Origin of the sequence: Heyndrickxia shackletonii, assembly GCF_001420715.1 — a bacterium.
Lineage (GTDB): Bacteria > Bacillota > Bacilli > Bacillales > Bacillaceae_C > Margalitia > Margalitia shackletonii.
Genome location: NZ_LJJC01000004.1, coordinates 2,209,251 through 2,324,593, shown reverse-complemented (window position 1 = coordinate 2,324,593; position 115,343 = coordinate 2,209,251). Strand labels below are relative to the sequence as shown.

The window sequence follows — 115,343 nt, the reverse complement described above, 5'->3', positions numbered from 1 at the left end:
TTTTAATCGTTTAGGGCATAAATAAAAAATTTAATCCTATGGATACACTTAAAAAAATGTTTATTTCTAGCACCATCAACTATCATCTAGGAGATGACCGAGATGTTTTCACATTTGTTTTAAAAAAGTCATATTTTTACTCTTTTCACGGACTTTTTCCTCCTGTACGATTAGATTATGGCATTTAGGAGGATAATGATGGAAACGATACCTTTAAGATCTAGACCCAAAAGAAAAACAAAATGGCCTTTGACTATTATTTTGCTTTTATTCATCATAACGGGAACTCTATTATATATATATTACCCCTTTGCATCTACGAAAAAAGGAAACTATTTATCAGGAGAATATCCGATATTGATTAAAGGGGCAATACACGGTAATGCAATCCGCAGTGAAAATGAACTTTATATCCCACTTAATACAGTAAAAAATCAAATAGATGATAGTATTTATGAAGAAAGTCATTCCCTTATCATCACAACCAAATTAAGTGTGATTCAAATTCCATATAATCAAAAGGTCTTGTATGTGAATGGAAAGCCGAAACAAACAAAATTCCCTATAATGAAGAACGTATCGAATCATACATATATATCGCTTGAAACACTGCAATCACTGTACCCAATACAATACGAGATCACGAAGCATACGGGAGTCATTTGGATCCATTTGGATGGTGAACAATACGATAACGGAAAAATAGTATCAAAGAATGTTCGGAAAGCTTTCTTACGTCTTCGAATGCGCCAGAACTTGCAATCCCCGTACGTTACTGAGGTTAATAGGGGAGAAACTGTTCACATTGAACGGGAATATAAAGAATACTATTTTGTTAGAACTCTTGATGGGTTTGGGGGGTATATTCAGAAGGCTTATGTCAAAAAGGAAAATGCTAAACATGTGCAAATCCCTTTTCCTAAAGAAGTTATTAACCTTCCAGCTATCTCAAAGCCAATCCAAATGTCTTGGGAAGCCGTTTACACCAAAACACCAAATCCATCCCAGCTGCCAATCATGGCTGGAGTCAATGTAGTCTCACCGACATGGTTTCGATTAAAGAATGAAAACGGGGATATTTCAAACCTATTATCATCGAAATATATTAAATGGGCAAAACAGCATCATATACAAGTTTGGGCACTATTTTCTAATTCATCTAATCCTGATTTAACAAAAGCTGCTTTTAGCACATTTGAGAAAAGACAAAAAATCATTCAATCGATAGTAAAAATTGCAAATAAAGAGCATTTAGACGGAATAAATATTGATATCGAAAATGTCCGCCCAGAAGATGGACCACTAGTCACACAATTTGTACGTGAAATAACGGCTTTGCTCCATGCCAATCATAAATATGTTTCGATGGACATTACCTTTATTGCAAAAGGAAATTGGTCTGAATTTTACGAGCGGGAAAAACTAGGAAAAATTGTTGATTACCTTATCATAATGGCATATGATGAACATTGGGCAAATTCACCGGTAGCGGGAAGTGTTGCAAGCTTGCCATGGGTAGAAAGTGGACTTAAGCCGATATTAAAATTAGTTCCAAATGATAAAATCATCTTAGGTGTGCCTTTTTATTCAAGGTTATGGAAAGAGGAATGGAAAGATGGCAAAAAAAATACATCTTCCCGTGCATTAACCATGAACCAAGCAAATGAATGGATAAAGAAGCACAAAGTAAAAGTACAAATGGATTCCGAAAGCGGACAGCATTATGTTCAGTATTTAGATTCCAAAACCAATATCACATATAAAATGTGGATTGAGGATGAGTATTCTTTGGCTAAGAGAGCAGATATTGCAGGTCATAACCAATTAGCAGGCATCGCTTCTTGGGCGCGGGCATTTGGTAACGAACATGCCTTTATGTCACTGCAATCTACCCTTTCTGCCTACAATCAAAATTAATATTACGTACTTTATGAAGTTAGGGGTTTTAAAGAATGAAAACATTTTTGTCAGCCATCCAATGGATGGCTTTTATGATTGCCGGTGCTATCGCAGCACCAATCGCTATAGCTGATCTATTTCACTTAAATCCGATTGAAACATCAGCATTTGTACAAAGAACGATTTTCGTATTAGGAATTGCTGGACTATTACAAGGATTTATCGGTCATCGCCTACCAGTTTCAGAAGGACCTGCAGGCTTATGGTGGAGCGTATTTGCCATTTATGCCGGCTTTGTCGGGACCATTTATTCCACTAGCATTGAAGCGTTGAATGCACTTAGCGGAGGCATGATTTTTAGCGGTATCGTTTTCTTTCTTCTTTCTGCCTTCGGGTTAATTGAGAAGTTAGCAAGGCTTTTTACTCCAACTGTAACGTTTATTTATCTCTTTTTGCTGATCCTGCAGTTAAGCGGTTCCTTTATAAAAGGAATGCTTGGATTATCGGAGGAACAAGCCCATATACAACCTAAAGTAGCTGTGTTATGTATCGTCATTATTCTTGTTACTTTTTACCTTGGTCAAATGAAAATACAATGGGTACGGCAATTTTCCATTATTTTCGGATTATTGATAGGATGGATGCTTTTTATCCTTTTTGGACTAGCACCAAAGGTTCCAAGCAGCCACGCGATAATCGCCTTTCCAAAACTTTTTCATTTTGGAAAGCCAACCTTTGATGCAGGTGTATTAACCACTTCCTTTTTCATAACGATATTACTAACGACTAATATGATTGCTTCGATTCGAGTGATGGAAGAGGTTTTAAAAGGATCTAAAACCAAACCAGTTAGCTTTAAAAAGTCTGGCTTCATTTCCGGAATCAACCAAATACTTGGCGGGGTTTTTTCTGCAATTGGCTCCGTGCCAATTTCCGGTTCAGCAGGATTTGTATCTCAAACTGGTATTAAGTCCATAAAACCATTTATTATTGGCGGCGTTTTAGTAACCGTTATTTCCTTGCTTCCACCGCTTATGAATATTATGTCAGCACTTCCTGCACCTGTGGGCTATGCGGTAACCTTTGTCATTTTCACGAAGATGATTGGGCTTGCACTATCGGAAATTGAAAAAGTTACAGATCGACAAATTACTTATACAACTGCCGGAATCGCTTTAATGGTAGGGGTTGGAACGATGTTTTTGCCTGCGGAAGCAACCGTGAAACTTCCTGCATTCATCGGATCCTTAGTCAATAACGGATTAGTGTTAGGAACCATTATTGCCATCATTTCAGAGCAATACTTGCGTTGGCAAAAGAAAAGAAAATCAGCTTCATCCGTATCGTAAGTTGCAGGAATCGCTAGAAAAGCGTACGATAAGAAAAAAGACACATGGGGGTTTTTGAATGACAATTGAAAATCCAAGCAGAGAAGAAATCAAAGGGATTTTAAAAAAAGCGAAACGTATAGCCGTAGTAGGGTTAAGTGATAATCCCGAGAGAACATCTTATATGATTTCAGAAGCAATGCAAAAAGCGGGCTATGAAATTATTCCTGTTAATCCTTCTGTCGAGAGTGTGTTGGGTGTGAAGGCTGTTTCATCCCTTAAAGAAATTGAAGGACATGTGGATATTGTCAATGTGTTCCGCAGGTCCGAATATCTGCCGGAGATTGCAAAAGAATTTGACGAAATCGACGCAGATATCTTCTGGGCACAATTAGGCCTTGAAAATGAAGAAGCATATCAATTTCTGAAAGAAAAAGGATATACGGTAATTATGAATCGCTGTATTAAAGTCGAACATGCCTTAACAAAATGAGTTTCTTTAAACAAGCGTATTTCTTTTATGGTACGCTTGTTTTTTATTCATTTAAAAACTCCCAATTAACGGCTATGAAGCCTATTATAGATTCACGATGGATTTTTAAAAAGTACAGTAGTTTCACGGATCATTCAGGCAGAAAAATTGTTTGTCTTTAAAAAGTAATTTGCCAAATAAGAATTTATCGTTAAAATAGTTCATAGACGCTTGTTCGGATATGTTATAATGATAAGCGAACAGATGTTTGTTTCATCATTTTAATTAGGCTGTTTTCATGTAAATTCTATTGTAGACTTAGCCTAGGGGCACATTTTCTTAAAGATGTGTTAATCATTCTTAACTTAAATAAGGTTTTTATTGGTTTTCGTCTACAAAAGCAAGATAGTTTATGAAATAGCCTTTGATAATGATTTACGATTGTTTTATATAGAGACAGAGAGTTGTGTTGTTGAAAGGGGAATTTTTGTGACAAAGAAACAAGACTTAATTGAGTATAACGATGATGCCATCCAGGTGCTGGAGGGTCTTGAAGCGGTTCGGAAACGTCCGGGGATGTATATAGGATCAACTGACGCGCGAGGATTGCATCACCTTGTATATGAAATTGTCGATAATTCCGTTGACGAGGCACTTGCCGGCAATGGTGATCATATTATTGTCAAAATCCATAAGGATAATAGTATAAGTGTAGATGACAAAGGGCGCGGTATGCCGACAGGAATGCATAAGTTAGGAAAACCAACGACAGAGGTAATTTTTACAGTCTTACATGCCGGGGGTAAGTTTGGGCAAGGCGGATATAAAACGGCAGGTGGATTACACGGTGTTGGTGCTTCCGTTGTAAATGCTTTATCGGAATGGTTGGTTGTAACCATCAAGCGTGATGGGTATGTATATGAGCAACGATTTCGTGATGGCGGAATACCGGAAACGACCCTTGAAAAAATCGGAAAATCAAATCAAACAGGGACAAACATCCATTTCAAGCCTGATCCGACTATTTTCAGCACTACCACCTTTAATTACGACACCCTTTGTGAGCGATTAAGAGAATCCGCCTTTTTATTAAAAGGTTTAAAAATTGAGATTATCGATGAACGCTACGGCCAAAGTGACACCTTTCATTATGAAAACGGCATTGAAGCATTCGTTGAATACTTAAATGAAGGGAAAGATGTTCTGCATCCCGTTGTCATGATTGAGGGGGAAGCCAGTGATATTGAAGTTGAATTTGCTTTCCAATTTAACGACGGATTTTCAGAAAATATCCTCTCCTTCGTTAATAATGTGCGTACAAAGGACGGGGGAACCCATGAAGCAGGCGCCAAAACCGCATTAACACGAGTGATAAATGAATATGCACGGAAGGTTAACCTTTTAAAAGAGCGGGATAAAAACTTAGACGGAACAGACATTCGGGAAGGATTATCCGCTATCGTATCTGTTCGAATTCCGGAAGAGTTTCTGCAATTCGAAGGACAAACAAAAGGTAAGCTAGGTACGAGTGAAGCACGTTCTGCTGTTGATACTGTCGTTTCAGAGCATCTAGCCTATTTTCTAGAAGAAAACCCTGATTCCAGTAATTTATTAATTAAAAAGGCTATAAAAGCAGCACAAGCAAGAGAAGCAGCGAGAAAAGCCCGGGAGGAAGCACGCAACGGGAAAAAGAAAAAGAAATCAGAGAGTATCCTTTCAGGAAAACTAACTCCTGCCCAATCGCGAAATCCGGAAAAAAATGAACTTTATCTTGTTGAGGGTGATTCCGCTGGAGGTTCGGCAAAACAAGGCCGTGACCGTCGTTTCCAAGCCGTTCTTCCGCTTCGTGGAAAAGTAATTAACACGGAAAAAGCGAAGCTTCAAGACATTTTTAAAAATGAAGAAATCAATACCATCATTCATACAATTGGAGCGGGTGTCGGACCTGACTTTAATATTGAGGATGTTAATTACAATAAAGTGATCATTATGACAGATGCCGATACGGACGGTGCTCACATACAAGTACTGCTCCTTACTTTCTTCTATCGTTATATGCGTCCATTGATAGAAGCTGGAAAAGTATATATCGCCCTCCCGCCGCTTTATAAAGTAAGTAAAGGGAGCGGTAAAAAAGAGGTAATCGAGTATGCTTGGACAGAAAATGAATTGCAATCGGTGATAAAAAAAGTTGGAAGAGGCTATATGCTTCAGCGATATAAAGGTCTTGGCGAAATGAATGCAGACCAATTATGGGAAACAACGATGGATCCGGAATCAAGAACATTAATTCGTGTACGTATTGATGATGCTGCAAGAGCAGAACGCCGGGTAACAACCTTAATGGGAGATAAAGTGGAACCGCGACGGAAATGGATTGAAAATAATGTTGCTTTTGGACTGGAAGAAGATCAAAGCATATTAGAGAATGAAAATCTTACTGTCGAAGGAGGGGAACAGATCTAATGACAACAGTAGAACGTTTTCAAGATTTACCTTTAGAAGAGGTTATTGGAGATCGTTTTGGACGATACAGTAAATATATTATTCAAGATCGTGCCCTTCCAGATGCTAGGGACGGTCTAAAGCCAGTGCAAAGGCGTATTTTATACGCGATGCATGTAGAGGGAAACACTGCAGATAAAGGCTTTCGAAAATCTGCTAAAACAGTCGGAAATGTTATCGGTAATTACCATCCTCATGGAGATACATCTGTTTATGATGCAATGGTAAGGATGAGTCAGGATTGGAAGGTTCGCAATGTACTAGTAGAAATGCACGGAAACAACGGTAGTATTGATGGCGATCCTCCTGCTGCTATGCGTTATACAGAGGCGCGTCTTTCTGCTATCGCATCTGAACTTTTGCTTGATATTGATAAAGACACAGTTGATTTCATCCCAAACTTCGATGATACATCTAAGGAACCAACTGTTCTGCCAGCACGGTTTCCTAATCTATTAGTAAATGGATCAACTGGTATATCAGCCGGATATGCAACAGATATTCCTCCTCATCATCTTGGGGAAGTAATTGACGGAACCATTATGCGTATTGAACGTCCTGATTGTACAGTAGAGGATCTTATGACGATTATTAAAGGTCCTGATTTCCCAACTGGCGGAATCATTCAAGGTATTGAAGGGATAAAGAAGGCATATGAAACAGGCAAAGGAAAAATGGTGGTCCGCGGGAAAACATCCATTGAGGATATGCGTGGCGGGAAGCAGCAAATTGTTGTTACTGAAATACCTTATGAAGTCAATAAAGCTAATTTAGTAAAAAAAATTGACGAGCTTAGACTAGATCGTAAAGTAGAAGGCATTTCAGAGGTCCGAGATGAAACGGACCGCACAGGACTTCGTATTGTCATTGAATTAAAAAAAGATGCTGATGCCGAAGGAGTTCTGTACTATTTATTCAAAAATACGGACTTACAAGTATCTTATAACTTTAATATGGTCGCAATCCATAATCGCCGTCCAAAATTACTTGGTATTCGTGAGCTTTTAGACTCCTATATTGAACATCAAAAGGATGTCGTGACGAAACGTACGAAATTTGATTTACAAAAAGCGATGGATCGTCAGCATATCGTAGATGGACTAATGAAAGCATTATCCATTTTAGATGAAGTAATCGCGACCATCCGTGCCTCTAAAGATAAACGCGATGCTAAGGATAACTTAATTGCCAAATATGAATTTACAGAGCCACAGGCAGAAGCGATCGTATCATTGCAGCTATATCGCTTAACCAATACCGATATTACGGCCCTTCAAAAGGAAGCAATGGAATTAAACAAGAAAATCGAAGAATTAACAGCCATTCTTGAAAGTGAAAAAAACTTACTAAAAGTAATTAAAAAAGAACTACAAGAAATTAAAAAGAAATATGCGGACGCACGCAAAACAAAAATCGAGAATGAAATTGAAGAGATAAAAATCAATTTAGAGGTTATGATTCCTAATGAGGACGTTATGGTAACGGTTACGAAAGATGGTTACGTGAAACGTACAAGCATTCGTTCTTATACAGCTTCTAACGGTCTTGATCTTGCCATTAAAGAAACCGATCGCTTGTTATTCCAAGAGGAAATTAATACCACCAACGTTATTTTACTCTTTACGAATAAAGGAAATTACTTGTATTGTCCAGTACATGAATTACCAGATATTCGCTGGAAGGATCTTGGCCAGCATATTGCTAATATTGTACCAATCGAAAAGGACGAACAAATTGTTAAAGTTATTACTATTCAGGATTTTTCCGCACCACAATTCTTATTATTCGTAACAAAAAATGGAATGGTCAAAAAGACTGAATTAAGTCAGTATAATGCACAAAGATACTCTAAACCATTAGTTGCTATTAATTTAAAAGGAGATGACGAAGTAGTAGATGTTCATCTTACGGATGGTCAAAAGGATTTATTTATAGCAACTCATATTGGCTATGGTCTATGGTTCAGTGAGGAAGAAGTTAATATCGTAGGAGCAAGAGCTGCCGGTGTAAAAGGAATTAATCTGAAAGAAGGAGACTATGTTGTCTCTGGAAAAATCATTTTGGATCCTGACAAAGAATTCATTTTCATTGCTACCCAAAGAGGAGCGATTAAGAAAATGAAAATCGCAGAATTTGAAAAGACAACTAGGGCAAAACGCGGTGTTGTAATGCTAAGAGAATTGAAAAATAATCCGCATCGTGTAGCAGGTATGGATATCGTAGACAATAGTGATATTATGAACGTTCAAACAGAGCAAAATAATATCGAACAAATTAATATAGCGGAAATGCGTGCAAATGATCGTTATTCTAATGGCTCCTTTATTTTTGATGAATCGGAGAACGGATTAACAGTAGGCATTTGGAAGGATACAACCAACAAGAAAGATACAGAAAACAACTAAAAGGTTCCTATCATTTAAACTTGTCACTAAGGTGGCAAGTTCTTTTTTATCTTAATTCAGGGAAAAATTACATACTTTCTATCTATTTGCCAATAATAGTAACAATCGGAGAAAAAGGAGTTTTTAAAATGAAAAAAGAATACTTACTAGCTATTACTGCCTTTTTCATGCTGAGCTTTACAACTGTTGCGATTACTTATGCAGGTGAAGAAGCTACCCCTGCTATCTCCATTATTAAAACATATAAAGAGGATATAAATGGGGATGGAAAAAAAGAGAAGATAGTGTTAAAAGAGACCCCAAATCAGCAGGGAGGCAAATATTATAAAAAAATTTGGTCGGAAATTGTTTTCCAAAATAAATCAATCGTTAAAATTAAGTATAGTCCGGGATTAGAACCAAAAATCGAATTTACTGATTTAAATCATGATGGAATAAAAGATATGCTAGCTTCCAGCTCCACAGGCGGGAGCGGGGGTATTTATAACTATCACTTGAATACGATAAAAGATCAAAAAGCGGTTGCAATTCCTTTACCACCCCAATTAAATCTTCAAGGGCAATTTGAGAATAACTTCAAAGCAACGATAAATGTTACAGAAACAAAAGAAAGATTCCATCTTAATGTGATCAATCGCAAAAAAGAATACATTCAAACAGGTTTGTATCAAGAAAATGGAAAATTAAATGAACCAACCGAACTAATGATTGATCCAGTTGCTATGTATAAAATAACAAAGGTTAGAGGAAAAAAAGGATATGGGCTTAGGTCTTACAGACAAGTTAGTGGTGCATACCATGCAGATTCACTAGGCGTTCTAACGGCAACCTGGTATTTCGAAAATGGAAAATGGAATTTGATTAAGACAAAATGGGCAAAAAGGTAACCTTTTATAGGCAAGTATCATATACTGAGTTAAGTAATGATTAAGGGGGTTGCTTATCGTGAGCGAATGGACATCTGAAACACTTTCAGTGAATATTGCTCCTCCAGCGACAGTCTTTCACCCATTGGAAGGAAGAAAATATACCTTATCACAGTCAGAATATACCGGAAAACTATTTTTATCGATTAGCAACCAATTCAGCAAACAAACAAACGACTTAGATGTATCAGAGATTCTCCAAGCCGAATGGATTACCTTAATGGGAGAATACGCGCTTAATGGTAATATAAGCATGAATGGATCAGAATCCGATAGAAGACTCACTCAAGTTCGTTGTATGATCTTTCAAAAGGAACTGCCGGAATTGATTCGGATGCTTGTAATAGCAGATAATCAATTTTTCAACAATTATCCATTGCTATTGGATGCACCCATTATCATCCATTTCAATACCGACATTCCTGAATTCAGCGGAACCTTCCAACTAGGAACTCCTAGACAGTACCTTTTAAAGCCTATTGTCACTAGTACGTAGAAACAAATAAAACAGTCACAAAAAACATGAGACGGTTTGTATACTGTGTCATGTTTTTGTATTTTTAATAGATAATTTTATTAGGTCATGTTATTTTGGAATTAATAATAAAGGAAAACTAATAAATATATATAAATTGCATTACTAGGGGGAGAACGATGAAAAAATACATATTATCATTGGACCAAGGAACAACGAGCTCGCGCGCAATATTATTTGACCATGACGGAAAAATAGTTCATGCAGCCCAGAAAGAATTTACACAAATTTTTCCGAAACCTGGCTGGGTGGAACATAATGCAAATGAGATATGGGGATCGATTCTTGCCGTTATTGCAACAGTCCTTTCTGAGTCTGGAATTAAACCAGATGAAATAGAAGCAATTGGGATAACTAATCAAAGAGAAACTACTGTTATTTGGGATAAAGAAACAGGACAACCAATATATAATGCCATTGTATGGCAATCAAGACAAACCTCCGATATTTGTGATGACTTGAAAGCAAGAGGTTATAACGATATATTCAAGGATAAAACAGGCTTATTAATTGATCCTTACTTTTCAGGTACTAAGGTTAAATGGATACTGGACCATGTAGAGGATGCCCGCAAAAGAGCGGAAAATGGGGAATTATTGTTTGGCACAATCGACACCTGGTTAGTTTGGAAATTATCCGGCGGAGCCGTCCATGTTACCGACTATTCTAATGCGTCAAGAACCTTAATGTTTAATATATATGATTTAACATGGGATGAAGAATTATTGGAAATTTTGTCCATACCTAAATCATTGCTTCCGGAAGTCCGACCATCTTCTGAAATTTATGCGAAAACTTCTTCCTCTCACTTCTTTGGCCACGAAGTGCCAATCGCAGGTATTGCCGGTGACCAACAAGCCGCATTATTTGGCCAAGCTTGTTATCAGACAGGGATGGCAAAAAACACTTATGGCACAGGTTGCTTTATGTTGATGAATACAGGTGAGCAGGCTGTTAAATCAAAACATGGCTTATTAACTACGATAGCATGGGGAATTAACGGTAAAGTTGAATATGCATTAGAGGGCAGTATTTTTGTTGCCGGATCAGCTATTCAATGGTTACGAGATGGAATGCGTATGTTTAAGGATGCAAGTGATAGTGAAAACTATGCTTCCAAAGTAGATTCAACAGATGGTGTTTATGTTGTACCAGCCTTTGTTGGTTTAGGTACACCTTATTGGGATAGTGATGTGCGCGGGGCAGTTTTCGGTATTACAAGAGGTACAACAAAAGAGCATTTTGTTCGTGCAACACTGGAAGCTCTCGCCTATCAAACACGGGATGTCCTAACAGCGATGGAATCGGATTCAGGAATTTCCTTAAAAACGCTCCGTGTGGACGGCGGTGCAGTGAAAAATAACTTTTTAATGGAGTTTCAAAGCAATATATTAGGTGTTCCGGTTGAACGGCCGTTCGTAAATGAAACAACTGCACTTGGAGCTGCTTTTTTAGCAGGTTTAGCAGTGGGATTTTGGAATAATCAGCAGGAGATTGCAGCCCAATGGCATGTTGACCGAAGATTTGACCCAAACATGAGGGAGGAGAAAAAGGAAGAACTATATAGCGGCTGGAAAAAGGCTATTCAAGCGGCAAGAGCATTTAAATAGCGATTCGTATGTAATTAAATTGTTTTTTAATAGGGACTGAATTCTCTCAAGCTGCAAGCCCTTAAAGACATACGAATCTTATCAATAAAATGCGAAATGCTAAATAGAGCTCGCCATGGTAATAGCCGATTATTCCTATGTTTAGCGATATCTTCAGCAACACTTACACTAAGACACTTTTTGAAGTTAAAAACCTTGATTTTTTATGCAAGCAGAAAAATCAAGGTTTTTGTATTGTCTTCTTTTGGGTTACAAAACAAAAATCCCCTACAGACATATTGTTACGTTCTTATGACGTAAGTGGGAATGATATGCCCAGACTAACACATCTCCTGCATAAGATACATGTTGTTACATTTAGGTAACAAATGACTTCTTGTGTTTTTAAAAACTAGATGCTCCCGAATTATTTACTGTTTAATGCAACACCGATACAATTCAGTCATAAGTACTTTTACTTTCCTTACACAAGAAGAGAAATGAAAAAAAGACACTTTACATTACAATTTTTGCGGTAGGACTCTACAAATCGCAACCAGCTATTTAGCTGTTACATTACCCGGAGGTGTATAGAGAATGACACAAGGTATTAAAATTGTAACGATTGGCGGGGGATCTAGTTATACCCCTGAACTAGTAGAAGGATTCATAAAACGATATCATGAATTACCAGTTAGAGAGTTATGGCTAGTGGATATTGAAGCAGGAAAAGAAAAATTAGAGATTGTAGGGAGCCTTGCAAAAAGAATGATTGAAAAAGCAGGTCTTCCCATCGACGTTCATCTAACATTAGATAGAAGAGCAGCTTTAAAGGATGCTGATTATGTTACAACTCAATTCCGTGTAGGGTTACTGGATGCTCGTGCTAAAGATGAAAGAATTCCTTTAAGTCACGGTGTATTAGGACAAGAAACAAATGGACCAGGTGGATTATTTAAGGGGTTGCGTACCATTCCAGTTATTTTGGATATTGTAAAAGATATGAAAGAATTATGTCCAGATGCTTGGTTAATCAACTTTACAAATCCTGCTGGCATGGTGACAGAGGCTGTTCTTCGTTACACTGATCACAAGAAAATCGTTGGCTTATGTAATGTTCCAATCGGGATTGAAATGGGGGTTGCAAAGCTATTAAATGTTGATCATTCCCGTATTCGTATTGATTTCGCTGGTCTAAATCATATGGTATTCGGATTAGATGTGTATCTAGACGGAGTTAGTGTAAAAGATAAAGTAATTAATTTGTTATCCAATCCTGAGAACAGCAGCTTTGTTAAAAACATAAAAGGACAAGGCTGGGAGCCAGAATTTATTCGGGCATTAAATGTCTTAACTTGTCCATATCACATGTACTACTACAAGAAAGATGAAATGCTGCAAAAAGAATTGAAAAACTTTAAAGATGGCACAACGAGAGCGGAAGTCGTTCAAAAACTTGAAGCGGAACTATTTGAGTTATACAAAGATCCAAATTTAGCAATTAAACCACCTCAATTAGAGGAACGCGGTGGAGCATATTACAGTGATGCAGCGGTTCGTCTCATTTCGTCTATTTATAACGATAAACGTGATATTCAGCCGGTTAACACCATTAATAACGGAGCTATTGCAAGTATCCCGTATAAGTCCGCCGTTGAAGTAAGTTGTGTGATTACAAAAGAAGGACCAAAGCCAATCATCAACGGAGATCTTCCAGTGGCAGTTCGAGGACTTGTACAACAAATAAAATCATTTGAACGTGTAGCAGCAGAAGCGGCTGTAACAGGCAACTATGATACTGCATTACTTGCAATGGTAATTAATCCTCTTGTTCCTTCTGATAAAGTTGGTAAAGCTATCTTGGATGAAATGTTAGAAGCACATAAAGAGTATTTACCGAAGTTTTTCCAAAAAGTTGAAGCGTAAAACAATAAAAATTGTTCTAGTGTTTATAGCACTAGAACAATTTTTATTGTAAAATCAGGCTTTTTTCATTACGCCATGAAAGCGCCTGATTGTTGAAGATCATTGTGTTCGAATAGTATGGAGGATATTATAAACTTAATCAACTGCTGTCATAAACTCATATAACTGAGATCCAATTTTGCTACTCTTAGCAGCTAATGAAACAGATCTTTTAAAATTCACAATCGGTAAAGAAGAGAGTTTAAGATGACTTATATTCTTAGCTACTAACTCAGGTACAATCGTGATTCCCATCCCACCCATTACATATCCATAGATAAAGTCCCCGAAAGCAACCTCACTAATAATGTTTGGCTTGAGCCCTAGTAACTCCATTTGGGAAATAATATGATTTCTTGAATCACAAGGAGCTTGATGAACAATTAGTTGTTCCTCACAGAGTTCAGCAAGATCAACGCTCTTTTTTAACTGAAAACGATGATCTAAAGGAAATACGACATAGTAAGATTCCATAAACAATTCGCAATTCCACAACGACTCATTCCTATACGATGTATCAACAAAGGCGGCATCAAGTCTTCCTTCCTGTAAGGACTGTACTAATTCCTTTGAAGTGTTTTGAAGCATTAATGTCATTGGTCTATCCAATAATCGAACCCCTTTGATCCTTGATGGTAAATAATAAGTAGCTAAACTGGGTAGACTGCCTATTGCGATAGGAGTAGTACGGCAAAATTGTCGTAATTCCTGGCGAATCTCCGTTAGTTCTGCAATGACCGGCAATATTCGAATGTGGAAACGTTCACCAGCTTTAGTCAGTTCTATACCAGCAGATGTTCTATGAAACAATACAACTTCAAGATCATCTTCCAGATTACGAATGTGTTTGCTCAGTGCTGGTTGAGAAATATTATTTTCTTTTGCTGCCTTCGAAAAACTTTTTTGCTTAGCTGCCTCAGCAAAACTTTGTAACCACTCTAAATTCATTACCTTCCTCCATTTTTTATGACGATTTGTTATATCCTCATAAAATAATGATTGTTCCTTCTTCATTATTTATTTGGTAATCTCTTAAATATCGAAGTCCATTCGATTATAACATAATGTTTTAGGTAATCGGCTAATGTGAATTTCGTTTCAAACTGCGATAAACAAAATAAGTAGAAACGGTTAACTAAGCATAGAACTAACTGACATATATAAGGGGGATTACCATGCGAAAAGTTCTTCTTCTCACTATAGGCATGTTCGCTCTTGGATTTGATGCCTATGTGATGGCTGGCTTGTTGCCTGAAATTGGTGCAACATACAATATTCGTGATTCACAATCAGGACAAGCAGTGAGTGTATTTACGCTTTGTTATGCACTTGCTGCTCCCATTTTTGCGACAGTATTAGCAGGAAAACCAGTTCACAAAATTTTAGTAATGGCACTTGCTGTCTTTTCAATAGGAAACGGAGTTAGTGCACTGGCCCAAAATTTTCCCATGTTGCTTATTGCTCGTGCAATAGCAGGCATCGGTGCAGGCCTATATTCGCCACTGGCTGCTGCAGCTTCAACTTTAATTGTTAGCGAACAAAAAAGCGGTCGTGCCCTGGGAATGACACTAGGCGGTATGAGTATGGGTACAGTTGTAGGGGTTCCACTTGGATTAATTACGGCTGAACACATAGGGTGGAAGGGGACTCTTTGGTGTATCACCGCTATTGGTATAATCTCTATGTTTGGGATCATAACCAGGTTTCCGAATCTCCCTGCTGAGACTCCTCCGTCGTTACGTCAACGTTTAGCCTTGATTACCGATAGACGTGTTTCGACCATAGTTGGCATTACGTTTGTTACCAGCATTGCAAGTTTAGGTCTTTATACGTACATCGCACCCATTTTACAGAGCCTTGAAGGTATTCATAATGTGACTCCATATTTGTGGGCATGGTGCATCGGCGGTGTAATCGGGAGTTTTTCGATTGGAACTCTGATTGACCGAACGGGACGTCCAGCCCTGCTTATGGCCTGCATCCTAGTGATATTGGCATTTGCGATATTTAGCTTACCAACCGCACTTAAATTTCCTGTAATAGCGTTTTTACCTTTCTTTTTTTGGGGGACAGTGGGATGGGCTTCATTAGCTCCGCAACAGCATGTATTACTTCACTTACAACCTAAACATGGTGCAGCTGCCGTTGCATTAAATAGTTCTGCCAATTATTTAGGGAGCGCAATCGGTTCCACTTTCGGGGGAATTGTCCTGTTTGCCGGTTTAACACCTTCTTATTTTCCTTTTGCTGCTGGCTGTCTTGTTTTAGTAGCATTTTTCGGACAATTGATTCTAATGTTAACAAATAAAAAGGAAAGTAAAATTAGTTAAATTTCTGAACAAAAGAGAAGTAGTTATTTCTAAAGTCTCTCTTAATGAAATTAGATGAACTTAAGTGATGCTATTTTTAATACCGTTCAATCTTCTAACGTTGTTAAAAATGGGGAGCGACAGGAAAATGGGCTTAGCGTTGAAAATCCGCATTTTCCTGTCGTTACTCTATTTTTTTGTTATTCCTTAAATAAATGGATCGTCGACATAAGGGCCTTTAATGGCAAGACGCATTAACTGCGTTGCCATAAAGGTAGGAGTGTATGGCATATCATTTTCTAACCACCATACAATTACCCCTAGAAAAGCGGAAGCATAATACCGGACTGCGATATCCCGAGGTACGGTGAGCATTTTATCATTCGGTTGCATAATGTTTATTCCTCTTGAAATAAAATCAATAAGGACATCCATCATACTGGCAGTGAAGTGGGGCATATTTTTTTCGGTAAGAAAAACTTTATATAATTTACTATTTAGCGAAATTTGTTCAAATAAATGGATGAAATTTCTATGCGGTTTTCCACTTAAAAAATCAAATTCATCTTTTCCTTCAAAAGACATGTTAATACTTTCGGTTAAGTCATTTAATATTTCTTCTGAACTTTGGTATAGAAGGTCAAATTTGTCACGATAATGCAGATAGAAGGTCGCACGATTTAACATTGCTTGCTTTGCAATATCTTGAACAGTAATTTTTTCATATCCCCGCTCACAAATTAATTCAACTAGTGCATCTCTTAACATTTGACGTGTTCTTATAACACGCGGATCCATTTTTTTCGACATTTTTATCCTCCGTGTATTACTTTTCTTTTTTTCGCAACATCCATGAATTGATTGTCGACTAAACGACGTATTTACAAATGATGTTGGTTGTCCTTTTGTACATGATTGTTATAATGAGATTAACACCATGGTGTTGATAAAACAACAGTCTGTTTATGTATTCACAATATCGTAATGATTGTGGTACTTTCTTACATTAACTTTTTTTTGGAGGGAATAGATATGGCAAGATTAGCTGGAAAAGTAGCAATTATTACTGGTGCAGCAATGGGAATGGGCGCTTCTGAAGCAAAACTATTTGCAAAAGAAGGCGCAAAAGTTGTCGCAACAGATCTTCAAGTTGAAGCATTGAACGAAGTTGTAAAAGAGATTAAAGATAATGGCGGCGAGGCAGTAGCAATTAAACATAATGTAACTTCTGAAGAAGAATGGAAATCTGTCATTGCCGAAACGGTGAAATTATACGGAAAAGTCGACGTTCTCGTGAATAATGCAGGTGTATCTTCTCCGAAAACAATCGCCAACATGGAGATGGATGAATGGAATAAGATTTTGGATATTGACTTAAATGGATGCGTAATCGGGATGAAATACGTGATCCCTGAAATGAAAAAAGCAGGAGGTGGTTCGATCGTTAATATTTCTTCGATTGGCGGCCTTGTTGGGATGGCAGGTACAAGTCCATATACTGCTGCTAAAGGAGCACTTCGAGTATTATCAAAATCTGCGGCGGTTGAATATGGTAAGGATAAAATTCGTGTGAATTCCGTACACCCAGGAATCATCGTTACACCAATGACATTGCCAACGATGGAAGAAGGAGGCGCTTTACCTTATTATAAAGCGTATACACAGCTTCCATACTTTGGTGAACCAGAGGATATTGCATATGGTGTACTATTCTTAGCTTCTGACGAATCTCGTTTTATGACTGGTTCTGAATTAGTTATCGACGGTGGATGGACAGCTCTTTAATCCGTATCCTTTAAAATAATGTTTCATTCTAATAGATTGGTGGATTTGTAGTTACTATTCTTATTAAAAAAGTGGTGGAGAGAGTGCATTTTGTGCACTCTCTTATTTTTTATATGCATTTACATTAATTATCGACTATCGAACAATTAAGTAAAAAAATCCGTAAACATAATATTATTATGTAAACTCAAATATTAGTATGCTAAAGGTTATCATCTCATTCAAAAGTCGTAGATACAATTCAAACTATTCTCTGAGGGTAGAACTTCCAGAATCCTTTAAGCTAAATACAAGAAGAAATTCACATTAAAGAGGAGAGGAAATTGAAAATGATAAAAGAAAAAGTGGTTATGATTACAGGCGCATCAAAAGGTTTAGGGAGAGCATTGGTTTTAGCTTTTGCAAAGGAAGGAGCTCGTTTAGCCATCTGTTCTAGGTCATCCGAGGGGCTGCATGCGGTAAAGAGCGAAGCGGAAGCATTAGGGGCTGAGGTGCTTGCCGTTATAGCAGATGTATCAATAGCAAGGGACGTGGAGCGGTTTGTTGCGATGACGGAGGAGACCTACGGGCAAACGGACGTCCTTATTAATAATGCTTCTATTTTAGGGCCAAGTCCCATGCCATTGTTGCTCGATTATCCGGAAGAAGATTTTGCCGAAGTTTTAAGAGTAAATGCCATTTCGCCATTTTTAGTGACCAGGCGAGTTATTTCGGGGATGCTTCAGCGTAATCAAGGCTCCATCATTAATGTGACATCGGAAGCGGGGCATATTGGCTATGCGGGCTGGGGCGCATATGGTATTTCAAAATTTGCGGTCGAGGGTCTAACTCAAACATGGGCAAATGAATTAGAGTCAACAAATGTTCGGGTAAACTTGGTCGACCCGGGGGAAATGGATACCGAAATGCATCAATTAGCTGTTCCTGATTGTGATTATCCACTCGCTAAACCGGAGGAAGTAGTGGACATTTTCTTGTATTTGGCGTCGGAAAAATCTGTTGGCATTAACGGGCGGCGATTTGAAGCCCAAGAATTTTCGGGGGAATTATGATGACGAAAGCAACTACGTTTGATTTTTACCTCCCCTCTGAATTAAATGCCTCCCATCCTCCTGAAAGACGGGGGATAAGGAGGGATCATGTTAAGATGATGGTTTTAGATAGAATAACAGGGAATATTAGGCATGACCAATTTTTTCAGTTGTCTAATTATCTAAAGCAAGGTGATTTGGTTGTTTTGAACAACAGTCGTACCATACCAGCCATTCTGCAAGCAAAGTTGCTGAGAGAAACGAAGCTGATAGAAGAAAATGTAGAAATCCGGCTCGCCAGGAGTCGTGATGAAGAAGTTTGGGACGTGCTGATTGTAGCAAATGAGATTAAAAGGGGTGATATCTTACAATTTTCATCCGATCTTTCTGCCATCGTAATTGAATATACAGATAGCAGTCCCCTAAGAACGATTCAATTTTCCAAAAAAGGAACAGAACTATTTAACCGTATTTATGCGCTCGGGGAACCGATTCGCTATGAATATATTCATCAACCATGGGCGTTGGATTACTATCAAACTGTATTTGCCAGTGTGCCAGGTTCCGTTGAGATGCCTTCCGCAGGCAGAGCATTTAGCTGGGAATTATTGTTTAACCTACAGCGCAACGGTATACAGCTTGAATTTATTCAGCTTCATACGGGACTAAGTTACTTACTGGATGACGAGCTGGAGACATCACCGACAGATAATTATGAAAAATATCATCTTTCCGAGACAACCGTAGAGAAAATAGATAAGACAAAAGCATCAGGGGGAAGAGTGATCGCTGTTGGTACAACAGTAGTTAGAGCACTGGAGAGTGCAGCAATGACCGGTGTGTTATCGGGGGTGACGAATCTATATATCAACCAAAGTTTTCCGCTAAAGTTTGTGGATGGAATTATTACTGGATTTCATGAACCTAAAGCAAGCCACCTAGACATGCTTACAGCCTTTTTGCCGCAGGAATTATTATGGAATGCTTATGATGAAGCGATAAAGAATAGATACCAATGGCATGAATTTGGGGATATGAATTTAATCATTTAAAGGGGGAATCTCCATGCGATTTCACCATTTTGCGAATGAAGTAAAAGATCTGGAGACATCGGTTGCTTTCTATAAGGAATTATTTGGTCTTCAAGAAGAACAGCAAATTGTTATCGGTGAGGAAAAAAATGTCTTTTTGGTATCGGATCATTTTCGTCTTGAACTCACTTCCGGTGGAGGGCAGTCAGTAGATCTACACCAAGCCGTTCACATATGTTTTGAGGTCAACAGCATAAAGGAAGTCATCTATCGTTTTAACAAGAATGGCATTGCTGCATTGGAAGGACCCATAAAGCTTGAGAATGACTGGCAAACGGTATTTTTTGAAGGGCCAAATCATGAGGTTATCGAATTTTTACAGGTGAATGGAGAAAGAGTATAAGCTGACCGTCAAAGCCAGCTTATACTTATGTAATAAGAATTTAATTACAGCAGCTAAATACAACTTATTTACCGATGCTTGATTAATCAACAATCTAAACAATAAAGCAAAAAATTGGCAAACATAAAATTGTTATGTAAACTTAGATGTTCGTTTTAAATGATAGCAGTAATTGCAACTGTAGAACAAAAATTAAACTCCAGGTAATGACATATCAACAAAAACTAAGTATAAATGATAAATTTTTTATTCATAATGGGAAATCTTCATTAAGATCTATATTAATAATTATTCCGTGTGCAAACTAATTAAAGTTAGATCTTAGTAGAAAAAATCTTCTCTGTCTCATTATTTAAAGTATTCTTAGGATATGAGACAGAGATTATTGTTTTTCCACTGCTTCCTATAATATATATTACGTCGGGGGCGTTTTAAGAAATATAAAAGTTAGAGTATTCATCTCTACTCTATCCTGTTTCTATATCCGCTGTTTTTTATATTATTTAAATCAATAAATTGTACGCTATATTCAATGACATCATTTATGTATAAATGATGTTCCTTTGCAAACTTTTTAACGTTTTCAAGTAATTCTTTATCATAGGTTGTTTTATATTGAACTCTATCCTTCGGTCTCGTTTCTTTATTATAAGTTATAACACCTTGTGTTAAAACATTTTTAAGGCCGTTTTCAATAAGATAGTTTACATGTGAATCAAATTCCAATGCTAATGTATGAAGATCCTCTAATATAGATTTACTAATATTTGTTCGAAACTTGATTCTTGATTCATCACTCGTTTGTACCAAACTACCATTAATTAATTTCCACAAATTAATCACTCCTCATAAATATTATTTAACTTTCATTAGGCATTCGCTGAGTTAAACGATCTTTCTTGTATTGTACGAAATTATCTTTCGCATCCCGATATATTATTTTTGCTAACTTCGGAAGATCATATTTGCCTTTTACCCAAACTCTATAAATAGCATTTCCTGCCAGGCTAATGGCCGATGTAATTTCTGAACGTAGGTTCCAGCTTTGGAAAACATTTAAAAGACCATCTGCGAATTCAAAGCTTGCTGTTGTAATGTTCATTACATATCCTGTACTCTGTATCCAACCATCTCCGTCTATAACGCCTCTAATAAAAGAAGGTAAATATTGATCCGGTATATTAGGAAATGGAACCGTCAATGACTTTTTGGATTTAACACCTAAATTTGCTAAATCCATTTTTATTTCTTTTGAATTTATGATTAATGTTGGAGTTGTTCTGGTTGATCCACTTGGAGCTAAAACAAAATCCGCTTCCATATATTCGGCAATTAATTGGAGTAGCCTTTTATCTTTTTGGGAAAATGAAATGCTATGGAGATCCTTATGTACATGTCCATCAGTAATAAATAAGCCTAAAACCCATGCCATTTCATGTGACCATACTTTAAAAAAATCCTCATTCACTTTATGTTTACGAGGTTGTCCAGAAAATTGCTCTCGATTCATCTTAACTCCATGCTTATACATAACATTTCTGATAGCACGGTCGGATATTCCAATGATGGAAACCATTTCTTTAAATGACATACCGTCTTTATACATTTTAATGATCATCTCATCTGTTATTCCCGGTTTTCTAGGCAATTCACACCCCCCACTTCATCTACAATTCTATCTGATTTTTATTATATCACAAATATAGAATGTACGTTCTTATTTATATAAAAATTAAAGATATCTGCACATTGAGTTTACAATTCTTTAATATTCAGATGATATGATTGGCTTACCAACGAATGAGGAGGCAGAATAATGAATATGCGTGCAATATTTATTGATATGGATGGTACACTCCTAAATACTGCAAACAACATTTCCCGACGAAATATGGAAGCCATTTATAGGCTGATTAATCAAGGAGTCATGGTCTTTCTGGCAACCGGTCGACATTACGAAGTAACCGCTCCCTACCATCAAGAAATTGGATTACGAACTCCCATGATCTGTTTGAATGGAGCCGCTATTTACAATGCAGAGACAGGAAGGGCTATTCAAATGAAAACCGTCCGACTGAACGAAGAACGATTCCACCATTTGACCGCTGAAAATCCGTGTAATGTTATTATCCATACAGCAAATGGGCTTTATTGTAAGGAAACAAATGAAGAAATCGATTATTGGACTAAAGTTGGGAAAATTCCGCCACGGTATGTAGGAGATTTACGGAAGGCCAATTATCAAGATGTTCTTAAATATAGTATTCGTACAGGTGCACCAAGTCCTGAACTATCCGATTTGTTTAAAAAAGAAGCAGAAGTCATTAATTGGAGTGACGGATTTGAGATGGTTGCTCCTTATGTTTCTAAATGGTCTGCTATAAAAAGCTTACTTCCCGCATTTCGAATTAGTCCAAATGAAGTCGTAGCCATCGGTGACGGACCGAATGATATAGAGATGCTTCGTAATGTCGGTACTGGTGTGGCGATGGGCAACGCTAGTAAAGAGGTTAAGGCAGTAGCTGATTTTGTTACAGGGCATCATGAAAAAGATGGATTAGCGGAGTTTATAGAACATTATCTTCAAAAATCATATGTGGTTTAAGGTTGTTTTAAAACATATCTGATTTATTTCGTATTTTTATCAATAATAATCATTTAATTCTGCGAACCTATTGATGTTTATCAACGTTTACTTGGCTGCAAAAAAAGCCCTACCAGTAGGATTTATATTATATGAAATGGTAACTTTTTAGATAAGAGTTTTATAGAAAAAGTATTGAACTTTTACTTAGTGGGTCTTGCTTGTACCAAATAGATGATATCTGACCAATAACGTTCGATTTGATCAACCTGAAGATTAGATTTTTCAATTATCTTATTGATATTTCTGTTACAATGACACCCAGATATCTTAGTATATAGTGGGTCAATCATTTTTTGAGTAACGGATAGGATTGGATTAGAGCTCAAACCATGTTCCATCAACAAGATGATCCCATCCTCACGGCACCAACTATTAAATCTATTTAAAGTTAAAATTGGCTCAGGATAACTGCAAAGCGAGAGGGTTGATACGATGCAATCAAAAGAGTTGTCTTCTAAGATTAACTCATCAATATCTTCCTGAATAAATTTTGCTTTTACTTGAAAAATAGATGCTGCTCTTTTGGCATTCTTAATCATCTCAAAGCTAAAATCTACTCCTGTTACCTCAACATTATTCCTATCATAGTAAGGAAAGTTTGCTCCAGCTCCAACACCAACCTCTAAAACTTTTCCGTAGGCTTTTTTTATAATTTTATTCCTCAATCCGGCAAGCTTTTGATTTTTACGATTATTTTCATACATTTTTACCTGTTTATCATATTTTCTAATTAACTTTTCTTTTTTCATTTGCTCACTTCCTAAGAGATTGATTTCTACCTCTTTTAACTATTACTTATCTATTTACCTGAATTTAGTTTAAAACGCCAATTATTACAACGCATAAAACTACCTTGAGGATATTCGAATTCACATTCAGAGATAAATTCAAAGTCTAGCTTTCGACAAATTGCATTTGATGCAGGATTATCGATGGAAGGAAAGGCGTGAATGTATTTATATTTGGCATGTGCTGAAGCTTCTTCTATCATTAACTTTGCTGCAATTGTAGCTATTCCTTTCCCTTGATGAGATGGTAAAACACTCCACCCCATTTCATATACATCTTCATTTTTCCATGAAGTTTGCCAGTATCCGATAGAACCGACTGATTCTAATTCCGGTAACAATACAATGCTAAACATACATCCCATACTACTATTGCAAAGCTCAAGATAGCGTTGGTGTCGTTTCAAAATCTGTTCTTTATTCTCTGGACCACCAAGATGACGCGTCATTTCCGGAGAATTTATTTGAAAAAGTAATTCAAGATCATTTTCCTCCCAAGGTTTTATGTGAATAATTTGGTTTCTTCTTTCCAAAATTTCCTCTCCCTTTTCATAATTTAATTACTCTGTCTTTATGAAAATTAAAATCCTTTATGTAAAAATATATTACCTGTATTGATATATGTCTTTCGACTTCTTTACTTTAAAATACTTTTCATCTGCCCTTGGAAGGTATCATGCTTTGATACCAACATATCCAGATTAGCTTCCAATTGAAAGAATGAAGAAACAAATCATCCAAGAATTTTGCAACTTCTCAATAAAAAGCGATAAAAATGAATTCAAATTTTGTCCCTAAATTTTAAATAAACTAGTCTTCTGTACCTAATATATCTGTATTTGGGGGTTCATACCCCATTTGTCGTAACATTGCTACGATTTGCCCTTTATGATGGAACTCGTGAGTAATTAGCAATGCTTTGGATTCTTTGTTTGATCTGTTTTTTTGATCTTTAATAGTCGCAGCTGACTTTTTTATTTGGTGGATCTGATAGTTTGCATAAATGGTGACTCCAATGAATATAGCCAGGCCAATGATCCAAAATACAATAAAAGTATGATAGAAAATATCTGAAGTTGACTTGTTCACAGATACGGTGAAATTATGCAGAATATCATTATTGGACGAATGGGAATCATCTAGTCTATCTATACTCCCGTTGTTCATTACCGTATCTCTTTTCATGAAAAGTAAGTTTTTCAAAAATGGTAGTATATCTCCTAATCGTAAAAAATCCGGTGGGATCAGGAAAGAAATTAGTGGCATAAAAAGAAAATACCAAATCTTATAATGTGTTTGCTGAGACATATGCTTATTAAATAATTTTTTTATTAATAGGATTACTAAGACGAGGAAGGATACCACTGCCGTACTTATTAAAAAGCGAAGTATAATGGTATCCATCATTTTCCCCCGTCCTTCGTATCCCTCTCAGATAAAATACTCCTCAGTTCTGCAATATCTTCCTTTGACAGTTGATCCATTTTCAATAAAATTTAATACCATGGAGTTTAACGTACCGCCAAAAAATTGTTTTAGAAATGATTTACTTTTTTGCTCCACATACTCGTTCTCTTGAACAAGAGATGTATATATAAATGCTCTGCCTTCCTTTCTTGTTTGTAATGCTTTTTTCTTCACTAAGCGCACAAGCATTGTCTGAATGGTATTGGGTTTCCAATGAATTTTTTTCGATACTTTCTCCACTATCTTATGTTTCCTAGTCTAAGATAAATTTTTATCACTTTTGATTTTTTGATGGTATAAAAATAAAAAGGCACATTTTGCTGTAAAATGTGCCTAATTTCAGGAAAATAAATTAAAGAAATTTATCATAACAAAAATACGGCCGAGTTTTTCCATGGTAAGGCATTTCTCCTACTTTTATATAGCCATTCTTTTCAAATAATTTTTGCGCCTTTTTATTTAAAGAGTATGTATCTATCCTCATATAAGGAATTTGGTTATCAATCGCATACTGTTCAGCAAATTTTATAAGTTTTGTTGCCTCACCTTTCCCTCTGGAATGCGGATTGACAACAAGTCGGTGAAATATAAAGGAACTGCCTTCTTTTCGCCACGGAATCAGTTTATATTCAACTGGTTGATTTTGATCAACCGTTATTGAACCAATCACGTTTCCTTCATCCTCTAAAACAAACAAAGTACCATTTTGGACATCCGTTTCAAAGATGGTAGCTGTTGGATATGCTTCATCCCATTGATCATTATGCTCTTCCCTCATAATTTCAACTGTCTCCCGAACCATTTTCATAATGGCAGGAACATCTTCCATTTTTCCTTTGCGCATCATTGTTTTACATCCTCTTCTAAAATAAATTTTGATATTAGTATACTAACATTTTTTTTAGCATCTTGAAATTTTTCCGGCTTCTTATAAACTCGGTCTAAATTTGCATGCGATCCAATATTTTAAAAGGAGAAAATAATTTAAAGGGGCGACCAAAAAATGGCTATAGTTCATTTCTTTGATAACAAAACCGTAGTTCTAAGTCAGCTGCTTAAAAATATCCCTGTTGTCGATGACAATATTAAAATCAAAGGGAGAAAAGGCAAAGTTTTAAGTGTAAGAGAATTGGATGACAATCAAATTCATGTTCAAGTATTATTTGAGCAGGTCATTAAGTCCCAAACACTTGCTAAAGATAACAAAAAGAAAAAACGTTAAATATATTGCTCCTAAAAAAAACTGTAGAAGATACCTCTACAGTTTTTTTTAGGAAGTTTTATTTTCACTTTCGTTAGAATGCTAATTTGTACTTATCAAAAGGGGATGTCATAAATTCAATTAAGCTGACAAATAGCTTTTGCTGTGATGGATTGAACCAATCCTCCTCCACTTCAGCCATGAGCCACATTACTTCATCAAGGAACACATGCTCCAGCGCCTTTTCCCAATATTCTTTTTCCAACTCCGTTAAGGTAATTACTTCCCCATAACCGCTGATAAACGCACTCCATTCTTCAAGTGTAAAAATTCGTTTTGGAGCAGATTCTAATTCGTTATGAAATAGCAGCAAGGCAAGAGCCAAATCAAATATTCTAGGAATCCAAGATGCGTTGTCAGGATCAATTAAATAAGGTGCTGGTGTAAAAATCAAATTATTCGCTTTGTAATCATGCGGAGTTGCTACCCATGGCAGTGAACTATTCTTTAATTCATTTTGTTGAGAAACTGCTTTTAATAGTTTTTCCTTCAATAGCAAGCTATTAATCTGCACTCCATTCTTTTTGGAATATTTTTCGATATTTTGAACGGATTCTTCCACTTCTTCCTTATTAAAATCAAAAACATCATATTTTAATAAATCAAATGTATTCCTGCTTGGAGAAAAGTCATGAATTCTACCTAACAATCTCCCAGCTTCAAAGATTTCTTCCTTGGTACTGGTATAGGTTTTACCCGTAATAAAAGGATAAGCTACAAAAGTCTCATCACCAATTAGCTGCGGATTCTCCACCGGTAATGAAATTGGCGACACGACTGAGATTCCACTTTGATTTAATAAATTTATAAAATTCATTAACTGATTGCCGTGCTTTAATAAGCTTTGAGTACGTTTGATAATGATATCCCCTGTTTCATTCTTCACATGATATACAGGTGAAAATGCATAAATACTCTGTGGTTCTTCTTGGACATCAAAACCAAACATTGTTAAAATATCTTTCCCCTTCATCATTATCCCCCCATAATATTACAAATATCCTTAATTCTATAAACTTCACTTTCTTTTAAGCAAGCATGTTGGTAAAAATCTCTTCACAAGGATGTGAAATGTAATGTAATCGGCTGATTTCTTTGCATTGTTGCTTTGTATAAACTAATTTCACCTGCTGGCGGAATGGATGCATCAGAATGAACCGTGAAATTTTGATTTAACGATATCGTCTATGCAGCTTGATCATTTTTGACTAAAACAATAGCCAATGTTCCAAATTGAACAACATGATCCCAATCGAAAGTTTCTGACACCCCATTATGCCAATAACTCCTTTTTAACTTCCAGAAGATTTTCTTATGTTTAAGAGAATATCAAAATTTTAACAGTTAATATACTAATAATTTAATAATAAATTACTAAAAAACACTTTCCCATAAAGAAGAAAGTGTTTTTTAGTAACTTATTTAAATATTGCAGCTATTAGTTGATCATAATTCATGCTGCTATCCACTGCATAGGATCCAGGACGTAAATGATTTTCAACACCTTTTTTCTCTACTATTTTTGAGAACTTAAAGGCATTTTTGATTAATTTAGCTTTTACAAGCTGTTTACCTACATCGATACTAGTCATCCCTTTTGAAACGTTAACGACCGCTCGATACACAATTTTAGAATCATTATTCTTCGATGAAGTGTTCTTTTGTGTTTGCGCCTTTGCATCCGCAATATTTTTATCATATTCAGCTTTTGTTTGGACTATGTAACCTGCAGATACAAGTTTATTTTTCATCTCTTCTTCGGAAGGCAGTCCAGATGTTTTAGTTTGTGTTTTTACTACTTTGGCAGGGGTATTTGCAGCCTCATTTTTACTAGAGAAGTAAACGGCGCCGCTAATGCTTGTGGCAATAAATAAACCCGCTGCAAAGCCACCTAATAAATTAAATTTCATTTGCAACTTTACCCCCTTCATCCTTTGATCCAAGGTAAGAAGAAAGTATTTGTTTTATTTCATTTTCAGATACTTGCTTTTGAGCTGCAATACTTTCGATCGAATATTTTCGTTTATATAAGTCTAGTACTTCACGCATTATAGCTCTTTTCTCCGAAGAAAGTTGAATTCCCGCTTCCTTCATCATAATTTCTATGTCAAACTCAAGATTCCGAATAGAATCCTGCATATTGTTGATATCGTCCATCACGGATAAGTGAACCATATCAATTCCTTTTTGCTCTGCTTTTGAAGCTCGACGGGTCATTATAATGGAGATGATGAGTAGTAAAGCTGACACTACAAACAAAATGGCTAAAGTCCATTCCATCAAAAATGTCCTCCTTCTTTTGAATAGATCGTACAAGTTCTTATTATACACGGGAAATGAATATTTTTCGATTTAAAATGTGTAAATCCATCGAAAGTCGCAAGGATTCGACAAAATGAACCTTTGTTACCACAGTTACCCATCCAAAATTTAGCAAAATTTGCAAAAAGAAAAACCTACAGAGCATCCTCTGAAAGGTTCTTTAGTTTCGTAATATATTTATATTAAATAGTTTTAATAGACTAGCGAATCAACCGGAAAAATTTCACTTTCCTTCAACCTTGAAACAACCTTTTTTAATACTTCCTCTGTTTGAACAAGGCCTATTCGGACATAGCCTTCCCCTTCTATACCAAAGGCATTTCCTGGAATAACAACAATCCCTGTTTCATCTATTAATTTATATGTAAACTCCTTCGATGTATATCCCTCAGGAATTTTTGCCCATATAAACATGGAAGCTTTCGGTGGATCGATTAACCAGCCTATTTCTTTCAAGCCATTAATCAAAATGTCTCTTCGTCTTTTATATATCTCTCTTAAATTGTCATTGAATTCTGAGGAATGACGCAAAGCAGAAATAGCCGCTTTTTGAATGGGGGTAAACACTCCAAAATCAAGATTCGAATTAAAACGCTTCAAAGCATCTACAATCATTGGATTTCCCATAACATAACCTATTCTGCATCCTGCCATGTTGAAGCTTTTGGAAAATGAATTAAACTCCACTCCTACTTCTTTAGCACCCTCTACAGAAAGAAAACTAATTGGTTTCTCCTCATAGTAAAGCTCAGAATATGCAAAGTCATGTAATACGGCAATATTATACTTCTTCGCAAACTCTACAACCTTTTGATAAAATTCCTTCGTTGCAAGTGCAGGTACAGGATTGCCCGGAAAATTTAAAATCATAAGCTTCGCTTTCGAGCGAATTTCCTCAGGAATCTCTTCTAAATCAGGCAAGAATTGATTTTCTTCCTTTAATGGCATAGGGTAAGGAGTAGCGTCTGCCATGGAAATTCCTACTGCATAAGCGGTATATCCCGGATCAGGTACAAGCACAATATCTCCAGGATTGGTCAATAACATCGGCAAATGCACTAAACCATCTTGGGAACCTTTAACGACTAAAACTTCATTTTCTGGATGCAGACTTACTTGATATTGACGATAGTAATAATCCTTAATCGCTCCATAAAGTTCATCTGAGCCGATCATAGCATAACCATATTCTAAAGGATTACTGGCATGCTTCGTTAACTCCTCTATCACATAGTCTGGAGGTGGAAGATCAGGGCTGCCGACACTTAAATCAATTACTTCCATGCCTTCTTTTATTTTTTGTTTTTTATAAGCACCAAGTTCATTAAAAATAGAAGTTTGAAAAGCTTCCATTTTTCTAGATAGTGTAATATTCATTTTTGTTCACCTCAAAAATATCCTTTTTAAAAAAAGTAATTTAATTATAACGAAAAAATATATTTTATTGTAGAATATTTTAGCAGATATTACTAAATAGAGTTATGATTACATTCTTGGAGGTTCCATGAAAAACTACACCACATTAATAGAAAAACAAAAAGCATATTTTAAAACTAATGAAACTAAGGACATTCCATTTCGTTTGAATGCTCTTCAAAAGTTAAAATCCGCTATTCAAACAAATGAAATAGAATTAATGAATGCGTTAAAATCAGATTTAAACAAATCCGAATTTGATTCTTATTCAACCGAAATTGGAGTAGTACTGGAAGAAATTCGTTTTACTTTAAAGCATCTAAAAGCTTGGAGCAAACCGAAAAGCGTGAAAACACCGTTAACACATATTGGCTCCAAAAGCTTTATTTATCCAGAACCATATGGGGTTGCGCTTATCATCTCCCCTTGGAATTATCCGTTCCAGTTAGCCATCGCACCTTTAATCGGGGCTATTGCAGCTGGCAATTGTGCCATCATTAAGCCTTCTGAATTAACGCCAAAAACATCGGAAATAATCGCTTCCATCATTCAAGACATTTTCCCGGAAGAGTATATTTCAGTTGTATTAGGTGGTGTAGAAACAAGTACTGCACTTTTGCAAGTAAAAACAGATTATATCTTCTTTACAGGAAGTGTGCCGGTCGGAAAAATGATTATGGAAGCGGCAGCTAAAAACTTAACACCTGTTACATTAGAACTCGGCGGTAAAAGTCCTTGTATTGTTCATAAAGATGCAAAAGTAAAACTGGCAGCAAAACGAATCGCCTGGGGAAAATTTATGAATGCAGGACAAACTTGTATTGCACCTGACTATTTGTATCTTCACCATCAGATCAAGGATGAATTTTTATTTCATTTAAGAGAGGCAATTGAAGATTTATACGGAGAACAACCGCTTCAAAATCAAAACTTCACCCACATTGTCAGTGAAAAACATTTCAACAGGTTAGCATCCTTTTTAAAAAATGGTGAGATTATTATTGGTGGAAAAACGGATGGACAGCTTAATAAAATGGAGCCTACTGTTATTACGAATATTTCTTGGGAAGACCTCATTATGCAGGATGAAATTTTCGGCCCTATACTTCCAGTACTAGAATATAACAATCTATCGGAAGTCATCGGAGAAATTCAGAAACATCCAAAACCGCTATCCCTTTATCTTTTTACGGAAAGTCATACGGTACAGCGTGAAATCCTTCAGAGCGTTTCCTTCGGCGGAGGGTGCATTAATGATACTGTATACCATTTTGCATCCCCTTACTTACCATTTGGAGGAGTTGGTAATAGTGGGATCGGAGCCTATCATGGTAAAGGAAGCTTTGATACTTTTTCCCATCAAAAAAGTGTCTTAAAACAAACAACATTATTCGATATACCTTATCGATATCCGAATATGAAAAATGGGCTTAAAAAAATCAAGCGTTTTTTAAAATAACAAGGCGTTAAGATGCTTTGTTTTTTTATTTATTACACAATTTCACGAAGATAACATCATGTATCATGAATGTTGAAATGAATTAATAAACTGATTAATAACTTCCATGTTTAAATGTGGATATCCCGAATGACAACCTCTCCTAATGTAAAGGAGGTTAAATACCTAATGAAGCTACTACATCAAAAGAAACAACAACTTTCGGAACCACTAATTAACATCAAGCGTGAATTAAAGAAAAAAGGGAAATTATCCTTTGTAAATGAGCTTACAAACGGGGAAAGCTCGCTTATTCAACAGATTAGGCAGCAAACAAGCAGCTTAAACATTAATAATGTAACAAGAACAAAAGCATATCTGGAATTTTACAACCGGCACCCTGAAGTACACTGGGCTTTTCTCGGACATATGGTATCCAGGAATGGCGGCTGGAATATGACAGATTTAAAAGGCGGACTGCTCACCAGACTATTATCTAAAAAGGAAGCTGCTTCTTTTTTCGCTTTTTTAGAAAGGGGAAATTGGCTGATATTTCAAGATGTATTTCCCCAATTTTTACTTTATGAAGAAAGCTTAAAAAGAAACCAAAACTTGTTTTACTTATTGAGGCATCTAAATGTGTCCCTGTTTATGGAAGTGATTTGGAACTACTTTTGGGTTCAACATGATACTTATATCCTAACTGTTGCGCAAATTATTAATGAACAAAGCTATTTAGAATTAAGAGTAATGAAAAATCCAATTTATAAAAAGGAAATTTTCAGTTCCTTAGAATTTAAGCTTCAAGATTTACTCTCTATGAACCATATTTTATTTCCCTATTTTTTTCACCAACAGATAAAGTTAGTAGGTAAAACACTCCATCATTTTGAGTCCTTGCACGAACGAATTTTATTAGGGAAGCGGCTATATTCTATATTATTCAGTAATCAAAATCGCTTAAACATGTTAACAAAATGGGCAACTACTACTCCCCATACTGGTTCCAGAAAGGATTATTGGCCACATATTTTTAATGATGTGGACGAAGGACTTCCTGGAAGTATATTTAAACCAAAATTAAAATCATGCCAATTGCTACCGGGTGCAACGAAAATCTATAGTCCGAAACTTGAATTTGCTTGGAAAAATGTAGAGCATGGACCTGCAGAAAAAATAGACTGGTATAAAGACTGGAGAATTATTTATTACTTAATAGAAAATGACGAAAAGGCAGAGGATAAAATTGAAGAAGAATATTGTAAAACACTCGAAAGACTGGAGCTTGCTGCAAACACAAAAAAAGCAATCTCCCATTTCTATTAATGCTTTGTTATCAACAATATTTATTGGTGCCCTAATAGGAACCTATCTCGACTTATTTTTTGTCGGGAAAGGAATATACGTTTTTCCGAAGCGGCCATTGCCTAATGTATTCCAAATTAACGTAGCCTTTACTCTCTTTGGACTTCCTATTTTCATCTGTCTGTTTCTTTTCGTTAGCAATCTATTAAAATCTTGGCAAAAAATATGGTTCATTTTCATCATCAGTTTGTTTATGTCCGTTTTCGAACGAATATCGGAATCATTTGGTTTTTTTATTCATCTTGAATCCTGGAAACATACTTATTCTTTAATAGGATATATAATTTATTTATCTTTTATTTATATTTATTATCAGGCGTTGAATCATTAATCAGCCAAGCCTTTTCTCATATTCCACTAAGGTGAGCTGATGAGTCATCCTTTGTTCCCCAATGAAAAAATAACCTGCTTTTTCATAAAAATGGCGATTTCTCGCATTGTCCTTTTGTGTTTTTAAACTCCATATTGTTACATTAGGAAACATTTCTTCCATCATCTTCATGATTTTTGACCCGAATCCGCGGTTTTGCCATTTCGGGTTTAAACATAGCTGATTTAACAAATAATGATCCTCTGAAATTTTTCTAATATCAATGGAACCGGCTATTTCTTCATCGATAAAAATAGTATAGTGCTGTGAAATTAGAATCCTTTGAATGAAAGATATCAACGATTCAGCAGCAGGATTTGTCGCAAAGTCTCTATATTTTTCTAAGTCTGATTGAAAGGCTTGCTTTTGAATGTTTAACAATTCTTGTGCTTCCTCCATATTTGTTCGTGCGATTCTGATATTCATACAATCACCCTTAACTTTTTCGAACATTGTATGAAGTTATATTGTATTTTGCTTATTCAACTTCATCTTCGTTCTAATACCAGAGTATACCGCAATCACCAACCCTCCTAGAATATCCGCGATTAAATCAGTCATCGTATCTGTATTGCCACCGCCTTGCATCGTTGTTCCAAAAAATTGATCACAACTAAATTCATATGTTTCCCACAACACGCCGCCAAGTGCAGCAAATCCAAATGTAAATAAAAAGACAAACCAAGGAGAAATATCGTTTCCGGCATTTCGATGTACAAGCCTTTCATATAAGGCAATAGCCGTGAAAGCAAGAATACCGCCGCTAATAAAATGAATAAAGGTGTCCCACCAGCCGAGGCCATACCATCCACGAATCGAACCAAGGTATTGAGAACCAAATAAAAAAATAAAATAAGAAATGATAATAGGCAAATTTAATTTCAGCTTCGTGAAAATGGACAGAAATAACGGAATTGCACCGCAAACTACACCGCCAACAGCAACCCAAGCCTTTTTTGATTCTTCATTTGGAAAAAGGTAAAATGCCAAAATCCCCATAAAAACGATGTATAACAAACTTACGGTAATGACAATTTTTCGATTCACCTTATCACCTCAAAGAAATATTTAAACTCGCAGTTTTCGGACAGCACCGTAAATGGCAATCAATAATCCGCCAATAAGACCTGCAATCAAGTCAATCATCGTGTCCGTATTGCCGCCCCGCTGCATTGTCTGAGTTATGAATTGATCCCCTAAAAATTCATACACTTCCCATAATATGCCCGCTATAACTGCAAGAGACACAACAAAAAGAAAAATAATCCACCGAGAAATTTCAGGGCTCACCGATTTACGGATGAATACTTTTATTAAAGTAATGCCAATACAGCCAACAAATACCCCTTTGTACAGATGAAGAGCACTGTCCCACCAATTGTAGTGTAGATAAAAACTGGCAATGGAACCTAAATAAGTGGTGCAAAATAAAAATACATAATACGCAATGATTGTCGGTATATTAAAGGGATTTTCTTTTAGAAATAGTAAACATAGCGGAATAGCACCAACAATGATCCCGCCTAATGCTACTTGCCATCTGGAAGAGTCGCCTTTAATTAGATAAAATATCGTTAAAATGGCCATAAAAAGGATAAAAACAGTTGCTAGAAAGATGATAATCCATTTTTTCACTGCATGTCCTCCTTATAAAAAGCAAAAAAGATTTGGAGGTGTTCTTAAATAAAAACCCCTCTCTTGTATTATTCTTCAAGAGAGGGGAAATAATTATTTATTCATAAATGCTTCAATATCTTCAATGGAACGAATAATATCTTTGGAAAGATTTTCGTTACCGTTCTCTGTTACCAACACATCATCTTCAATACGAATGCCAATGCCTTCTTCTTCAATATATAGTCCTGGTTCCACTGTTAACACCATTCCTGGCTCTAAAACTTTATCACGGTAATTTCCAACATCATGTGTATCAAGACCTAATGAATGACTGACACCATGATAATAATATTTGCTGATCTCACTTTCTTCTTTAATTAAACCGAGCTTCATACATTCTTCTGCTAATACCTTTTTTGTATGTTCATTTAACTTGGTAAATGGAACACCGGGCTTAATAAGGTCTGTGGTTTCTCTTAATGCTCTTAAAACGATATTATAGAAAGTTTTTTGTCTTTCCGTAAATTTCCCATTTACAGGGAAAGTAAAACTAATATCTGCGCTATAGTAGTCATGCTGAGCACCTAAATCAAGGAGAACTAGGCTGCCATCTTCGGCTACCGCATCATTTTTATCATAATGAAGAACGGTTCCATTTTGGCCGCTCGCTACTATGGTAGGAAAAGCGAAATCTTTTACCCCTTCTGTTTTCAACACAAAGTCAAAATGTGCTTCAAGCTGGTATTCTTTCATTCCTGGCTTTGCATTGCTCATCAGGTTATAGATACCCTTTTTGGTAATTTCGATTGCCTGTTTTATTTTTTCAATTTCTTCCGTTTTTTTATAAAGTCTTAAATCACAAATAACAGGATAGACATTTTTTACTTGCAGGAATGGATAGTTGGTCTGAAGTTGTTTGACAAATTGCTGTGATTTCGTTGTTAAAGTATCTAATTCACTTCTTTCCAGATCTACATAGACATTTGCAGTTTGAAGAGAAGAGACAGTTCTGGCAAAAAAGGATTCGAATTGCTCGGTAAATTGAATATTTTCTACACCGGATAGATCTTTTGCTTCTTCTACCGAAATTGTTTTTCCTACCCATTTTTCTAAAACAGGATCAGATTTGACAATAAACAAGTATTCTTCTACCTTATTATCTCTTTTGACTGCAAGAAAAATATTATTCGGTTCATTAACACCTGTTACATAGTAAAAATTCCGATTCGGAACAAATTTATATGCTTCATCCGCTGATTTTTGAGGCGCTTTGCCGGCAAATAAAACGAGTATTGACTGATCCTCTAATTTTTCATATAAATTTTCACGATTATGTACAAAAAAATCTTTATTCATGATCATTTCTCTCCTCTGCAATTTCTATTATTTTTTTTATAATTTCATTATACTATACTATTTGAATTTTTTATAAATATTAAAACTGCAGGAGATGAATTAGAAACAGACAAATGGTAAAAGATAAAAGAGGAAAGGAGTCCAATATATGTCAAATATTATTCGCAACCCACTCGAAAAACGAAAACAAATTTATATTCAAAAATTGCTGGACGCAGGAATCTGCAAAGTTTCGGGGCGTCAATTATATAATCTCACTTTAAGTGAACTGGAAAATACGTATCAATCAAGACCACATCATGACTAAAAAGCAAAAACTCTGCATGAGGGCAGAGTTTTTGGCAACAATATCTATTAAACTATTATTTTGTATTTAAAACAGGGACCAATTGATTGGCGATTGGACTTCCGATCCCTGTTACAATATCATATCCTGCTTGAGCTGAATAACCATTACTTCCTGTTAAAATATCATGATAGTTTGTTTTGTATCCAATGCTGCCAGTTGTTCCAGCAAGGCTATAAATTTTATTCAAAACCTCTGAACTGGATAATGATTGTGAATGCCCTTCATTTGCTAATGCAATAAGGGCTCCCCATGCCGGTGCACTAAAGCTAGTGCCGCCAACCTGGAACCATCCTTGTTGTCCTTGATTCCTAGTACTAGTGTACACATATACACCTGTGTTAGGATCTGCATCAAATGCGACATCAGGTATTCCACGTTTCGAACCTACTACACTAGTCCAATTTGATTGATATACAGGTATACCTTCATAGGAGCTTAATGCACCACCTGAACCAGACCATGCAGATTCACCGGCATAATCTCCATTACTTGTTACACTTAGCGTTGTACCGCCAACTGCTACTACGTTTGGCGATGAGGCTGGCCAGGAGCTTCCTTGACCGTTGTCACCAGAGGATGCCAAATAGGTAATCCCGCTATGATTAAAGTGACTATCATATGATGCCTCCCCTGAAAATTCCGATCCTCCCCAACTGTTAGATACAATCGTTGCACCGTGGCTTGTTGCATAATCTTCTGCAACAAGTAAATCATTTATAGATGCTGATTTAGCTGAAACAACCAAGATTTTTGCATCAGGCGCAATAGCATGTGCCCATTCCACATCTAATGCTGTTTCCAGTGCCCAGCCTCCATCCGTTTTGGGTTTTCCTTGTGGATAGACAACTTCAATATTGGCTGCCGGAAGCCCAAATTGTTGATTAAAAACTTGCAAGTCATTTTCGATGGTTGGACTTCCGTATGCCTCGACTAGAGCTATTGTCTGGCCTTTTCCTGTTTTGTTTAAAAGATCAATACCATATGCCTTTTTAATATCTGTGGGGTTAAAAACACCAGTTACCGCATTGGGTTTTCCATTACCTGAGTTGTGCTTAAAGTGAATAGGATGCTGTGCTACTAAACTATCAAACTGGTTAGAATGCGTTACCGTTTGTGCACTCGCAGATGAGGATGCAGCAAAAACACCAAAGGAAACTAATGCAGCAGCAAATCCAAATTCAGCCTTTCTAAAAAACTTTTTCATTCGTTTTTTCCTCCCCTAAATTTAATTAAAAGACAAAAAATGGTGAATCTGTGAATAAATTTTAGTTTTTTCATATAGTAAAGTAAATGAATCTTTTGATTCATTTTCGGAATATACCGAATATTTATAATGCATGTACTTTAGTTCCTTTGCACTATGACAAATACGAGATAAAACCCAGCTTTATACTATAATGAGAAATAATAATCACAGATAAATAGCTGCCTATTTAATTGAATAAAATGAGAATGAAATAGAATATCAATATAATTTTTTGCTAAAATATGGTTTTTTAAAATAATCTTGTGCCGACTTCTCCTATCCATTCAGTTGGATTTATATATATGAATATTTTTATATTCACTTATTTCAATTTGAATGTGGTATCAAGTTTCCAATTTCCCCTTTCTTTTTACCTGGGTATTGTACCTTATTCGCAAAAAAAAATTTTTAAATTCCATATTACTCTCTGTCACCTTTAACATAAAAAAACGAAACTTCCAGTAAAAAAGGAATACTAGAAGCTCCGTTGTTTTAAATAAAGTATATTTTAGTCTAATAATGCATCTGCTAATAATTCATAAGAACGAATTTTATCGACGGAGGAATGTGTAATGGTTACTATCATTATTTCATCTGCTCCATTATGCGTCTGTAAATCCATTAGACGTTTCTTGACCTCCTGAGGATTTCCAACGATCATATTATTACTTTTTATTGATTCTGAATGGTCTTGTAAATAATTCTTCGCTTCGTCTAACGAAGGAATACCATTGTTTCCTTCTCCTCTCTCTTGCTGTAAAGACCAAACACGTGCACTCAATGCAATTTCTTCTGCTTTCTCTGTTGTTTCAGCGCATATAACAGTAACGGTCAGAATTACTTTTGGTGTTTGACCGGACTTTCGTGGCTTAAAAGCTTTCTTATATTGTTGAATAATTTCTTGACCGTCTTGATCGCTCATAAACATTCCAAAAGCATAAGCCATTCCATATTCCGCTGCAAGCAAGGCGCTTTTTTTGCTCGTACCAAGAAGCCAAGGTATGGGTGAAACAGTTGGAACTGGTGAGGCTTTTATTTTTTCATAGTCGTGCTCGGCAGGAAAATCATCATCAAGAAAATGCAGCAAATCCTTAATGAGGTTTGGCATCTGATATACATTTTGCAGAAAATTATCCGATAACGCATTTGTCACTTGGGCCGATCCGCCTGGCGCTCTTCCAATCCCAATATCGATGCGATCAGGAAACAGGGTTGCAAGCATATTAAAGATTTCGGCAACTTTATATGGCTTATAATGAGGCAAAAGAATAGCTCCAGAACCAATTCTTATATTGGATGTATTTGCTCCTATATAACTTAGCATCACCTCTGGTACGGAACATGCCAGTCCAGGAAGATCATGATGTTCTGCAATCCAATACCGTGTATATCCTAACCTTTCGCCCGCTTGCGCCAATTTAACTGAAGCTATTAAAGCATCTCTTGCAGACTGATTCGAAGAAATAGGAGCTTGATCTAAAATACTTAATTTCATCCCTTCCCACCGCTCTCTAATTCCAACAAACTGACTTTATAATCAGCAACCTGGTCTTCTTTATATAAATTTGTGATGGATGTGGAATATTGAGAAATACTTCCTCTAAATGATAAGCCCCTTTCCGGAACCTTCACATTGAATGTCTCTCTATACAGAAGTACGGCAATATCATGATACATTTCACTTGTGACTTTAAAATCAATCGTTATTTTCGTAAGATCATTTTGCTTTACTTCCTCATATTGTTCTACCTGAATAGTAGTATCGTCCAATATTATTTCTTTTACCAAGTAAGTCAACCCCCTTTTCGATTTGTACGAAAATAATAGCATTACACCCTATATAGAGCAACTTTACTGTTTTTAGTCCCTTCTAAAATTTTTTCAAACCAATACCGTCTTTAAGAGCAATGACAATGCCTGATTCTTCATTATTTTTTCTATGGCATTCTAATTTCTTCATAAAAAAATCCCTCCACAATAGACAGATTAGTATGATTACTTTTATCAGTCTATTGTCGAGGGAATTAATCAATTTACAAAAAACTATAATTTTGTAGATGAAGTTCGAATAAAGAACAAACTTCTTTTATAATCTAATATACATATCAAGAAAGTGGACAATAAATGAAATTGTCTTCCATCCTTATTTTATATTTTTTATTAATATTTCCTTTAGTTTTTCATATTCCTCCACTGAAATTTCTCCAGATGCAAGTCGCTTATCAAGAATTGAACATGCATCCGGATATTGTCGATTGGAACAATAGCCCCTTCTGCCACGCCACATTCTTATATTGGCAATGATTAAGCCAATCATTAATATAATAAATAGAAAACAAAATGGATAAAAATGTCCCCAATGATGCATCATGATTCACTCCTCGTGTTTTTTATTAATTTTATAGATTCCTGTACTACCACAATCGCTCTCCAGAATAAGAGCAATGCAATAACCGGATGAAGTGCCGATATATATGGTACTTTTCCTATAAGGATAGCAGTTACATACTGCAAAATAATCATTAAATACAAACTTGCACTTTGCCATTTCCACATCTTTGGTATTTTCCCGAAGAACGATAGAATGAACATTCCAACCGGAATAAATTCAAAAAATCGCACAAAGATTTCATGATATGACCAATTTCCAATATCGACAAAAATGGCAAATCCCGCTAAAAACACTTGAACAAATAAACCAATTAAAAAAAGTGTAGAGAAAATCGCAAATATGATTCTAATTATGTTTTTTCCGTATTTTTTTTGATTCAAAGGAATCTCCCTCCTTTACTTTCTTTTGATCATTCTTTTTCCCCATGGTTTGAATACAGAAATGACATACATCAATACCAACGAGATAATTTGCAAAAAAATTCCTGTCCAAAGATATGCTTGATTAATTAAACCATTTATATCAGATTCCTTAGCAATAATAGCTTGCATGGTCCATGAATACATTCCCCATAAATTTATTCCTACTGCAAGCAATGTCAGTCCTTCCTTTGCAAGTATCCAATAGTAACGAAATAATCCCCATTTCGTCCATATACACAGAAATATACCGGTTATGGTTGCTCCAATTGTCGATGCCCGAACAGATGTTTCGGATAAAATGTTCATTGCATGAAAACACATAATTGCTGTTTGCTGATCTCCTTCTGCCGCAATAATGCTGAAAATCAGAAAGGTTATCATATTCCCTAACATTATCGCTGCAAAAATAAGATGAAGTGTAACCAGCAGCTTTTTGGATTTTATTGAAAGCTTCAGTCCTTTCTCCCCCTTCATTCAAAATTTCTCTTCCAACAAGCTATATTGTAGGTGTGAAATATAAACCCGCTCTTAACCAATTCTTAAATATTTATTAAAACAAATGTGTTTAGTGCGTTGCTTATCTGTGTATGGATAAGTGAAAAAATGGAAGTGCATTTCACCTACGTCATCTTCGGCGAGACCCAAGGAAACACAACGAAGTAGTTTAAGGTTTTGATTCCATTACCCATAAGAAGGAGACTAGAAACGCGCTACCGATGGCTGTTTCCGCTAATAAATTTTCCACAAGGTTAACTGATAAATATAAAAAAGCCGCTCTTCACCTCTTTCAAGAGATAAAGAACGACTATTATCAACCCTTAAAGCGATACCCCGCTCCCCATACCGTTTCAATATACATTGGATTACCAGGATCCGCTTCTATTTTCTCTCGTATTTTCCGTACATGTACGGTGACTGTTGACGTATCTCCCATTGAATCCAAGCCCCAAATCCGCTCAAATAAATGCTCTTTGCTGAAAACTTGATTAGGGTGAATAGCTAGAAATATTAATAAGTCAAATTCTCGTGCAGTCAGAACAATTTCCTTTTCATGAACAAATACCTGTCTTGAAGCCTTGTTAATATAAAGCCCTCGGATTTGTAAATCATCAACAGGTGCTGATTTTCGAATGAGTCTTTCGAATCTGGCAAGATGCGCTTTCACTCTTGCAACAAGTTCACTTGGACTAAACGGTTTCACTATGTAATCATCGGCACCTAGACCGAACCCGCGTATTTTATCAATATCTTCATTTTTAGCAGTCACCATTAGAATAGGAATATCCGTTGTTTTTCTTAGTTTTTTACAAATCTCAAATCCGTTTCCATTAGGGATCATCAGATCTAGCAAAATTAAGTGAAAGTTCCCGTTAAGTGCCATTTCCACTGCATGTTTCCCGTCTTCTACAATAGATGCTTCAAAGCCTTCTATTTCTAAATAATCTCTTTCAAGTTCTGCAATGCTTTGATCGTCTTCGATGATTAATATTCTTTTCATTCGTAACCACCACCATCATTTTCGGGTTTCTTTAATGTGAAACGGATGGTTAGACCTTCTCCTGTAGATTGTTCTGCCCAAATTTCCCCTCCGTGCGCTTCAATAATCTGCGCTGCAATGGCTAATCCAAGACCGCTTCCGCCCGTTTTTGAATTTCTTGAAGGATCTGCCCTATAAAAACGATTGAAAATGCGGTTAATATCTTCGGATGAAACACCTGGGCCATTGTCCTTAACCGAGACACACACTTCTTTTCCCATATCCTGCAATGAAATCATTATTTTACAAATCTCTTTATTATTGTACTTCATACTATTTCGAATAATATTATTCATCACACGAATAAGCTTATCACGATCTACTAAAGCAGTTAATACATTATCCGCGATAAAAGAAACTTCCAAAGCTTGATTATTTTCCATTCTTAACTCTTCTATATAGTCCTCCAAAAAAGCATTCATTTTCACCTTCTCAAATTGAAACAGCACGCTTTTGACATCCAACTTGGAATATAAGGATAGTTCCTCAATTAAATGGGCCATATGCTCCGCTTTAGCGTGTATCGTATTAAGATAGCTCTGCAGCTTCTCTTTTGAATTTGCTACACCATCCATAATTCCTTCCACATAACCTCGAATGGAAGTAATAGGTGTTTTTAAATCGTGAGAAATATTTGCTATTAGTTCTTTGCGATTGTTTTCATATCGCTCTCTTAATTCCAAAGATTCTTTTAATTTCTCTCGCATCTGGTCAAAGCTTTTCACCAATTTTCCTAATTCATCCTTACTTGATGTCTCAAGATGAAAATCTAATTGTCCCTTACTGATTTTCTCAGCAGCAACAGATAATTGATTAACAGGTCTTAAGATACTTCTTGACATAAAGTAAGAAAGCAACGCATTCGTTCCGACTAGAATAAGCACTATGCCAAAAAAGATGAGCGGGAAATATCTTCTGGCAATTTGCATAAAATTGATGCCTTTATCAACTAAAAATATGGAACCTTCCATTCCATCTCTAAAGTAAAAGTCATGCTGTCTCATGGAATATTGCTTATGACCAATCCATACCACGGGATCATATCCTTCCTTACCGAACACTGGAAAGTCAGCGTTTGAAACATGCAGTACATATTTTGATTTATACAGAATCTTATTCCCTTTTCGAATAATGATACCCGAATGGTTTTTCTCCATATTTTTTGTTATCGATTCAATATAATGTTCATCTAATAGTTTTTCGGAATTTGTTGATGTAAGCTTAATGAGTTGATTGAATATGTTCGTATTCTTACTTGATTCCGGACGCTGCCAGCCTTGATGAAAATTACTGCCTAATATTTTTATATCTCCACTAAATACGATACCCAATAATAAAAAATAAAGGATTAACACGAAAATTGGCATCAACACCATTGCTGCATTGGAAATAAATAACCGTTTTCGAATGGACATTATTTCACCCTCTCCATTTTAAGACAATAATTTGAACAATAGCATCTATTTCTAAACGGAGAATAAACAAAATCTTAAATATTTATTAAATCGAATATATCATGTAAAAAGGGTTTTTTTTAAATCTTCTTGAAAGTATTAATAAATAACTTTTCGGAGGTTTATGAATGAAAAAAAGGTTTTACAATTTATTATTAAGGCTTCTTCTGTTCCCATCTCCATCAATAAACCTGTCACCTCATGAAAAAGAACAATTTGAGCTCCTCTTTGAAAGATTAGCTAAAGAGGACCTTCCTAAATTAGAATATAACTTGCCAATACCAAAATATAAGTTCTTATCCTACTTAGCTGAAAATAAACAGCTAATATTACATGGTTCAAATCATCCATCTATTCATACTTTTGAACCAAGGAACCAAACTCTTTTTAACGGTAAATCTGTCAACGCTGTTTTTGCAACGAAGGACCCCATATGGTCGATTTTTTATGCTGTTTTTCGAAAAGAAAGCGTTTATTCGAATTTTCGAAATGGCTGCATTCCTGCGGATAATAAACATAAATATCATTTTTATTCCTTGACCCATGAAACATTTCGGAACAATCCATGGACGAATGGGACCGTATATATTTTACCTCAGAAAACCTTTCAGCACGTTGAATCAGGAGCTATACACTTCGATGAATGGGTTAGTCAAGAACCCGTAACACCGATTGGAAAAATAGATGTGGAACCAGCAGACTTTTATTTTCTTTCCAAAGTTGCATCTCATCATGCAAAGGAACCTCTTCTAAAATCGTGGTTCCTTTATAAAATTCGAATTTTAACACAAAGAAAAGCCAAAAATATGGTAAAGATCAAATAAATATTTTATTTTTCCCCTTAACCATACTCTATTTCCATAATTTTTAAGCTATTCTTCTCGGTTAATAGTTAAAAATAATGGTAAATTCATGGAGGACTCGAGGAAACAAAAATGAGAATAATCGTTTATGTATTTATTTCGCTCTTTTTGGTTGGGGGTTTTGGTGTATCACCTACATATGCAGAAAATACGAATAACGAAGAATATCCTTTAGATTTTCACATTGAGATGCTTCATTGGGCAATGGTAAATGAATTGCTACCACGCTACTCTAAATTTACCGTTATTGATGTCGAAACAGGGAAAAGCTTTCGTGTTCAAAGACGAGCAGGACGATATCATGCGGATGTACAGCCATTAACGAGGAAAGATACTAAAATAATGAAGGAAATTTATAACGGTCATTGGAGCTGGAGAAGAAGGGCTATTCTTATACAAGCTGATAACAAATTAATTGCTGCGTCCATGCATGGAATGCCACACGGTGCCGGTGCATTGGATAATGGATTTAAAGGTCATTTTTGTATTCATTTTAAAGGCAGCGTAACTCATCGTTCCGAAAGATCAGACTTATCTCATCAGGTGATGATTAACAAAGCCGGTGGTACAATAGATGATTTCGTGCGTGATCTCTCACCAAATCAATTAACAACTACTTTTTTAGTATTTATTAAAAATGGTGATCCAGGCTTAGTTAACAAAGTGGCAATAACCAATAAAAAACAAGTTAAAAAAGAGCTCAAAAAAATGAAAAAAATTGAAGCGATAAACTGGAAACTTTTATCAGCTGATGAACCAGACCCTTTCGCATTGGAAGCAGAAATCCCAGTTGAAGTCAGTTTATTAGTTAAAAATATTGGACCAATAAAAGCAAATATCGATTTTCACCTAATACGAACATCACCAATTTCACCTTGGAAAATTAATATGGACCCATTGATGAAACTAACCAAGAAGTAAATGCATTTTTATGGAGGCCGAAATATGAAACTCTTCTTAAGCTTACTATTAATGTCCTTTTATCCTTCAGAAGAAAACAGCATTCATTTAAAATTAGATGGTACTACGATTGATACCGTCCAAAAATCTGATTTTGTTCTGCCTCCATTTCATCCAATCATAAATGAAGATAAATTCGATTTTTTTGTTGACCAGGTTGGAAAAAAGGCTTTTAAAAATCCAATTAATGCAACGATAGATGAAAATGGAAATATGATAAGCGAAATACCCGGATATAAGCTTGATCAAAATCAGTTTAAAGATATGTTTTATACCTCTTATTATCAAAAAGGATCTGCAACGTTTGAAGTCCCGCTCCAAACTCTCTATCCACGAGTAGATAGTGAGCTTCTCGAAAATTTGAGAGGGAAAAGCATTGGCCGATATGTTACCTATTTCAACAGCTCTAATAAAGAACGGACTCATAACATCCGTCTTGCTGCAAATGCTATTAATGGACATGTTATTTTTCCTGGTGAAACCTTTTCTTTTAATAAGGTAGTTGGAAAGCGTACCATTGCAAAAGGCTATCTTCCTGCTCCTGTCATTGTTCGGGGGGAACTTTCAGAAGGTATCGGCGGTGGAATTTGTCAAGTATCCTCCACTTTGTTCAATGCCGTTGACAAGGCAAGTGTCAAAATTACCGAACGCTATTCCCACAGCAGGCGTGTTCCATATGTTCCCCCTAACAGGGACGCGACTGTAAGCTGGTATGGACCTGATTTTAAATTTAAAAATCCTCACAATCAGCCCTTACTTATTCGTGCAAGGGTAATTGGAGGGCAATTATTCGTAGTTGTGTTATCTTCTGAAGATATTTACTACAAACCAAAGAATGTCCCGAGTGCCCCAAAGAAATTGCCAATAGAGGTAAGTCGGGAACATTAAAACTACTTAGTTTAAAACCAATTCTTAATAATTAACGTTGATTTTTTACGATTATCCCATTTTAACATTTTGTTGAAATGTTCGTCGGTAGCTTTTGATTTTGGCTGAAAGTTTTCGAGCTAAATTCTTTAACCATACAGCACTTTTTACAGTTTCCACCACTTTTTTTATTATCCTTAATTTCATCATGAGTCCTTCACCTCTTATAAAAAGTTAAAATGATAGAAAATAACCGGAAATGGGCTGAATTAAATGAACACAAAAAACCACAGAATTTTTTCACAACTCTGTGGTTGTCTTGCAATCATAATAAAAATTTTCCATTGCCCATACCATCAACATTTTAAAAGAGGAATAGAATCCGTTAGGGTGAGAGGCAATCTATTACATATCACTAATATGTTCTCTGCAAAAATCCTTTAATAATTTTTCCTCATCTTCTTCTAGTTCAAACTCAAGATAACGGTCTGTTACTTTTTCAAAAATATGATATTGGGCTACACGTGATTGGTTGCCTTCATCGACATATATAGCTTTTATATATAAACCGTTTTCGGAATATAGCTCATCATCTTCCGGGACTTCGATATTTAGTATAAATTCATAACGATCCCCGGATAAGATTCCTGTTGGATCCTCAAGTTGTTCGACTGTATGTCCAGTAATATCCATTTCTTACGTCCTTTCTTTTTCCTCTATTCATTTGTGTGATAACATCTTCATTATTATACACTTCAATTAGGAATAATAAATAACTTTTCACTTATTACTTCAGCAAATGCATTTTGCTTTCCGCCTCATCCCAAGGAACGGAATAACCTGCTCCTTTTGAACAAAAGATGGAGGAAGATGTGTATTCGGGATCAGCATTCTTATCATATTGGATCTTCTCCATTACTTCATTTTGATTATGACAAGGATAATAGCCTCCAAAAACAAGACTCATAGTCCCTCTTCCTTGCGTAAAGGAAGCTAGAATGGTTCCATAGTCCATAAAGGTCGCGACGGGAACCTTTCCACTGATTATTGCTTTATTTCCTGCCGTCTCTGGATTTTGAAAATTCCCATATGCACTTTGCACATCGGATAGAACTCTGCCCATTTGTTCTATATCTACCTTTATTTTAAAATCATAATAAGGCTCTAATAATTGGTTTTCTGCCTTCTCAAGTCCCTGTCGCAAAGCCCTTAAAGTTGCTTCTCGAAAATCCCCGCCGCTCGTATGTTTAATATGTGCTCGTCCGGTTAATAAAGTAATCTTAATATCTGTCAGTGCCGAGCCAGTGAGAATCCCTCGATGTTCTTTTTCAAATAGATGATGTCGAATCAAATTTTGGTAACTTACCTGCAAATCATCTGGGTGACAATCACTTACAAATCTCACTCCACTTTGTCTCTCGCCAGGTTCCAATCGAAGATGAACCTCGGCATAGTGCTTTAACGGCTCAAAATGCCCATACCCGACTACTTCTGAAGTAATCGTTTCCTTATATAAAATTTCAGGTTTTTCAAATAGCACTTTAAATCCAAACCGATCGTGAACAATTTGTTCAAGAACCTCGAGTTGAATGGTTCCCATTACATGAATATGAATTTCTTGAAATTTCTCCTCCCAAGCGACCATTAGGGAAGGATCTTCATCATCTAACATTCGAAAGCATTTTAATACTTCTTTCACATTTAAGGTAGGATCAAAAATTACCTTTGATTTAAGGGTTGGAATCATTTCATAGTGTGCCTTTTCCTGAATGCTGCCTAAGCCATCCCCAGCTGCAACAGCTGATAATCCAGTTAGAGCAAATACTTCACCTGCTTCTACCTTATCGACAATTTGAAACTTCCTTCCGTTATACTTTCTAATTTGAGTGACTTTTTCACTTATCTCTTGTTCATTATGATCGTAAGTTATTTCATCTCTAACCTTAAGTGTGCCGCTTAATGCTTTAATAAAAGTGGTTCTTGCTCCGCTTTCATCATATCGAATTTTATAAACTCTCCCGGAAAATGGTGTTTCTGCGACATAATCTGTAATTGTTAATATATCTAGTTTTTCTAAAAAGTCAGTGATACCAACATCCTGTAATGCGGATCCTGAAGCTAATGGAAAGATGGCATTGTTTTTTATCATCTGTTGCATTTCCGTCAGCCATGTCTTTTTCTCATAGCCACCCGCCATATAATCATCAAGCAAACATTCATTCCGCTCCGCCAAAAATTCTATTAATGGTTCGTCCATTTTACCATCTATAAAAGAGTTATCTATATGACAAACGTCTTCGGTTAAATTTATCCGTATTTCCTCTATTACTCTATGAATATCTGCACCGACACGATCTGTTTTATTAATAAAGAAAAAAGTAGGAATACAATGCTTTTTAAGCAAATTCCATACTGTCTCGGTATGTCCCTCAACGCCTTCAACTGCGCTAATGATGACAATTGCATAATCCATAACCTGAATGGCGCGCTCCATTTCCGGTGAAAAATCAACATGTCCTGGTGTATCAATTAATGTATAGTGTGACTCATGATAACGAAAAATAGCTTGATCAGCAAAAACAGTTATCCCCCTAGCTTTTTCAATTTCATGAGAATCTAAAAAAGCGTCTCTATGATCCACTCGTCCCCGCTGTGGAATGCTTTTTGTATGGAAAAGCAGTTGCTCTGCAAAAGTGGTCTTTCCCGCATCTACATGAGCTAAAATCCCAATTGTTTTATGTTTCATTGTGGCACCTCAATATGTCAAATCTTGTTGTATATCATTATAGCAAATACCACACTGCTTTATTAGATTGGAAGAATTTCTACAACTTAATCGATTGATAAACGTTTTTTCCGCTTCCCTTAATAACAATAAAATCTTCACAATTTGTAATGTTCCATTTCAGGAAGCTCCGGCATTATTCCCCCTCCTACATTACTTCGTTGTGTTTATTATTTCCTATTATTTCTTGCGTATTTATTTATGGGAATTAAAAAACTCTGTCAACTAGGACAGAGTGTTGATAAAATATCTGTAGGTTTGTAGAAAATATGGTCAGCTTCTTGGAATCCTTCAATATTTTTTGTCCCCCAATAAGCTAAACCAAAATCAGCTCCCGCTGATTTTGCACACTGCAGATCATATTGCGTGTCACCAATATAGATTGTTTCTTCCGGTTTCGATTTTAAATGGGTGATACATTTTTGCAGCGGTTCAGGATGGGGCTTATGTCTGTCGGTATCATCCGCACAAATATAATGATTAAAATAATCTGTTAAACCAAAAGGCTCGAATCCATCTATATATTCCTGCTTTGTTTTGGAGGTAACGATTCCAATTTTTACATCACAACAGGAAAGAAATAAGATAACCTCACGAAGACCAGAAAAAACCGAAATTTCGTTAAAATAACTCTCTCCAAGCTGGATCCAATTATGTAAAACTCGTTTTGGATTAGAGATAGGCAATAAGGATAAAGCGTTCTCTCCGGGAATCCCTAAGGCAAATCGTAAATCTTCCAAAGGAAACACAAGTCCTTCCATTTCCAATGCCTTTTGTAAGGACTTTAACACAACTATCTCTGTATCTAATATCGTTCCATCAATATCAAAAATGAAACATTTATACATGTGTGGCACCTCCCCAAATATTTTAGAACTCCCCTCTTGCTATAATCAGTTCAACTCCATGTTCCAGTATTTTTTCCATTATAGTTGGTTCTGGCTCTCTGTCTGTCACAATAGTATGAATTTGTTCAAATCCCGCCAACTTGAAAAACCTTCTCTTTTCGAACTTGGAGTGATCCGCAAGTACAATGACCTGATCCGCTCTGCGCATAGCTTCATTAATCAAAGAACTTTCCTCTTCAAATGGAGTGGTTAGTCCATCAAAGGAAATTCCGCATGAACCTATAAACGTTTTATCCACATGATATTTTTCCATCATTTGCGTAGCCTGGGCCCCATAAATAAAGCGTTGATCATTATGCATTAAGCCGCCAAGTAAATGAATGCGGATGTTTTCCTTTTGGGTTAATAGTCCTGCGGTGTCAATCGCATTCGTGACAACAACGTTATTTTTTGAGGATAGATACTCCATTGCTTGCCGTACGGTTGTGGAATTATCTGCAAATAGATAATCACCATCCATAATAAGGGAAGCGGCTTGTTTTCCAATCATCCTTTTTAAAGGCATTTCCGATAACATTCTTTCTTCGTAATTAGGTGTTTCTTTTGATAATGAAGGCAGTAATGCTGCTCCACGTGTACGGATAATCTTCCCTTGCTCTTCTAGCTTTACAATATCTCTGCGTGCAGTATCTCTCGAAACATCAAAATGTTCACATATTTCCTCTACACTAATTCGTTGATTTTTTTCTAAAAATTGAAGTATGGATATTAATCGCTCATCCTGAAACATACATTTCCTCCAAAAGCACTCTTTAGGTAAGTGAAATTAAGTGATTTTAAGTTAATATAAGTGATATCTTTATTATATTCCTTACAGGTTGAGAGTCAATCATTTAAATAAATATTTGCAAAATAATTATTTTTAGTTAAAATATCTTTTAAATCAAAAAAATAAATTGACATAGGAAAATCATCTTGCTATATTAATAGACATACTTTATTACTTAAAAGCACAAACGTCCGAAAGATAGTATATTAATTTAGAATATTTCATATAATAAATGCTTGGAAGGGAACAAAGTAGTTCTTGCATGTTGCTTAAAGAGAGCTGATGGTTGGTGAAAATCAGTACACTTGCAAGGAGCGAATTTCATTCTTGGAGCAGCTTATTCAGCGTAGAATAAGACGGTTATCAATCGTTAAAACAATGAAGTGGTAAGCTTATTTGTTTGCAAATAGGGTGGTAACGCGATAATTAAATCGTCCCTACTAGGATTTTTTTCTAGTAGGGATTTTTTTATATTTTAATAAGAGAGGCGAAGATCAGCATGGAGAAAAAACAGCAAGATTTAAAAAAAGGATTATTACCTAGACATGTGCAATTTATAGCACTGGCCGGAATGATTGGAACTGGTATTTTTAAAGGCAGTTCTGATACATTATCGATTGCTGGTCCAAGTGTGGTCCTTGCCTATTTATTAGGTGGATTATTGCTATTAATTGTAATGGTAGCATTAGGAGAAATGGCTATTGCCCATCCTGGAATGAATGTTCAGCATTTAGTAAATAAGGCGTTTGGTCATCGTGTATCTTTCATTGTCGGGTGGTTGTACTGGATCAATTGGGTAATCGTTACGACGGTTGAATTATTGGCAGGAGGAAGTTTTCTGCAATATTGGTTTCCTAATATCCCCCTTTGGTTATTAAGCTTTTTATGCGCTGCAGTTATATTAGGGATAAACTCATTTCATGTGAAATTTTATGGAGAGCTTGAATTTTGGTTTGCCGGTATTAAAATTTTTGCCCTTATTGCCTTTATTATTTTAGGTTGTCTTATATTATCAGGCATACTTCCAAGCTCAATTGACAATCCAATATCCAACTATACCTCACATGGCGGATTCTTCCCTCATGGTATCGGAGGAATTTTCAGTGCCTTTCTAGTCGTTATGTTTTCTTATGGAGGTGCTGAACTAATTGGTGTAGCTGTAACCGAAACGCAAAATGCGAAAAAAGTATTGCCCAAAATTGTAAAAGGGACTGTATGGAGAGTTATTATTTTCTACATTTGTCCAATTCTCATTATTTGCGGTATCGTTCCTTGGGATAAAGTATCAGGTGTAGATAGCCCCTTTGTTCAAGTATTCAGTACTGCAGGGCTTCCAGGGGCAGCAAATATCATGAATTTTGTCCTTTTAACCGCTGTTCTTTCTGCGGCTAATTCAGGAATATATGCAACTTCCAGAACACTATTTTCCATGGCGCAAACAGGTGAAGCACCGAAATTACTGTTAAAAGTCTCCAAAAACGGTACACCTATAAACGGAATACTCATTACAGGATTTCTTATTCTAATAGGTGTTTTCTTAGCCTATTTAGCACCTGAGAATATCATCAATTATATGATGACCATTCCTGGTTTTACCATCATGCTGATTTGGATCAGCATATGCTTTTCTCAATTAAAGCTAAGACCGCAATATAAGGAAAAACCTTTCTTTCAAGTTAAATGGTTTCCTTTTACCACTATCCTAGCTTTAATCGGATTAATTACGATTTTTATTTCTTTTATGTTTAATGCACAAAATAAGGTTGGCACAATCGTCTGTCTTATTATTCTTTTACTGCTAGTAGTCTTTTCCCTTAAGCATAAAAAATGAGGTTACTGAGAATTATATATAAGTTCAAGAGGAGATAAGTAGACAATAGGAGGATCATACATATAAGATATGTCTAATATGTATGATCCTCTTTATTTCTTGCTCAACTAATGCACTTGTAAGCACAATGATTCTTAATTTAACGCCCCGATGCGAAGCTACTTTTAACATCTTACATATTTACGTTTGAAACCAATCCTTCCCCTATTAATTTCTTTTTGGATACTTTCATAAGCGTTTAGGAAACTACTTTTTTTCTTGGCTCGTTTGACCTCTACTATACCTACTTCCTTTGCAGTCTCTACTGCCTTTTCATGTAGCGGTAAATATGAAATCCCCACAGTGTATAGAAAATTATTCATAGCAGATTTCGTTCGTTCTGGCGAATCATGAATCGTATTTTTTACCATATCAAGCATTTTGGACATCTTGTTTTCAGAAAATTCATTATCTAGGCGATTCCCTAAAAGCCAACAGTAACAACTCCAACCCGCTGACATTCTCAGTTCGTTACCACTTGCAATCCATTTATCGGCAACTGCTTGAGAAATATCTGACTCAGATAGAGTTACCGCCACCACATAATCGGACAGCATATAAAAATACGCTCCATCTATCCAACGATCAAAATCTGACTCAGTCATAGCTTTTGGGTCTGCGATAATGCCTGCAAAGTACATTGCATCGTAATTACCTGTGGCATAAAGCTCTTCCGCTAAGCGTTGATTTATTTTTACTTTCTTTGCAATTGGTTTCATAGCACCTGTAGCAACGCCAAAAAGTGGCTCATGCGCTCCATTGGATATGTACATTTTTTTCGTTCGTTCCTTACCGAGAGCTTCTAGCTCCTGCATAACAGTTTCGAAATCCATAGTCTTGTACTTCCTCTCTTAACATTCATTCTCATTATTTTTATCAAATCTACTATATCTCTTAATTTTATCATTAATCTTATTCAAGTATTCTGCAACTTTCCTTTAATAAGAAAAAACCATCCTTATTAAAGGAATGCGCCAGTTATTTTAATTACTTTATATCAAAGTTTTCCTAATAGTGTTAAAATTTATATGTAATAATTTAACATAAAGGGGTGTATTTTTTGAAAACTACCACAAATGATAAAGCTATTATTAAAGAAGTAACAATTGACGCACCATTAAACCTAGTATGGTATGCTTGGACGATCTCTGAAAGAGTTTCAGAATGGTTTGCAGCTGAAACCGTAGTGGAGGCTAAGGAAGGTGGTGCATACGAACTTTATTTTATACCTGGAAATAGAACGGGTATGAATACTAAGGGTTGTAAAATCACTAAACTTATTAATGAAAAAGAGCTACATTTCACTTGGAAAGGACCAGACCAATTCGATACATTCATGAACAATGAAAATGAACTAACAACTGTTAAAGTAAGTTTCTCATCAATCAATGAAAATACTACGAAGGTAATTGTTGAACATATAGGATTTAAAAATGATGAGGACTGGATTGAGGCTATTAATTGGCACCAAATGGCTTGGTCAGGTGTTCTTAATAGTTTAAAATCTGCTCTAGAAAAGGGCGAAGGCAATTTATGTTGCCACCCCTAAAATATTATGTACATTAACCATTTATATACCTTATATATAAATGGTTTTTATATCCAAAAAAGCAAATTGAATTTATAGTAGCACTAGTTGTTGTCGAGATAACCAGTAAGTTATTTTAATAATAATAAGGCTTTATTCTTTATTGAAGTAAGTCCACTTAATTCAAGATAATTAAACTTAAAGCTCACTTCCAAAACAGCTACAATTTTCTTCGCGGCGACTTTCCAACTGCTCTCGAAGAAGCAGCGTCATATCTTCGTACTGCACAACATATGTTTATCGATGCGCTCCAGATAATCCCGCTTCTTCTCACATCTCGATAGGGAATCATTCTTTAAATTCAAGTTTATCCAGTCTGGTAAAGGACTTTCTTAAATAATATCAAAAGTAATTTCACTTCCTCTGGATGTTTTCTGATTTGTTCACTTGAAAACTTCTACAAGTCGGGGTAAAGTCCCTTTAATGCTCAAAAACCTTTGCAGATCAAGAGCTTAGACTAAGGAAAAATGCTCTTTTAAATACACATCTTTGGATAGTATCTTTGAAAAGAGCATTTGTTATCTAACATTTACCCAAAGGTAAATAAACGGTAAATGTTGTACCTTGGTCAGGCTCGCTCTTGACGCGGATGAACCCGCCGTGGGCTCTAACAAAATGATGAGATATGGATAATCCCAGCCCCGTTCCGCCTGTATGCCGTGAACGTGCCTTTTCCACGCGATAAAAACGATCGAATAGGTGGGCTAGTTCTTCGGCAGGAATACCGATCCCTGTATCTATCACTGATACACATGTATACACTGTATTTTTATCCAAGACATTGTCTTCCATTACAACCGAAATCTTTCCTCCTACAGGTGTGTAGCGGATTGCATTAGTCAACAAATTGATGAACACCTGCGTGATTCGTCTTGCATCGGCCATCACTGTTACCGACCTCTTGTTCGTATAGAAGTGCAATTCCAGTCCGTTCTCTTCAGCCTCCATTTTTACATCATCCACAATTTGTTCAAGTCTTGCAGACAAATCGAGCGGTTTGCAGTCCAATACCAACCTGCCCGCCTCAGCCAACGACAAGACATGAAGATCTTCCACAAGCAGTCCTAAACGTATCACTTCGTCATGGAGTCTTAGCAGCATTTCCGGAGGGATGTATTGTCCTGACTGTTGAGCATTTTCTAATTTCAGCTGCATAATAGACAGCGGAGTGCGGAGCTCATGAGCTACATCAGCTACCAAACGCCTTCGTGCCTCCTCTGCCTCCCGGAGGCGAAGTGTCATCTCGTTGAATGTCCGTATTACTTTACCATATTCGTCTTTTGATTGAACAGGAACGTTCACATCTAGATCCCCTTGTGCAACTCGTTCGATAGCCGCAACGAGCTTTCTAAGCGGGATTGTCAGCAATCCCGAAATCCATAAACTAAACAACAACCCGGTTGCTATGAAAAACACCCAATTTCCAAGCAAAAAATTCTGCATCTTATCTGAAACGTAAGTCTTCAAGATTTCGATTTGTTCCCCCGGCATGGCGTTTAAATAAGATGCATCGATTTCTTCCTTACGAAATTGATCGAATAAAGACGCCATATATGCCTGTTTGGTTAAAGCATGAACGCCTCCGATAATAAGAACAAGCAATCCCATTGAGATAAATATTTTTTGCCGTACCGTCAACATCATGATTGTTCACCGAATCGGTAACCGAAACCATATACCGTCTGAATATACCGAGGATTGGCCGGATCGTCACCCAGCTTACGACGAAGATTCCTAATATGGGAATCCATCGTTCTTTCATATCCCATATATTCGTCCTCGAGAGCAGCTTTAATTAATTGCAGGCGGCTAAAAAAGACCATTCCGGGACGAGCAGCCAACGTGTACAGAATTTTAAATTCAGTCGGTGTCAATTGGATCTCCTGACCGTCCTTTAATACCTGACATTTGGCCTCGGAAATGATAAGGTTGTCTCTTTCCAAGAACATCGAATTATCTTCAGGACCACGCAAGCGGCGAAGTAAAGCACGGATACGCGAAGCAAGCTCGCGCAAACTAAATGGCTTCGTCAAATAATCGTCCGCGCCGATTTCGAGACCAACAATTTTATCCGATTCATCCGAACGGGCCGTGACCATAATAATACCACAATGCGAGGTTTGCCTTATTTCGCGGCATATGTCGATTCCGCTTTTCTCGGGGAGCATCCAATCAAGCACGACGATATCAGGACGTTCAGACCGGACAATTGTGAGTGCTTCCTTTCCCGTACATGCGGTCAGTACCTGAAACCCTTCACGTTGCAAATAGGTGTCCATTTCCTCAAGCATGCCCTGTTCATCCTCCACGAGCAACAATTTTGGCTCCATTCCGATCACCTCTTTCCAATTTCATATGATACCTGTGCGAGATTACACCGCTTACCGATGATTATAACGTAATTTAGCATGTTCTTGAACAAATTCACAGAAAAAGGAGAAGATTTGCATAAGTTCTCGACTTTTATTGTTTAAACTGATTGTGTAACGGAGAGATCGTTTCATTTAGGGGTTACAGATGCTATTTAACGATTAAAATCCTGAAGTTGAGCAATCAATGGAATGATCTCATATGGAAAAAAACCAACAAATTATATTTTAACGAAAGTGAGGAATTAAAGATGAGCAACTTATCACTAAACCGCGGTAAACCTGATGTTGGGGATCACTCGAAAGAAAAAACCAACCTTTCACGGCTAGTGGTTGGAGCACGTATCGCGTTTAAAGCAATGGTAAGGATTTTTGCAATTTGCATTTTGATCCAGGTGTTTCTTGCCGGTCTTGCACTGTTTTGGGATTCGAGTCAATGGGTCAGTCATACTGTCTTTGCCAGATTACTGATCATTGTTTCAATCCTGATACTCTTGATTTCTTTCATCGCTCGCCTGCCGCATTCTATTCGGCTGCGTAGTGCGGGATTAATCGGCATCATTATTTTAATGGCGGTTAGCGCAAAATTACCATCTGGGATTGGATATATATCTGCTCTTCATCCGGTACTAGCTCTGATGTTGTTTTTTGGAACTATGTCTCTCACACGGAAGACCAATGAGAAAATAAAAGTAAAAAAGCAAGAATCTAAGGAGCAAGACGTTTGAATTGAAGTTTGATCATAATCTCAACATGGATGGAGAAAAAAAGATGCCACCCTAATCTATCCTATTATCTATTACTCTTTCTATTTCTTATCATGTCTGGAGTATCGCTGCATCTTGTTACGCATCATTATTCGTTTAGATTTCATTGGTTTCGAATCATTGTAATTGTTCTATACAGTATGAGCGGTATCCTTGTTTTATTTATTTGTATGCCAAGGTAGGGCAGTAAAGATTTTTTGATTGAGATCTGCACCTTATGGATCAATGTTCGGATACTTTAATTGATCACGATGCCGGTTCAGTTGATGTTGCAAATGGGTGTCATTGTCGCGCTCGGGATTCTGCTCGATACGTTCGTTGTGCGCCCATTTCTCGTACCGGCCATTACGCTGATCCTAAGCAAGCTGGCTTTTTGGCCTGGACGTCGAAACACTGTTTTAGGCACTGAAGTAACATCTAACGAAAAGCAATTCGAGATCGATTGAACCGTATTTAACGGAATTTATTATAAGGGGCAACAAATCATCTGAGAAACATTGCTCCAATTCGTTTATAATCCAGAGGAAACGAATTGGGGATCATTTGTGTAGTAAATGGGCTTGGGATTTCCGCTATCATCGCACCTATTCTAAGCACCACTCTATATGTAAGTGCACCCAATTGTTAAAGACTGTTTTGAATATAATAGCACTAAGTTTATTTATTATTTTTGGAATATAGCTCTTTCCGATAGAAACCAAAATGAATTCCTGTTGAATGAATGGAATAAAAAAAGAAAAATGGATGGAATGAAAATGAGAAAAATAACAATTGCAATATTAATTCTGAGCAGTCTGTTCATCTTCCCCATTTTCAGTTTAGTGCGAAGTGATGAAAACATTCCAGATGAGCTATCTGGAACTTCGGACTTCTCCAAAGTAGATGCGTATATTGCTCGCGAAATGAAACGGCAGCACCTTCCAGGGCTGGCTCTTGGAATCGTAAAGGGAGATCGCATCCTTTACCTAAAGGGATATGGTCAGGCAGATTCATCAGGTCGGCTTGTAACACCTGATACACCTTTCGGATTAGGTTCGATCGGCAAATCGATTACCGCCACGGCGGTTCTGCAACTTGCCGAAAATGGAAAAATTGACTTAGATGCGCCTATAAAGCGATATATTCCAACTAAGTATAAGGGTGCAGAGTTCATTACCATACGTCAGTTACTAAACCAAACAAGTGGGTTCTCCCAAATCTCCACTTTTAGCAACTCACTAGCAAGTATTAATGATCCAGATCAAGATGCTCTGGAGAAAAACGCCATGTCTTATGCGAAAAAGTTTTTAAAGGATACCAAGCAAACCGAACATACTTACAGATATTCGAACGCAAATTATGTACTGCTCGGCTACATTGTGCAACGAGTATCCGGCCAGTCCTATGGCGACTATGTGAAAGAGCATATTTTTAACCCTTTATCTATGCATGATAGCTACGTTACGCTCGATGAAGCAAAAGTACATGGACTGGCAACGCCCTACCGACGGATATTTGGATCCAACGCTGCCTATGATGGCCCCTATATTTATATTCCAGGAGATGCACCGGCGGGCTACCTTTATACCAGTGCGAAGGACATGAGCCATTACTTGATTGCCCAAATAAACGGCGGTCGATTTGAAGATGTTTCTGTGCTCTCTCCGGAAGGCATTCGACTTATGCAGACTGAACCTGTTCCGGGAACGTACGCCATGGGTTGGATGACAGGTCACATAGACGGTTTACCGGTTATTGGTCAGCCGGGTGGATCGATAGGCTTCCAAGCCCAAACTTATATTGTTCCTGAACAACAACTGGGAGTGATTGTGTTCGCTAATGTACTTGACGCAATCGATGCCGACTGGCCCAACACGCACATCATTACAACTACCCGCATCGCCTCCGGGGTCATTAACTTACTAAATGAACAACCGATTGGAGGATTGGGTCTTAGCATTTCGCAGAAATACTTGCTTGTAAATGGATTAATAATCCTGCTCAGCGCATGGTTATTATACACGACCGCTCGAACTGCCAAGCGCTGCCTTGGGCCGTCGAGTCCTGACAATTCTGGCCATATTGAAATATCCATCAAAGTTATATCAAGAATTGTTCTGAATTTTGCTGGGCTGTTTATTGTCCTGATTTTGAATACAACTCAAGTTGTGCCAGTATGGCATATTGCAACAATCTATCAGCCGGACGTAATCCTTTGGCTAAAGACGATGACTGTACTTATGGCTATGAAGGGTAGCATGGAAATTATTCGGTTGATTCGCTCAAATTGGCATGACAAAACATCAAAGTAGAATCGCTAGGAATAAGTAGGAAAACAAGTGGGTTTCATAGGCAATTAAACAGATAAAAACTAAAGGACAATGTCACTAGGAATTGATTCCACATTTACTCCACAGGGATAAGAACACATAAATTTTCTTAGGGAATATTCGTTTAATTTTGAGTCAACACGGACATGGGATAACCCTGAATTTCACACTTTGCGTAGGAAATTCAGGGTTATATCTTCAAGAAGTGTTTTAGCTTAATAATATCCATATTTTTGGTCAGCATAAACCCAATTATATATTAATATGATTCTCTCTAAAATTCTGAGCCAGTTTCTGGTGCTTGCATTTAGCGATATCAACCCCTAAGAGTCTGCATACTGTACCTCAAAATCTTATTGTTTTGAATAAAAAAGACATCCCTGTTTAAAGGATGCCCATATGATTAAAAAAAGAAGTTTTATTCATTTGGATTTAAGAAAATTTACACAAATTAACATTAAAAAAGAAACAACTATCATACTTGTAACCCAAACCCATGCTAACTCCATCTTTCCTGAATCAATGGCTACATAAATAGCTGTTGGTATTGTTTGGGTTTTCCCTGGGATGTTTCCGGCGAACATTAATGTGGCTCCAAACTCACCTAATGCCCTCGCAAAACTCAGTATTGCACCTGAAATGATTGATTTAAGGGCTAGAGGAATAGAAATCAACATAAATACCCTGAATTCGTTTGCCCCGTCTACACGAGCAGCATTCACAATATCTACATCAACTGCTTCAAAACCCGTTCTAGAAGATTGATACATCAGAGGAAACGCGATAACAGTTGAAGCAATCACAGCAGCCCACCACGTAAACATTATGGGTTGATTAAATATCCACTCAATTAATTGCCCTACCAGACTATTCCGGCCGAAAAAAATAATTAATAGGAAACCAACGACTGAAGGTGGTAAAACTAATGGTAAAAGGAAAATGGTATCAATTAAGACTTTTCCTTTGAATTTTCTATTAGCCATTATCTTTCCAAAAAACATACCTAGAATTATTACCAATATTGATGATACAGATGCAATCTCAAGTGATAATCTAATAGGAATCCAAAAGCTGTTTGTCATCTTTAATTTTTTATAGATCCTTAAATCCATACTTTTCTAAAGTCTTCTTCGATTTATCATTTCGTAGATATTTGTAGAAAAGTTGGGCTTCTTTAAGATGGGTACTATTCTTAATTACCCCTACTGGATAAATAATCGGCTCGTGTGTGTTATCATTTGCAGTAGCAGCAATTTCAACTTTTTGAGATGTTAATGCATCTGTCTTATATACAATACCTGCGTCAACATTGTTCGTCTCAACATATGTAAGCACTTGGCGAACATCTTTGGCATATACTACTTTCCCTTCAAGCGCTTTCCAGACGTTTAACTTATCTAATGTTTCCTTGCCATATTGTCCAGCTGGTACAGACTCAGGGGTACCAAGTGCTAGTTTATCAACTTTTGTAAGGTCTTCGAATGTCTTTATCCCTTTTTTTGAACCTTTTGGTACAACCAACACAAGATCATTACCTACTAAATTTGTTCCATTTTTCTTTTCAATGAGTCCATCCTGTACTAATTTTTGAAATTTGTCCTTAGCTGCTGAGAAGAAGAGGTCAACAGGTGCTCCCTGAGAAATTTGTTGTTGCAGTGCCCCTGATGCTCCAAAGTTAAAATTTAATGTTATATTTGGATGCACATTCTCAAAGTCAGCTTTAATATCAGTTAATGCATCCTGCAGACTTGCAGCAGCCGAAATGGTCAATTCTACTTTCTTTTGATCTAGTTTCTTCTGTACTTTTGTTGTCTTAGTTTGTTCATTGGCTGAACACCCAGAAATGACGAGTAAAAGCATCATCATTAAGAAAAGTAACAGATTTAATTTTTTCATCATCCTATCCCCCTTTATAATTATTTATAATCTAATATAACTAATTATAATGTAGAAAAGTGTAAGAAAAATCACATTTATTATTTATAATTAAAAATATAACTTTATTTAAAACATTTAGTTCGAGGTGGTGTGTGTACATGTCAAAAGAGCTTTCCTATACGATTGAAGAGGTGTCACAGCTTTTGAAAGTATCAAAATTAACTCTTTATGACCTTGTGAAAAAAGGGGAACTTCCTGTATTCCGTGTAGGAAGACAGATGAGAATTGATGCAAAAGACTTGGATATTTATATTAACAGTCAAAAAACCAATCAAAGTAAAAAACTTCAAGCACCTGAACTGGAACTTAAAAGGAATATTACAAAGGATTCTTACAATATTGTGATTAGTGGGCAAGACATGGTTCTTGATATACTTGGTAAACACATTGAGAAAAACTCACCGTATAAACCTTTACGTTCTTATACAGGAAGTTTAAATAGTCTTATATCTATGTACAATGGAGAATACGACATTGTAAGTTTGCATATGTTTGACGGAGATACAGGAGAATACAATCTACCTTACATAAAAAAAATTTTAGTTGGCTATCCCTATATCTTACTTAATCTGCTTTCGAGAAAAGCCGGATTTTATGTTAAAAAGGGAAATCCTTTAAATCTCGCCTCTTGGACTGATTTAAATCGTAAGGATATAAAAATCATAAATAGAGAGAAAGGGTCTGGCGCTCGGATTCTCCTTGATGAACAGCTCAGGATCCACGGAATTCCCTCTAGGGACATTAAGGGATACGAGAACGAAGAATCGAATCATTTCAGTGTCGCTTCCGCTGTCTCCTCCGGAAAAGCAGATGTAGGGGTAGGAATTGAAAAAGCTGCAAAAATCGTTGGAATAGATTTTGTTCCATTAATAACTGAACGTTATGACTTGGTTATTCTAAAAAATCCTGAATCCGAACATTTAATAAGCGTAATAAAGGATATATTATCTTCCCATCGGTTTCAGACTGAGGTTCATTCTCTAGGGGATTATGATATATCTCAAACAGGAAATATTATTTATGAGACATATTAAATGGAGTCTACTAAATTCAGTAGACTTCTTTTGATTTTGATTTAAAGAGTTCATCCTTAATAGTTCCTATAATTATTCCTTGTCTCTCTAATCTTTTGTCTTTCCTTAATACTTCAGCAAGTTATCCTATTTTTCTTAGATTAATACACACTTTAGTTAAAAAAACAAAAATTGTACGGAATGGTTTGTTTGTTTAAAATCACTACATAAATTTGATACAATATTATAGACTCCCAGAAAAAAGGAATGAACCTAATGAAGAAAGCTGACAAGTCAGCCTCCTAAATTCCAATAAGAAAAAAATTTAGGGGGCTTATCTTTTGAACTTTATTAAAATTGATTTAGACAATTGGAAGAGAAAAGAGATATTTAATCATTTTTTGAACCAACAGACGACTTTTAGCATAACCGCAGAAATTGATATTAGTGTTTTATACCGAACTATGAAACAAAAAGGATATAAATTTTATCCTGTATTTATCTTCTTAGTGACCAATGTGGTAAACTCAAATACAGCTTTTAGAACTGGTTACAATAGTGAAGGAGTTTTAGGGTATTGGGATAAGTTAGACCCACTGTATACGATTTTTGACAGTCAATCTGAAACATTCTCTGGTATTTGGACTAAAGTAATAAATGACTTCAAAGGGTTTTATGATTTGTACCTTTCTGATATAGAGAAATATAGTGCTACAGGGAATTTGTTTCCCAAAACACCTATACCTGAAAATACTTTTTCTATTTCTATTATTCCATGGACTTCATTTACTGGGTTTAACTTAAATATCAATAATAACAGTAATTATCTTCTGCCAATTATTACAGCAGGAAAATTTGTTAAAAAAGGTGATTCAATTTATTTGCCACTATCTTTACAAGTCCATCATTCTGTTTGTGATGGTTATCATGCGGGTATGTTTATGAATTCTATTCAAGAGTTAGCAGATAATCCTTTTGACTGGCTTTTATAACATAAAAAAACACCGACTGTGCCTTTTTACAGTCGGTATTCTAATGATACTAATGCTGTCCGCTAGCCAAATTGTTTTCGATATTCTTTCACAAATAACGGAAAATAGATTATACTGGACTAACAATCATATCCAAAAAGGAGGATTTCCCTTTGACTGAGAATAATCCAACTGAAGCACCAAAAAAGAAAATCAGTTTGCAAGAGGCAATGAGACAGCAGCTTGAAAACAAAAAGAACCAGGCTTCCGCAGGTAAAAGAAATGTGAATGCCGACCATTCAACAAAAAAAATGAAAAGCCAGCAAACGAAAAAACCAAGCAATACGCGCAGAAAAATGGGTGTCTAATGAACGGACAATATCGGGAAGACGTATTTCCAGGCTTGGAAGTTAATATTGTTTTTACAACCGATCAAAAAAAGTTCACCAATGGCATCGTGTAAGATATCTTCACTAAATCGGGTGTGTTCAGGAAATTCACTCTTAAATAAAGGAATTAAAAAAACATTTAAGGAATAGTTCCCTAAATGTTTTTTTATTCTTTTTATTTACAGAGGAGCCTTATTACGCCATTCTATTCTCAAATATTCTGCTTAGTCTTAATAGGCATTGTTATAACAATTCTAGCTGTTCGGCTAAAGTAACTTTTACTTTAATATTTTCATTAAAATTATTTTATATCTCAAGATGTTTACTTCTTTGTTGATTAATCATTGCAGGAATAAATAAATATAACGCATAAGCAAAAGTCATCCATGCTGTAAATGCAATAACCTGTGAATCATCTAATTTTGGAAAAATCGTATGGTGGATCGATATAGAAAATGTGTCTAATGATAAACCAATAATTGTCCCAATTATTCCAAACTTTAATGGTGCATTCTTTGATTTGTCAAATAACAAATAAATATAAGTAACTCCCCACAATATAAGTCCTGTTACAGTTTCTAATAAAATAATGCTTGTTGCAAAGTTTTCTGTTCCAGGACTAAAGAGTACACTTTCTCCAAAAAAAACAAAAAACATTGTAGCAAAGACCCAAACCAACACACCCCATATAACAGTGATTAAATTTCCTTTCATTACTTATCCCCTTCATCAAGTAATTGAGTAAGACTTTTAAATAGGTGTTCAAGCTCATCATATGTTTTTTCTACCGGAAAATCTTTTTGTATCAACGCGTGCAATGCTAATCCATCAACAATTGCATTTATGAGAATTCCCCACGTTTCCATAGAGACACCCTCAATCGGTGTTTTTGACCATACATTTAATAAATTTTTAGTCAATGCATTGTTTTCAGATAGCGTTATCTCTCCTAATTGACCTCTTATTATTTCATTGTTAAAACTCGAGACAACCAATGTGAAAAATAATTTATGAAAGAAAGAGTCATAAGAACACCGACTTTTAGCTGATTCTATTGCCTGACTGACAATATATTGATTACTTTGTTGAGAAATCGCTGACCACGAACTTTCACAAATATCTTGAACGATGTCTAATAACAACTGCTCCTTAGTTTTAAAATGATAATAGACAGTTCCCTGTGTAACTCCCGCCAGTTCTGCAACTGACCTTAATGTAAACTTCTCTATCCCGTTATTAACTAAACACTCCTTTGCACTTTTAATTAAATCTCCTTTACTAATAACATTTGGTTTTGCCAATACATCACCGCCTAATTTAGTTATTCAACTAACTAACTCAATTTACATAAATTTTACCATCTGTTTTTTAAAAATACAATATTTTCTTTTTAAGCTACCTGCCTCATTATTTATTAAGAAAACAAAGAGCTGTTGCAACTCTTTGTTAAAATACTACACCTTTTTAGCTTAAGAAAGTTTTCGTTCATAAACGTGAAAATAGTAGTGATAAGGGTTTTTGTCATTCATAACCCCTTTTTCAACAGAAACTTCTTTCCATTCATCGAAATTTACATCAGGAAAAAATGTATCTCCTTTAAATTCATAATGAATTTTTGTAATATACATCTTCTCAACAAAAGGAAGAAAGATATTATAAATCTGCTCCCCTCCGAAAATGAAAATCTCTTCTTCATTTTTACATAACTCAAAAACAGCTTCGATTGAGTGAACAATTTCACAACCGTCAAAATTGAAATCCTTATCCCTTGTCAGAATTATATTTCTTCTATTAGGTAAAGCTCTTCCAATTGACTCAAGGTTCTTTCTGCCCAATATAATTGCATGTCCCTTAGTAATATTTTAAACATACTCCCAATCATTTGGTATTCTCCAAGGAATGTCATTATCTTTGCCAATTACTCTGTTCCTATCCATCGCGACAATCAAAGAAACCTTCATATGTAACACAGCCTTTTTTAACCTATTTTACTATATAATTTTGTTTATTTATTGAATTCCTTAATACACACCGCTCTGGTAATCCACTGGAGCGGTGCTTTTAATAAATTTTGACATACTGAGTAATTACAATATTTCGATATACCCTTCAGTTCCATGCACGCGAATTCGTTGCCCATCTTTTATCAATTTGGTTGCATTTTCTACTCCGACGACTGCTGGTAAGCCATATTCACGTGCGATAACGGCTCCATGGGTCATCAGTCCACCCACTTCGGTGACTAGACCTTTTATGGATACAAACAATGGTGTCCAGCTAGGGTCAGTAAAGGAAGTAACTAATATATCTCCATCTTCTAGTTCAGCATCTTCCATGTTTAAAATAACACGTGCTCTTCCCTCTATAACTCCGGAAGAAACAGGTACACCTACAATCGCATCAGCTGGGAGATTATCTCGTTTGTACTCGCCTGCAATGATTTCACCATCTGATGTGATAACACGTGGCGGAGTCAGTTTTTCATATAATTTGTACTCGTCTTTTCGTTTGCTGATAATCTGGTAATCCAGTTTATTTGTGCGTACTACTTCACCAAGTTCTTCAAAAGTAAGATAGTATATATCTTCTTTTTCATGAATTACGCCCGCTTGAACGAGTTTTTCCGCTTCTTTCAGTAAAGCTTGCTTATAAACAAAGTAGCGATTGATCATGCCGTATTTTGGATATTCACGATAACCAATGAAATTTCGGATGATGCTAATCATTCGTTTTGTCTCTTTGGCCTTTTGTTCACCATCCGGTAATTGCTTCAATCGATCTAATAACTCTTGTTCTTTTTGCAAAGCATCATGACGCCCTTGCTCAAATTTCCGATTGCTTTCATTCGGCTCAAAATTTTTGATGTTACCCAAAATCATAGGGACAAGTGTAGTTGGTTTTTCGCTCCAACGAGTTCTGGTAATATCGATTTCTCCGGTACATCTCATTCCGTATTTGTCGAGATAAGCTATTATAGCCTCTCTGGTTTTTTGTCCACCTTTAAACTTAACCAGTTCATCCAAAAAGTTATCATCTTTTACATGTTGTAAATAATCAATTACTTCCGGATAAGGACGAATTACATCTGCGACATCCAATAGTGCAAGACCCATTTCCGAAGTAATGTTGTTTGGTACAGATTGAGAAAGCGTGTCTGCTGTGTTTTTTTCACCTAACCACATGTTCATTTTTTCATTGATCCATGATGAAGCATCCATAGCAGCCATAAATACTGCTGAACTTTGTGGATCAAATAAAATCTTCTTTAATTCCTGAATATCTTCTAGAATAAAATCGATTAATTCTGAACCTGATTTCGTTTGGATGTTTTGCTTTAACTCTTCAATGGATGTTTGACTACGCTTAATCAATTCAGAAACGATTGATGGATTGTTTTCAATTTGTGCCAGTTTATCTGTATTGCCTCTAATGGGACTCGGTACTTTATTATCATTTGGCAAAGATTTTATAAAATTTCGCTCAATTATGTTCATAAGTGCGTCTTTCATGAGAGGATCATGTTGTCCCATGGCATTTAATAAATTATTTCTCATGACAGGTGAAGCCAGCTGTTGTGTAACATCAACAAACAACCTTCCACCAGCTTTGCGCATGGGGGCAGGGGTCGTTAACAGCCAAAAAGATAATCCCAAAGGTTTCATGGGATCGGTCATCATTTGTTGATGACCAACTGATATGTAAACATGATTTTCTTGATTATTCGCTTCGGGGATTGGGAAAAGGACAGTGATTGGCCGGCTCTGGACAATATAAAATGTATCATCAACCAAGCACCATTCGATATCCTGAGGACTACCAAAATAAGCTTCGATTTGTCTTCCGATACGTGCCAGTTGTAAAATTTGTTGTTCAGTCAGTGTTTGAGTCTTTTGCTGATCCGGATCGATCTGCTGTGTCTCTGTTCCGCCTTCTTTTCGTCCATAGATAGCCAATTTTTTGGTTGCAATCCTCTTTTCGATGATTTCCTCTTTTTGTACTTTATAACAATCGGCTGATACCAAGCCAGAGACCAGTGCTTCTCCAAGTCCAAAACTGGCATCGATGGATAGCAGCTTTCGGTTGGAAGTAATCGGATCAGCGGTAAATAAAATCCCTGAAGCCTGTGGGAAAACCATCTTTTGAACGATAACAGATAAATACACTTGATTATGGTCAAATCCATTTTGCATACGGTATATTACCGCGCGATCCGTAAATAGAGAAGCCCAACATTTGCTGATGTGCCGCAAGATTGCTTCTTTTCCGATGATATTTAAATAGGTGTCTTGTTGACCAGCAAAAGAGGCATAAGGTAAATCTTCAGCAGTTGCACTAGAACGCACTGCATAAGCATGTTCTTCACCAAACTGGGAGAGATATTGAGTAATTGCGCACGTAACATCGGAAGGAATTTCTACTTCCATAATGATTTGTCGAATCTTCCTGCTGATTTCACCAATCTGATCTCGGTCTTCTACTTTTAGCATAGTTAGTCGATCCAACAAAGCATGGTAAGTTTCATTCTGTTCGATGGCTTTTCGAAATCCCAATGTTGTAACACAAAATCCTTCTGGTACTTGTATTCCTTGAATTTTTGATAATTCACCTAAATTCAAGCCTTTCCCGCCAACGAGCAAAAGCTGTGTTTTATCAATTTCCTGAAAACCGAGGGCAAAAGAACTCATTCTACATCTCTCCTAACCTTTAATGTTCTTTTGATTTTACCAGCAGTAAATAGGAATAAACAGTCTATATTGACCATTTTTTATATGCTATAATTAAAGTAGGGAGAGTACAAAAATTATCGTACAGTAAAGCTGATGCCCCTGTTATCCCCTCGAAAACAGCTCATATACTTATTAACCCACATTATGATTAAAACATGTGATTTCATGTTCTCAAAAACTATTCAGCTCCGTTAGAAGATGAAGAAAAAGCCACCATATTGGCAGCTGAATCTTTTTCTCTTGCATCCTATAGTTTAATTAGTTTAATAGGTCTGGTTCACTTGATAGGCTTTTTTTACCCGTTTAATTTGATCAATGTGGTCGCGGACATGTTGCACTCGATATTCAAGCAATTGCTTAAATGTGAACCGCCCCTGATCTTCATATACCCCCACTCGCTTGCTTTGTTCGCTAGTTAGATGCTCCAGAATTGGCTGCATACTGCAACGCAGCAATTTGAAAAGAAGCATATACTGCTCACGGTCCAACAGATCATATCCCAAGTTATTAGCCCACGCGTCTTGGTCAAATGAATTCAGAATCGGCTCATGCTCCGCCAAGACTTTTTTTAACCGAGATGTAGACGAGATCTCGGAATCCGTAACATGTATGATGATTTGATGAATACTCCATTTGTCCGGTCCGGGTTTGTAACGCATCTCCTCGTCGGTTAATCCTTCGATAGCTTCGCGAAGCATTGTGAATCCTAAGGAGTACTCCTTTATTAACTCCTCCATTTCATACCTCCTATTTTCAAGTGGCGCAGATCAAATACCAATAAATATATATTCTTGTTTTTGGGTAAAAATCCTCTTATCCAACCCTACTAATTAGTTTAGTAATTGAAACAAAAAAAGCGTTAATCCTTTTTGTTGTGACCCAAAAAGTTGGAATTTAATCGGGGTAGGGTTTCCACCAAAATTTCGGAAATGTTGACGCATAGTGAATTTCAACTATAGCTCCCACCAACGAAAATATAGAGAACAGTTTGTCTTTGAATAAAAACTTATATTAGTGGATTTTTTACTTTCCCTTTTGATGCACATTTTGAGTCAAAAATTAATTTAATTAGATAAATTCAACTATGATTACAATATTTGTTTCATTACTATTAAATAAGTCTCCCTACAAATCTCTTATCACTTACCATGCATCACCAATTATTTAAGAACATTAACCGATTCACTATATTAAAATAATTAGTTATACTAAACACACGATTAGATTTTGGTTGACAAGCCACTCCCTGGCTTGAAATCTAGTTCCATGCCGAGTCATTGACTCGGCATTTTTTTGAATTTGTATTATTTAAATATAATAAACACATCAAAACAATGTCCCTGAAAAAATTAGTTAGTTCGACCGCGTCATTCTTTCTTAATTCGCTACCATAATAGGTCAACAACAATTAAAAATCTTCACTCACCTATATTCAACAAAACAACACTTAACTTTCATAAGAAACATTCACACCCCGGGATTTTTCAACTTCATTGTTCCGTTTACTAATAATTTATGTTTTTTAGATTTAGAAAAATGGGTCTAAGTATCATATAATCTTGGTATTTCAGGAAAAACTTCTTGCTAATAGAAATGCTGCTAATGCTGCTAAACCACCTACAATCATAGTCTCAAATCCACTTTTAACGATCGTTGTTCCTGTAAACTTTCCTTTTACTCCTCCAAAAATAAAGAGTATGATTAAAGTAAGGAAAACAGAAGCCAAAAGTCCCTCTTTTGGATCATTGACAAAAAAATAAGGTAGTAGGGTATGATTCCTCCTACGATATAAGACAGGGCAATAGTAAAAGCACTGACCCACGCTCTAGATTGATTTGGTTTTTCCAATCCCAATTCAAAACGCATCATAAAATCTACCCATTTATCTGGAGACTGTTTCAGCTTTTGAACGATAGGTTCAATATGATCTTCTTCTAAATCGTATTCTCTAAACACAGTCCGGATCTCTTCTTCTTCTTTTTCCGGAAAACGCTCCACTTCATCATATTCTCGCTTTAACTCTGCACGATAGTGATCTGCATCAGATTTTGCAGCAAGATACCCCCCAAGTCCCATAGCAATCGATCCAGCTGCGATTTCCGCTCCTCCAGCTGTTAAAATCAGGCTAGTTGAATGTACCGCTCCCGAAAGTCCAGCTGCCAAAGCAAAAGGAACCGTTAAACCATCAGACATGCCAATGACAATATCCCTTATTGTTTCATTAGCATGGAAATGACGTTCACTATGTTGTGTCTCTGCCATTCATTTGTCCTCCTTACAATTTAAGTATTTTATGTTTCCACCAATTAAATAATTGTAACCACACGGAAATCATAAAAACCTTTAAATAAAGGAGCATAAGAAAATATTAAAACCTGAGTGTAACCCTAGGCTGTTTCTTTGAGATGTAAAATTTAATCAGTAACGTCCTTGTTGCTATCAGAACTTTTTTTTGCGACTGCGTTCATTTGTGCATCATTTGCTTTTTCTTTAGCCCTATCAGTTCTTTTTTCAGTAGATAAACATTCAATTGTTGAATTGTTTGGCCTATAATGGCACATAGCTTTTAACCATTTTCTTTTTGGTATTCTTCTAAGAAAACAGCACTGACTTCCATTACCTCTGAACTAAAGTACTTGTACCAGTAATATTTTCAATTTTGCTACACTATTGTAGTAAATTGACTTAGTAGCCTTCGCAAGCCGCAAGATTAATGTTCATTAGCCTTATTTTCTTTTACTGATTGAATCAGATTAGCCAATCCTTTGTAAATATCGATTATTTCATTTAGACGCATTCGAACCAGCCCGCTAGAGGATGGGGCAACATAATCAATCGTTCCCGGCACAACAGATGATTCTTGAGTTCCCCAAGGAATATTACGCTTTCCACTATATTCTTGATAGACTCCTTTACCTACGAAGCAGACGATTAACGGTTTTAATTTCAGGATTTTTTGCTGCAGTAATTCTTTTCCTTGTTTGTATTCTTCCTTCGTAATTTCATCTGCACTTTTCGTTGGTCTTGCAACAATATTAGTTAATCCATAACCTAATTCCAACAATGCAGAATCTTCCTCAGGCAGATACTTCCTTGGAGTTATTCCTGCTTCAAATAAAATCTTCCAAAAGCGATTGTTCGGATTAGCAAAATGATGTCCGGTTTCACTTGATCTAATACTTGGATTAAATCCAACGAATACAACATCTAAATGATCCTTTAGATGATCTTGAATCGGCTCCACAAATTCCCCTTCTTCCTTTATGTTGTTCAAGAGTTATTTTTAATAACAATAGATCTAGACCACCATCGCATTCAGATTAAGAAAAAGGACATCCCTCCTTAGAAAAGATGTCCTGTAACGCAAACAAGCAAATTATTCGATACTTCTTTTCCATTCTTCCAGATTCCAAATATCAGTTACCCATTCCTGATAAAATTCCGGTTCATGGGACACTAAAAGAACTGTCCCTTCATACTGAGAAAGAGCAGAAGCTAGTACTTTCTTGGCAGCAACATCCAAATGATTAGTAGGTTCGTCTAAAACGAGCCAATTACTGTCCTCAAGCATCAATTGACATAACCTGACTCGTGTTTGTTCCCCGCCGCTAAGAGACTTTAACGGTTGAAAAATATGTTCCTTTTTCAAGCCTGCACGAGCTAAAGCCTGACGTATTTCTTTCTGTGTCATTTTTTCATGCATGGACCAAATATATTCCAAAGGAGTAAGTTCAGACCCGATATTTTCCTCTTGGGCAAAATAGGAGGGCTTTACATGCTGGCCAAATAAAACAGAACCATTATACGGGTCTAATTCACCCATGATAGTCTTTAACATTGTTGACTTCCCTATTCCATTATGCCCAATCACCGCAACCTTGTCTCCCCTTTTCAGCGTTACACTTATAGGAGGAAGGAGAGGTGTGCCATAGCCTACTTCCAATTGCTTCGTTTCAATAATTTTACTTGTTGGACGAACACTTACTTTAAAATGAAATCTTGGTTTAGGCGTGATATCAGGTTTTTCTATACGCTCCAGTTTCATTAGCCTTTTCTCACGTGATTTTGCTTGTTTTGTCGTGGATGCACGTGCTTTATTTTTTTGAATATACGTTTCCAGCTTTAGAATTTCTTCCTGCTGTCTGTCATAAGCATATAACTGTTGTTGTTTTCGTAGTTCATATGTCTCTAGAAATTTTTTATAATTACCCAGGTATCTTGTTAATTGGAAATTTTCTAAATGATAGATGACCGTTACTACCTCATTCATGAAATCAACATCATGCGAAATAAGGATGAAACTATTCGGATAATTTTTCAGATATTCTTTTAACCACTCTATATGAGCAAAATCGAGATAATTAGTTGGCTCATCCAGCAATAAAATATCAGGTTGCTTAAGAAGCAAATTAGCCAATAAAAGCTTCGTTCTTTGGCCTCCGCTTAAGGTAGAAACATCCGTATCCATACCAAGTGCTTGGATTCCAAGTCCATATGCAATATCATCGATTTTTGCATCAAGAAAATAGAATTCATGATGATCCAATAGCTCCTGAATTTGTGCAAATCGATTTAAAAGCTTCGTTAATTCCTCTTCGCTGCAAGTTTCCATTTTTCTTGAAACATCAAGCATCTCCGCTTCAAGCAAATATAAATGCTTAAACGCATTTCGCAAATAATCCCGAATACTTATACCTTCCGTTAAATCCGAATGTTGTTCTAAAAACCCTACACTAATATTAGGAAGCCATTCAATCATCCCGTGATCCGGAAGAATCGCACCTGTTAAAATGTTCAAAAGAGTTGATTTTCCCGCTCCATTTGGACCTACTAAACCAACTCGTTCCGATTTTAACAGACGGAAATCGATATCTTTAAAAACCAATTTATCACCATAATAATGAGTTAATTTTTCAACTGTTACAATACTCATATCAAAATACCTCCAAAAAAGTTCAAATTGAACCAATCGCAAAACATGGAGGACATGTTTAGGCTATACCTCATGCGTACATATAAAAATACAAAAAAGGCAGGGAAAACAAACCCCGCCTTTTTGAGTGCATGTAGAATTAAATTCTAAATACACGAATATTTAAAGAGGAACAGGTCTGAATATCCGTTGTTTCACGATTGGTTTTGCTAAAAATGGGCATACTTATCCCGCATCAAGCTAAAACCATTTGAAAAACAACGGACATACTCATATCGACCCTATTCCTCCTTTGATGTTAAAAATTAGTATTCCACTTCATTTTATAAAAAATAAAGTACATTGTAAAGGGATACTTCACAAAACATTCATAACATTACACTTTTTCCTTCTTCAATAATAGGAACCCGCTTATAAAATAGATAAGAGAAGCTAAATAGAAAATGCTGCCTATGGTAATAAAATCTACGATATACCCTGTAAGAATAATCGCAATAGCAGCTCCTACAGAGGTCCAAACATGATATTTTCCGATTTCTTTGCCAGCTGTTTCTTTCTCCACATTTTTTGCGAGTGCTGTTTTTTCTGAATTTTTTTGTACTGCACCTAAAATACCCATGATAATTTGCAGAATATACACTTGCCAAACTTCTGTAACAAGGGGAAAAAATAACAGAAGAACTGCCATCCCCCATGAGTAGATGATAAATAAAACCTTTTCTCCTAATCGATCCGAAATCTTTCCTATTGTCGGATAGGCAAGCGCAGAGGTTAATGCAAATAGTCCATACGCCCAACCAAACTGTGCGTAGCTGTTACCAACATTTTTTAATAATAGGACATAAAACGGAAAAATCATGCTGCTTGCCATGACAATGATACTTTGATAATAAATGAATCTCTTGTAGGTCATTTTCCATACTCCTCGTAGAATAAGTTCACGAACCGTTCTTTAGGATCGTACTTCCGTTTCATGGTAAAAAATTCATCCGTTCGTGGATACGCTTCATGTAATTGTTTTTTACTAGGGTAAGAGTAGTAAGGTAAATAGTAGCTGCCATGATGATCTAATGTAATATTTATCATCTTCCTAACAACTCTTTCAGTTTGCTTGATATCCTTTTTTGATTGGCCTTGGTTTATTAATAGTACTAGTGCAAACATGTCATCTTTTGCATAAGACATAACGGCCTCTTGATTTTTATCTACAAATCGAATAGTAATATTTAAGAGGTTAAAGTTCTTCTCTTTTTTCAATGTCTCTCTCAAGCTATCTATATAACTTGTAAACTGATTTATGGGAACAAAGTATTCCTGTAACACTTCTGTTCGAGAAGGGCTATCGTATTCCATAAAGTTCGAATCCGATCTCATTACATTGTTTCTTGTTACTAGCTTGCCATCCGTCATCTTCATATATTTCTTTTGAACATCCCAAAACAAATCCTTCCCCCAATTACTATATCTTGAAATTCCTAGAAAAAATTTAGGGATGGCGATGGTTTCTCCTTTTAAATGATTGTAATGGGACAAATCCTGTTGGTTTGCTACTACATAATCTGTTACATACATTTCTTTTAAAAATGTTTTAGGTGCCACGGAGATACGTGATAAATGCATTTTTACAGAGGGTTTATTTAATACATTTTTTTGAAAATATGTTTCATAGTCCTTATAGTCCATAGTTCTTGTTCGCGTTTTATAAAGTTCATCATCTGTTAATTTTAAGGTTACGTCTAAAATAATCCCGAATAATCCATAGCCTCCGATAACCGATTGAAACAAATTTGTATTTTCTTTTCTGCTAACATTTATAATGTTTCCGTTAGGATTAATTAGTCGAAAAGATTCAACTGTGTCAATTAGCGCATCATTTCGAATATCTCTTCCGTGAACATTTACACTAAGTGATCCTCCAATTGTAAAAATATTTTGGGATTGCATAACTTTAATGGAAAGCCCAAATGGATTGATATATTTTTGAATATCATTCCAAGTAGCGCCGCTTTGAACCGTAATCGTTTTTCTTTTTCGATCAAATGCAATGATTTTATTATAAGATTTCATATCTACTAAAATAGCGTTAGGATATAAAGTTTGTCCTCCTTGGCTATGCTGCATACCTGCAATCGTAATTTTGTGATTTGTTTTATTGGCATTTCGGACAAGTTGTTGCAGCTGCTTCTCACCAGTAGCAGATTGAATACTTTTAACAGTAATTGGCAGCAACCGTCCTTTATCTTTTACGACTGGATGAGAAATTTTCTTCTGATAGATGAAAATAGAACTGCCTAAAGCAACCAAGTAAACTAACAACAGGAGGAGCACATAGCTTCTCTTCAATATACTTTCAACCCCTGATATTCATATTATTATTTCATTATAGATATAATTTACAAATTGTTCTATACAAAATCCGTTAAAAAAAGGAAATCAAACCATTTTAAAGGGATGATTTCCTTTTCTCTAATGATAAGAAAGTACAAGTTTTTTAGCATTTAATTATGCCAATAGATTAGACTATCTAGCGTAAGCAGTCATCTGCTAGCGGATATCTCATCCCCTCCCTACGAAAAGCGACATCAGGTGAAGTTTGAAATGCTAATTTTGCTCATCAGAACGTCAGAGCTGCGGCGCTTGTGCTTTTTTTACTTACCTGTTACTCTCCATTTTAAAATTGCTAGATATTCTCTAGCATATAATTTTGCTTTCACTACTTTTGGTGTTTTAGCCGCTAAGGGATAAGCTTTTATCCCTTGATCTTCTGATAGTTTGATAGATCGGAATAAATGAAAATCATTGCTGACAATGACTGCTTCTTTGATACCATATAATTTTTTAGCAAATTTTATGTTTTCATATGTCGTAACAGAACGATCTTCGATTAAAATTCGTTTTGCATCAATGCCATGATCTACGAAAAAACGGCGAACAGCTTCCGCTTCTGATATTTTCTCATCTGGTCCCTGTCCACCGGTTACAATAGCTTTGGTATTAGGATTTTGTTGCAGGTAAACTAACCCCGCTTTTGCTCGTTCATATAATGCCTTTGACATCTGGTCCCCTTTTACTTTTGCACCTAAGATGATTAAATACGGTACGTTCTTAGGTGGCTTCTCATTTGCCACTTGTTTTATTTGGAAATAGGTGAATCCGATATAACCGATAATTAGTAAACAAACTATAATTGCAATAACCTTCCATTTATTCATGCCAAAACCCCCGCCAAAATAATGCTTTCTTTATTTAGACGAAGTCACATCCAGAACGTTTCACGAAAAAAGGAAATCAATTGAATGACTTCCTTTTGAAAAATTACAATATTTTTGTTTTATCCTCTGTTTCAATCTGCATTTTTTCGAGTTCTAGCTTTAGCTTTTGTGTTTCCAATAAATAGTTTTCATGTTTAAGCTTTTCTAATTCTAATTGATCTTTTATATAGCCGGCTTTTATTCTTGCAGTTTTCTGAAAATGACTTGTAATAATCGCAACAATCGGAACAGCAAAAATTATAGCCATAATAATGATATCTTCCAAAGAATCACCTCATCTACATCATCTATTCATTAATATACAATATATTCCGAAAATAATGAAGGGTCTTTAGGGGGACAAATAGGAAAAAAGGCACTTAATTGCTCTTTTAACAATAAAGTGCCATAAGGATTACAATTCAATATCCAGGAATACAGGGCAGTGATCACTTCCCATAATGTCAGGGTGAATACCAGCATCGATTATTTCCTTCCCGAGTCTTTCGGAAGCTATAAAATAATCAATCCGCCATCCAATATTCCGCTCCCTCACCTTATTCATATAAGACCACCAAGTATAAGCGCCTTCTTTTTCCGGGTAAAGGTATCGAAATGTATCAATGAAACCAGATTGGAGAAATTCGGTCATTTTGCCACGTTCTTCATCTGTAAAACCAGAATTACCTCTGTTAGATTTCGCATTTTTCAAATCGATTTCCATATGAGCAACGTTTAAATCTCCGCAGAGAATAATAGGTTTCATCGCATCTAATTCTATTAAATATTCCCGGATTGTATCCTCCCAAGCCAACCGTTTATCTAGCCTTGCCAAATCACGTTGGGAATTAGGAGTGTACACATTCACCATATAAAATTCTTCAAACTCTAAGGTAATGATTCTTCCTTCAGGCTCATATTCTTCCTTTTCAAATCCATATTGGACTGATAGTGGTTTCCGTTTTGTAAAAATTGCTGTTCCGGAATAGCCTTTTTTCAATGCATAGTTCCAATACTGATAATAGCCATCTAAATCCAATTCAATTTGGCCATCCTGTAATTTTGTTTCTTGAATACAAAAAATATCTGCATCTATTTCTTTAAAATAGTCTAGAAACCCCTTTTTAACACAGGCTCTAAGACCATTCACATTCCACGATACCAGCTTCATCCAAATCTTCTCCTTTTTCTAACTATCTCTACTATACTATGAAAAAGGAGTGTATTTCATCTAATTCCACCTATTATCCGTTGTTTAATGAAAAAATCACGAACCCAAAGCAGGCAGAAACTAGTAAGAGGATAATTCCAGCTAATATAAGCAAGCCAATTCCTGTGAACCTTTTACCAATAGCAAGGAAGACAATCATTGTAATAAGATGGACAATCGGCCCAACGAAAAAAAGTAATGTTTCTAGCTGAATTATCGAAGCAATGAGGTATATGACCAGATAAATCCCCATCCCGATGCCAATACCAGCCCAAATACTGCCTTCGCCATTTTTGCCCCCAGATTCCTTACTTGTTTTATCTTGATCTGTCATTCGTTCACCCCATTTTAATAAATTTATCTTCCTGCCAAGACCTCTTCTTGAATTTTCTTTAATTCTAGTTCTTTTTCATCACGATAAAATAAATTATACGTATCAAATGGGATAATTCTTCCATCTGGATGGGCAATATGAACACACGATTTTTTCACAGATCGCACATCAAAATTATGAGCATCCTGAAATTGCATAATAATGACGCGGAAAACATTATCATAGCCGATATCCCCCGGCAAGTTCACTTTTGGCAAACAGCATAACAGATCCTTTAACGACATGGCTGATGAATCAGGTGAATGGTTTAAAGAAAATACTTTGAAGATCATATTGCGGATATTTTCATCTTGTTCGAATACGATCGTATTGCGTTCTCCTTCCAGCAAGATTCGGTGATCAATCATACCAGTTAGAGGTGTTACATTTCCATTCATTTTAAAAGCATAGCCCATCGCCAATGAATCCGGGTGACACGGAACGGGCACCATATCTTTTTCAGCAAATACACCAGATTGATCGATAATCATTTGTCTGACTTCACTTAAAGTGAGTCGATCCGTTTTTGGATCAAAATCTTCCAATCTCCCGGCACTTTGAATCGGCTGGAAGGTGACACCGCGGACACATTTTTGTTCTAATCCGTATTGAATGATTTTCCCAACTTCATGATCATTTAAACCTTTTTTCAATGTGACGACTAATGTCGTAGAAATATTATGTTCATTTAGATTATCTATTGCTTTTTGCCTTACCTTCGTTAAATCTACTCCACGTAATTCCTTTAAGGCGTCTGCTTCAAAACTATCAAACTGCAAATAAATTTCAAAGCCAGGTTTATAGGCAGCGAGTTTTTTTACAAATTCTTTGTCTCCGGCAATTTTCAACCCATTCGTATTTACCATGATATGTTTGACAGGTTTTGACTTTACCATGTCTAATATCTCGTAGAACTGCGGATGGATGGTTGGCTCTCCGCCGCTAATTTGAATAATATCTGGTTCTTTTTCATTTTCGACGATAGCGTTAAGCATGAATTCGATTTGTTCTAACGAGCGGAATGTACCTGTATGCGGGGAAGATTCGGCATAGCAAATTGGGCATTTTAAATTGCACCTTTCCGTAATTTCTAATAGTGTTAGGCAGCTATGCTGTTCATGATCAGGGCATAAACCGCAATCATATGGACAACCATATTTGATCGGTGTATTCCACCTATGAGGCATTTCTGATGGCTTAATGAAATCTCTGCACCATTTGTAATACTCAATATCTGTTGAAATTAACACCTTTTCTTTCCCATGCTTCATACAGGTTTTTACCATGTATACTTTGTCATTTTCAAAAATAATCTTCGCTTCAACCTTTCTTAAACATTTGGAACAAATACTGATCGTTAAGTCATAATAAGTATATGGTCTATTTGGCATGCTGATTCTCCATTCCTTTATTGATGATAGTCGATTTCTTTACTAAAAGTTGAATATAATAAATGATTCCGATAATGCAGGCAAGCTGAATATTATTTAAATGAAAATAAGGATGCGGTGTGGGTTTAATAAAATCAATCATTAATCGAAATGCTAAGTAACTTAGCATAAAAAGCTGAAACAAATATCCTTCCCACAAGACTAACTGTTTTTTCTTAATGGTTATCAAAATAATGATGAGTAATAACAGAAAAACAATTTCATAGATTTGTGTTGGATGCCTCCTTACTCCATCCCCAAAATCAATTCCAGTGAACCAATTTGTGGCAATTCCATATGTATGATCATCTAAGCCAGTTAAAAAACAGCCAATTCTGCCGATCATCATTCCAACTGCTAATGGCAAGACAAAATCATCACCAGTGGAATTTTTCCAGCCAATGATTTTCTTTGCTGTCTCAACTCCAATCAGCCCGCCTAATAACCCGCCTACAATGGTTTTCCCCTCCATCATGTAAGTTAAGTTATTCCAAAGGTGCATCGTTTTGACTGGATCCTCAAACCAATATACAAGCTTGGAGCCAAGCACTGCCCCAAAAATTGCTCCAACAATGACCCACATTGCTTTATCCATCGGTATCCGATTTTTATTTCTTGTATATAAATAAACTCGAAAACCAATAAAATAGGATAAAGATTCAAATAATAGATGGGGGTGAATTCCAAAAATATAAACAGGAAAATGCATAGGACGCTCCTCTTATTAATTTTTTCTTTAACTATCGCTCTTTTCTAAACTTAAATTGCTAATTAGAATCTTATAATCATCCTTATTTGACTAAGAATGAATCACCTTTTAAGCGCACCAATTTATGACCTTTTATGAATTGCAACAATCTAAATGAAAACCGTCTTTACTATTTAAATATTATTCGAGTATATTCGCTTTAATCCTTCTTTTTTCTGCCATTATGCTAAACTTTTCCATAAAGTATTAGGAAAATGATGCACGTTCAGCAGAGTGCACCAATGAAATTTTGTCCTTCGTCCCCCTAATGATAAAATTCATTTTTCCCATTAACTTCATAAACTTTTTCCTTCATCTAATTAAAAAAACAAAATAAAAAGCACAAGAAATCCATAAACTTTCTTGTGCTGGCACTTTATTTCTGGAGCAGTTAATTTTCTTTATACAATCTTCCTTTCCTGCTCAGTACCATATGCTTTTTGGTTCACATCCTCTGCTTCCTTTAGATACTGATTTTCCCAAGCACTTTTCACGCCCCAGTAATAAAAGATAATCGAAAGAACAACCAGAAACACGAAATCCCAACCGTACTTAATTACATTTATTCCGCCAAACTTCTCGCTGCCTATATAAGAAAACAGCGCCATGACGATTAGATACACAATCAGCCATCCGCTTGCTTTCAAATCTTTTCTAAAGCCGGCCCATTTATTTTTTACTTGATAATAGAAATAAAGCGGCAAACCGATAATCATAATAAACATTACTTCACCAGTTAGCGGCCATCTTGCCCAATATAAGATGAACGTTGCAAAGATGAAACCTAATGGTGCAATTATGGAAATTCCCTTTATTCTTAAGGGTCTTCGTAAATGAACACCAATTCTCCTCAAGGCCATCACGGATATAGGTCCGCAAATATAAGAGATGATAGTTGCTACAGAAATGATTTCCGCTAAGGCTCCCCAACCTCTAAACAAAAAGAGAAAGATTAAACTGACAACAAGATTAAAAAACATTGCAGGTCTCGGTACCCCATAAAACGGATGAATTTTTCCAAATATCTTTGGAAAATATCCATTTTCCTCCATACCGTAAATCATCCTTGCTGTTGTGGCAGTGTAAGTGGTCCCGGTACCTGATGGGGAAACAAATGCATCTAAATATAGGACAATTGCCAACCAATTAATCCCGAGTGCAATTGCGAGGTTTGCAAATGGAGAACTAAATTGAATAGTACCCCATCCTTTTGCAGCCAGTGACGGATTCACAGCCCCGATAAAGGTAATTTGCAATAATACATAAATAATAACGGCAATAAGCAGCGATCCAATGATTGCGATTGGAATCGATCGCTTTGGATTTCTCGCTTCGCCAGCCATATTAATAGGACTTTGAAATCCATTAAACGAAAAGACAATGCCTGATATTGCTACAGCCGTAAAGACACCTGACCACCCATTGGGGGTAAACCCTTGAGAAGGAAGATGGAAATTACCAGGATGAAAACCAGCTGTCATTATTCCTACAATCGTTAAGAGTGGTATGACAATTTTAAAAACAGTAATTATATTGTTTGCTCTCGAGAATAATTGCACTGTCCAATAATTTAAAAAGAAATAGATAAGTAAAAGCACAATGACGAGTACAATTCCAAAAAGAGTTAAATCATTACCGTTCATAAGGGACTTAGTCCAAGCAAACGGCCATGAATGCATGTATTGTATCGAGGCAATTGCTTCTGTTGGAATTACGGAAACGATTGCAATCCAGTTCGCCCATGCCGCAATAAAACCGACGAAGGATCCGTGTGTATATTGTGCATAACGAACCATTCCACCCGACTCTGGAAACATGGAACCGAGTTCAGCATAAGTTAGTGCAATGAAAAGGATGACAATCATCCCAATAATCCATGAAAATATTGCAGCAGGTCCAGCAATTCCAGCCGCCCTCCAAGCACCAAATAACCAGCCTGATCCTATGATGGATCCTAAACCAGTCATCATTAAACTGAATGTCCCCATACTTCTTTTAATAGAGCTCATGTAACATACCCCTTTCAAATGTTGTGAAAAATATTATTTTATAATAACTTCCAATTTATTTACCCATTTTTCAAAATAATAAAACTTCTGCGTGATATTATATTGCTATAATTTACTCCGATAAGTAACTAAGCAAAAAGTCACTGGACTATTTACCACCCGCAAATTATTTCCCGAAATTTAAACAAATGACAGATAAGCTCATGAAAAAAAGCACATGGTTTATCCAAGTGCTTTGTAAATTATCTATATAATTAATTCCAGTCTTCTATCACCAATTGCTGATATTTATTAAATAAACTAGGGTAAATCAATAATCCCAAAATAATTCCGGTAAAAGCAGCTGCAGCCATAATCATAAAGACAATAAGCAGCTGGAGCCTCACAGCGTGAATTGGATCTGCCCCAGCAACAATTTGCCCCGTCATCATGCCAGGCAATTGAACCAAACCAATTGTTCTTTGGCTTTCTATCGTTGGGATTAGGCTAGATCGAATCGATTCTTTAATAATCGGAAAAATTGCTTGCTTTGGTGTACTGCCTAAAGACAACAGTAAAATGACCTCTTGTTTTCTTAAATTTAAATCTGCCTTTAAACGATTTAAATACAAGCTTGCAATGACCATCGAGTTTCCGATAACCATACCGCTTATGGGGATAATATACTGCGGTGTAGCAGGGATTATATGAACACCGAGTAGAAATGCCATCGTTATCGATTCCACTGCTAAAATCGTAATAAAAATTTTCCACGTAATATGACGTAAACCTTTTGCACGTTTTACAGCATTTCTAGCAGCTACATAAATCATGGCTAGAAGCATGATGATAATAGCAATTGGATGATTTAATCCAAAAACTAATTTTAATACATACCCAATAATTAACAATTGAATGGTTGCACGGACAGATGTAATTAAAAGGTCTTTTCCCAGTCCTAATTTAAACGATTTTGATAGAATGAGAGCAGCAAATACAAAACCAAAGCTAAGAAAAAGCGCTAGTGTATTCATGGTAAATCCGTCATCCCCTTTGCCAGGAATTGCTTTGTTCTATCGTCTTTTGGGGTGGTGAAAAACGATTCTGTCGGGCTATGTTCGACCAGTTCCCCGTTCACAATCAACCAGCTGTGTGTTCCCACTCTTCTCGCTTGATCTAAATCATGAGTAACCCAAAGGATGGTTGTATTCTCTTCTTTATGTAAATTTAATATCAAATGCTCAATTTCCCTAACGGAGCTAGGATCCAATGCGGAAGTAATCTCATCAAGTAATAAGATAGAAGGACGATTCACTAATGTTCTCGCCAATCCCAATCGTTGCCTTTGCCCGCCTGATAGATCTTGAACATTTTTATGTAACAAGGACTCTGGAAGACTGACTTTTTCAAGAAATTGTTCAGGATGGTCTATATTCATTTGATGAATACTTGCAGGAAGTAGCAAATTATCTAGAACTGTTCCGGGTATCATCGGTGCGGCTTGAAAAGCAATTCCTACCGTCTGTCTTAATTCCGGGATATTCCAATTTCTTACTTCCTTGCCGTAGATGAAAACGTCCCCTTCGTCTGGAGTTAATAATAAATTACACATGGATAAAATCGTACTTTTACCAGATCCAGATGGCCCAAGGATCGTAACAATTGAACCATTTTCAATAGTTCCATTGATATGGTTAAGCACTCGTTCAACCTTCCCATTTGTGGAAAAAGACTTAGAAACTCCCCTCAATTCCACAGTATTCGATTCCAACATGTTATCTACCTCTCAACTAAAATTAGATAACATAAGAGTACCATAATCTTTACGAAATCTAACGTTTACATTGTAAAAAAAATACACATCAAAAAATCATCTATGTATTTATTCTCCGTAAAGAAAAAAACACCTAATTTGATTAATAGGTGTTTTTTAATTCTTCCAGAATTTCCTAAATGGACAGGAAGGTAAGGAAGTATCATCATCTCGCAAATAATATTGCTTCCATTCAAAATTATCATTTTGACCGTACCATTTTAAATCAGGATGTGGCGGGGCATTATCATATTCCTCCAAACGAGCACGGATGATTTTTTTCATTTTATTCGCTTTAGCAATAGAAGAACTAAATTCATCAAGTACCCACCTAGGGGTAATTGCCAGCATAAAGTATGGAAAATGTCTGCTTTTCCTTTTTTCATGAGCAGGTGTTGCACAATAAATAAAATACCGTTCGTTATTATAGCAAAATTCCCAAGTAGGATCATTTGGATCAGGGGAAATCGTTTCAACCCATTCCTCTTCATCCAATGTGCTTACTCGGTTTAATAGCCCCCAAAAAAGCTGTTCAAAATCATTTACCGTGTAATTACTTTGCAGCTTCAGCGGCGTCTCAAAAAAGATAATAAGGGCTGTATATATTCCCATCTCTCTTGAAGCTTCACCGTAGGTTTTTAATAATTCGGCTAATTCAAACGAAGCCTTCTCTTTCCTCGGATCACTTGCAAAGCCAAATCTCATGTGGTTTAATTTATATCCTTGATAAGCTGGAATACATGGGAATTTTAATGTTTTATGTGTAATCTTCTCATCAAAAGCAAGAAAAGCATCTTGTTGCCATTTGTCCAATGAGGCTAATAATATATCTTGATCATATAAGATAACCATCGGCACATACCTCCCCCTTTACCTTATTAAAAGTTGAAGGAGTGGGTGACTGTCCTAGATTTTTAGATGAACTCATATAGGCAATTGCTTTCTTTTCGTAAACAGTTAGAAATTGGGACAAGTTTGGATAATTACTTGGTAGTGCATAAAGAACAAATGTTTGCTGATTTCCTTTTGACTAATTCTAAAGATCAAGTAGAAATTGCTTTCACAGTGAAATGTCCTTGACTAGCTCTAAAGGACAAGTTTGAGGTGATTTCCGGGTGAGTTGTCCTTTTGACGGAGCTTAAGAACAATATTTGATTATTTTACACGTGTATTGTCCTTTATCTGGGATAACCAGGAAATTAACATGAACCATAAAAAAAAATGCACGAAAGCAGCTTCGCACATGTCCAACCGATCCAATATTATATTCGCACCAACTTATTCTGCAAAAGCCCTTCGTAAATAGCTTTATATTGCTCTGATGAAGCTTCCCAGCTAAAATCAAGGTGCATGACCCGACCAACTAATTCTCTCCACTTATTTGGCTGGAACCGAAATAACCAAACTGCCCTTTCTATCGTGTATAGCATATCATGGGCATTGTAGTGCTGGAAACTAAAGGCATAGCCCTCATTCGTAAACTCATTGAAAGGAATTACTGTATCAGATAGACCGCCGGTTTCCCTTACAATTGGCAAGGTGCCATATCTCATTGCTAATAGCTGCCCAATTCCGCATGGCTCAAACTGTGACGGCATTAAAAATAGATCAGAACCCGCATAAATTTTTCTGGCTAGGACTTCGTTAAAATAAGGATGATAGGATATTTTACCTTGATACTTTTCGGCAAGCTGCTTAAAGGCATTTTCATATCGTTCCTCACCAGTTCCCAGTATAATCAAGTGAACATTTAGACTCATGATTTCATGTATTACACGTAAAACTAAGTCAATTCCCTTTTGCTCTACTAGTCTTGTAACCATTGAGATGACAGGAATTTCCTGATTAACTGACAAAGATAATTCTTCCTGCAGCTTTGCCTTGTTCAGCATTTTTTCATCATAATCTGCAAACCTTGTAAAAATATGTTCATCCGTTTTAGGATTATATAATTCATAATCTAATCCATTAATGATCCCAATTAGATGATTACCTTGTTTTCGCAGGAAGCCATCTAATCCTTCACCGTAATATGGCATTTGAATTTCTTCTGCATATTTCGGACTTACCGTTGTCAAATAATCTGCATAAGCAAGGCCAGCTTTTAAATAACTGACATTCCCGTGATATTCCATTCCGTCCATATGAAAATACAATTCACTTAAATCTAACAAATCTGCCAACACTGTTTTTGGATAATTGCCTTGATAGCGTAAATTGTGGATGGTAAATACAGTCTTAATATTTTTATATAAAGGATGATTTTTATAGTGTGCTTTCAACAAAACACTGATTGGACCTGTTTGCCAATCATGGCAATGAATGATATCTGGCTTATCTCTTAAAAAGGGAATTGCTTCTAACACAGCTCTTGAAAAAAAGGCAAAGCGTTCACCATCATCAAAGAATCCATAGCTCCCATGTCTTTTAAAATAATATTCATTATCAAGAAAATAGTAGTGAATTCCATCATTTTCTATTAGCTCAATCCCACAAAACGCGCGTCTCCATCCGACTGGGACCTCGATGCTTTCCAATAGTACCATCTGTTCTTTAAAATGATTGGACAAATCACCGTATTTCGGCAAAATCACACTTACACCGATGCCTTGTTTTTTCAACGCTTTTGGCAGAGCCCCTATTACATCACCAAGACCGCCCGTTTTGATAAAAGGTACACATTCTGATGCAGCAAATAATATATTCATCTCCCGACCTCCATTAAATAATTTCTGCCTTTTTAATGACTCTTGGCCGGTGGTCGCCAGTTACGACTCGATCCTTTGTGATTTTTGCCTGTTTATCCGAAATCACATTATCTACAAATGCACCTTCTTCAATTTCACCCTTTTGCATAATGATGCTGTTTTTTACGACGGCACCCTTTTTCACTTTTACTCCGCGAAATATGATGCTGTTTTCGACTGTTCCTTCGATTTCACAACCATTTGCAATTAGTGAATTCGAAACACAGGAGGAGGCGGAATATTTAGCAGGTGCTTCGTGCTTAATCTTCGTATAAACTGCCCAATTATCACGGAAAAAGGAACTTGCAATATCCCTATTAAGAAATGCCATATTACTATCGTGAAAGCTTTCAATAGAATGAATAAACGGCAAACTGCCCACGAATTCATAGCCGGTAATCATTAATTTATTCAAGTTTGCTTTCACAATATCTTTTAAAAAGTCATATTCATCATTTTCCGTACACTTTTTTATTAAATCTATTAAAATATATTTATTAATAATATAGGTTTCTAAACATATGTCTTGGCCATGGCGCGGAAATGTATATAAATCAATATCGCTAATAACGCCTGTTTTATCGATACTGCAGCGGTGATACATCGGTTTTTGTACAGGCGTTCCATCATATTTTTTGTACACTACCGTTATATCTGCTTTCTTATTGCGATGCTCACGAATAATCTCCGTAAAGTCCATTTTACAAACTTGGTGTCCAGGTGTAATGATTACTGTATCTGCTGCCGAACGCTGAAAAAATTCAATATGGTCTTGAAACTGCTGAAGATCCCCTTTTATTTCTTTTTCCGGGTGAATCGGAGGTAAAATAAATAATCCCCCTGTACGGCGGTCGAGATCCCATTCCTTACCGGATCCTAAATGATCCATTACAGACCGGTATTTTTCCTTAGTAAAAACAGCGACAGATTTTACCCCTGCATGGATAAAATTGGATAACGTAAAATCTATAAGACGGTAGCGTCCGGCAAAAGGGACGGAGGCTAAGCAACGATTGTATGTTAATTCCTTTAAAAAATTCTTTTCATTTATAAGATTTATAATTCCAACTACACTATCCAACATTCATCGTCCCTTCATACGTTTCAAAGTACTTCTTTCAATTGGAAAGAAATTCTTTGATTATCGCCAATTAATGTAATTTCATCATGTTCGTTTGCAGAACCAATTACAGCACCATCTTCAATAACCGTATTGGATGCAATAATAGCTCGGTTAATAGTTACGTTATTACCAATTGTCACGTCTGGCATAATGACCGAATGATTAATAATAGATCCATATCCAACCTGGACATTATAAGATAAAATGGAATGCTCTACTTGCCCATAGATACTGCACCCTTCATTCACCAAAGATTGCTTTACAACTCCTTCTGCTGAAATAAATTGCGGTGGATGGTTCGCATTACCTGCATAAATATTCCACCGGGAATCGTTTAAGGAAAAGGCTGGTGTATCACCTAATAGATCCATATGTGCTTCCCATAAACTGCGAACAGTTCCGACATCCTTCCAATAACCGTTAAATTGATATGCGTACATATTAACCCTATCGGCCAGCATTTTCGGAATAATATTTTTGCCAAAATCGTTGGATGACGTAGCATCTTCCTCATCCTGTATTAAATATTGCTTTAATAATTTCCAATTAAATAGGTATACCCCCATAGAGGCTAGGTTGTTCTTCGGAAATGGCGGTTTTTCTTCAAATTCCAGAATCTTTTTCGATTCACTTGTATTCATAATTCCGAAACGACTTGCCTCTTGCCAAGGAACTTGAATAACGGCAATCGTTGCCTGTGAGCCTTTCTCGATGTGATACTCCAGTAAGCGATTATAATCCATTTTGTAAATGTGATCTCCGGAAATAACAAGAACGTATTCAGGATTATATTGGTTAATATAATGAATATTTTGATACACGGCATTTGCTGTACCTTTATACCACTTTCCTCCATCTTTTCCCCAATAAGGCGGAAGGACTGTTACCCCTCCAAAATTGCGATCTAAATCCCATGCTCTTCCATTTCCTACATAATCATTTAATAAATGAGGTTCATACTGTGTTAAAACTCCTACTGTATCAATTCCGGAATGAGTGCAATTGCTTAATGTAAAATCGATAATTCGATATTTTCCACCAAATGGTACTGCAGGCTTTGCGAGTGTCTCCGTTAATTCTCCTAATCTAGTTCCCTGCCCTCCCGCTAATAACATGGCTATCCATTTTTTTGATCCCATTATCCATAACATCCTTCCGTCGCTTTTTTGTTTCCTTCATGAATATGGTCATTCCAAGTGAAGGGACAGTAATCTCCATACTATATGGTTGATGATGAAAAGGTGCTCTTTCTGCTTGTAACCGCTGCTCATTACATTGTCCAGACCCTCCAAATGAGCGATCATCACTGTTAAATACTTCTAGGTAGTTTCCATACGACGGAACCCCAATACGAAAGCCATTATATGGGGTATCTGAAAAATTACATACAACAATACAATAATCTCCTTTGCGTTTTCCTTTTCTAATAAAAACTATGATACTCTGCGTTTTATTATTCGGGTCCACCCATTCAAAACCGTCTGATTCATGATCCAGTCTCCACAAACACGACACATTTTTGTAAAAATAATTCAATTGAACAAGATAATGGTAAAATTTAGAATGAGATTCATAATCAAATAGATTCCAATCCAACTCAGTTAAATCCTTCCATTCGTCAAACTGAGCAAACTCTGAGCCCATAAATAAGAGCTTTTTCCCGGGATGGGTCATGTAATAACCATAAAGTAAGCGAAGATTGGCAAATTTCTGTTCATAATTACCTGGCATTTTGTTCAATAATGATCGCTTTCCATACACGACTTCATCATGAGAAAATGGAAGTACAAAGTTTTCAGAAAAGGTGTAAAAAAAGGAAAAGGTAAGTAAGTCATGATGAAATTGCCTTTCGTGCATGTCCAGCTGCATATAGCGCAAAATATCATTTGCCCATCCCATATTCCATTTATAATTAAAGCCGAGGCCACCGGAGTAAGTTGGTTTACTTACAAGCGGATAAGCAGTTGCTTCTTCTGCCATCATTAAAATCCCTGGATGCTTTTGAAAAACTGCTTCATTCAAGGATTTTATAAATTGAATGGCCGCCAGGTTCTCCTCTCCGCCATTTTTATTTTTTAATGTTACATTTACATGATTATCATGATTCAAATAAATCATGGATGAAACGGCATCTATTCGAAAACCGTCAACATGATAAACATCAAGCCAAAACATGGCATTGGATAGAAGGAAACTACGAACCTCGGGCTTTTCAAAATCAAAATTATAGGTACCCCAATTTGGCCTTTCCGCTTTTAAAGGATCAAAAGACTCATATAAAGGAGTACCGTCAAAGCGTCCTAAACCATGCGCATCTTTGCAAAAATGAACCGGAACCCAATCTAAAATTACTCCGATCCCCCTTTGATGACATTGGTCAATGAAATACATTAATTCTTCTGGTGTACCATAACGGCTCGTTGCAGAAAAATATCCGGTTATTTGATATCCCCATGAGCGATCAAATGGGTGTTCCATGATAGGCATGATTTCGATATGGGTAAAACCACTTTGAATGACATGATTTAGCAAGGAATCGACAAGTTCCATATAGCTGTAAAAATCCCCATTTGCCTTTTTTCTCCATGAGCCGAGATGTACTTCGTAAATGAGCATAGGTTTATGGTAGATGTCCTTCTTCTTTCTAGTTTCCATCCATTTTTGATCTTGCCATTCATATTTGTTTAGTGTGTAGATAATGGATGCAGTGTTTGGTCGTTTTTCAGAGTAAAAGGCAAACGGATCCGCTTTTAATATTTTTTCACCATGTGCAGTATGTATTTCATACTTATAAAAATCACCTTCTCTCAATTCAGGTATAAACAAAGCCCATGTTCCAGAATGCTGAATTCGTTCCATTTTATGCCTGGAACCATCCCAACCATTGAAATCTCCTACTACTGAGACACTTAGGGCATTTGGTGCCCAAACTAAAAAGCGAACTCCTTTTATTTCTTCTAGTTCGGTTAGATGTGCACCAAATATTTTATACCCTTCATAAAGAGTGCCTTCATGAAAAAGATGTAAATCAAACTCTGCTGGACACGGTATTGAACTTATTTTTATCACCATTACGTCACCTCCGTATATTCTGTAATTTACCGATTGACATGATGTGTAATTTCCTACCTTTAAAAAGGCTTATTACAAAGGAAAAAACATCTTCATCAATATCTTTTTCCTTTTCGAAAATTGCCACTTTAGCACGACAACGCGGGATAAACATACTTTCTAGGTATATATAAGTATATCCTTCCACGAAACATGTCTAGTTTTGTCAAGAACAAATTACAGGTCTAAAGTCATCCTACAAAAGAGAAAAAAAGCGCTCTTCCCCTAAATTGGAAGAGCGAGATCATCATTATTCTTCATTCGCTGCATAAGAAGATGTATTCTTAATTAAATCTTTATTTCTTATTTGTTTTAAAAACAAATAAGATAAAGAAACGGCCCAAGCAAGCGGAGTATTACCATTTGGTACATTGGTCCCTCCGATATATAATTCGGGAATCTCCCAATTTTCCGAAATGATTCTTTCTGTCTTCAGTCTATATTCTTGCACTTTATGAAACATTCCCAATTCCATAAAACATAAACCAAGCCAAGGAAATCCGAAACACCATTCCGCTTCACTGCCTTCATTATAGTACTGGTCATGTTGATAGCGAATACATCCATTAGATCGTTCAAGATCATTTACTACATTTTCAATAATCATAAGAGCTGTCGGCCGGTCGATTATTCTATAAGGGAATATTAAAGAAAGCAAGGCCAAATCTGTATCCTTCGTAACACTTTCTCTAGGTAATAATAACCTTAGAGTCTCCTCACCCTTTGAAATAAGCTTTGGATTTACTTCCACAAGCATTTTTACTGCGTTTAAACCGGCAACACAAGCTCCCACACTGGAGGCATGCACTTCCATATTTTCTTCCCACATACCATTATCCTCGGTCTGCCAATATTCCAGACACTCTAAATATTTGATAAGCTTCTGAATTATTCTAAGGTCATCTTTATCCCTGATTACCTTTTGACCATGCCTAACACCTTCACCAACTCCCCACAAAAATGCACCGATTGCATCATTTTGTGCGTGCCCCCATTCCACATTCAATTCCTCTAAATCCATGGAATAGCGTGAATGAATATATTCATATAGAAATTTTGGTTTATTTTTTGTGTGAATATCAATTTTCCATTCATACCGTTTAAAGAGATCGAATATTGCATGATAAGCTTTTTCAAAACGCTCTGATGGTGTATATAGAAACGGTAATGTCGAATAGAAAACATCGCGAATCCAAACATAACTGTAATCTTTAGAAGGGCTTGCAATATATGCTCCGTTCGGTAGACGCATTTGATCTAGGACTTCAATCGCCTTCTCTAAGTTCAAGTCAGATCCACCTCTCAAAAACCATATTTTATGCTGAAACGGTTATATTACTCCGTATTTATTATTTTTTACATTATAGGTAAGTACTAAACTAATGTACTACCAATATTTTATGTAAAAGCTTACATTTTTGATAATAAGAATAGCGGAAGTATCCTGCCCAAAGCGGGGCAGCCATTACGTTTTTTCGACGCAAAAGTTAAGAAACATGGCAAGGGACAACTCGATGTAGGGGGGAATCAGTATAAAACAGATACTAATTAAGGGAGGGTTAAAATTAACTATGCTCACTACAAATAAAAGGACTTTATATAAGAAATGAGTAAACGGTACAACACGCAACTTTAGTTACATAAATCTTCCTTATTTTTGAAATCCTAATGAGTGACAATAAAAGGATGTGATCTTTCATTGGCATTTTCTATCATTTTTTATATAGCGTGGATAAGTATAACAGCATTTTATGCGAAGAAAAAAAAGTTTTCTAAACTGGAAAATTCAGCACTATTTTTTTGTATATTAATCATAAATGTAAACTATAGTTGGATCATTTATGATGAATGTAAATTTATTACTTATTCCACATTACCATTGAATTATACCGCTTACATTATATATCGAAGTATAATTATACCAATTCTAATTTTAATGGGAATAAATAGTATTCCTAGAAATCTGACCATTACAAAAAAAGTTATTGGTATCCTTATTTCCTCATTGGTATTACTCCTAATAAAAATTGTTTTGCTTAAACTGGATGTTGTGTATTTTCATAAATGGAGTTTGATTTTTGATTATATATATTTTATCTTTTTATACTCCTTTGGTTATTTTGTTCTTTATTGTTACCACTCATTAATTCTAAAAGGAGAAAAAATTAAATGATTTGGATGGGAAACTTTAGTTTGAATGAGATATCTCTTATTATCTTTAATATTATTAGTTACTTATTAATACTTCTCTTACCCAAAAGACTGAATAATGAAGTAACTTGTATAAGCTTGCTGCTTGGCTTAGCAACCGGAATGTTATTTGACTTTACATTAGGAGGAGGTATATTAGATTTTTACAGACAAAATGACACTAACCACTATGAATTATTCGACTTATTCTATTATTCGTTATTTGCTCCATTTGGGTATTTATTTATGTATTTTTATAACCTGTTACACATTAACAAATTAACTTTTATTTTCTATATCACTTTTTGGGCTTTCTTTGGCATTGCTATGCAATGGATTTTTACACTTCTTCATATCCTTACTTATCAACATAATTATAAGTTAACCTATTCATTTCCGATTTTTTTATTAACTCAAACATTAACCGGGATATTTTACGTTTTCATTACTAAAAAGGATAGTAAAGCCCAACCTAATACAAACAGTTAGAAATTTTATTCTTTTTAAAACTAATAACGATTCGATCATTCTTCCCTTACTTTCAAAGTTCATACGTATGCGTGTAACTTAAAAATTGAAAAAGGACAGCTAATAAATTTAATACGAACACAATATTCGCAATCAACCTATTTTAACGTTTTTACCAAAAGTACGAAAGCCGCATAAACGCTTTTATATAAAAGCTAATGCGGCTTTCTTCTTTGCTAATTCCCTTTTTCTTCAACCCATTATGGATAGCTTTTGTGTAGATTAGTGAGTCATATTATTATTAGGCATTTGCATTTGTTGTCCATTTGCAGGTGCATATGCATTCACCATTTGTTGCATATCCCCGGCAGCGAATTGAGGTACTTGGTAATAATGATGTTTGTTTTGATATAAGGATATTTCATATGCCATTTCGATGCAGTTAGGAATAGAATCCGCAAGTACTCTGCGCACAACAGGATTTGTCGTTTCCATTGCGGCCATAGTTTTCATGCTGGCCGAGGATTTAATGGCACCAAGCATCATGCCAGATACACATTCATCGGTTAACTCACCTACGGATTGTACAGGTTTTTTCGGTTGTGATGGTTGTAAACCGTATACAAAATCATTATTTTGAGTCATTTTATAGCTTTGAGTTGGTACTGCTGGATCTTGTCCGGTTTTAAAGCAATCAACCGTTGTGTTATATTCTTGTTGCATAAATTGGTATTGTCGATCAAGAATCCCTAATAGTTCTTGATCCTTCACATGCTGACGCAGCATGGTATATTGATCCATCGTTCCTATGGCACCCGACAATACTTCAGAAACATCAAGAACTTCATGCCCGCCATGATTCATTTGCTGCGGTATATTTCCTGTATGCATATTTTGATGTGTTTGCCCTTGTTGATTTTGCATCATTACCACCCTTTCAAATTTAGAATCAAACATCTTTTTTATTTTGTATTTTCAAATGAAAGATATACATGATTGAGCATAATTGTGACCCATTTAAGAATTTAATACGAGACTGGCACGAACGGACAGATGAACCGCACGAAAATAGAGAAAAACGACGTGAATTCAATATTAAACAGACGAATGGAAGATTCAAGTCTGCTCCAATTTAAAATAAAAAGAGCCCAAAAGGCTCTTAAATTCTTGATTAGAATGTATTATATACATTTTGACAAGTTTCTGCTGTTGGCTCATAAAAGCAATGTAACTTATATCTCCCTACTAAAGGTTGATTATACCATTGCTGCGGGCAGTCCCCTGGTGGTTTAAAATACCATAAGCTATATTTAGCAGGCCAATGGTACTCACCATTTATTGCTCGCCTTGCTAATGTTTTTTCTCTTTCCCTGGCACGTTGATAAAAATAGCCATGTATAACTGCTTCAAACGCATGTGGCTGATAGATCATTTGCGGAATGGTACGAAGCCCTTGAAAATCAGAACAATTAGCCCGGATACGATTAATACCAACGTTCCCAACTAACATCATTCCTAATACTCCTTCTCCTTCCGCCTCCGCTCTTAATAATCTTGCTAAAAGGGCAATATCAGAATCAGTCGCTTTAACAACCGCCATCCTCTCACCTCCATTGTTGTCATGATTATCATATTTCTTATTAGGTGAAATGATGACGATTCCCTACTGGTTATATTTATTCCCCGAATTAGATTTCCCAGGGAAGCGCAGAATAAGACAATATTATGGTGCGAACTTAGAGGATTTGTCGAAATATATTACAATCCAAGTGAAATATATTTAATTTCTAAATAATCTTCAATGCCAAAATGGCTTCCTTCACGTCCTAATCCACTTTCTTTAAATCCTCCAAACGGTGCTTGTGCTGCGGATGGAGTTCCGTCGTTTAAGCCGATGATTCCGTATTCTAGGCTTTCCGCAATCTGGATTGCTTCTTTAATATTCTCGGTAAATACATATGCAGCTAACCCATAAGGTGTATTATTCGCTCTTTCGACCACTTCTTCGATTGTATCAAAAGTAGTAATGGGAGCAAGCGGTCCAAATGTCTCTTCATACATACAGAACATGTCATCCGTTGCATCAGTGATTACAGTAGGTTCAAAAAAGTACCCATCCAATTCTTTTAACGGATTTCCTCCAACATAAACAGTTCCGCCTTTTTGGATGGCATCTTCAATATGATTATTTACTTTATCCATTGCTTCTTGATTAATTAACGGACCGATGACTACGCCTTCATCTAAACCATTTCCGACTTTAAGACAGGAAACTTTTTCTGTGAATTTTTGTGTAAATTCCTTAACAATGCTTTTATCTACATATATTCGATTTGTACAAACGCACGTTTGTCCGGCATTTCTAAATTTTGATGCTATGGCACCATCTACTGCCTTTTCAATATCTGCATTCGCAGTGACAATAAACGGTGCATGTCCGCCTAATTCGAGCGAAACTTTTTTAACCGTTTCTGCCGCACCGCGCATTAGGATTTTCCCTACCTCTGTTGACCCTGTAAAAGTCAATTTTCGTACTCGACGATCACTTTGCCATACGTTTGCGATGGTCGGTGCATCACCGGTAATAATATTGATGACACCTTTTGGAATCCCCGCCTGTTCGGCTAATTCTACCAACTTTAATGCTGTAAAAGGAGTTTCTTCCGAAGGTTTTAATACCGTAGTACAACCTGCTGCTATAGCTGGTGCAATTTTTCGTGTAATCATGGCAGCTGGGAAATTCCAAGGTGTTATGGCTGCAACGACACCAATGGGTTGCTTTTGAACAAAAATTCGTTTATTTGGATGGGAGGCAGGGATTGTTTCACCGTAAATGCGCTTTGCTTCTTCCGCATACCAGACAATATAATCATTAGCATAGGTAATTTCTCCCTTAGCCTCGTGGAGTGGTTTACCTTGTTCATTCGTCATGATTTCTGCTAAAGTATTCAAATTTTCATCAATTAATTGCGACCATTTCATAAGATATTTACTTCTTTCAGCAGCTGTTCGTTTAGACCAACTTGGCAATGCAGAAAAGGCAGCTGACACAGCTAGTTCTGCTTCCCTCTGTCCTCCATTTGGCACCACTCCAATTTTTTCTTTCGTCGCAGGATTAAACACTTCGATGGTGTCGGCTGATGTCAACCATTCACCATTAATATACATTTTTTCGATATACATACTGTTTCCCCCTAACAATTTTATCATCTAGTTGTTTGTCTATTTATAAGTATATACCTACTTCATTCCCTTTGGAAAAAAAGTGAAACTTAATAGCGAAAAAAAATACCCGCTTCCAAGAGCGGGTACAATTATTTTCCCTATTCTTCAACAAGATCTGCAATTGCCACCTGTGATCTTTCCTCTAATTGTCCTTTTAAATGAACGGTCGCAAGAGTCCCAGCTTCATCTATCTTATCTATCCAAACAGATTGACCATGATATTTCACTTCAATATCAGCGGGTGATGAAAGAATTTGTTTAACACGTTTTACATCCATGATTCATTCCTCCATATCTTAAAATTCGACACCTTATTTTTCGTCAGGACGAAAAAATTATTCATTTACTAATTGACCTTAAGAAATATTAGTGTTCGTTTTTGTCTCGAAAAGGAACTCGAACGCATACCCATCAGGATCTAAATTACTTTACTTTATTATGATTATTCCTTCTCTTGTTCCCTTTCAATTACTAAACCTTCCATATGTCTTTTCTCCATTATATTGTGCTTTTTCCTGTTTTCTTTTGTTTCAAAAATGATATTAAAGTCATAATCCTCTGGATATAATTCCTTCGCTGCAATGTACAGTTTTAACCTCTTTTGATTATAGGTTCTTTTTTCCTCTTTTACTTGAACAACATAATTCCCCATTGTATCTGGACCATTGTACACGATGCCAAATTCGCCTGTAGAAAGAATCCGAACATTATCCCCTTTGTTAAAGATAACTGATTTCTGTCTTACAAAATCAGTTTGTTTATCCCGAATATGTCGCTGAACGGCTATTTGCTTTTCCATTGTTTTCTTCTTGAACGGGTCTTCTATTAGAAAAGAATATCTTATTTCCTCTTTATAGGTTATTTTATGTGCCTCTTCAATGATTTGCGGATGCATCCCTAATTTGAGGGCTATGGCAAACGCTTGGCTTTCTCCACCTTTTCCAACGATTAAACGATAAGTTGGCTTTAATGTGTCCATATCAAATTCCATTGCTCCATTGACAAAACCATTTTCCCGGTCAGCAAAATCTTTAATTTCACTATAATGGGTAGTTGCTAACATACAAACACCTTTTAAGAAAAAGCGTTTAAGAAGTGCCGTTGCCAATCCCATTCCCTCGCCGGGATCTGTGCCTGAACCTAGTTCATCCAATAGAACAAGACTATGGTCATTTGCTTCCTCCAATAAATGAATAATGTTTTTCATATGGGAACTAAAAGTGCTCAAGTTTTGTTCTATACTTTGACCATCTCCAATATCAAGCAGTACTTTTTGGAAAATGCTAATATGACTTCCTTCAGATACTGGTACATGGAAGCCTGCTTGAGCCATTAATGTCAAAAGGCCCACTGTTTTAATGGTAACGGTCTTCCCACCTGTATTTGGACCGGTAATGACTAATGCCTTATAATCCTTCCCGATTTCCACCGTTAATGGAACAGCATTAGCACCTAGTAATGGGTGTCTTGCTTCTTTTAAAAGTATATAATGTGTGTCATTAATTTCCACACTTCGTCCATTAAGCACCCGCGAATATTTTGCTTTTGCAAATAATACATCGTAATGGACCATCGTCTCGACCGCTAAACGAATTTGGACTTGATTTGCTTCCACTAATCCCGTTAAATAGGTCAAAATCCTCTCTACTTCTGCTTCTTCATACGCCATATAAGAATTAACTTCATCCTGAAATACAGCAATCTCCACAGGCTCAATATATAAGGTGGAGCCGGATGCAGATGTATCTAATACAGTTCCAGGAAATTTACCTTTATATTCTTTTTTAATGGGAATGGCGTATCGTCCATTGCGCTCACTTACAATTGCTTCCTGTAGATAAGATTTATATTTATTCGACTTAACGATTTGCTGAACTTTTTCCTTTAATCGATCTTGTAATATACTAATTTGTTTTCTAAGTTTTAATAATTCTTTACTTGCGTAATCATCCACTCTTCCGTTGCGGATACTTCTTTCCAATTCCTCAAGCAAGCCAGGGAGTTCTTCAATGCTGTATACATAAGCGGAAACTCTTGGTGCTAAATGTTCTTTATCCTTCATAAATCTCTTTAATTTTTTGCAGCAGGATAAAAAATCGATAAGCTTCATAAACTGATCCGGACGTAACGTCATCCCTTTATTCAATTGCTTTAGAATTTGATCGATCCCATTTAAGCCCGAAATAGGGACACTCGAACTTTTTTTCAATATTTCTACTCCCTCACTAACTTCGTCCAGCCAAGAAATAATTTGTTTTTTATTATAGGAAGGGACAATATTTTTTATTTTCTCCTTTCCCAAATCCGTTAAAGCGTATTGTGCAGCTTCTTCTTTAATCCGATTAAATTCTAAAATGTTAAATGTATGTTGATTCAATGTTCTTCCTCCTTAAAATATAAAAAACCGCAGAGTGAACGCTATGTTCATTCTGCGGCTATAGAATCATGTAAATAAGACAAAGAAAATTCAGTCTTAATCCATCTACGAATAATAAAAAATGCTATGTCGAATAGACATAGCTTCGTAGAGTTCTTCTATGTGCTATGAATGCGTTCTTAACAATTCATTCTTTTTCCCAACTCAAATAAACGTTTCCTCTTTGCAATTTTTTTACAAGGAACGTGAGTAAAAAAGAATGACCGTATGAAGTTACGGATTAGTTAAGAACGACACCCAACATAAAATTAACTCCTTTATATAAACCGAATTTTCTTGTCTTATTTTAATTATTACCAACTTTCTATTTATAAATTACTTTATATGGAACGAAATTGTCAATGAAATTTTTGAATATTTTTCAAATATAAATATCCACGGACTTAAAGGATGTAAGGATGCTAACCACAAATCCTACAATGATTACTGTCAACAATGAATACATTAAATGCAAATCTTTTAAGATTACAAGCCCGCATACAATAATTAAAGCATCTATCACTAATATAAAAACTCCTGGATTGATGGAAAACCATTTCGCCATAAGGAGGGACAATAAATCTACACCTCCTGGGCTCGTATGATTCCTCAGCATAATTCCTACTCCGCATCCAATTAATAGCCCTCCAATTGAGGCACTAATAATGATAGGCAAATGGATGATTCCATTTAAAGGGAACATTAAATCAATCATTACGGAAGAAATAATAAGTCCGATTACGCCATTTATAAAATACGTTTGATCAAATTTAAATGCTAATAAATATATTGGGAAATTAATACAAAATATCGTAAGTCCCAACTTGAACCCCAACAAATATTTTAATAATAAACTAATGCCAAAAACTCCTCCATTCAAAAGATGGAGCGGCATAATAAACACATTAATGCCAATACCTATTAAAATACTTGCAACACCAATGATTAAGACCTTCTTTGCCACCTAAATCATCCTTGTCCGCTATTCTTTTTATACAGATATATGTAGAGATACTGGAGTTCAGACCGAGAATAATATTATATTAGAAAACATTTTTATATAAAAAGCTAGTAAAACTTAAATTTTTGGAATACCCAAGCATATATCTATATTACTACTGTTCGTGGTGATGCCTTCTTATTTTTTATGACAAAGCAAAAAAAATATCCAGCATTATGCTGGATAAAGATTAGGTTATGTATAAGGGGGTCTTCACAATATATAATAAATTTATTTCCGAATAATTTCATGAGTAAAAATGTTCAATTTTCTTAATGACCTCTTTGTCTCCATCAAAGTGTGATAAATAACGTGATTGCACGGTTCTTTTTATTGTTTTTTCATTAATTCTGATGTTGTATAAAATGTGTAAATAGGTTTGAAGTCGCAACTCCTGACCTATTTACACTTTAATTATTCATTGAATCATAAACTTTTTTAGTATATTTATTAACTCCATACCATCCCCATGTTGCTGTATGCCCTTCTTTTGTTTTCGGATCATCAATCACAACTTCATATACATGAATAATATAGTTATCACCTTCGTCATGATCGTACTTTGTATATACATTCTTATCAGTGATTTTCAAATAGCTTCTTACAATTTGCTCCGCTTCACTATGGGTAAGTATATTAGAATTTTCTTTCGGTGTACTACTTACTTCATTTGAGTTTTGCTTTTGCTTCTCTTGCTGTTGGGTTCTGATATTATTATCGTAGGCTTGTCTTTCTTTGGTTGTTTGATCCATTAAATCAGTTAACTGTTTATCTAGATTTTTAATTTCTTTATTATCTAATTCTTCATTTTTAGCTTCTTTAAAAGTTTTATAGGCTTCATCAAACTTATTTAGATTAAGTAATGATTTACCTTTATCAATACTGTCTTCCATCTTTTTCTTCGTTGTTAACAGACTATTTGCTTTCTCAATTAACTTTTCTGCTTCCTTTATAGCAGTCTTCATGATTTTGTTTTTACTGTCATTTGAGTTTACTAACTTTGCTTTTTGTATACTTTTTTCAAAATCACCTGTTTGCAGAGCATCATTACTTTGAACCAATAATCCTGAAGCATTAATCAATTCTTTCGCTTCACTTGTATTTTTCTTTTCATATGCTTTTTTGAAATATTGTTCCGCTTTAATATATTTACCTGCTTTAAGAGCATCTTCACCTTTAGATAAATTATCTGTATATGCTTTTGGGGTACAGCCACATAATAAAAGCACGCAGGCTAATATTGTTAAAAGTTTTTTCATTCTAAACCCTCCAAGATGTATAATTGTATTTACCATGTAAAATCTACCACTATTTTTCATCTTGGTCACTATATATTTTATACTAGTTTTAACTTTAATAAATTCATAAGCATAATTCTTTAATATCCCTTCTTATCAAAAATCTACCCAATCAATATTTATTAGATCCACTATTCATTTGTGTTCATCTGCCAAAAATCTATACGAAAATAGCTTTGCTGGATAACTTGTTCACCTATTTTTTAAAATACGGGAAAAAAGACCTCACAAAAAGTGAGGTCCATTAATATAATTAATTAAAATCCAAAGGGTCTAGGTGGCATTGGTGGGCAACAAGGATTTACAGGTGCTCCGCAAAATACATGCTGTTCACAACATTCATTTACACAAGATTCTGAATGCGGAAAGTAGTGTTGGTGGGTAAATACATGTTTGTTCACATTTACTGTATGTGTTGGGTGTACATGCTGAACAACATGTGGAAAATAAGTTGTTTTTATTGCTGTTTGCGGTGGATCTACAGTCCCTGGATCGTATTGAGTTGGTGCAACAGACGGAGGGCAATGTAAAGGACCGCAGGCACCTTTGTGATGATGGTAATGTTCCATTAAAAAATCCCCTTTCTCCAATTTTTATATTTACAGTATTAGACTATGAACCTTTGGGGATAGTTGTACTAATTAATATACCTATTTTCTCCCCTTATTGGGGTTATTTTTTTTTGAAGAAAAAGGGTTGCTTGTCCAAGCTTGATTAACTTGATGGAAACTTTGATTTTTAGAACGATTTCTGCTAAAAATAAATGTTGAGTATAAAGGTTGTTTTCGAATAAATTGTTGCTTTTCGTAAATTGTTATAAATTCCAAAGTACACTTAGCGTCGGGGCATCTTTTCTATAAAAGGACGCTATTCTTAAGCCGTATGAAGGGATTTATGGGTTTTGCTTTTACAAAAGCAATAAGTTTAAGAAAAGAGCCATTATAAAAATGAACAAATTGTAGAATTCTTACTACAAATTCGTGTACATAATTGGTATATTAAGAAATATGGGTTTTTCTATATGGAAGGAGAAAAGGTATGGATTCAAGTAGTCATTCATCCAATTTTATTAAGAATATCATTATAGATGACTTAAAGTCAGGCAAACATAAGGAAATTATTACTCGGTTCCCTCCTGAGCCGAACGGATACTTACATATTGGACATGCTAAGGCAATCAGCATCAATTTTGACACAGCTGCTGAATTTAATGGGAAAACAAATTTACGATTCGATGACACAAACCCGATAAAAGAAGATGTGGAATTTGTTGAATCCATTAAAAAAGATATTGAATGGCTGGGCTATAAGTGGGAAAATCTATGTTTTGCATCTAATTATTTCGATGAAATGTATCAACGTGCAGTATTATTGATCAAAAAAGGGCTAGCATATGTAGAGGATCTATCTGCTGACGAAATACGTGAATACCGTGGAACTTTAACGGAACCAGGGAAAGAAAGTCCTTATCGCAACCGCAGTATTGAAGAAAATCTCGACTTGTTTGAACGTATGAAAAACGGTGAATTCCAAAACGGTGAAAAAGTATTAAGGGCCAAAATTGATATGTCCTCCCCTAATATTAATATGCGCGATCCGGTGTTATATCGTATTTCACATACAACTCATCATAATACCGGTGATAAGTGGTGCATCTACCCTATGTATGCATTCGCACATCCTTTAGAGGATGCGATTGAAGGGGTTACTCATTCCCTCTGCTCCATTGAGTTTGAGGATCAACGTCCATTATATAACTGGGTAGTAGAAAATTGTGAAATGGAGTCTACACCGCGACAAATTGAATTTGGCCGCTACAATATCACAAATACGGTAATGAGCAAGCGAAAATTAAAACAGCTTGTGGATGAAGGAATCGTTGATGGCTGGGATGACCCAAGAATGCCTACTATTTCAGGACTTAGAAGAAGAGGTTTTACACCTGAAGCCATCATCGCTTTTTGCCGAGAAATTGGCGTTGCCCGTAACAATGCTACGGTAGATGTTCAAATGCTCGAACATTTTATTCGTGAGGATTTAAAATTGAAAGCGCCACGTACAATGGCAGTCTTAAAGCCTTTAAAAGTAGTAATCACCAATTATCCGGAAGGTCAAGTAGAAATGCTGGATGCAGAAAATAATCCGGAAGCACCTGAAATGGGAATCCGTCAAATTCCATTTTCTCGTGAAATTTATATTGAACAAGAGGATTTTATGGAAAATCCTCCAAAAAAATATTTCCGTCTCTTCCCTGGTAATGAGGTTCGCCTAAAGCATGCTTACTTTATCAAATGTGAGGAAGTAATTAAGGACGAAAACGGTGAAGTAATCGAAATTCATTGTACTTATGATCCAGAAACAAAAAGTGGAACTGGCTTTACAGGAAGAAAGGTAAAGGGAACTATTCATTGGGTGGAAGCAACTCAAGCAAAGCCAGCAGAATTTCGTTTGTATGATTCCCTTATTCTAGATGATAATGAAGATAATGAAAAATCATTTATTGAAAAAATCAATCCAAATTCTTTAGAAATCGTACAAGGCTTTGTTGAAAATAATATGGACAGTGCAAAGCCACAGGATAAGTTCCAATTTTTCAGACATGGATATTTTAATGTAGATCCAAAATATACAACGAATGATTTACTAGTATTTAATCGCATTGTTTCTTTGAAAAGCTCGTTTAAATTATAACAAGTTAAATTGGACTATTGATTAATCAATGGTCCTTTTTTATAAGAAACCGAAGTTGCTTGCATAATGAAAGTTTTTGTGTGATAATACAACTGCTTTCTAAAGTGAATAGAAAATTGCTTTGCTTGAAGGAAGGATACAATGGGTAAATTTGAAAATGATGTAATGGACATGATTGAGATTGAAGTGGTGACCTTATTAAGAAGAGCGGATTTTAAGCGTACATTAGATGGAGAAAAAAATAGTTTAGATCGTTCCGGCTATTTAATTTTACATACCCTTTATAAGGAAGGGCCAAAAACGATACGCACTCTTTCAGATATATTTCAATTAAATATTTCCACCATGAGCAGACAAATACATGCTTTAGAATCAAAAGGCCATATTGAACGAAGCACAGATGCCCATGACGCAAGAGTTAATTTCATTTCCATTTCTGAATCGGGAAAAAATGCTTTGTTATCTCTTAAAGCAAAAAGAAGATTTGCCTATGAAGAGCTTCTTTCCGATTGGAAAAAGGAAGAAAAAGAAATTTTTGCTGAATTAATTTCAAGGTTAAATCGAAAAATAGAAAAAACAAGAAGATTACAAAGCTAAATTTCTATTTTATTATGCATTTGAAACAACAGGAGGATTTTAGATGAATGAATTAAATCTTGATTTTCAAAAAACCGCTCTAGTCCTTATTGATTTACAAAAAGGAATCGTTTCCATGCCTGGAGGAAATACGGTAGTGGATAATTCGATAAAACTAATTCAAAAGTTCCGCAGTTCTAATGGATTTATTAGCTTTGTTCGGGTAGCTTTTCATGACGGCAAAGATGCCTTGGCTCCAGAAACAGACCACCCAAAAAACGCAAATAAAATAGAGCGTCCAGCAGACTGGGCAGAACTCGATCCAAGGCTGGAAGTAACAGAAAGTGATTACATTGTTACGAAGCGGCAATGGGGAGCTTTTTTTGGCACAGATTTAGATATACAGCTCCGCAGAAGAGGAATAGATACGATTGTTTTATGCGGAATTGCAACAAATATTGGAGTGGAAAGCACTGCCCGTGAAGCATTCCAATACGGTTACAATCAAATTTTTATTACAGATGCAATGACCACTTATAGTAAAGAAGAACATGAGTCTTCTGTCCGATTTACTTTTCCTAAGATCGGAAAAATCCGAACTACGGAAGAATTCCTTGCACAGGTGAAATAATGAGGAATTTGAAAAAAAGCCGCGCCCTATTTTTGACAGCTGTAGCATCAGGCACGATGTTAAATCCTTTGAATTCATCCATGATCTCATTAGCTTTACATAGTATTCAAAAAGATTTCCATCTATCCTTTACAACTGTTTCATGGCTTATTTCATCCTTTTATTTAGCCAGTGCCATCGCACAGCCTGTAACCGGAAAAATTGGAGATTTAATTGGCAGAAAAAAGCTTTTTCTAATCGGCTTAATTCTGGTGGCAATCTCCGCTTTCGGTGCTCCGCTCGCTCCGACCTTTTTCGTCTTGCTCATTATGAGATTATTTCAATCGATCGGCAGTGGTGCTATTTACCCATCTGGGGTTGCACTCGTTCAATCTAACATCCATGAAAGACAAGCCTCTGCTCTTGCAGTGCTTTCAATTTTTGCTTCTGCCATGACGGCACTTGGACCTACCTTAGGAGGATTTTTAATCATATGGGGAGATTGGCCAGCTATTTTCACGGTGAATTTTCCTTTTATCATTATTAGTTTTTTACTCGGATGGTTCATGTTTCCTAAAGATAAAAAACAAGCGGGCTCAAGTATTAAAAATGCTCTTCTTCATCTCGATTTTATAGGAATTTTCCTATTTGCAGCAGGAATGGTTTTGCTTCTATGGTTCTTATTATCTATTAATACTTCCCCACACTATATCGCAGGAATAGGTGGTTTACTATTTGTTATATTATTTGTATGGAGAGAACTAAAAGCAAAGGATCCATTTATAGATGTACGTTTATTTAAAACCAATCGTGCCCTTACTTCTGTATATGTCCAATTTATCGTTTTAAATTTATTCAACTATTGCTTATTTTTTGGAATGCCAACCTATTTTCAGGATGAGATGCATTTAAGTGTTCGCACGAGCGGCTTGTTGATGCTCTTTATGTCCGGCGTAAGTATTATCGTCTCTCCTCTGGCCGGAAAATGGATAGACAAAGCCGGTGCAAAACAACCCATAATGGCAGGAGCAATTTTCATGTTTATCGGTGCCATCTTTCTTACGGTTTTCTTTATCCATGTTCCAATCATTGTGATGGGATTTATATTAGCATTTTTGGGGATTGGATATGGGTTAGGTAATGTGGCACTTCAAGTGGCAATGCTCGATGCAACTCCGGAAAATATTATCGGAACTTCATCCGGTCTCTTTCAAACATGCCGATATTTGGGTTCTATTCTATCTTCTGTTGTACTCGGATTAGTTTTTGGGAAAGCAATTACTCCTGAAAACATGCAAACTTTAGGATTTATTATGATTATTGTCAGCATCGTATCGATTTTATTAAGTTTACAATATGTGAAAAGTAGCATTCATCTCAAAAAAACAGTACAATGATTATTTAAAAGGATGACAGATTTTCTGCTGCCATCCTTTCTTTTTTAATGATTTAATGCAGTTGATAAACCAGATAACATGTATGCCATGTGAACAACACCCTGCTCGAAATCCTTCAACCGTATCGATTCATTCGGTGCATGTGCTTTTGATTCTACCCAACCTATACCAGTACTAACAATCGGAAGCTGCAGCTGCTTTCCAAATTCATACATCGGACCTGTTCCCGCGGAATTAGGTGCGAGCACGACTTCAGCTTGATACGTTTCCTCTGCAGTTTTTAATACATGTGCAACGAATGGATGATCATAGTCAGATCGATAGGCTTTTTGGCCATTAATCATTTCAGCCTTTACATCTGAGAAGCCATGTTTCTCTAAATGTGCTTGGACACATGATAAAATATGATTAGGATCTTGACCTGGAACTAATCGGCAATCCACTTTTGCTTTTGCGCTTTTAGGAAGAACGGTTTTCGCCCCTTTTCCTGTATAACCGCTTTCTAATCCACATATAGTCATAGTTGGATGGAAAACCATGGCTTCCCGTGGATCTACCCCTTTTGCTTCCGTAATTAATGGTCTTTTTAATCCATAGAGACTTGAAACGGCCTTACTAGAAAATGGAATTTTCTTCACAGCTTCCATTTCGCTCTCCGTTGGTTCCGCAATACCATCATAGAAACCCTCTACAAGAATATCATTATTAGCATTTTTCATCGTTCCAAGTGCATGAATCAATCGCCATGCTGCATTATCAACATATGCCCCAACCGAAGAGTGCATATCAATCTCAGCACCAACGCATGTTAATTCGAGATATGCCATCCCTTTAATTCCTGCAACCATACTGATGCGGTCCTTTTCGTCCTTTCCTCCAAATTCCCAAATACATGCATCTGCCTTGAATAGATCTTTATACTTATGTAAATACGGAGCTAAATTCGGACTGCCAATTTCCTCTTCTCCTTCAATTAAAAACTTTATATTACAAGGCAAGCCACCATCTACATTTTGAAGAACCTTAATTGCTGTTAAACGTGCCACTAAATCTCCTTTATTATCGGAGGCGCCCCTTGCAAACAATTTTCCATCTATGACTGTCGGATTAAACGGATCAGTATTCCATTCCTCCAATGGCTCTGGAGGCTGAACATCATAATGATTATAGAATAACAATGTTTTTTCTTTGTCACCGTTCTCCCCTGCAGTAAAATATCCATAGACAACAGGGTTACCTCCAAGATCATCTAAAACCTTTGTTTCTCCGCCAATGTTTTCAATCATGGAAACCACATGGGAAACTGTTTCCGGAATGGCCGAATCTTGAGCTGAAATCGTTGGAATGCGCAAATATCCTTTTAACTGTTCAATTGCTTCGTCAAATAAAGCACTTGCATTTTCTCTTATACTATTTAAATAGTTTTCTACCATTATTATTCCTCCTTCATCTTTTCTCCTTTAATTATTTCGACATTCGAAACAAAAACCCTTCTAATTTTATTTTAATATTCAAATATTTTGTATGTAGTTTCTTCTAATCTAATAATTTTATTAATAAAAAAAATCACTTAATAGTGATTTTTTTAATATAACTTTATTGTTTTCACACTACTACCTCGGGTATAGCCAGCTTTCGTGACCTTTGTTTTAAGCTTATAGTTACCTTTTTGGTAATTGCGGTTTGTTGTCATTTTAAAAGATGCAGAACCACTTGTATTTGTTGTTGCATGGATTATCTTAATCTTCCCTTTCGGTGAATTGATACTTAAGGTTATTTTTGCTTTGGAGATAGGTTTATTTGTTTTTTTATCGATAACCTTTGTTGTAATCCACACGGTACTTCCTAAACTATAAACTTTCTTATGTGTAGTAATAATTGTTGTCGTATCTTTTTTAGCCTTTACTTTATCAGTTGGTATTTTGGTCTTTGCGTCATTTGGCTTGGTAGTATTTAGATGAGTAGATGTCAAATATGGTGCCTGAATTAACCCGAAACCGTATAGAGCATCCTTTCCTTTAACACCTAAATCGATGACGGATGAATCAAGTTTTTCCCTTAACTTAATATTTGTTAAGGTTGGATTTGCTTGTTTTAACAAAGCTAAAGTTCCGCTAACAAAAGGAGCTGCCATTGAAGTTCCGCTCATATATGCAAATTCATTATCCATATAGGTGCTTAAAACATTTACACCGGGAGCAACTACTTCTAAATCAGGTCCAGTAGCCGAAAAAGTTCCGCGTTTATTATTTTGATCTACTGCACCGACAGCAATTACGGATGAATACTTCGCGGGATAATCGACAGTATTTCCAGTTCCAGCTGAATTGCCTTCATTCCCGGCAGCAGCAACAACTAAAATTCCTTTATCATATGCTTCATCTACAATTTGCTGTAAGGCAACTGAATTTTCCGGTGTTCCAAAACTTAAATTAATGACATCCATATGGTTTTTGATAGACCAATCAATGCCGGAAATAATGTCAGATAAATACCCATCCCCTTTAGAATCTAGCACCTTAACAGCGTAAAGACTGGCATCAGGAGCAACTCCAACCACACCAATCCCATTATTTTTTGCACCGATAATACCAGCAACATGTGTTCCATGTCCATTATCGTCTGCATAAGATTTTGTATAGGATGTGAATGATACTCCACCTGCCACTTGCAAATCAGCGTGTTTTGATATGCCGCTGTCAAGAACGGCTACTTTAACCCCTTTGCCAGTATAATTTGATTTCCAAGCAGTCGGAGCTTTTATATCCTTCATACCCCAATCTTCAAACTGACCTGCTATTTTCAGTTTTTGATCTTGTTCTACTGCAAAAACATTTTTATTCTTCTTTAATGCTGCAATATCCTCGCTCGGAACCTGAACAGAAACGGCTGAAACATTATGAAAGGATTGCTCAATTTTACCATTCACTTGATCGAGTATTTTCTTATCAATCTTATCTTTAAAGACTACAATCACTCGATCTGTTCGTTTTTCAGCTTTCGTTGCTGGGGTGAACATTGAAAAAATAAGGAAACCCGCAAATAATGAATAAAGAAGTTTTTTCAATATCTGGACCCACCCTTCAAAATGAAAGAATCTTTTAAACTGATAAATTTATTTTAATAGATTTCTATCAACTTGAATAGTAAAAAACGAACTCGATTCCCATAAAATGCATATATAAATAAAAAGACCCATGATTGGGTCACTTCAATAAGTTTACATAACATTATTATAGTTTTTTATATAATATTTGTTTACATAATATATTTATCGTACATTAAATATTATGCTCTTCACAATATTTGTCTACTAATGCTTCTATTTTCGCATGCTCTGGATACTTACCGGAAAAATCAAATTTTATTTCTTCAATAAACTGACCATTTAGAGAAACATGTATGGCTCCATTTTGGCTGATAACACTAAATTCAGGTTCAAAAATATAACCGTTCCTTTCAATAGCTCCGATTTTTTTCCACCGCCTTTTATAAAAGTTCGTATACCTCATTTAATTCTTTTACTCTCTTTTCATCTTGTTCCTCCATGGCATATCGTAATTCCTTTTCCAAAATAGTATTTAAAAAGGCAATTTCACCTTCGTTTAAATCTCTTACAAAGTCACCCTCGCTTTTATATTGATGATTTACAAGTTTTTTGTAAATTTGCTGGCCAACACCACGGTTTAAATGGTTCGATAATGTTTCACGCAAGTAACCCAGGGTAACATCCATCACTTGTTCATCCTTTCCATTTTAATTTTTAAATGTATTCCTAAAGGTTAAGGTGTATAATTTCCAAAAAAACATACATTTTTACAATGAAAAAATCCAAGAATAATGGATTCTCGGATTTTTTTTCACTAACTTATTTTCGTTTCACTACGCTTTTCTTCAGAAAAAAGTGTTTGATTTTGCTTTCGCCATCTAAATAAAAATGGTTTTCTCTGTACAATTAACCCCCGATGCTTTCTTAAATGATACTCTAAAATTCCTTCCCCTAAGGAAACGAATACAAACATGGATAAAGTAATAAACATCGAGCCGAATAGCGGCACCCATGGAAATGCATCGAAATCAATTAATACGTCAAATAAAAACATCGGCCATACTAAAGCTGTATTATCAATAGAATAGGCAGGACTTCCTTGCTGTGAAAGTGACTGTGATATAAATATTCCAAAAATACCTAACTGGCCGAGTAAAAAAAGCATACTTCCAATATGTTGAACGAAGTAGGCAACCCATTGTGGGTAGCAATTTGGCAAATAGTATCGTTTCCAAAGACCAAATGGTTTAGAACCCGTTAATATTCCTGCCTCGTAATAGGTTGTATTCTGAATTAGCTTGACACTTTTATACACTACTTCTCCAACTTTGCCTAATTCAAATATGATAAGAAAACTTATCATCCAAATGGCTCGATGCGGAGAAAAAATAAAAAATGGAATTGTTGAAATAATAATCACGTAAAAAAACACCGGCAATCGGGAAAATAAGTAATTCCACCCCTGTAATACATATCGAAAAAACGACAAATGCGCTGCTGCAACCCCTAATGGAATCGCTATTAAAAATGTCAATACGGATATAGAGAAAACAGTCGTTAAAGTTCCTCGTGTCCCCATAATCAAAGCACTATAAATATCCCTCCCCTTTTTATCCGATCCCAACAGAAAATCCTTATTCGGAGGATAAGGAGGAAGAATAAAATCCAGATTACTCTCAGGTCCTACTACATAACTGTGTGTAGGAACATTTTTATCAACTTTTGGCAAATACGGTCCGAAAAAGAAAAATATAGCAAACATTGTACAGCCTATAATGCCAATCAATAAAGAAGGAATTTTTCTCATTTTTGTATCCCCCTTCTTTTCGGGTCTAATAGAAAATCAAAAATTTGATTCATCCATTGTGCAATTAATAACATCACCATAATTAAGAGGCTGAATCCAATCACAGCAGGAACATCGATTGTCAAAGGTTCTCCTGGCATAATGGAGTAACGAATATGTATAGCAGTAATTAATCGTGACCCAATTCCATGATACAAGCTTAAAAACTCAACTACGAACATCCCAGAAAATAAGGTTAGCACAATTGGCATAAAATGCTGAAGTAACTTTGGCATAGCATTTCTTAAAATATGCTTCCAAAGAATAATTCTATCCGGAACTCCTTTTGCTTTAGCTGTCTTAATATAATCTTGCTCATCTTCCTCCTCCAATGCTTGCGATGTATATCGTGCAATGACAAAAGCAGGATACATGCTTAAAAAGAAGATAGGAAAAAAGATATTATACCACTCATCATCACCATACATATCCATTCGAGGCAGTCCGTGGCGCATTGCAATGGAGAGAATCGTCTGGACAAGAAAAATAAGAAAGAAATCCGGTACGGATTGTCCTAACCATGTAGAACCCTTTCCAAAAAATCGCCCCATTTTGCCTTGATGCCGATAATCAAAAACACCTTTTCCAATTCCTAAGAAAATACTTAGTATCAAAGCTGGAACAAGTATTACAATACTTCTTTTAAAATATAGTGATAACTCCACTTCAACTGGCTGATCATATTTGGTTATTCCCAAACTTTTTTCCGTCTTTACTTCTTCGAAATAATCAGAAATATTCTGCTTGTATTTATCCCATGTAAAATGATAGGACATCACATCTAAATAACCTTCGCGATGGGACTGAGTGTCTCTTGGCAACAGTACAATCAATATTAATATCAAAGCCATACATACCCATAGACAAAGGCTGCCAAATAATCGCAATAATAGATTCATAGTTTACACCCTCTCATCTCAGCTAGGTATCAGTATGTCCATAATATTACAAATTATTTTATAATTGCAAGTAATTTTTAAATTACTTTTACATTTATTACAAATTTTTTAATCATTTTAAATAGTTAACAATGGTTTAAAAAACTTGATTTTTAACCTGCATTAAATGTTTTTACTAAATAAAAAAATCCAAGCATAGCCTGGATTAAACACGAGTACTTCTATAAACCTACAATTTTACTATCTCTTTGCATAGTATCTGAGATTACTGTTCCATCTTTTATCTCAATAATGCGGTCTGTTTGTTTCGCTAGATCCGGATCATGAGTAATTAAAATAATTCCCAGCCCCTGTTCCTTGTTTAATCGTTTTAACAAATCAAAGACGATTTTGCTGCTTTCAGAATCCAAATTACCTGTTGGTTCATCAGCTAGGATCCAGTCCGGATGGTGAACAAGTGCTCTTGCTATGGCCACCCTTTGCTGCTGCCCACCCGAAAGCTGGGAGGGCAATGCATTTTGTTTATCTTTTAATCCCATTTCATCAAGAAGCTCCATTGCTCGTTCCTTTTTATGATAATCTACTTTTCTTGTAAACAACGGACACATAACATTTTCTAAGGCAGTTAAAGTAGGTAAAAGATGAAATTGCTGAAATATAAAGCCGATTTTTTCGAAGCGAAAATTAGCTAATTTTCTATTATTTAAATTTGTGATAACTTCTCTTTCAAAATAAATTTTTCCACTTGTAGGTTTGTCAAGAGCTCCGATCAAACTTAATAATGTTGATTTTCCTGATCCCGAAGGACCTATCACTGCAGTAAAAACCCCCTTTTCTATGGATAGATTAACTGAATCTAATGCTTTCGTTATTACACCATCCCCAGGATAATCTTTAGAAACGTTATCTAGTACTATTAAATCCTTAATGGAGTTTCCTTTTTCCTCTAGAAAGAGGTTGAAATTTGATTTAGATTTTTGTTTCATATCGATTCTTTTCCAGCGATATAAAAACGGTTTTCTTTGCACAATTAATCCTCTTTGTTTTCTTAAGTTATATTCGAGAATTCCTTCCCCTAAGGAGATAAAGAAAAACATGGACAGGGTAATAAACAATGATCCACATAATGGAATCCAAGGAAAAGCATCAAAGTCAATCGTGACATCAAATAAAAACATTGGCCATACTAAAGCATTGTTTTGTAACTCATACATTGGCGACTCCGTTTGAAAAAAAGCTTGCGAAAGAAAGATACCGAAAAGACCCAACTGACCTAATAGAAATAATATACTGCCTATATGTTGGATAAAATACGCTAACCATTGAGGATAGCAGCCTGACCAATAATATCTCCTCCATAGTCCAAGACGCTTCGTTCCTGCTATAAGCCCTGCTTCAAAATAGGTACTTTTTTGTATTAACTCGACACTCTTGCGAACAACTTCTCCGACCTTCCCTAACTCAAAGATTACGAGGTAGCACATTAACCAAAAAGATCGATTTGGGGTAAAAACAAAAAAAGGAATAGTAGAAATGAAAACCATACATAGGAATACTGGAATTCTAGAAAATAAATAATTCCACGCCTGCAACAGCTTCCGCGCTATCCTCCAATGTGCTGCAGCGACACCGAAAGGAATACCAAGCAAAAAGGTTGTAAGAGAAACAGAAATAACGATTTCCAATGTTTTTCGGGTACCCATTACTAAGGCGCTATAAATATCCCTTCCTTTTTTATCTGAACCTAATAAAAAATCGGAATTAGGAGGGAAAGGAGGCATCATGTAATCTAAATTATTCTTCGGGCCGACAACATATGGATGAGTTGGAACTTCAGGGTCCACTTTTGGTAAATAAGGACCAAACAGGGCGAAAATTGCAAAAATTACACACCCTATAATCCCTATCCATAACGATGGAATTTTTCTCATAGCCGAAACCTCCTTCTCTTCGGATCAAGAAAGTATGATATTATTTGTTCCACCCACTGGGCGATTAATAGCATCACTAATATTAGTAAACTAAATCCGATTACTGCAGAGGTATCAATCGGCAGGGATTCGCCAGGCATTATCGTATATTTGATATGCATCGCTGTTATCAATCGTGTACCTATGCCATGATAAGAGGTTAAAAGTTCCACAACAAACATTCCAGAAAGCAACGTTAATACGATGACCATAAAATGCTGATGCAGTTTAGGCAAACAATTTCTAAGCATATGCCTC

Annotated in this window: 108 protein-coding genes, 4 pseudogenes and 1 other annotated feature (1 of these 113 only partly in view); of the genes and pseudogenes, 36 read left to right on the top strand and 76 right to left on the bottom strand. The window is 36.0% G+C overall.

Features of this window, described 5'->3' with window-relative positions:
• The first annotated feature begins 198 nt into the window (after window positions 1-198).
• From AN964_RS11030 to AN964_RS10990, 9 genes are all read left to right on the top strand, one after another.
• On the top strand, window positions 199-1,917 hold the full coding sequence (locus tag AN964_RS11030) for a glycosyl hydrolase family 18 protein (RefSeq protein ID WP_055739724.1): 1,719 nt from the start codon (window positions 199-201) through the stop codon (window positions 1,915-1,917).
• Window positions 1,918-1,952: 35 nt separating this feature from the next.
• Complete coding sequence (locus AN964_RS11025) at window positions 1,953-3,248, top strand: purine/pyrimidine permease (protein WP_055739723.1); 1,296 nt, start codon at window positions 1,953-1,955, stop codon at window positions 3,246-3,248.
• Window positions 3,249-3,306: 58 nt separating this feature from the next.
• Entirely contained in the window at window positions 3,307-3,720 is a 414-nt protein-coding gene (locus AN964_RS11020) for a CoA-binding protein (RefSeq protein WP_055739722.1), read from the top strand.
• A gap of 468 nt (window positions 3,721-4,188) precedes the next feature.
• A complete protein-coding gene (gene parE, locus AN964_RS11015; RefSeq protein ID WP_055739721.1) occupies window positions 4,189-6,165 on the top strand; it encodes a DNA topoisomerase IV subunit B in 1,977 nt (658 codons plus the stop codon).
• Window positions 6,165-8,609, top strand: a complete 2,445-nt coding sequence (parC, locus tag AN964_RS11010; protein ID WP_055739720.1) for a DNA topoisomerase IV subunit A — start codon at window positions 6,165-6,167, stop codon at window positions 8,607-8,609. Before parE ends, parC begins: the two co-directional genes overlap by 1 nt.
• Before the next feature lie 128 nt (window positions 8,610-8,737).
• Window positions 8,738-9,496, top strand: coding sequence for a YybI family spore inner coat protein (locus AN964_RS11005; protein ID WP_055739719.1), 759 nt, complete (start codon window positions 8,738-8,740; stop codon window positions 9,494-9,496).
• Between the two features lie 58 nt (window positions 9,497-9,554).
• Window positions 9,555-10,031 carry a staygreen family protein gene (locus AN964_RS11000; protein WP_055739718.1) on the top strand — a complete coding sequence of 159 codons (477 nt, stop codon included), beginning with the start codon at window positions 9,555-9,557 and terminating at the stop codon, window positions 10,029-10,031.
• Between the two features lie 158 nt (window positions 10,032-10,189).
• A complete protein-coding gene (glpK, locus tag AN964_RS10995) occupies window positions 10,190-11,680 on the top strand; it encodes a glycerol kinase GlpK (RefSeq protein ID WP_055739717.1) in 1,491 nt (496 codons plus the stop codon).
• A 576-nt stretch (window positions 11,681-12,256) separates the two neighbouring features.
• Window positions 12,257-13,585, top strand: a complete 1,329-nt coding sequence (locus AN964_RS10990; RefSeq protein WP_055739716.1) for a 6-phospho-beta-glucosidase — start codon at window positions 12,257-12,259, stop codon at window positions 13,583-13,585.
• Between the two features lie 135 nt (window positions 13,586-13,720).
• Here the strand turns inward: AN964_RS10990 and AN964_RS10985 are convergent, their stop codons facing one another.
• Window positions 13,721-14,572, bottom strand: coding sequence for a LysR family transcriptional regulator (locus AN964_RS10985; protein WP_055739715.1), 852 nt, complete (start codon window positions 14,570-14,572; stop codon window positions 13,721-13,723).
• A 227-nt stretch (window positions 14,573-14,799) separates the two neighbouring features.
• Between AN964_RS10985 and AN964_RS10980 the strand changes: the two genes are divergently transcribed.
• A complete protein-coding gene (locus AN964_RS10980) occupies window positions 14,800-15,954 on the top strand; it encodes an MFS transporter (protein ID WP_055739714.1) in 1,155 nt (384 codons plus the stop codon).
• A 186-nt stretch (window positions 15,955-16,140) separates the two neighbouring features.
• On the opposite strand, the gene AN964_RS10975 is transcribed toward AN964_RS10980, so the two are convergent.
• Window positions 16,141-16,743, bottom strand: a complete 603-nt coding sequence (locus tag AN964_RS10975) for a TetR/AcrR family transcriptional regulator (RefSeq protein ID WP_083489306.1) — start codon at window positions 16,741-16,743, stop codon at window positions 16,141-16,143.
• Window positions 16,744-16,965: 222 nt separating this feature from the next.
• On the opposite strand from AN964_RS10975, the gene AN964_RS10970 reads away from it, so the two are divergent.
• The 4 genes from AN964_RS10970 (at window position 16,966) to AN964_RS10955 (ending at window position 20,183) form a co-directional block, all read left to right on the top strand.
• Window positions 16,966-17,718, top strand: a complete 753-nt coding sequence (locus tag AN964_RS10970; protein ID WP_055739712.1) for an SDR family NAD(P)-dependent oxidoreductase — start codon at window positions 16,966-16,968, stop codon at window positions 17,716-17,718.
• A gap of 329 nt (window positions 17,719-18,047) precedes the next feature.
• Window positions 18,048-18,770, top strand: coding sequence for an SDR family NAD(P)-dependent oxidoreductase (locus AN964_RS10965; RefSeq protein ID WP_055739711.1), 723 nt, complete (start codon window positions 18,048-18,050; stop codon window positions 18,768-18,770).
• The gene (locus AN964_RS10960; protein ID WP_235950419.1) at window positions 18,770-19,801 is read left to right on the top strand and encodes an S-adenosylmethionine:tRNA ribosyltransferase-isomerase; all 1,032 of its coding nucleotides are present in this window, start codon (window positions 18,770-18,772) and stop codon (window positions 19,799-19,801) included. Before AN964_RS10965 ends, AN964_RS10960 begins: the two co-directional genes overlap by 1 nt.
• A 13-nt stretch (window positions 19,802-19,814) precedes the next feature.
• The gene (locus AN964_RS10955; protein ID WP_055739709.1) at window positions 19,815-20,183 is read left to right on the top strand and encodes a VOC family protein; all 369 of its coding nucleotides are present in this window, start codon (window positions 19,815-19,817) and stop codon (window positions 20,181-20,183) included.
• 462 nt (window positions 20,184-20,645) lie between these two features.
• Here AN964_RS10955 and AN964_RS10950 read toward each other — a convergent pair whose 3' ends face one another.
• Together AN964_RS10950 and AN964_RS10945 are read right to left on the bottom strand one after the other, a co-directional pair.
• Entirely contained in the window at window positions 20,646-21,026 is a 381-nt protein-coding gene (locus AN964_RS10950) for an rRNA methyltransferase (RefSeq protein WP_244885869.1), read from the bottom strand.
• 16 nt (window positions 21,027-21,042) lie between these two features.
• Complete coding sequence (locus AN964_RS10945; RefSeq protein WP_055739707.1) at window positions 21,043-21,831, bottom strand: LAGLIDADG family homing endonuclease; 789 nt, start codon at window positions 21,829-21,831, stop codon at window positions 21,043-21,045.
• Window positions 21,832-21,999: 168 nt separating this feature from the next.
• Here AN964_RS10945 and AN964_RS10940 point away from each other — a divergent pair, with 168 nt between their 5' ends.
• Window positions 22,000-22,788: a Cof-type HAD-IIB family hydrolase gene (locus AN964_RS10940; RefSeq protein ID WP_055739706.1), complete on the top strand. Its 789-nt coding sequence runs from the start codon at window positions 22,000-22,002 to the stop codon at window positions 22,786-22,788.
• Window positions 22,789-22,970: 182 nt separating this feature from the next.
• On the opposite strand, the gene AN964_RS10935 is transcribed toward AN964_RS10940, so the two are convergent.
• From AN964_RS10935 to AN964_RS10915, 5 genes are all read right to left on the bottom strand, one after another.
• Entirely contained in the window at window positions 22,971-23,579 is a 609-nt protein-coding gene (locus tag AN964_RS10935; RefSeq protein WP_055739705.1) for a class I SAM-dependent methyltransferase, read from the bottom strand.
• A 50-nt stretch (window positions 23,580-23,629) separates the two neighbouring features.
• Window positions 23,630-24,154 carry a GNAT family N-acetyltransferase gene (locus AN964_RS10930; RefSeq protein WP_055739704.1) on the bottom strand — a complete coding sequence of 175 codons (525 nt, stop codon included), beginning with the start codon at window positions 24,152-24,154 and terminating at the stop codon, window positions 23,630-23,632.
• A gap of 274 nt (window positions 24,155-24,428) precedes the next feature.
• The gene (locus tag AN964_RS26925) at window positions 24,429-25,022 is read right to left on the bottom strand and encodes a DinB family protein (RefSeq protein ID WP_055739703.1); all 594 of its coding nucleotides are present in this window, start codon (window positions 25,020-25,022) and stop codon (window positions 24,429-24,431) included.
• 27 nt (window positions 25,023-25,049) lie between these two features.
• A complete protein-coding gene (locus AN964_RS10920) occupies window positions 25,050-25,325 on the bottom strand; it encodes a BlaI/MecI/CopY family transcriptional regulator (RefSeq protein ID WP_244885868.1) in 276 nt (91 codons plus the stop codon).
• A gap of 112 nt (window positions 25,326-25,437) precedes the next feature.
• The gene (locus AN964_RS10915) at window positions 25,438-25,932 is read right to left on the bottom strand and encodes a GNAT family N-acetyltransferase (protein ID WP_055739702.1); all 495 of its coding nucleotides are present in this window, start codon (window positions 25,930-25,932) and stop codon (window positions 25,438-25,440) included.
• Between the two features lie 156 nt (window positions 25,933-26,088).
• Here AN964_RS10915 and AN964_RS10910 point away from each other — a divergent pair, with 156 nt between their 5' ends.
• Entirely contained in the window at window positions 26,089-26,307 is a 219-nt protein-coding gene (locus AN964_RS10910; RefSeq protein WP_055739701.1) for a hypothetical protein, read from the top strand.
• A gap of 73 nt (window positions 26,308-26,380) precedes the next feature.
• Here AN964_RS10910 and AN964_RS10905 read toward each other — a convergent pair whose 3' ends face one another.
• The 4 genes from AN964_RS10905 to AN964_RS10890 form a co-directional block, all read right to left on the bottom strand.
• Entirely contained in the window at window positions 26,381-27,319 is a 939-nt protein-coding gene (locus tag AN964_RS10905) for a phosphotransferase (protein WP_055739700.1), read from the bottom strand.
• A gap of 445 nt (window positions 27,320-27,764) precedes the next feature.
• Complete coding sequence (locus AN964_RS10900; protein WP_055739699.1) at window positions 27,765-28,256, bottom strand: endolytic transglycosylase MltG; 492 nt, start codon at window positions 28,254-28,256, stop codon at window positions 27,765-27,767.
• Window positions 28,246-28,626 carry a hypothetical protein gene (locus tag AN964_RS10895; RefSeq protein ID WP_055739698.1) on the bottom strand — a complete coding sequence of 127 codons (381 nt, stop codon included), beginning with the start codon at window positions 28,624-28,626 and terminating at the stop codon, window positions 28,246-28,248. The genes AN964_RS10900 and AN964_RS10895 overlap by 11 nt, the downstream gene beginning before the upstream one ends.
• A 234-nt stretch (window positions 28,627-28,860) precedes the next feature.
• Window positions 28,861-30,045, bottom strand: a complete 1,185-nt coding sequence (locus tag AN964_RS10890) for an LL-diaminopimelate aminotransferase (RefSeq protein WP_055739697.1) — start codon at window positions 30,043-30,045, stop codon at window positions 28,861-28,863.
• Window positions 30,046-30,172: 127 nt separating this feature from the next.
• Here AN964_RS10890 and AN964_RS10885 point away from each other — a divergent pair, with 127 nt between their 5' ends.
• From AN964_RS10885 to AN964_RS27275, 3 genes are all read left to right on the top strand, one after another.
• Window positions 30,173-31,543 (top strand): aldehyde dehydrogenase, encoded by a 1,371-nt coding sequence (locus AN964_RS10885; RefSeq protein ID WP_055739696.1) that lies wholly within the window; start codon window positions 30,173-30,175, stop codon window positions 31,541-31,543.
• Window positions 31,544-31,711: 168 nt separating this feature from the next.
• Window positions 31,712-32,848: a DUF2515 family protein gene (locus AN964_RS10880; protein WP_055739695.1), complete on the top strand. Its 1,137-nt coding sequence runs from the start codon at window positions 31,712-31,714 to the stop codon at window positions 32,846-32,848.
• Window positions 32,745-33,218, top strand: a complete 474-nt coding sequence (locus tag AN964_RS27275) for a CBO0543 family protein (RefSeq protein WP_280513054.1) — start codon at window positions 32,745-32,747, stop codon at window positions 33,216-33,218. The genes AN964_RS10880 and AN964_RS27275 overlap by 104 nt, the downstream gene beginning before the upstream one ends.
• On the opposite strand, the gene AN964_RS10875 is transcribed toward AN964_RS27275, so the two are convergent.
• The 4 genes from AN964_RS10875 to AN964_RS10860 all read right to left on the bottom strand — a co-directional run bounded on the left by AN964_RS10875 (window position 33,219) and on the right by AN964_RS10860 (window position 36,230).
• Complete coding sequence (locus AN964_RS10875) at window positions 33,219-33,683, bottom strand: GNAT family N-acetyltransferase (protein ID WP_055739694.1); 465 nt, start codon at window positions 33,681-33,683, stop codon at window positions 33,219-33,221.
• A gap of 36 nt (window positions 33,684-33,719) precedes the next feature.
• The gene (locus AN964_RS10870; protein WP_055739693.1) at window positions 33,720-34,304 is read right to left on the bottom strand and encodes a DUF2238 domain-containing protein; all 585 of its coding nucleotides are present in this window, start codon (window positions 34,302-34,304) and stop codon (window positions 33,720-33,722) included.
• A gap of 21 nt (window positions 34,305-34,325) precedes the next feature.
• Window positions 34,326-34,892, bottom strand: a complete 567-nt coding sequence (locus AN964_RS10865) for a DUF2238 domain-containing protein (protein ID WP_055739692.1) — start codon at window positions 34,890-34,892, stop codon at window positions 34,326-34,328.
• A 93-nt stretch (window positions 34,893-34,985) separates the two neighbouring features.
• Window positions 34,986-36,230, bottom strand: coding sequence for an aminopeptidase P family protein (locus AN964_RS10860; protein ID WP_055739691.1), 1,245 nt, complete (start codon window positions 36,228-36,230; stop codon window positions 34,986-34,988).
• Between the two features lie 148 nt (window positions 36,231-36,378).
• Here AN964_RS10860 and AN964_RS25510 point away from each other — a divergent pair, with 148 nt between their 5' ends.
• Window positions 36,379-36,537: a Fur-regulated basic protein FbpA gene (locus tag AN964_RS25510; RefSeq protein ID WP_083489304.1), complete on the top strand. Its 159-nt coding sequence runs from the start codon at window positions 36,379-36,381 to the stop codon at window positions 36,535-36,537.
• Between the two features lie 55 nt (window positions 36,538-36,592).
• Here AN964_RS25510 and AN964_RS10855 read toward each other — a convergent pair whose 3' ends face one another.
• The 8 genes from AN964_RS10855 to AN964_RS10820 all read right to left on the bottom strand — a co-directional run bounded on the left by AN964_RS10855 (window position 36,593) and on the right by AN964_RS10820 (window position 43,591).
• Entirely contained in the window at window positions 36,593-37,783 is a 1,191-nt protein-coding gene (locus tag AN964_RS10855) for a S53 family peptidase (RefSeq protein WP_055739690.1), read from the bottom strand.
• A 550-nt stretch (window positions 37,784-38,333) separates the two neighbouring features.
• Window positions 38,334-39,320 carry an LLM class flavin-dependent oxidoreductase gene (locus AN964_RS10850; RefSeq protein ID WP_055739689.1) on the bottom strand — a complete coding sequence of 329 codons (987 nt, stop codon included), beginning with the start codon at window positions 39,318-39,320 and terminating at the stop codon, window positions 38,334-38,336.
• Entirely contained in the window at window positions 39,317-39,613 is a 297-nt protein-coding gene (locus AN964_RS10845) for a DUF3219 family protein (RefSeq protein WP_055739688.1), read from the bottom strand. Before AN964_RS10845 ends, AN964_RS10850 begins: the two co-directional genes overlap by 4 nt.
• Window positions 39,614-39,968: 355 nt before the next feature.
• Window positions 39,969-40,196, bottom strand: a complete 228-nt coding sequence (locus tag AN964_RS10840; RefSeq protein ID WP_152982370.1) for an SHOCT domain-containing protein — start codon at window positions 40,194-40,196, stop codon at window positions 39,969-39,971.
• Entirely contained in the window at window positions 40,193-40,597 is a 405-nt protein-coding gene (locus AN964_RS10835; protein WP_055739686.1) for a DUF6220 domain-containing protein, read from the bottom strand. Before AN964_RS10835 ends, AN964_RS10840 begins: the two co-directional genes overlap by 4 nt.
• Before the next feature lie 15 nt (window positions 40,598-40,612).
• On the bottom strand, window positions 40,613-41,113 hold the full coding sequence (locus AN964_RS10830) for a hypothetical protein (RefSeq protein ID WP_055739685.1): 501 nt from the start codon (window positions 41,111-41,113) through the stop codon (window positions 40,613-40,615).
• A gap of 337 nt (window positions 41,114-41,450) precedes the next feature.
• Window positions 41,451-42,137, bottom strand: a complete 687-nt coding sequence (locus tag AN964_RS10825; RefSeq protein WP_055739684.1) for a response regulator transcription factor — start codon at window positions 42,135-42,137, stop codon at window positions 41,451-41,453.
• Window positions 42,134-43,591, bottom strand: coding sequence for a sensor histidine kinase (locus tag AN964_RS10820; RefSeq protein ID WP_055739683.1), 1,458 nt, complete (start codon window positions 43,589-43,591; stop codon window positions 42,134-42,136). The genes AN964_RS10825 and AN964_RS10820 overlap by 4 nt, the downstream gene beginning before the upstream one ends.
• A gap of 167 nt (window positions 43,592-43,758) precedes the next feature.
• Here AN964_RS10820 and AN964_RS10815 point away from each other — a divergent pair, with 167 nt between their 5' ends.
• The 3 genes from AN964_RS10815 (at window position 43,759) to AN964_RS10805 (ending at window position 46,341) form a co-directional block, all read left to right on the top strand.
• On the top strand, window positions 43,759-44,454 hold the full coding sequence (locus AN964_RS10815; protein ID WP_055739682.1) for a hypothetical protein: 696 nt from the start codon (window positions 43,759-43,761) through the stop codon (window positions 44,452-44,454).
• A gap of 111 nt (window positions 44,455-44,565) precedes the next feature.
• Complete coding sequence (locus AN964_RS10810) at window positions 44,566-45,414, top strand: hypothetical protein (RefSeq protein ID WP_055739681.1); 849 nt, start codon at window positions 44,566-44,568, stop codon at window positions 45,412-45,414.
• A 24-nt stretch (window positions 45,415-45,438) separates the two neighbouring features.
• Window positions 45,439-46,341, top strand: coding sequence for a VanW family protein (locus AN964_RS10805; protein ID WP_055739680.1), 903 nt, complete (start codon window positions 45,439-45,441; stop codon window positions 46,339-46,341).
• 51 nt (window positions 46,342-46,392) lie between these two features.
• Here AN964_RS10805 and AN964_RS27270 read toward each other — a convergent pair whose 3' ends face one another.
• From AN964_RS27270 to AN964_RS10785, 5 genes are all read right to left on the bottom strand, one after another.
• On the bottom strand, window positions 46,393-46,527 hold the full coding sequence (locus AN964_RS27270) for a hypothetical protein (RefSeq protein WP_280513053.1): 135 nt from the start codon (window positions 46,525-46,527) through the stop codon (window positions 46,393-46,395).
• Between the two features lie 198 nt (window positions 46,528-46,725).
• Complete coding sequence (locus AN964_RS10800; RefSeq protein ID WP_055739679.1) at window positions 46,726-47,013, bottom strand: DUF6509 family protein; 288 nt, start codon at window positions 47,011-47,013, stop codon at window positions 46,726-46,728.
• 94 nt (window positions 47,014-47,107) lie between these two features.
• A complete protein-coding gene (locus AN964_RS10795) occupies window positions 47,108-49,066 on the bottom strand; it encodes a GTP-binding protein (RefSeq protein ID WP_055739678.1) in 1,959 nt (652 codons plus the stop codon).
• Between the two features lie 260 nt (window positions 49,067-49,326).
• Window positions 49,327-49,953: an HAD family hydrolase gene (locus AN964_RS10790; protein WP_055739677.1), complete on the bottom strand. Its 627-nt coding sequence runs from the start codon at window positions 49,951-49,953 to the stop codon at window positions 49,327-49,329.
• Window positions 49,954-49,975: 22 nt separating this feature from the next.
• Window positions 49,976-50,743 carry a DeoR/GlpR family DNA-binding transcription regulator gene (locus AN964_RS10785; RefSeq protein WP_055739676.1) on the bottom strand — a complete coding sequence of 256 codons (768 nt, stop codon included), beginning with the start codon at window positions 50,741-50,743 and terminating at the stop codon, window positions 49,976-49,978.
• A gap of 267 nt (window positions 50,744-51,010) precedes the next feature.
• Window positions 51,011-51,224 (top strand) — a binding site (T-box leader).
• Between the two features lie 57 nt (window positions 51,225-51,281).
• On the opposite strand from AN964_RS10785, the gene AN964_RS10780 reads away from it, so the two are divergent.
• Window positions 51,282-52,613, top strand: a complete 1,332-nt coding sequence (locus AN964_RS10780) for an amino acid permease (protein WP_055739675.1) — start codon at window positions 51,282-51,284, stop codon at window positions 52,611-52,613.
• A gap of 164 nt (window positions 52,614-52,777) precedes the next feature.
• Here AN964_RS10780 and AN964_RS10775 read toward each other — a convergent pair whose 3' ends face one another.
• Window positions 52,778-53,485, bottom strand: coding sequence for a DNA alkylation repair protein (locus AN964_RS10775; RefSeq protein WP_055739674.1), 708 nt, complete (start codon window positions 53,483-53,485; stop codon window positions 52,778-52,780).
• A 227-nt stretch (window positions 53,486-53,712) separates the two neighbouring features.
• Between AN964_RS10775 and AN964_RS10770 the strand changes: the two genes are divergently transcribed.
• Entirely contained in the window at window positions 53,713-54,201 is a 489-nt protein-coding gene (locus AN964_RS10770) for an SRPBCC family protein (RefSeq protein WP_055739673.1), read from the top strand.
• A 561-nt stretch (window positions 54,202-54,762) separates the two neighbouring features.
• Here the strand turns inward: AN964_RS10770 and AN964_RS10765 are convergent.
• Complete coding sequence (locus AN964_RS10765) at window positions 54,763-55,884, bottom strand: sensor histidine kinase (RefSeq protein WP_055739672.1); 1,122 nt, start codon at window positions 55,882-55,884, stop codon at window positions 54,763-54,765.
• Complete coding sequence (locus AN964_RS10760) at window positions 55,881-56,570, bottom strand: response regulator transcription factor (RefSeq protein WP_055739671.1); 690 nt, start codon at window positions 56,568-56,570, stop codon at window positions 55,881-55,883. Before AN964_RS10760 ends, AN964_RS10765 begins: the two co-directional genes overlap by 4 nt.
• Before the next feature lie 290 nt (window positions 56,571-56,860).
• Here AN964_RS10760 and AN964_RS10755 point away from each other — a divergent pair, with 290 nt between their 5' ends.
• The 3 genes and pseudogenes from AN964_RS10755 (at window position 56,861) to AN964_RS10745 (ending at window position 59,667) form a co-directional block, all read left to right on the top strand.
• Window positions 56,861-57,337: a DUF6220 domain-containing protein gene (locus AN964_RS10755; RefSeq protein ID WP_126647025.1), complete on the top strand. Its 477-nt coding sequence runs from the start codon at window positions 56,861-56,863 to the stop codon at window positions 57,335-57,337.
• Between the two features lie 281 nt (window positions 57,338-57,618).
• Window positions 57,619-57,822 (top strand): annotated as a pseudogene (locus tag AN964_RS10750) (MMPL family transporter); the annotation flags it as partial.
• A 309-nt stretch (window positions 57,823-58,131) separates the two neighbouring features.
• Window positions 58,132-59,667, top strand: coding sequence for a serine hydrolase domain-containing protein (locus AN964_RS10745; RefSeq protein ID WP_163258567.1), 1,536 nt, complete (start codon window positions 58,132-58,134; stop codon window positions 59,665-59,667).
• A gap of 440 nt (window positions 59,668-60,107) precedes the next feature.
• On the opposite strand, the gene modB is transcribed toward AN964_RS10745, so the two are convergent.
• Together modB and modA are read right to left on the bottom strand one after the other, a co-directional pair.
• Window positions 60,108-60,767, bottom strand: a complete 660-nt coding sequence (modB, locus tag AN964_RS10740) for a molybdate ABC transporter permease subunit (RefSeq protein ID WP_055741220.1) — start codon at window positions 60,765-60,767, stop codon at window positions 60,108-60,110.
• Between the two features lie 10 nt (window positions 60,768-60,777).
• Entirely contained in the window at window positions 60,778-61,584 is an 807-nt protein-coding gene (gene modA / locus AN964_RS10735; RefSeq protein WP_244885867.1) for a molybdate ABC transporter substrate-binding protein, read from the bottom strand.
• Between the two features lie 137 nt (window positions 61,585-61,721).
• Here modA and AN964_RS10730 point away from each other — a divergent pair, with 137 nt between their 5' ends.
• The 3 genes and pseudogenes from AN964_RS10730 (at window position 61,722) to AN964_RS26665 (ending at window position 63,975) form a co-directional block, all read left to right on the top strand.
• Window positions 61,722-62,657, top strand: a complete 936-nt coding sequence (locus tag AN964_RS10730) for a helix-turn-helix transcriptional regulator (RefSeq protein ID WP_055739666.1) — start codon at window positions 61,722-61,724, stop codon at window positions 62,655-62,657.
• Between the two features lie 320 nt (window positions 62,658-62,977).
• Window positions 62,978-63,680 (top strand): annotated as a pseudogene (catA, locus tag AN964_RS10725) (type A chloramphenicol O-acetyltransferase); the annotation flags it as partial.
• 100 nt (window positions 63,681-63,780) lie between these two features.
• On the top strand, window positions 63,781-63,975 hold the full coding sequence (locus AN964_RS26665; protein WP_055739664.1) for a hypothetical protein: 195 nt from the start codon (window positions 63,781-63,783) through the stop codon (window positions 63,973-63,975).
• A gap of 327 nt (window positions 63,976-64,302) precedes the next feature.
• Here the strand turns inward: AN964_RS26665 and AN964_RS10715 are convergent, their stop codons facing one another.
• The 25 genes and pseudogenes from AN964_RS10715 to AN964_RS10595 all read right to left on the bottom strand — a co-directional run bounded on the left by AN964_RS10715 (window position 64,303) and on the right by AN964_RS10595 (window position 92,738).
• Window positions 64,303-64,710, bottom strand: a complete 408-nt coding sequence (locus tag AN964_RS10715; RefSeq protein WP_055739663.1) for a DUF5367 family protein — start codon at window positions 64,708-64,710, stop codon at window positions 64,303-64,305.
• The gene (locus AN964_RS10710) at window positions 64,710-65,297 is read right to left on the bottom strand and encodes a TetR/AcrR family transcriptional regulator (protein ID WP_055739662.1); all 588 of its coding nucleotides are present in this window, start codon (window positions 65,295-65,297) and stop codon (window positions 64,710-64,712) included. Before AN964_RS10710 ends, AN964_RS10715 begins: the two co-directional genes overlap by 1 nt.
• A gap of 168 nt (window positions 65,298-65,465) precedes the next feature.
• Window positions 65,466-65,957 (bottom strand): annotated as a pseudogene (gene dfr, locus AN964_RS10705) (DfrD/DfrG/DfrK family trimethoprim-resistant dihydrofolate reductase).
• 126 nt (window positions 65,958-66,083) lie between these two features.
• Entirely contained in the window at window positions 66,084-68,681 is a 2,598-nt protein-coding gene (ppsA, locus tag AN964_RS10700) for a phosphoenolpyruvate synthase (RefSeq protein WP_055739661.1), read from the bottom strand.
• A 305-nt stretch (window positions 68,682-68,986) separates the two neighbouring features.
• Window positions 68,987-69,460 (bottom strand): DinB family protein, encoded by a 474-nt coding sequence (locus AN964_RS10695; RefSeq protein ID WP_055739660.1) that lies wholly within the window; start codon window positions 69,458-69,460, stop codon window positions 68,987-68,989.
• Window positions 69,461-70,290: 830 nt separating this feature from the next.
• A pseudogene (locus AN964_RS10690) lies at window positions 70,291-70,916 on the bottom strand (VIT1/CCC1 transporter family protein).
• Between the two features lie 517 nt (window positions 70,917-71,433).
• A complete protein-coding gene (locus AN964_RS10685) occupies window positions 71,434-71,967 on the bottom strand; it encodes a mismatch-specific DNA-glycosylase (RefSeq protein ID WP_055741219.1) in 534 nt (177 codons plus the stop codon).
• Between the two features lie 132 nt (window positions 71,968-72,099).
• On the bottom strand, window positions 72,100-73,656 hold the full coding sequence (locus tag AN964_RS10680; RefSeq protein WP_055739659.1) for an ABC-F family ATP-binding cassette domain-containing protein: 1,557 nt from the start codon (window positions 73,654-73,656) through the stop codon (window positions 72,100-72,102).
• Window positions 73,657-74,032: 376 nt separating this feature from the next.
• A complete protein-coding gene (locus AN964_RS10675; RefSeq protein WP_055739658.1) occupies window positions 74,033-74,569 on the bottom strand; it encodes an MFS transporter in 537 nt (178 codons plus the stop codon).
• A complete protein-coding gene (locus AN964_RS10670; RefSeq protein WP_055739657.1) occupies window positions 74,566-75,999 on the bottom strand; it encodes an FAD-binding oxidoreductase in 1,434 nt (477 codons plus the stop codon). Before AN964_RS10670 ends, AN964_RS10675 begins: the two co-directional genes overlap by 4 nt.
• 305 nt (window positions 76,000-76,304) lie before the next feature.
• Window positions 76,305-76,868, bottom strand: coding sequence for a YdcF family protein (locus AN964_RS10665; protein WP_055739656.1), 564 nt, complete (start codon window positions 76,866-76,868; stop codon window positions 76,305-76,307).
• 103 nt (window positions 76,869-76,971) lie between these two features.
• Window positions 76,972-77,193, bottom strand: coding sequence for a hypothetical protein (locus tag AN964_RS10660; RefSeq protein WP_152982369.1), 222 nt, complete (start codon window positions 77,191-77,193; stop codon window positions 76,972-76,974).
• Window positions 77,194-77,322: 129 nt separating this feature from the next.
• Window positions 77,323-78,078: an exodeoxyribonuclease III gene (locus tag AN964_RS10655; protein ID WP_055739655.1), complete on the bottom strand. Its 756-nt coding sequence runs from the start codon at window positions 78,076-78,078 to the stop codon at window positions 77,323-77,325.
• A gap of 73 nt (window positions 78,079-78,151) precedes the next feature.
• A complete protein-coding gene (locus AN964_RS10650; protein ID WP_055739654.1) occupies window positions 78,152-78,451 on the bottom strand; it encodes a hypothetical protein in 300 nt (99 codons plus the stop codon).
• Between the two features lie 23 nt (window positions 78,452-78,474).
• Window positions 78,475-79,881 carry a radical SAM protein gene (locus AN964_RS10645; protein ID WP_055739653.1) on the bottom strand — a complete coding sequence of 469 codons (1,407 nt, stop codon included), beginning with the start codon at window positions 79,879-79,881 and terminating at the stop codon, window positions 78,475-78,477.
• A complete protein-coding gene (locus AN964_RS10640; RefSeq protein ID WP_055739652.1) occupies window positions 79,871-80,629 on the bottom strand; it encodes a prolipoprotein diacylglyceryl transferase family protein in 759 nt (252 codons plus the stop codon). The genes AN964_RS10645 and AN964_RS10640 overlap by 11 nt, the downstream gene beginning before the upstream one ends.
• 440 nt (window positions 80,630-81,069) lie before the next feature.
• Window positions 81,070-82,677, bottom strand: a complete 1,608-nt coding sequence (locus AN964_RS10635; RefSeq protein ID WP_055739651.1) for an APC family permease — start codon at window positions 82,675-82,677, stop codon at window positions 81,070-81,072.
• Window positions 82,678-82,931: 254 nt separating this feature from the next.
• Complete coding sequence (locus tag AN964_RS10630) at window positions 82,932-83,690, bottom strand: ABC transporter permease (protein WP_055739650.1); 759 nt, start codon at window positions 83,688-83,690, stop codon at window positions 82,932-82,934.
• A complete protein-coding gene (locus tag AN964_RS10625; RefSeq protein WP_055739649.1) occupies window positions 83,687-84,430 on the bottom strand; it encodes an ABC transporter ATP-binding protein in 744 nt (247 codons plus the stop codon). The genes AN964_RS10630 and AN964_RS10625 overlap by 4 nt, the downstream gene beginning before the upstream one ends.
• A 156-nt stretch (window positions 84,431-84,586) precedes the next feature.
• On the bottom strand, window positions 84,587-85,321 hold the full coding sequence (locus AN964_RS10620; RefSeq protein WP_055741217.1) for a YqcI/YcgG family protein: 735 nt from the start codon (window positions 85,319-85,321) through the stop codon (window positions 84,587-84,589).
• 410 nt (window positions 85,322-85,731) lie between these two features.
• Window positions 85,732-87,177, bottom strand: coding sequence for a glycogen synthase GlgA (glgA, locus tag AN964_RS10615; protein WP_055739648.1), 1,446 nt, complete (start codon window positions 87,175-87,177; stop codon window positions 85,732-85,734).
• A 13-nt stretch (window positions 87,178-87,190) separates the two neighbouring features.
• A complete protein-coding gene (glgD, locus tag AN964_RS10610; protein ID WP_055741216.1) occupies window positions 87,191-88,297 on the bottom strand; it encodes a glucose-1-phosphate adenylyltransferase subunit GlgD in 1,107 nt (368 codons plus the stop codon).
• A 23-nt stretch (window positions 88,298-88,320) separates the two neighbouring features.
• Window positions 88,321-89,478 (bottom strand): glucose-1-phosphate adenylyltransferase, encoded by a 1,158-nt coding sequence (locus AN964_RS10605; RefSeq protein ID WP_055739647.1) that lies wholly within the window; start codon window positions 89,476-89,478, stop codon window positions 88,321-88,323.
• Window positions 89,426-91,411, bottom strand: a complete 1,986-nt coding sequence (gene glgB / locus AN964_RS10600; RefSeq protein ID WP_055739646.1) for a 1,4-alpha-glucan branching protein GlgB — start codon at window positions 91,409-91,411, stop codon at window positions 89,426-89,428. Before glgB ends, AN964_RS10605 begins: the two co-directional genes overlap by 53 nt.
• Window positions 91,412-91,700: 289 nt before the next feature.
• Entirely contained in the window at window positions 91,701-92,738 is a 1,038-nt protein-coding gene (locus AN964_RS10595; protein WP_055739645.1) for a glycoside hydrolase family 15 protein, read from the bottom strand.
• 881 nt (window positions 92,739-93,619) lie between these two features.
• On the opposite strand from AN964_RS10595, the gene AN964_RS10585 reads away from it, so the two are divergent.
• Complete coding sequence (locus AN964_RS10585) at window positions 93,620-94,129, top strand: hypothetical protein (protein WP_055739643.1); 510 nt, start codon at window positions 93,620-93,622, stop codon at window positions 94,127-94,129.
• A 261-nt stretch (window positions 94,130-94,390) separates the two neighbouring features.
• On the opposite strand, the gene AN964_RS10580 is transcribed toward AN964_RS10585, so the two are convergent.
• The 8 genes from AN964_RS10580 to AN964_RS25505 form a co-directional block, all read right to left on the bottom strand.
• Complete coding sequence (locus AN964_RS10580; RefSeq protein ID WP_055739642.1) at window positions 94,391-95,032, bottom strand: spore coat protein; 642 nt, start codon at window positions 95,030-95,032, stop codon at window positions 94,391-94,393.
• A 247-nt stretch (window positions 95,033-95,279) separates the two neighbouring features.
• Entirely contained in the window at window positions 95,280-95,708 is a 429-nt protein-coding gene (locus tag AN964_RS10575; RefSeq protein WP_055739641.1) for a cell wall hydrolase, read from the bottom strand.
• Window positions 95,709-95,866: 158 nt separating this feature from the next.
• Window positions 95,867-97,291, bottom strand: coding sequence for an NAD-dependent succinate-semialdehyde dehydrogenase (locus tag AN964_RS10570; protein ID WP_055739640.1), 1,425 nt, complete (start codon window positions 97,289-97,291; stop codon window positions 95,867-95,869).
• Between the two features lie 140 nt (window positions 97,292-97,431).
• Window positions 97,432-97,611 (bottom strand): H-type small acid-soluble spore protein, encoded by a 180-nt coding sequence (locus AN964_RS10565; RefSeq protein WP_055739639.1) that lies wholly within the window; start codon window positions 97,609-97,611, stop codon window positions 97,432-97,434.
• Window positions 97,612-97,775: 164 nt separating this feature from the next.
• A complete protein-coding gene (locus AN964_RS10560) occupies window positions 97,776-99,710 on the bottom strand; it encodes an endonuclease MutS2 (protein WP_055739638.1) in 1,935 nt (644 codons plus the stop codon).
• 421 nt (window positions 99,711-100,131) lie between these two features.
• The gene (locus AN964_RS10555) at window positions 100,132-100,713 is read right to left on the bottom strand and encodes a YitT family protein (RefSeq protein ID WP_055739637.1); all 582 of its coding nucleotides are present in this window, start codon (window positions 100,711-100,713) and stop codon (window positions 100,132-100,134) included.
• A 446-nt stretch (window positions 100,714-101,159) separates the two neighbouring features.
• Window positions 101,160-102,008, bottom strand: a complete 849-nt coding sequence (locus tag AN964_RS10550; RefSeq protein ID WP_055739636.1) for a hypothetical protein — start codon at window positions 102,006-102,008, stop codon at window positions 101,160-101,162.
• A gap of 296 nt (window positions 102,009-102,304) precedes the next feature.
• Entirely contained in the window at window positions 102,305-102,616 is a 312-nt protein-coding gene (locus tag AN964_RS25505; protein ID WP_083489303.1) for a CotD family spore coat protein, read from the bottom strand.
• A gap of 469 nt (window positions 102,617-103,085) precedes the next feature.
• Here AN964_RS25505 and AN964_RS10540 point away from each other — a divergent pair, with 469 nt between their 5' ends.
• The 4 genes from AN964_RS10540 to AN964_RS10525 all read left to right on the top strand — a co-directional run bounded on the left by AN964_RS10540 (window position 103,086) and on the right by AN964_RS10525 (window position 107,321).
• Window positions 103,086-104,738 carry a glutamine--tRNA ligase/YqeY domain fusion protein gene (locus tag AN964_RS10540; RefSeq protein WP_055739634.1) on the top strand — a complete coding sequence of 551 codons (1,653 nt, stop codon included), beginning with the start codon at window positions 103,086-103,088 and terminating at the stop codon, window positions 104,736-104,738.
• A gap of 141 nt (window positions 104,739-104,879) precedes the next feature.
• On the top strand, window positions 104,880-105,335 hold the full coding sequence (locus AN964_RS10535; RefSeq protein WP_055739633.1) for a MarR family winged helix-turn-helix transcriptional regulator: 456 nt from the start codon (window positions 104,880-104,882) through the stop codon (window positions 105,333-105,335).
• Between the two features lie 43 nt (window positions 105,336-105,378).
• Entirely contained in the window at window positions 105,379-105,945 is a 567-nt protein-coding gene (locus tag AN964_RS10530) for an isochorismatase family protein (RefSeq protein WP_055739632.1), read from the top strand.
• On the top strand, window positions 105,945-107,321 hold the full coding sequence (locus tag AN964_RS10525; RefSeq protein ID WP_055739631.1) for an MFS transporter: 1,377 nt from the start codon (window positions 105,945-105,947) through the stop codon (window positions 107,319-107,321). Before AN964_RS10530 ends, AN964_RS10525 begins: the two co-directional genes overlap by 1 nt.
• A 44-nt stretch (window positions 107,322-107,365) precedes the next feature.
• Here the strand turns inward: AN964_RS10525 and AN964_RS10520 are convergent, their stop codons facing one another.
• The 8 genes from AN964_RS10520 to AN964_RS10485 form a co-directional block, all read right to left on the bottom strand.
• The gene (locus tag AN964_RS10520; RefSeq protein WP_055739630.1) at window positions 107,366-108,754 is read right to left on the bottom strand and encodes a M20/M25/M40 family metallo-hydrolase; all 1,389 of its coding nucleotides are present in this window, start codon (window positions 108,752-108,754) and stop codon (window positions 107,366-107,368) included.
• 152 nt (window positions 108,755-108,906) lie between these two features.
• On the bottom strand, window positions 108,907-110,388 hold the full coding sequence (locus AN964_RS10515) for a S8 family peptidase (RefSeq protein ID WP_055739629.1): 1,482 nt from the start codon (window positions 110,386-110,388) through the stop codon (window positions 108,907-108,909).
• 214 nt (window positions 110,389-110,602) lie between these two features.
• Window positions 110,603-110,794 (bottom strand): YbxH family protein, encoded by a 192-nt coding sequence (locus AN964_RS10510; protein ID WP_055741215.1) that lies wholly within the window; start codon window positions 110,792-110,794, stop codon window positions 110,603-110,605.
• A gap of 16 nt (window positions 110,795-110,810) precedes the next feature.
• Window positions 110,811-111,056: a sigma-G-dependent sporulation-specific acid-soluble spore protein CsgA gene (locus AN964_RS10505; protein WP_055739628.1), complete on the bottom strand. Its 246-nt coding sequence runs from the start codon at window positions 111,054-111,056 to the stop codon at window positions 110,811-110,813.
• Between the two features lie 128 nt (window positions 111,057-111,184).
• Window positions 111,185-112,177 carry an ABC transporter permease subunit gene (locus tag AN964_RS10500; protein WP_055739627.1) on the bottom strand — a complete coding sequence of 331 codons (993 nt, stop codon included), beginning with the start codon at window positions 112,175-112,177 and terminating at the stop codon, window positions 111,185-111,187.
• Window positions 112,174-113,115 carry an ABC transporter permease subunit gene (locus AN964_RS10495; protein WP_055739626.1) on the bottom strand — a complete coding sequence of 314 codons (942 nt, stop codon included), beginning with the start codon at window positions 113,113-113,115 and terminating at the stop codon, window positions 112,174-112,176. Before AN964_RS10495 ends, AN964_RS10500 begins: the two co-directional genes overlap by 4 nt.
• A gap of 221 nt (window positions 113,116-113,336) precedes the next feature.
• Window positions 113,337-115,046: an ATP-binding cassette domain-containing protein gene (locus tag AN964_RS27480; RefSeq protein ID WP_367591443.1), complete on the bottom strand. Its 1,710-nt coding sequence runs from the start codon at window positions 115,044-115,046 to the stop codon at window positions 113,337-113,339.
• Window positions 115,043-115,343, bottom strand: partial view of an ABC transporter permease subunit gene (locus tag AN964_RS10485; protein WP_055739625.1) — the final stretch only. 647 nt of this gene lie beyond the right edge of the window; only the last 301 of its 948 coding nucleotides appear in the window; the start codon falls outside the window, past its right edge; it ends in the stop codon at window positions 115,043-115,045. Before AN964_RS10485 ends, AN964_RS27480 begins: the two co-directional genes overlap by 4 nt.

Excerpts from the sequence above, each read along its gene's own strand:
- AN964_RS11030 (WP_055739724.1), top strand. The coding sequence starts at position 199 with ATGGAAACGATACCTTTAAGATCTAGACCCAAAAGAAAAACAAAATGG.
- AN964_RS11025 (WP_055739723.1), top strand. The coding sequence starts at position 1,953 with ATGAAAACATTTTTGTCAGCCATCCAATGGATGGCTTTTATGATTGCC.
- AN964_RS11020 (WP_055739722.1), top strand. The coding sequence starts at position 3,307 with ATGACAATTGAAAATCCAAGCAGAGAAGAAATCAAAGGGATTTTAAAA.
- parC (WP_055739720.1), top strand. The coding sequence starts at position 6,165 with ATGACAACAGTAGAACGTTTTCAAGATTTACCTTTAGAAGAGGTTATT.
- AN964_RS11005 (WP_055739719.1), top strand. The coding sequence starts at position 8,738 with ATGAAAAAAGAATACTTACTAGCTATTACTGCCTTTTTCATGCTGAGC.
- glpK (WP_055739717.1), top strand. The coding sequence starts at position 10,190 with ATGAAAAAATACATATTATCATTGGACCAAGGAACAACGAGCTCGCGC.
- AN964_RS10990 (WP_055739716.1), top strand. The coding sequence starts at position 12,257 with ATGACACAAGGTATTAAAATTGTAACGATTGGCGGGGGATCTAGTTAT.
- AN964_RS10985 (WP_055739715.1), bottom strand. The coding sequence starts at position 14,572 with ATGAATTTAGAGTGGTTACAAAGTTTTGCTGAGGCAGCTAAGCAAAAA.
- AN964_RS10980 (WP_055739714.1), top strand. The coding sequence starts at position 14,800 with ATGCGAAAAGTTCTTCTTCTCACTATAGGCATGTTCGCTCTTGGATTT.
- AN964_RS10975 (WP_083489306.1), bottom strand. The coding sequence starts at position 16,743 with ATGTCGAAAAAAATGGATCCGCGTGTTATAAGAACACGTCAAATGTTA.
- AN964_RS10970 (WP_055739712.1), top strand. The coding sequence starts at position 16,966 with ATGGCAAGATTAGCTGGAAAAGTAGCAATTATTACTGGTGCAGCAATG.
- AN964_RS10965 (WP_055739711.1), top strand. The coding sequence starts at position 18,048 with ATGATAAAAGAAAAAGTGGTTATGATTACAGGCGCATCAAAAGGTTTA.
- AN964_RS10960 (WP_235950419.1), top strand. The coding sequence starts at position 18,770 with ATGACGAAAGCAACTACGTTTGATTTTTACCTCCCCTCTGAATTAAAT.
- AN964_RS10955 (WP_055739709.1), top strand. The coding sequence starts at position 19,815 with ATGCGATTTCACCATTTTGCGAATGAAGTAAAAGATCTGGAGACATCG.
- AN964_RS10940 (WP_055739706.1), top strand. The coding sequence starts at position 22,000 with ATGAATATGCGTGCAATATTTATTGATATGGATGGTACACTCCTAAAT.
- AN964_RS10935 (WP_055739705.1), bottom strand. The coding sequence starts at position 23,579 with ATGAAAAAAGAAAAGTTAATTAGAAAATATGATAAACAGGTAAAAATG.
- AN964_RS26925 (WP_055739703.1), bottom strand. The coding sequence starts at position 25,022 with ATGGATACCATTATACTTCGCTTTTTAATAAGTACGGCAGTGGTATCC.
- AN964_RS10915 (WP_055739702.1), bottom strand. The coding sequence starts at position 25,932 with ATGATGCGCAAAGGAAAAATGGAAGATGTTCCTGCCATTATGAAAATG.
- AN964_RS10910 (WP_055739701.1), top strand. The coding sequence starts at position 26,089 with ATGGCTATAGTTCATTTCTTTGATAACAAAACCGTAGTTCTAAGTCAG.
- AN964_RS10905 (WP_055739700.1), bottom strand. The coding sequence starts at position 27,319 with ATGAAGGGGAAAGATATTTTAACAATGTTTGGTTTTGATGTCCAAGAA.
- AN964_RS10900 (WP_055739699.1), bottom strand. The coding sequence starts at position 28,256 with ATGAAATTTAATTTATTAGGTGGCTTTGCAGCGGGTTTATTTATTGCC.
- AN964_RS10895 (WP_055739698.1), bottom strand. The coding sequence starts at position 28,626 with ATGGAATGGACTTTAGCCATTTTGTTTGTAGTGTCAGCTTTACTACTC.
- AN964_RS10890 (WP_055739697.1), bottom strand. The coding sequence starts at position 30,045 with ATGAATATTACACTATCTAGAAAAATGGAAGCTTTTCAAACTTCTATT.
- AN964_RS10885 (WP_055739696.1), top strand. The coding sequence starts at position 30,173 with ATGAAAAACTACACCACATTAATAGAAAAACAAAAAGCATATTTTAAA.
- AN964_RS10880 (WP_055739695.1), top strand. The coding sequence starts at position 31,712 with ATGAAGCTACTACATCAAAAGAAACAACAACTTTCGGAACCACTAATT.
- AN964_RS27275 (WP_280513054.1), top strand. The coding sequence starts at position 32,745 with ATGACGAAAAGGCAGAGGATAAAATTGAAGAAGAATATTGTAAAACAC.
- AN964_RS10875 (WP_055739694.1), bottom strand. The coding sequence starts at position 33,683 with ATGAATATCAGAATCGCACGAACAAATATGGAGGAAGCACAAGAATTG.
- AN964_RS10860 (WP_055739691.1), bottom strand. The coding sequence starts at position 36,230 with ATGAATAAAGATTTTTTTGTACATAATCGTGAAAATTTATATGAAAAA.
- AN964_RS25510 (WP_083489304.1), top strand. The coding sequence starts at position 36,379 with ATGTCAAATATTATTCGCAACCCACTCGAAAAACGAAAACAAATTTAT.
- AN964_RS10855 (WP_055739690.1), bottom strand. The coding sequence starts at position 37,783 with ATGAAAAAGTTTTTTAGAAAGGCTGAATTTGGATTTGCTGCTGCATTA.
- AN964_RS10850 (WP_055739689.1), bottom strand. The coding sequence starts at position 39,320 with ATGAAATTAAGTATTTTAGATCAAGCTCCTATTTCTTCGAATCAGTCT.
- AN964_RS10840 (WP_152982370.1), bottom strand. The coding sequence starts at position 40,196 with ATGATGCATCATTGGGGACATTTTTATCCATTTTGTTTTCTATTTATT.
- AN964_RS10830 (WP_055739685.1), bottom strand. The coding sequence starts at position 41,113 with ATGAAGGGGGAGAAAGGACTGAAGCTTTCAATAAAATCCAAAAAGCTG.
- AN964_RS10825 (WP_055739684.1), bottom strand. The coding sequence starts at position 42,137 with ATGAAAAGAATATTAATCATCGAAGACGATCAAAGCATTGCAGAACTT.
- AN964_RS10820 (WP_055739683.1), bottom strand. The coding sequence starts at position 43,591 with ATGTCCATTCGAAAACGGTTATTTATTTCCAATGCAGCAATGGTGTTG.
- AN964_RS10815 (WP_055739682.1), top strand. The coding sequence starts at position 43,759 with ATGAAAAAAAGGTTTTACAATTTATTATTAAGGCTTCTTCTGTTCCCA.
- AN964_RS10810 (WP_055739681.1), top strand. The coding sequence starts at position 44,566 with ATGAGAATAATCGTTTATGTATTTATTTCGCTCTTTTTGGTTGGGGGT.
- AN964_RS10805 (WP_055739680.1), top strand. The coding sequence starts at position 45,439 with ATGAAACTCTTCTTAAGCTTACTATTAATGTCCTTTTATCCTTCAGAA.
- AN964_RS27270 (WP_280513053.1), bottom strand. The coding sequence starts at position 46,527 with ATGAAATTAAGGATAATAAAAAAAGTGGTGGAAACTGTAAAAAGTGCT.
- AN964_RS10800 (WP_055739679.1), bottom strand. The coding sequence starts at position 47,013 with ATGGATATTACTGGACATACAGTCGAACAACTTGAGGATCCAACAGGA.
- AN964_RS10795 (WP_055739678.1), bottom strand. The coding sequence starts at position 49,066 with ATGAAACATAAAACAATTGGGATTTTAGCTCATGTAGATGCGGGAAAG.
- AN964_RS10790 (WP_055739677.1), bottom strand. The coding sequence starts at position 49,953 with ATGTATAAATGTTTCATTTTTGATATTGATGGAACGATATTAGATACA.
- AN964_RS10785 (WP_055739676.1), bottom strand. The coding sequence starts at position 50,743 with ATGTTTCAGGATGAGCGATTAATATCCATACTTCAATTTTTAGAAAAA.
- AN964_RS10780 (WP_055739675.1), top strand. The coding sequence starts at position 51,282 with ATGGAGAAAAAACAGCAAGATTTAAAAAAAGGATTATTACCTAGACAT.
- AN964_RS10775 (WP_055739674.1), bottom strand. The coding sequence starts at position 53,485 with ATGGATTTCGAAACTGTTATGCAGGAGCTAGAAGCTCTCGGTAAGGAA.
- AN964_RS10765 (WP_055739672.1), bottom strand. The coding sequence starts at position 55,884 with ATGATGTTGACGGTACGGCAAAAAATATTTATCTCAATGGGATTGCTT.
- AN964_RS10760 (WP_055739671.1), bottom strand. The coding sequence starts at position 56,570 with ATGGAGCCAAAATTGTTGCTCGTGGAGGATGAACAGGGCATGCTTGAG.
- AN964_RS10755 (WP_126647025.1), top strand. The coding sequence starts at position 56,861 with ATGAGCAACTTATCACTAAACCGCGGTAAACCTGATGTTGGGGATCAC.
- AN964_RS10745 (WP_163258567.1), top strand. The coding sequence starts at position 58,132 with ATGAGAAAAATAACAATTGCAATATTAATTCTGAGCAGTCTGTTCATC.
- modB (WP_055741220.1), bottom strand. The coding sequence starts at position 60,767 with ATGACAAACAGCTTTTGGATTCCTATTAGATTATCACTTGAGATTGCA.
- modA (WP_244885867.1), bottom strand. The coding sequence starts at position 61,584 with ATGATGAAAAAATTAAATCTGTTACTTTTCTTAATGATGATGCTTTTA.
- AN964_RS10730 (WP_055739666.1), top strand. The coding sequence starts at position 61,722 with ATGTCAAAAGAGCTTTCCTATACGATTGAAGAGGTGTCACAGCTTTTG.
- AN964_RS10715 (WP_055739663.1), bottom strand. The coding sequence starts at position 64,710 with ATGAAAGGAAATTTAATCACTGTTATATGGGGTGTGTTGGTTTGGGTC.
- ppsA (WP_055739661.1), bottom strand. The coding sequence starts at position 68,681 with ATGAGTTCTTTTGCCCTCGGTTTTCAGGAAATTGATAAAACACAGCTT.
- AN964_RS10695 (WP_055739660.1), bottom strand. The coding sequence starts at position 69,460 with ATGGAGGAGTTAATAAAGGAGTACTCCTTAGGATTCACAATGCTTCGC.
- AN964_RS10680 (WP_055739659.1), bottom strand. The coding sequence starts at position 73,656 with ATGAGTATTGTAACAGTTGAAAAATTAACTCATTATTATGGTGATAAA.
- AN964_RS10675 (WP_055739658.1), bottom strand. The coding sequence starts at position 74,569 with ATGACCTACAAGAGATTCATTTATTATCAAAGTATCATTGTCATGGCA.
- AN964_RS10665 (WP_055739656.1), bottom strand. The coding sequence starts at position 76,868 with ATGAATAAATGGAAGGTTATTGCAATTATAGTTTGTTTACTAATTATC.
- AN964_RS10655 (WP_055739655.1), bottom strand. The coding sequence starts at position 78,078 with ATGAAGCTGGTATCGTGGAATGTGAATGGTCTTAGAGCCTGTGTTAAA.
- AN964_RS10650 (WP_055739654.1), bottom strand. The coding sequence starts at position 78,451 with ATGACAGATCAAGATAAAACAAGTAAGGAATCTGGGGGCAAAAATGGC.
- AN964_RS10645 (WP_055739653.1), bottom strand. The coding sequence starts at position 79,881 with ATGCCAAATAGACCATATACTTATTATGACTTAACGATCAGTATTTGT.
- AN964_RS10640 (WP_055739652.1), bottom strand. The coding sequence starts at position 80,629 with ATGCATTTTCCTGTTTATATTTTTGGAATTCACCCCCATCTATTATTT.
- AN964_RS10635 (WP_055739651.1), bottom strand. The coding sequence starts at position 82,677 with ATGAGCTCTATTAAAAGAAGTATGGGGACATTCAGTTTAATGATGACT.
- AN964_RS10630 (WP_055739650.1), bottom strand. The coding sequence starts at position 83,690 with ATGAATACACTAGCGCTTTTTCTTAGCTTTGGTTTTGTATTTGCTGCT.
- AN964_RS10625 (WP_055739649.1), bottom strand. The coding sequence starts at position 84,430 with ATGTTGGAATCGAATACTGTGGAATTGAGGGGAGTTTCTAAGTCTTTT.
- AN964_RS10620 (WP_055741217.1), bottom strand. The coding sequence starts at position 85,321 with ATGGTTATCTTATATGATCAAGATATATTATTAGCCTCATTGGACAAA.
- glgA (WP_055739648.1), bottom strand. The coding sequence starts at position 87,177 with ATGAATATATTATTTGCTGCATCAGAATGTGTACCTTTTATCAAAACG.
- AN964_RS10605 (WP_055739647.1), bottom strand. The coding sequence starts at position 89,478 with ATGGGATCAAAAAAATGGATAGCCATGTTATTAGCGGGAGGGCAGGGA.
- glgB (WP_055739646.1), bottom strand. The coding sequence starts at position 91,411 with ATGGTGATAAAAATAAGTTCAATACCGTGTCCAGCAGAGTTTGATTTA.
- AN964_RS10585 (WP_055739643.1), top strand. The coding sequence starts at position 93,620 with ATGATTTGGATGGGAAACTTTAGTTTGAATGAGATATCTCTTATTATC.
- AN964_RS10580 (WP_055739642.1), bottom strand. The coding sequence starts at position 95,032 with ATGCAAAATCAACAAGGGCAAACACATCAAAATATGCATACAGGAAAT.
- AN964_RS10575 (WP_055739641.1), bottom strand. The coding sequence starts at position 95,708 with ATGGCGGTTGTTAAAGCGACTGATTCTGATATTGCCCTTTTAGCAAGA.
- AN964_RS10570 (WP_055739640.1), bottom strand. The coding sequence starts at position 97,291 with ATGTATATCGAAAAAATGTATATTAATGGTGAATGGTTGACATCAGCC.
- AN964_RS10565 (WP_055739639.1), bottom strand. The coding sequence starts at position 97,611 with ATGGATGTAAAACGTGTTAAACAAATTCTTTCATCACCCGCTGATATT.
- AN964_RS10550 (WP_055739636.1), bottom strand. The coding sequence starts at position 102,008 with ATGAAAAAACTTTTAACAATATTAGCCTGCGTGCTTTTATTATGTGGC.
- AN964_RS25505 (WP_083489303.1), bottom strand. The coding sequence starts at position 102,616 with ATGGAACATTACCATCATCACAAAGGTGCCTGCGGTCCTTTACATTGC.
- AN964_RS10540 (WP_055739634.1), top strand. The coding sequence starts at position 103,086 with ATGGATTCAAGTAGTCATTCATCCAATTTTATTAAGAATATCATTATA.
- AN964_RS10535 (WP_055739633.1), top strand. The coding sequence starts at position 104,880 with ATGGGTAAATTTGAAAATGATGTAATGGACATGATTGAGATTGAAGTG.
- AN964_RS10530 (WP_055739632.1), top strand. The coding sequence starts at position 105,379 with ATGAATGAATTAAATCTTGATTTTCAAAAAACCGCTCTAGTCCTTATT.
- AN964_RS10525 (WP_055739631.1), top strand. The coding sequence starts at position 105,945 with ATGAGGAATTTGAAAAAAAGCCGCGCCCTATTTTTGACAGCTGTAGCA.
- AN964_RS10520 (WP_055739630.1), bottom strand. The coding sequence starts at position 108,754 with ATGGTAGAAAACTATTTAAATAGTATAAGAGAAAATGCAAGTGCTTTA.
- AN964_RS10505 (WP_055739628.1), bottom strand. The coding sequence starts at position 111,056 with ATGGATGTTACCCTGGGTTACTTGCGTGAAACATTATCGAACCATTTA.
- AN964_RS10500 (WP_055739627.1), bottom strand. The coding sequence starts at position 112,177 with ATGAGAAAAATTCCTTCTTTATTGATTGGCATTATAGGCTGTACAATG.
- AN964_RS10495 (WP_055739626.1), bottom strand. The coding sequence starts at position 113,115 with ATGAATCTATTATTGCGATTATTTGGCAGCCTTTGTCTATGGGTATGT.
- AN964_RS27480 (WP_367591443.1), bottom strand. The coding sequence starts at position 115,046 with ATGAGAAAAATTCCATCGTTATGGATAGGGATTATAGGGTGTGTAATT.